This window comes from Agrobacterium sp. CMT1, assembly GCF_037203725.1.
GTDB lineage: Bacteria > Pseudomonadota > Alphaproteobacteria > Rhizobiales > Rhizobiaceae > Agrobacterium > Agrobacterium pusense.
In genome coordinates this window covers 1-90663 of record NZ_JBBCAR010000015.1, presented here as the reverse complement: position 1 = coordinate 90663, position 90663 = coordinate 1, and the positions used below count along the sequence as shown (strand labels likewise).

The window sequence follows — 90663 nt, the reverse complement described above, 5'->3', positions numbered from 1 at the left end:
CCGTCTCGCTGAAGGACGATTTCCTGCGCGCTGTCGAAAATGACGGTGACTGGAACCTGACCGCCCGCAAGGACGGCAAGGTCATGAAGACGCTGAAGGCCCGCGACCTCTGGGAAAAGATTTCCCACGCCGCCTGGGCGTCTGCCGACCCGGGTCTGCACTTCAACACGACGATGAACGACTGGCACACCTCGCCGGCGGCCGGACCGATCCGCGCGTCCAACCCGTGCTCGGAATACATGTTCCTCGATGACACGGCCTGCAACCTCGCCTCGCTGAACCTTCTGCAGTTCAAGGATCAGGCGACGAAGCGCATCGATATCGCCGATTATGAACACGCCGTTCGCCTGTGGACCGTCGTGCTCGAAGTGTCCGTCATGATGGCGCAGTTCCCGTCGCGCCAGATCGCCGAACTCTCCTATGAGTACCGCACGCTGGGCCTCGGTTACGCCAATATCGGCGGCCTCCTGATGTCCTCCGGCATTCCCTATGACAGCGCCGAAGGCCGCGCCATTGCCGGTGCGCTCACCGCCATCATGACCGGCGTGTCCTATGCCACCTCGGCCGAAATGGCCGGCGAGCTTGGCCCCTTCCCGGGCTTTGCGCCGAACCGCGAAAACATGCTGCGCGTCATCCGCAACCACCGCCGCGCCGCCCTTGGCCAGTCGGAAGGTTATGAGGGCCTGTCGGTCAACCCGGTCGCACTCATCCATGGCGACTGCCCGGATCAGGACCTGATCGCCCACGCAACGGCCGCCTGGGACAAGGCGCTGGAACTTGGCGAAAAGCACGGCTACCGCAACGCCCAGACCACCGTCATCGCACCCACAGGCACGATCGGCCTCGTGATGGATTGCGACACGACCGGTATCGAGCCCGATTTCGCGCTGGTGAAGTTCAAGAAGCTCGCCGGTGGCGGTTACTTCAAGATCATCAACCGCGCCGTTCCGGATGCGCTGCGTTCGCTCGGTTACTCCGAAAGCCAGATCGCCGAGATCGAGGCCTATGCCGTCGGCCATGGCAATCTCAACCAGGCTCCCGGCATCAACCCCTCGACGCTGAAGGCCAAGGGCTTCACCGATGAGAAGATCGAAGCCGTCAACGGCGCGCTGAAGAGCGCCTTCGACATCAAGTTCGTCTTCAACCAGTGGACGCTCGGCGCCGACTTCCTCAAGGAAACGCTGAAGGTTTCCGACGAGCAGCTCTCCGACATGAGCTTCAACCTGCTCGAGCACCTCGGCTTCGGCAAGAAGGACATCGAAGCGGCCAACGTTCACGTCTGCGGCGCGATGACGCTGGAAGGCGCACCGTTCCTGAAGAACGAGCACCTGCCCGTCTTCGATTGCGCCAACCCCTGCGGCAAGATCGGCAAGCGTTATCTCTCGGTCGAATCGCATATCCGCATGATGGCGGCGGCTCAGCCCTTCATCTCGGGCGCGATCTCCAAGACGATCAACATGCCGAACGATGCGACGGTTGAGGATTGCGGCGCAGCCTACATGCTTTCCTGGAAGCTGGCGCTGAAGGCCAACGCCCTTTACCGCGATGGTTCCAAGCTTTCCCAGCCGCTCAACGCGTCGCTGGTGGAAGACGAGGACGAAGAAGACCTGATCGAAGAGCTGATCCAGCAGCCCGCCGCACAGCAAGCCGTGACGATCACCGAAAAGATCGTTGAGCGCGTTATCGAGCGTGTCTCGCGTGAGCGTGAAAAGCTGCCGAACCGCCGTCAGGGTTACACCCAGAAGGCAACTGTCGGCGGTCACAAGGTCTATCTGCGCACCGGTGAATTCGGTGATGGCCGCATCGGCGAAATCTTCATCGACATGCACAAGGAAGGCGCCGCCTTCCGCGCAATGATGAACAACTTCGCCATCGCCATTTCGCTCGGCCTGCAATATGGCGTGCCGCTGGAAGAATATGTGGAGGCCTTCACCTTCACCAAGTTCGAACCGGCCGGCATGGTGCAGGGCAACGACGCGATCAAGAACGCCACGTCGATCCTCGACTACGTGTTCCGCGAACTCGCCGTTTCCTATCTCGGCCGCCACGATCTCGCCCATGTCGATACGTCCGACTTCTCCAACACGGCGCTCGGCAAGGGTATCCAGGAAGGCAAGACCAACCTCGTTTCCACCGGCTGGACCCGCGGTTACAAGCCGACCATCGTGTCCCGCAATGACGGCGAACGCACCGCTTCCGAGCCCAAGGGATCGGCAACGGCAGCCCCTGCCCGCGCCTCGGCCAACGTGACCTCGTTTGCAGGCTCCGCAGCCCGCAAGCTGGAACCGACAGTCGCCATCGCAACCTCCGAAATCGTCTCCTTCAAGCGGGACTATGAAGAGCGCGCCAAGGAACTGGCCGAAGAAATCGCCGAAGAAGTGATCGACGAGGTCGTCCAGGAAGCCCAGCAGACGGCAACCGCCCTCTTCTCCGACAAGGCCGCCGCAGACGCTGCTTCGGCCAAGACGGAAGCCAAGAAGGTCGAAAACGAACGCCGCATGCGCTCGATCGCTCAAGGGTATACGGGCAACATGTGCTCGGAATGCCAGAACTTCACGATGGTGCGGAACGGCACTTGCGAGAAGTGCGATACTTGTGGTGCGACGAGCGGTTGCAGCTAAAAACTACGCTTTATATTCTATTACATAGAAGAGTTTTTATATTCACCCGCCCTTAAGGCGGGTGAATTCGTAATAGGAACAAAGTAGGATATGGCATACTTAGAGTACATTCCAACAAAAACAATGTATCACTACACTCCAGAGAGCGGCCTTAAGGGAATTATAAGCTCTCACGAGTTGTGGCTTTCGGATCTCCAAGCCTCCAATGACCCAAGAGATATCCAAATGGGTTTGGACACTCTTCAACGTGTGACTTATGAAATAGGCCATAAAGAATATACTAGTGAAAATGCGAGGGCTCTCGCACAGATGACCTCAAAGATGACGGCGTATTTCAAAGACGCACGTTGTTATACCGCTTGTTTCACTCCTAACTGAGACGACATCAACATGTGGAGAGAATATGGGGGCACCGGTGACGGATACGCGATAGGCTTTCGGCCCAGAGCTATAACCGACATGCATGGACGGATTTATAAGGTCCGTTATGTCGACGAAGCCAGCGAAGAGTACCTATACAACCTCATTTCTGAGGTCGTTAAGCCAATTGAAATCTATGGAGAGAGTATTTTTCGTGATGTTGAAAAAGAGATCGAGATTGGCACGGCTCTGATTTCCATCGTTAATTCCCTAAAACACCTGACTTGGGAGTACGAAGGGGAAATTCGGCTTACCTACGCTTCGGGAAACAACCCCCCACCAAATAATATCCCGATATCCGTTTCTTTGAACGGCCGCGAGAAACCATGGGTGCCGTATAAAACAAGGAACTCGAACGACGGCGAGGTAAAATACCATGCCTTGCCGTTTGGCAAGTTTATTGGTGAGCAAAACGATCATCGAGAAGCGATAAAGGAAATAGTAATCGGGCCTAAAGCAACCCTGAGCGAAGGCGACATCCGTAAACTTCTCTTGGCGAATGGTTTTTCGGGCGTCGATATTCGAAGATCGGCTTGCGCTTTTCGTTAAGTCGAGTTTCTGGCCATGGCCGCAATAGCGCTCATCGAAACGGCCGCCGCGCTCCGTAAAGGCGCGGCCTGACCCGCCTCACCCGATAAAATCCACCAGCAGCTTCACATTCAACGCCGCAATCACCACCGCGATCAGCCATGCGAAGCCTGAGAGCCAGAGCGGTGAGCGCAGCTCGCCCATCTTGGCCTTGTCACCGGTGAACATCACCAGCGGGAAGACGGCGAAGGAGAGTTGAAGGCTTAAGACCACCTGCGTCAGGATCAGCAGTTCGCCCGTGCCGCTATCGCCATAGAAGATGGTCACGCCCGCGGCGGGGATGATGGCGATGGCGCGGGTGATGAGGCGGCGCAGCCAGGGGGCGAGCCGCATCTTGAGAAAACCTTCCATCACGATCTGGCCGGCAAGCGTTGCCGTGACGGTGGAATTGATGCCGCAGCACAAAAGCGCCACGCCGAACAGCGTCGGCGCAATCGCAAGGCCGAGCAGCGGCGCCAGCAGATTATGCGCCTCGCCGAGTTCGGCGACATTAGTCTGCCCCGCCTTGTTGAAGGTCGCCGCCGCCAGAATGAGGATCGATGCGTTGATGAGAAGCGCGAACATCAGGGCGATGGTGGAATCGAGGGTCGCGAATTTCAGCGCCTCGCGCTTTTCGGCAATTGTCTCGCCGATTTCGCGGGTCTGCACGATGCCCGAATGCAGATAGAGATTATGCGGCATGACGGTCGCGCCGAGAATGCCGAGCGCCAGATAGAGCATGTCAGGATTGGTGACGATTTCGGTCGTCGGCGCAAAACCAAGGATCACTTGCCCCCAGTCAGGATCGGCGAGCGCTACCTGAATGGCGAAACACACGGCAATGACACCAAGCAGCGTGATGACCAGCGCCTCCACCCAGCGGAAACCGAGCCTCTGCAGATAAAGGATCAGGAACACATCGAGTGCGGTAATGAGAACACCGAGTTCGAGCGGAATGCCGAAGATGAGGTTGAGGCCGATGGCCGTGCCGATCACCTCGGCAATATCGGTGGCGATGATGGCGATCTCGGCGAGCAGCCACAGCAGCATGGCCACCGGCTTCGGATAGGCGTCACGGCAGGCCTGGGCGAGATCGCGGCCGGAGGCAATCGCAAGACGGGCGCAGAGCGATTGCAGCACGATCGCCATGATGTTCGAGACCAGCGCAACCGTCAGCAGCGTATAGCCGAACCTGGAGCCGCCGGCGAGCGACGTCGCCCAGTTTCCGGGATCCATATAACCGACGGCAACGAGATAGCCGGGGCCGAAAAACGCCATCGCCCGGCGAAACGTGCCGGCATTCGGCTTGACGCGGATCGAGCTGTGAACGTCGGACAACGAGAGATCGTCGCCGTTTCGCCGCCATCCAAAGACTGGCTTCTCCATACTATGCGCTTTCTGAACGGAAATATGATTAATGCAATTGCAAATCATTCGCATAAAGAGACGCAGGACGCAAGCTGACTTTTGACGCCGCGATGTGGCGCTTAGCCCTCTCCCGGCACTGGGACCGGTCACGCGGGTGCTGGACGATTGACAATGTGGTTACTTGACACCGCGCGCCATTGCCTCGCCATGTCAGCCGTCGCTAGAAAGATCGGTGCCATCAGAAATTTGAAAGTGCGTCAGTCCAGCTGAGGAGAAGCGTATGAATATTGTCGCCCATGTCGAAATCCCCGTGACCGATCTTGATCGGGCGATCCGCTTCTATCGCGCGGTTTTTAATGTGCCCTTTGCCGAAATCGTCGCGATCCACGATAGCAGAATGGCCTATTTCCCTTTTGACGAAAACAGCAATGGCGCCAGTGCCGCGCTTGCCGAAGGCCCGGCCTATGTACCGACGCGAGATGGAGCAATCGTCTATTTCAGCGTCGCTGATGTGGATGATGTTATTGCCAAAGCTCTTGCCGGTGGAAGCGAGCTCCTATTTCCCAAAACGGCGGTGAATGATGCGCTCTTCGTCGCGGAGATTTCCGATAGCGAGGGCAACCGCATCGCCATTCAATCCGCCTGATCGGCCTTCCCAAGACAGAATGACCGGACTCACGTCCTTGTCATCACCTGTTCGCCACACAAACGGAACAGTCCCGGTAGCGCTGGCGTTGATCTTTCACCAAAACGCTTAAATCTGGGGAAGTTCATGCGACAGCACCGGAATAACGACGTGGTGAACCATCCAGGCCGGTGGCCGAACTATATCATGGGGCACAGAAAGCCCCGCGAATGGCTGATGACGATCAGCGGTGTCCTGCTGCTCTTCGTCGTCGCGGCCGCCGTCGCCATGGGTTACCTCGTCAGCAGCCATCCCGGCAAGCCGGAGCCGAACCCCGGCATTGTCGAAGAACAGGCAGCAGAAGGCTGAGCGACGTGCGGGCCGGTCAGCTGAGGCCCGCGAGATGACCGCTGAACTGCGCCTCGTGCAGACGGCTGTAATGGCCCTTGGCAGCCAGGAGTTCGGCATGAGCGCCGGTTTCGGCGATGCCGCTCTGGTCGACCACCACGATGCGCGAGGCATCGCGGATCGTCGCCAGCCGGTGGGCGATGACGAGGGTGGTGCGGCCTTTGGCAAGCTCGGTCAGCGATTGCTGGATGGCCCGCTCGGTTTCCGTGTCGAGCGCCGAGGTGGCCTCATCGAGAATGAGGATCGGCGGATTTTTCAGGAACATGCGGGCAATCGCAAGACGCTGCTTCTGCCCACCGGACAACTTGACGCCACGTTCGCCAATGACGGTATCGAGCCCGAGCGGCATGGCCTCGATGACGCCATCAAGACGGGCGCGCCGCGCCGCCTCCATGATCTCCGCATCCGAAGCGCCAAGCCGTCCATATTCGATGTTCTCACGGATCGTGCCGCCGAACAGGAAGACATCCTGCTGCACGATGCCGATCTGATTGCGCAGCGAGGCGAGCTTCATCTTTCTGATATCGATGCCGTCAATGGTGATCGCACCGCTGGTGACGTCATAAAAGCGCGGCAGCAGCGAGCAGAGCGTCGTCTTGCCCGCACCCGACGGGCCAACGAAAGCCACGGTCTCGCCGGCGCTGATCTTCAGGTCGATGTTGCTCAGAACCTGCTTGCCCTCGGCATAACCGAAGCCCACATGGCGGTATTCGATATCGCCGCGCAGCAGCGGCGCTTCCACCGCATCGGGCGCATCGACAATATCGGGCGCGGTGTCGAGAAGCTCGGTGAACCGGCGGAAACCGGCAATGCCCTTGGGATAGGTCTCAATGACCGAATTGATTTTCTCCACCGGGCGGAAAAACACGCCGACCAGCAGCAGGAAGCCGACGAAGCCACCTTCCGTCAGGTCGCCATTCAACACGAACCAGGCGCCGCAGATCATCACGATCATCTGTGTCAGCCGCATGCTCATGTAGCTCAGCGAGGTGCTGGCCGCCATGATCTTGTAGGCGTCAAGCTTGGTGCGGCGGTATTTCTGGTTGTCTTTTTCGAACAGCGCCCTCTCGTGATCCTCATTGGCAAAGGCCTGCACCACTCGCATGCCGCCGACATTTTCCTCGATACGGGCGTTGAAATCCCCCACACGGCCGTATAGCGCGCGAAAATTCTGCGTCATGCGGCCGCCATACCGGCTGGTGACCCAGGCGGTGACGGGCACGACGGCGGCGGTGATGAGCGCCAGCGGCACATTGACCGACAGCATCAGCAGGAACGCGCCGATAAAGGTCATGATGGCGATGAACAGGTCTTCGGGCCCATGGTGGGCCACCTCGCCGATCTCTTCCAGATCCTTGGTCAGCCGCCCGACCAGATGGCCGGTCTTCTGGTTGTCGAAATACCGGAAGGAAAGCTTTTGCAGATGATCGAAGGCCAGACGGCGCATGTCGGTTTCGATATTGATGCCAAGCATGTGTCCCCAGTAAGTGACAGTCGCCATCAATCCGGTATTCAGTACATAGATGAGGAGCAGCCCGACGGAGGCGGCCAGGATGATAGCCCATTCACCGCCCGGCAGCAGCACGTCGACAAAGGCCTTCACCGCCATCGGAAAGCCGAGTTCCAGTACGCCCGACAAGACAGCGCAGGAAAAATCGAGAATGAACAGACCGCGATAGGGGCGATAATAGGCGAAGAAGCGGCGGAGCATAGCGTGACCTGGAGATCGGGCGCGGCAACCTTACGCCGCAAGAAAAACGGAGTTCAATTGTCATATTTCAATGCGCGCGCCAAGACCGATGTTCTATTTTTACCAAAATCGTTCAATAGGTTCAGCAATAAACACACAACGGTAATGTGATCCGATTATATTGCACTTATATGTATCGGTGTGACAGAGTGAATGCACCCTTCGGGGAGAATGCGAGAAAGAGCCTGCCGTGAGTAAGAATGACAGCCGTAAGCAGAGTGGCGAACCGAGATGGCTTGGTCCGGCCAGCCCGACGCGGATCGCCCTGATCCCGCCCATTTCGGCTGCGCGCTGGCTGCTCGTTCTCGTTGCCTTGGCCGGCATCTACTTCTTCCACGGCTTCCTGGTTCCGGTTCTCGCCGCCCTCGTCATCGGTTTCGCCAGCTGGCCGGTCTATACACGGCTCTTGCGGCAGGTGGGTGGCAACACCACGCTCGGCGCCACCATCGCCATCATTCTCATCCTCGCCTTCCTTGTCGTCCCGATCTTCATCGCCGCTTCCTACACGGCCAGCGAAATCCGCGAATGGTTCGGCTGGGCAGTGCATGTCAACAAGACCGGCGCCCCCGTGCCGGACTGGATCGCCGCCCTTCCCGCCGTCGGCCCATGGCTTGGCGAACAATGGGTGAAATATATCGGCACGCCGGGCGCCATCGGTGAAGTGATCCAGCTCGTCAGCGGCGCCAATATCGGCAATATCTACAGGGCGATCCTCGCCGCCGGCAATGGCGCGTTCCATCTGGTGCTGACGTTGCTGTTCATGCTGATCGCGCTGTTCTTCGTCTATCGTAACGGGGCCGGTTTCACCCGTCAGGTCGATCTGGTCGGCGAGCGCATCCTGCCGACGCGGTGGGAACGCATTTCCCGCGTCGTGCCCGCCACCATCAGCTCCACGGTCACCGGCATGACGCTGATCGCCATCGGCGAAGGCATCATCCTCGGCATCGCCTACTGGATCGCCGGTGTCCCCTCGCCCGTCACGCTCGGCGTGCTGACAGGCGTCATGGCCCTCATTCCGGGCGGTGCGCCTCTGTCCTTCACGCTGGTGTCGATCTATCTGGTCGCCAGCGGCTCGCCCGCCCACGGGTTGGCCCTGTTTGTCTGGGGTTCGGTGGAACTCTTCATCGTTGACAAGACCATCCGCCCGAAACTCGTCGGCGGGCCCATCAAGCTGCCATTCCTGCCGACGTTTTTCGGCCTCGTCGGCGGCGTCAAGACCATGGGTTTCCTCGGCCTCTTCATCGGCCCGGTGCTGATGGCGCTTCTGGTTGCGATCTGGCGCGAATGGGTTCGTGAGGTCGAACTTTCCGCGGCCGCCGAAGCTCCGACACCGCCTCCTGCGCAGGGTGACGCCCTGGACGAGGTCGCCGTGCTCGAGGACAATAGCGAGGAAACGACGGCGTTTCGGAAGGCCGCTTTCTGATTGAGGCCTGCGCCGGACGCCGCAGCTCCGGTAACGGCAGATATCCGCGAACCTCGCATCCGCCCATGCTCGGCCTCGTTGCGCATCCGCAACTATCGCTTCTCCGGTACGGGACCTGATCCTCGGCGCGTTGCGATCATTCTTAGTTCTAAGTTTTCATTCACGTCTGAAACGGATGGAGAGCGGGAAATGCACCATCGCCGTCATCCTCACCTTGTGCCAAGGTTCTAATCACGTCAGATAAAATCACTCGGATGCAGATCCTCGTGACACACCGAGGATGACGTTGGGTGTTTGGCGCGATCCGTCGCTCGCGCTGCGTTTCATGTCGCGTGGATTCCTTCGTTTTGGACACCGCAAAGTGGCCGCGAACCTGTGCCGCCGACTTAAAGCACCTTCTCCATGAAGAGGCTGAGCGGATCAGGCTTATAGGGCGCAAAAGCCTCGATCTCCACGAAACCCGCCTTGCGGTAAAGCCCTATCGCCTCCGGCTGGCTGATGCCGGTTTCGAGACGAATGGCAGAAAGGCCAAGCTCCTCACCACGCGCGATGAGCGTATCCATGATCAGCTTGCCGATGCGCAGACCCCGCGCCTCCGGATCGACGAACATGCGCTTGACCTCAGCCGTGCCATCGCCCGCTTCCACCAGCGCCCCGCAGCCGACCACGCGGCCACCATGCCGCACCACGAAAAAAGAGACATTATCCTTCTCAAGCGCGCCGATATCGACCAGATGATTGCTTTCTGCGGGGTAAAGCGACGCCATATAGGCATTGGAAAGGTCGACGAGGCGCAGAACCGCGTCCTGACGGGGTGTCTCAAGCTTGATTTCGATGGCCAATGCGATGCCTGCCTTCTCTCAAAAAAATGCGTATTTCGTCGTAATGTCACTGCAATCGGGATAGATGAGTTTCTAGAGCATAATTCCCGACAGAGGCAACACACACCATGAAAACAGCCCTCGTCCTCATGACCTTTCTCGGTTGCGACGACAGCGCCACCGATTGCCATTACCTCGCCATCTCGCAACAGCGGTGGACGAGCATCGAACTGTGCGACGCTGTGTCGGAAAAGGAGCTGGAGCGTTTTGCGAACGCGTCCTATCCGGTGGTCGTGGCCGTGTGCCAGACACCGGGTGAACAGAGCCCGCAAACGGCCGGCACGCAGTCCGGCACTCCAGCACCGGCCGATGCCCAGCAGGCCACGGCGGAAGTGACGCCGAAAGAAGAGGAAAGTCTCACCAAACAGGCGATCGGCCGCGTCAGCCGCGTCCTTCCTTCCACCGAAGGCATAAAGCACTTCCTTGGAACGCCTGTGAGGATGGTCGAAAACAGCTATTCATGGATTGCCAAACGGTTCGATAAGTGATTGCGGGCAACCGATCTTCCCTCATTCCTGTGCTTGTCACAGGAATCCAGCGACGCGCGTCTCCGCGGCGGAGAGAGACCTTCCAGCCCAAGGACTTGGGCTGACTGGATCCCTGTGACAAGCACGGGGATGAGGATGAGAGGATGCCCCCTCCGGGAAAATTATGATACTCATGCGATTTGTATCAGCCGAAAATTAACCCGACCTCACGCCGCCTCCACCGCCAGCGCCTGCGCATAATATCTCGCCTTCTGCCGTTCTTCCGCAATGCTCAGCTTGCGCACCGCGTGCAACAGTTCGAACAGCGTTTCGGAACCGCTCACGTCACGGAAATGCGACAGCAGTTCGGCGGAGACGGAGGCGGCCGCCTCAGGAAGCTGCGAGCGGGCGGCACGGCGCCACATCAGCGTCGCTTCGATGAAGACGTCAACGACGTCGCCCGACAGACCAATGGACTGGAACAGCGCCTTCAGCGCATGCGGCCGGCCCGTGGCCAGAATGGCGCGCACCTTGCGGTCATCAAGACCGGAGAGATTGACCATGGCCGCCGTGAAGAACTCAAGCCGGCCCGAACAGACGGCATGGATGAGCAACGCGGGCGTCAGCTCCAGCCTCTGGCGCAGATGCTCCACCAGTGCCGGCAGTTCCGGCGAGGAAACGCTCGATGCGATCAGGATGGTGGCGGAATCTTCCGCTTCGCGGAAAAGACTGTCGGCGCGGTTGCGCGTGATCAGCGCATGAACCAGCGCGGAATCCGCAAGAGCCTCGCTTACGCGGCCCACGAGCAGATGACGCGCATCGGCAGGCAAGGCCTCGCGGCGGAGCAGGAGATCACGGATATCGGCGTCGCAACCGTGACGTTCGGCGATGCGCCGGAGCGAAAACGGTGTGATGAAGGCTTCGTCATTTTCTAGCAGGATGGTGGTTTCGGGCAGGTCGCCAACTTCCGCAAGCGCGGCGCAGACCCCGCGCGGCAGGCCGGGCCTGGCGGCAATGAGCGCGCGGGTCAAGCTTTCACCACGCCCCGCCAGATCGACCAGATCGGCCTCGGCCAGAACCGGCGAACGGGCGATTACCGTGCAGGCGATTTCCGGCTGGTCTTCGGCAAGGGAAACGATAATGGCACGCGGCGCATCATGGGCGTCCGCAAGCGCTTCGGCAAGCGCCAGCCGCACGCGCGGCGAAGGATCGTCGAGAAGATAGGTCATCGCCATATAGGCAGCATCGCGGTTTTCGCGCGCCATGCCGGAATGCAGATAGGCACGGCCGAGAGCATTGGCGGCATTCGCCCGCTCGGTCGATCCAGCCTTTTCAGACCAGCGAAGAAATGCCTGTACGATCACCTGAGCCTCGAAACACATTCATACAATGGATGGCGGCATCATCGCCGCCACCATGTATAAAACTTTAGGCGCAAATGGTTTACGTTTGGTTCACCATAAAAATTAACCCTCGCCGAAGAAGGCCTATATTTACGGCGCAGTAGAGGGGCGCTGCAGCTGGAATACATCGCTGCCGCCATCGCAGTAATCCATATAGCCCATGCGCGCCACTGGACGGGCAAGTCCCATGTCGATGCGCCCGTCGCGAATGATCGTTTCGTCGATGTGGATCGCCATGACCTGACCGATGACCATCCAGGAATCCGCTGGCTCGCCGTCAATGTCCCTGAGCTGCTGAATCTGGGTTACCCGGCATTCGAGAACCGCCAGTGCCTCACCCACAAAAGGCGCATCCACCACGCGGCCATCGACAGCGGTAAGACCGGCAAGGGCGAATTCATCGACATCATAAGCGACGGGTGCAGAAGACGCATTCATCCGGTCTACCAGATGGCGGCTGACGAGATTGGCGGTAAAGACGCCGGTCTCCTCGACATTGCGCAGACTGTCCTTCCTGCCGCTGGAGGAGAACATCACGAGCTTCGGCCGGTCCGAAATCGCGTTGAAGAAGGAATAGGGCGAGAGGTTGAGGGAACCTTCCCTGCCCCTCGAGCCGATCCAGCCGATCGGGCGCGGCGCGACGATGGCCTTGAACGGATCATGCGGCAGGCCGTGCTGGTTGGTGTCCGTGGTGTAGAACATCAGACGTCCCCAACCCAGGTGACGACATCGGCAAGCTCCGGCCGAGGCCGTTCCACCGGCGGGAATGTCGTCGAACCGACATGAATGAACCCGGCGACCTTCTCCGCCGCATCGACGTCGATTTCCGCGAGAAAGGCCGGATCGAAAGCGAGCCATTCCGTCAGCCAGTTCGCTGCGAAACCGCTGGCATTGGCTGAGAAGATGAGATTGAGGCACACCGCGCCGGCCGACATGATCTGTTCCCACTCCGGAATCTTGAAATGCGGCTTTGCAGTGCTGATGACGGCAATGACGACGGGTGCGCGGGTGAAGCGGGTGCGCTCGGCTTCCTGCTGCTGCAGGTCGAGGTCCGGGTTCTTTTCGAGTGCGATCCGAAGCGCCGTTTCACCGAGACGGACGCGCTCCTCGCCGCGGAAAACCACGAAACGCCACGGCGCAAGCTTACCATGGTCAGGCACGCGCACGGCGAGCCGCAGGATATCTTCAATTTCCGTCTTCGAAGGTCCCGGCTCGGCAAGTTGCAGGGCCGGCGTGGAACGGCGAACCCTGAGGTAATCGAGGAGCTTGATATCACTTGTCATGATCAATAATCTTCCATTCTGCTGTCATCGCAAAAACATGGGCCTTGAAATAGCCACGGCATTGGTTTTGAAGTGATCCGGGAAAATCAAGAAGTCAATCGGTATCGAAAATGTCGGCAATCAAAATCGCGGCGCGTCTGACCATTGCATGTGCCGCGCTTGGCCTGTTATCGCAAGCTGCTTTTTCGCAGGACGCCTTCAAGGACTTCAAGCAACTCGGCGGCACGCCGAAAATGCCGAAACTCAATGCTTTCACCGCTCCCTCCGCCCCCAACGCGCCGACTAGCACCGCCCGCGACATAGTCATGGAAGCCAAGCTGACCGGCGAAGGCGAAGCGGTGAAGGAAGGCCTGTCCTGGCGCGTATTCAGCCTCATCCCCGGCACCGACGGTAAATTGCCGATGCTGGCAAGCTCAGAGGGCGGCTCGGCGGAATTCCATCTGGTGCCGGGCGAATATTTCGTCAACGTCGCTTTCGGCCGCGCAGGTGTCACCAAGAAGCTCAACGTGCCTGCCTCCGGCAGCGTCCAGAAACAGGTGCTCATTCTCGATGCCGGTGGTTTCGTGCTGAACGCCGTTGCAGGATCCGACAAGCAGATTTCCGCCAACCAGCTGAAATTCTCTATCTATTCCTCCGACGCCCGTCCCGATGGCGAACGCGGGCTGGTTATGGAAGACATTAAACCGAACACCATCGTGCGCCTCAATGCCGGCACATATCACGTCGTTTCCCAATACGGTAACGCCAACGCCTCCGTGCGCGCCGATATCCAGGTGGAAGCCGGCAAGCTGACCGAAGCGACCCTTCAGCACCGGGCGGCACAGATCACCCTCAAGCTGGTATCCGAAGCGGGCGGCGAAGCCATTGCCGATACAGCCTGGTCGGTGCTGAACGGCGGCGGTGACGTTGTCAATGAAAGCGTCAGCGCCTTTTCGACCATGGTGCTGGCCGAAGGCGAATATACCGCCATCGCCCGCAACAAGGACAAGGTCTACCAGCGCAACTTCAAGGTAACCGCCGGCCGGGATTCGGATGTGGAAGTGCTGATGAAGGATCAGGCGCCGGAAGAGATGTCCGGGGATTTCGAGTAGGCGTCACCCACATCCATCCGTCATGCCGGACTTGATCCGGTATCCAGCGACGACGCGTCTGCGTCGTGAAGAGAGTCTTTCGCGATCAACGACTTGATCGCGCTGGACCCCGGATCTAGTCCGGGATGACGGAGCTGAATGCGTCGCCTTTGGCAGTGAAATTACCCGCACATCCCCACAAACAAAACGGCCCCCGAAGGGGCCGTAACTGTTATTAGGCAACCTGCTTCTTCGCCGCAAGCTTGCGCTTCACATCCGGCGGCGTCGCTTCGTCCACGAGGCTGGTGATTGCCTCCTCAAGCGACATCGATGTCTGGTTCTGCGAACCGAGACGACGGATGTTGACGGTGCGCTCTTCCGCTTCCTTGCGGCCGCAGACGATGATGACAGGAACCTTGGTCACCGAGTGCTCGCGGATCTTGTAGTTGATCTTTTCGTTGCGGAAGTCGGTCTCGACCGCCATGCCCGCTTCGCGCAGCGCTTCCGCAACCTCACGACCATAATCATCCGCATCAGAGGTGATCGTCGCGACCACGACCTGGAGCGGTGCGAACCACAGCGGCATGTGACCGGCGAAGTTCTCGATGAGAATGCCGAGGAAACGCTCCATCGAGCCGCAGATGGCGCGATGGATCATCACCGGCTGCGTCTTTTCCGAGTTCTGGTCGATGTAGAAGGCGCCGAAACGCTCAGGCAGGTTGAAGTCCACCTGCGTCGTGCCGCACTGCCATTCGCGGCCGATGGCGTCCTTCAGGGTATATTCGAACTTCGGTCCGTAGAAGGCACCCTCACCCGGCAGGATGCCGGTCTTGATGCGTCCCTCCGACTGTTCCTCGATGGTCTTCAGAACCTCCATCATCACGCTTTCGGCGCGATCCCACAGATCGTCGGAACCAACGCGCTTTTCCGGGCGCGTGGAGAGCTTGACGACAATTTCGCTGAAGCCGAAATCTTCGTAGACGGAAAGGATCAGATCGTTGATCCGCAGGCATTCCGCCGCCATCTGCTCTTCCGTGCAGAAGACATGCGCATCATCCTGCGTAAAGCCACGAACACGCATCAGGCCGTGCAAAGCGCCGGACGCTTCATAACGGTGCACATTGCCGAATTCAGCAAGACGAACCGGCATTTCGCGGTAAGACTTCAAGCCATGCTTGAAAATCTGCACGTGACCGGGGCAGTTCATCGGCTTGAGCGCAAAGACGCGCTGATCGGCTTCCTCGTCATCGGGATGGGTAAAGGCATGGGCGGATTTCACCGCGAACATGTTTTCCTGATACCAGCCCCAGTGACCGGAGGTTTCCCACAGCGACTTGTCGAGCACCTGCGGCGCGTTGACTTCCTGATAGGTGTTGGCGAGCCGCCGGCGCATATAGGCCGTCAGCGTCTGGAACATGCGCCAGCCCTTGCCGTGCCAGAACACGACGCCCGGACCTTCTTCCTGGAAATGGAACAGGTCCATTTCGCGGCCGAGACGGCGGTGGTCGCGTTTTTCGGCTTCGGCCAGAACGTGAAGGTAATTATCGAGCTCCTCCTGCGTCGCCCAGGCGGTGCCATAGATGCGTGACAGCATTGCATTGTTGCTGTCGCCGCGCCAATAGGCGCCGGCCACCTTCATCAGTTTGAAGGCAGTGCCAATCTGGCCGGTGGAAGCCATATGCGGGCCACGGCAAAGATCGAACCAGTCGCCCTGATAATAGATCTTCAGGTCCTGACCTTCCGGGATCGCATCGACCAGCTCGACCTTGTAATTCTCGCCCTTGGCGGCGAAGACTTCCTTGGCCTTTTCACGCGACCAGACTTCACGGGTAAACGGCTTGTTGCGCTGAATGATCTCCTTCATGCGCTTTTCGATCTTCGGCAGATCTTCCGGCGTGAAGGGCTCGTTCTTGGCGAAGTCGTAATAAAAGCCGTTCTCGATAACAGGGCCGATCGTCACCTGCGTGCCGGGCCACAGTTCCTGCACGGCCTCGGCCATGACGTGGGCGGCATCGTGGCGGATGAGCTCAAGTGCACGCTTGTCTTCGCGCGTGACGATCTCGATCTTGCCATCGGTGATGGTGTCGGACAAATCGCGCAGGGTGCCATCAAGCGTTATGGCGACGGCTTTCTTGGCGAGCGATTTGGAGATGGATTCGGCAACCTCGCGGCCGGTCGTGCCGGGGGCGTAGCTGCGGACGGAACCATCGGGAAATGTAAGGGAAACGGCTTCAGACATCGTCTAGTGCTCCTGTCCAGTCCCGCCAACGAATGCGGGTGGTGTTGGAATAATGATTTGCCCGCGACAGGCGGGCACGCAGGCTGATAAAGGCTTTTGCCATTGCAGTCAAAGGTGAAGGCCGCTCAGCGAAGCATTTCCGCGAGACCATTGACCGTGTTGGCGTTGCGGGTCGTGCCTATACCGAGCCTTCTTGTGGTCAGCGCAGACAGCAGCCTGCTCTCGCTCGGTTTGCCCTTGAAATCGATCCACAAGTCACCGCCGATTACGGCGATCGTCTCCTGTCGGCGGTACTTATCGAGAAATCCAAGGATACCTTCGCCAAGCGGTTCACGCATCACCCGCACGCAGACATCCGGCGGATTGCCCTTGGCGAAGGGATTGTCCGCCGCCAGCTTCAGCCAGTCGCCGCCGGAACGAACGAGAATATCGACATGTTTGCCGAAGCGATCTTCGAAGGCGCGCTCCAGCCTGTCCTCTATCTCGCGGACAGGTGCCGCTTCAGCGCGAAAAACAAGATTTCCGGTCGCGACAAGCGTCCTGCAGTCGGTAAATCCCAGCTCTTCCGCCAAGGCCCTGAGATCGGCCATGACAAGCCGCTTGCCCGCGCCGAGAACGATGCTGTGCAGCAGGGCCACATAGTCATTCATCGATGTCGGCTCCAGTAGCGCCACGGCATCCACCAGCGCCTGCTTCCATCAATTACTTCCGGCACCGGATCCAGACCGCTTGTGCCGCCCGGTCCGCAGCGCGCCACACGAAACAGCGTCATCCAGCCGCCGGCCCAAAGCCCGTGGCGGGCGATCGCCTCGTAGCCATATTCCGAACAGGTGGGGATATGGCGGCAGGAGTTTCCGATGAAGCCGGAAAGCGTCAATTGATAAAGCCTGATAAAGCCGACACCGAAAAGCCGTCCTGGCGTCCTGGCAAAGCTGCCGGTCCAGTTACGTGATCGCCCGGCTTTCACCTCGGCCTGCTGGTGCCGGCAGCCCGGTTCGCCGCACATTGCCTAACCCGCGGCGTCGAGAGCCTGGCGCCCTTCGATCTGGTCGAGCGCATCGACCACGGCTTCGAAGGTCAGCATGGTGGAGGCGTGGCGGGCCTTGAAATCCCTGACTGGTGACAGAACGCGCATATCCTCGAAACGGCCCGTCGGGCCATCGCCGCCCTGTTTCAACATGGCAAGCATGTCTTCCCGCGCCTGCCGGACTTCGCCGCTGGAGGCCCCGACGATGTGGTGCGCCATAATGGAGGCGGAGGCCTGGCCGAGCGCACAGGCACGAACCTCGTGCGAAAACGCCGTTACGATACCGTCTTCGACTTTCAGATAGACTTTCAGCTTCGAACCGCACAGCCGGGAGTGTTTCTCGGCGCTGGCGTCAGCATCCTCAAGAACGCCGATGAGCGGGATATTCCCGGCAAAGTCCAGAATGCGATTATTGTAGATATCGTCCATCATTGGTGCCCGGCGCGCTCAAGAATGCCCAAAACAGGACAGGTCAAATTTTTCTAACACAGCGTTTGTCGCAGTGAAGCTTTCCTGCCCTTCATTCTCATTATATGCTAACGAGCTTTCTGGACATCAAGCCGTGATCAAATTAACGGCTCCGATACCGAAAAAACAGCATCGGCCTTGCCAAAATGCTATAAAACAACCAGATAGCAGCAACTGCGAACATGGGTTCGCGATGTAAAACGAATTCAGGTGCGGCCTTTACCCGCATCGGGAGAGACGGAATGGATGCGATCGTGAAGAATTTCCCCGGCGCTGGCGCAAAACCCGACGTGGCTGAAGCTCGCCCGAGCCAGGCTGAAGCGGAAGAAGCAGTGCGCGTTCTCTTGCGCTGGGCTGGAGAAAATCCCGCCCGCGAAGGACTTCTGGATACGCCGAAGCGCGTCGCCAAGGCCTATCGCGAGCTTTTTGCCGGTTACGAGCTGAATGTTCAGGACGTGCTCGGCACGACCTTCGAGGAAGTCGGCGGTTATGACGATGTGGTGCTGGTGCGCGACATTCCGTTCTTCTCCCATTGCGAACACCATATGGTGCCGATCGTCGGCAAGGCGCATGTCGCCTATCTTCCGGCCGGTCGCGTGCTTGGCCTGTCGAAGATCGCCCGCGTTGTCGAAATCTTCGGCCGCCGCCTGCAGACGCAGGAAAACATGACCGCGCAGATCGCAAGATCGATTGAGGAAACCCTGAAACCGCGCGGCGTGGCCGTCATGATCGATGCCGAACATATGTGCATGTCCATGCGCGGCGTCAACAAGCAGGGGTCGACCACCCTCACCACCTCCTTTACCGGCACGTTCAAGAACGACCCGGCCGAACAGGTGCGCTTCATGACCATGGTGCGGAACCGTTAAGCACCGGCCCGAAAGCCGTAATGCGGCTTTCGGAAAATCCGATGCGCAAGAAAATTCAGAGTGGCGGGCGCTCTTCCGTTTCATCCGCCCCTCTCATCGTTCCGCCAGATGATTTTCCGAGGTTGCCATGTCCATTCCCTTTCCGTCCGCGCCCGCGGACAAGGAAGCGCTTGAAAACGCAGGTCTCTTTTCGCCGAAATTCGACGCCCACGGCCTCGTCACAGCCGTAGTCACCGATGCGCGCGACGGCGAACTGCTGATGGTCGCCCATATGAATGCACAGGCCCTGTCGCTGACGCTTGAGACCGGCATCGCCCACTATTACAGCCGTTCGCGCGACAAGATCTGGAAGAAGGGCGAAACGTCGGGCAACCTGCAGACCGTGAAGGAATTCCGCACCGATTGCGATCAGGACGCCGTGTGGCTGAAGGTCTCGGTCGCCGGCCACGATGCCACCTGCCACACCGGCCGCCGCTCCTGCTTCTACCGCACGGTCGAACTGGCTGATGGCCAGGCGGTGACGAAAATCACCGACGATACGCGCCATTTCGATCCGGCGACGACCTATTCAGGCACATAAACCGCCGCCTTCCATCGGCCGCACCAATTTGCTACCAATATAGCGGGTTCCGGGGCCAAGGGCGGAACCCGAAGAACTGGCAGGGAGTGCGGTCATGTTGGGATGGGGAAATCGTCAGAACCACCTTGCGGCGGGTAACACCGACGTCATCGGCAATGAACCGCCCGTTACACAGATCGTCGATAAACACCGGATAGCGCTCGCGCTTGGCGGTGGCGCAGCCCGCGGCTGGGCCCATATCGGTGTCCTGCGGGCCCTGGATGAAGCGGGCGTCAAGATCGGCATGATCGCCGGCACCTCGATCGGCGCACTGGTTGGCGGATGTTATCTCGCCGGCAAGCTCGATGAGCTTGAGGAATTCGCCCGTTCACTAACGATGCGCCGCATTGCCGGCCTGCTGGATCTCACGATCGGCGGCGGCGGGCTCTTCGGCGGAATGCGGCTCACAAAACGCATGCAGGAGCATCTGGAAGGGCTGCGCGTCGAAAGCCTCGATCATCCCTTCATCGCCGTCGCGACGGAGTTGCGCACGGGTCATGAAGTCTGGATTCATCAGGGTGATCTCGTGACCGCCTTGCGTTCATCCTATGCGCTGCCCGGCATCTTCGAACCCGTGCAATGCAACGGCCGCACCCTCATCGATGGCGCCCTCGTCAATCCCGTGCCGGTTTCGGTCTGCCGGGCCTATGAGCAGGCGCTGGTCGTGGCGGTAAACCTCAATTACGATCTCTTCGGCCGCTCCGCCGTCGTCAAGCACGCCGCTGCACCTCCCGGCGGCGCACCGCACGACAGCGCGCCGCGCCCCGGCCTGCCGGGCGTCATGGTGCAGGCCTTCAACATCATCCAGGACAGGATATCGCGCTCGCGTCTTGCAGGTGATCCGCCCGATCTGATGCTTCATCCCCGCATCAACGATATCGGCCTGTCGGAATTCCATCGCGCCAGTGAAGCCATCGATAGGGGATATCAGGAAACGCGCGCGCGCATTCCGGAACTGGAGCGCATGCAGCAGGCGTTCCGGCGGTGAGGCGAGAAGCTCCCTCATTCCTGTGCCTGTCACGGGAATCCAGGCGATGCGCGTCTGCGTGGCGGTAGGAACTGCTTTCAGCCCAAGGACTTGGGCTGACTAGATTCCTGTGACGAGCACAGGAATGAGGGAGAGGACACTAACTCACCCGGCAATATAAGCCTTGATATGCTCCGCTTCGGCCTCGATTTCGCCGATCCGCGCCTTCACCACGTCGCCGATGGAGATGATGCCGGCAAGACGGCCATTCTCTTCGACCGGCACATGCCTGAAGCGCCCGCCCGTCATGATTTCCATCAGCTCATCGGTGGTGGAATCGTGGTGACAGCGGATGACATTTTTGGTCATGGCCACTGAAACGGATTGCTGGAGAGAAGCGGCACCCTGGCCCGCCACGGCCTTTACGAGATCGCGTTCCGTGAAGATGCCGAGAACGACACCATCGCCATCGGTCACGACGACGGAACCGATCTTATGTGCGTGCAGCGTGGTCGCCGCCTCACCGATGCTGACCTCAGGATTGACAGTCACGACGTCCCGGCCCTTGCGGTCGAGAAGATCCTTTACGAATGTTGGCATGCCTTCCTCCTCTTTGCAGCGATCCGCAGTGCCGCAGTCTCCCCCGGCGGTTGCAAATCATGAGGTATGGTGCGCTGAGGCCCGCGTGAATGCAATCCCGGATGGGACGCCCGAAAGCAAATTTGCGCCACGCCCGACAAGGAGCGTGATCGGCCTAGCGTAACGGGCGATCGAAAAAGCCGAAGAACAGGAAGCCGAGCAGAAACCCGAAAACATGGGCATCCCAGGCGATCTGACCGCCGACATCGCCGAACAGCGGCACGCCGACCGCAATCAGCACATTGCCGAACAGCCACATCAGCGTGAAGATCAGCACCGTACGGTTGGAGAGCGCCGCAAGAATGCTCTGCCGCGGCATCAGATGGCCGAAAGACGCGCTATATCCGCCCCGCGCCGGAAAGGCGAACCGGCAGGCCGCTCCCATCAGCGCCGAAACGACACCGGACGCTCCGATCAGCACCGTCACGTCCCCCCAGTTCAGAACGGCGTGGCCAAAGGCCGAAACGGCGGCGGAAATGCACCATAACAGCACGAAACGCACTGTTCCGATCCGACGCAGAACCGGCGCGCCGAAGGCCATCAGCCACAATCCGTTAAAGAGGATATGCTCGATACCGCCATGCAGGAAAGAATAGGTCACCGGCGTCCACAGCCATTCCAGCCCCTGCTGGGAAAACGGCACCGCATAACGCAGCGGAATGAAGCCGAAGGTGAAGATGAACCAGCCATTGCCTTCCTCCGACAGAAGATAGGCGGGAACGACATAAGCAACGATCAGCGCGACCAGGATGCCCACCAGCAGCGATGGCAGATTGAAGACGGGATTGTTCGCATCGTCTTTCGGCTCCGGCGTTTCCGAAACCGGCGGCTGTTCGCCGTCCTCGTAGGACATGGTTCATCCCTGTCTTGGTCGAATTTTGCGTTTCCCGAGCAATATAGGAAGCCTGAAAGAAAAAAAAGCCGTCCCGCCTTCGAAGCGCGCGACGCCGGAACCGTAACCGGTAAAGGCGCCAGGCCAAAAACGGTCCGGCTTGCAGGCCCACCGTAAAAGAACGGGCAGCGCCGTTAAATTGTGCTGAAGGAGCTTTCCCCGACAGGGCCGCACCGATGCCACGACAAATGCCGTCAGGCAATATCAACCCTTTGTTAACCTTAACAAATCTAGTTGGCACGAAAATCGCTACACCTCCAGATACAGACGTTCGGATGGACATGATGTCCCAAAAACGAACATGGAGAGATGCTATGAAGAGCATGGCCGGACTGGAGATATACGCCTATTGGGATGAATTGCGCGGCAAGAGCGCCGCTCCACGCCGCGAGGACATTGAACCCTCGAAGCTCAAGACTCATCTCGGCGACCTTTTCATCCTGACAGACAAAGGAGAGGAAACACCCTTCTTCCGTCTTGCCGGCACCCGTCTTTGCGACCTGTTCGGCCGCGAATTGCGGGACCGCCCGTTTTCAGAACTCTGGCCGGCGGCCGGCGCGTCCTTTCCCTGTCGCGTGGCGCTCGGCATCCTGCAACATCAATTGCCCGTGGTCTTCGACATCGATGCTGACGACGGCTACGGCGACGAACCCCTGGCGTTTGAAATGCTGCTGCTGCCGTTGCGCACGGAAGCAGGTGTCGCCCCGCGGCTCCTCGGCGCGCTGCTTCCACAGCAGCCACGGCACCACACATTGATGGTGCCGATACACTGTCTGTCGATGAAAAGCAGTCGGCTGCTGCGTATGGACATCAACCCGGCCGGATATTCGGCCAATGCAGCAGCCGCGTTACGAACGGGTAGATGCTGAGGCGTCCAGGATCGACGAAGCGATGCTGAAAGCCCATGGCCGCACGGAGCGCGGGGCAACGAAACGTAACGATTTGGTCGATTAGAAAAATTGTAGAGATTAGGCAATACAGTCTGTTAACTCGCACAGGGTAGAAACGGACGATCATCATTCATTACAATTTGCGCTGCCCATGTTTTCGTCCCGTTCGGTCAACACCGCCCAAATTCTGCGCCCGGTTGAGGAAGTTCGCCTCGACGACGCCGTGCGTGTGTCCTTCAACGGCCGCCTCATGTTGCCCGATCACGAAGAATATGATTGCACCGCCACCGAGATGACCGCCGAGAGAGCGCAATTCACCTGCCCGGGTGTCGCCCGCAATGGCGATCGCGTCATCGCCTATCTCCAGCATATCGGCCGGATCGAAGGCACGGTGACGTCGCTGACGGCATCCGGTTTCCTCATCGCCATTAATGCGCCCGAGCGCAAACGCGAAAAGCTCGCCGCCCAGCTCGCATGGATCGCCAAGCGTCAGTTGCTAGGCCTGCCGGAAGACCGTCGCCACGACCGCCTGACGCCGCGCAATGCCAGGGCGCAGCTGGTTCTCGAAGACGGCATGCTCGTCGCCTGCCGCCTGATCGACCTGTCGCTCTCGGGCGCAGCAATCGAGATCGAACACCGGCCGCCGCTCGGAAGCCGCGTCCAGCTCGGCAAAAACATGAGTGGCAAGATCGTGCGTCACTTCATGGAAGGCGTCGCCGTTGAATTCGATCGTGTCCAGTCACCTGACGCATTGATCGAGTTTCTTTAAAAAGGCCCCGCACGGCCCGACGCCATTCCTCCGCAAAGCGTGAAGTCAGGCAGCGGACAAGGCTGCAGTCAGTCCATCGCACCGTGATGGGCAGTCGGGACCGGGCGGCTTTTTCAACGCACCTTTACGCAGCATCGCCTCCTCGTCCCTGCCCGAAAATCCGGTCGGCGTGTGTTCGCGACGCGGATATCCCCGTTCAAAAACAAGTCCGCGGACGCAGTTTGCCGCCTTCGACCTGTCGCCCAAACAACGTCCCGACAGGAACGCTCCCCTTGGTAATTTGCGGCATGACCGGGGCACGGACATAGCCTGCAACACGCCGTCCGAACTTTTTTCGAGAAAAAAGCAGTTTTTTTGAAGTTTTTTTCGGCGCTTTTTCGACGCGTGCCAGCAAGGAACACCTATCCCAAAACGGGAAATCCCCTACATCGCCTGCTTCCGCTACGGCCATGAACATGGATGTGAAAACACCGGTGAACGAAAAATCGCTGTCGATACAGCGGCATAAATGGCTACCAAAAACCTAAAGCCGGAATGCGTAAAATTCTAATAAAATTTGCTTCAAACACGTGTAAAAAACACTTCAAATACAGTTCAAAACATCGGCTAATTTGCTGAAATTTAAGCTCAAATTGCGCCACGCAAATTTCCGCCGGGTCAAAAAATACCTGCGAATGTCTCCTCAACACGGGGAGACAAGCAATGAACAACAACCGTATCGTTTTCATCCTGATCGCGTTCATCGTCGGCGCCTTCGCACAGCAGGCCAGCGCATCGCCGGCAGCGGTCATGCGCGTCATCGGCAAGGCCAATCCACCGATCGGCCACTATGAATTCTGCCAGACCTATCAGAGCGAGTGCCAGCCGACTTCGCTGGACAATGGCCCGATGAAGCTGACGGAAGAGCGCTGGAAGACGATGCTTGACGTCAACTACACCGTCAACACCACGATCACGCCGATGACGGACATGGAAATCTACGGCGTCGAAGAACGCTGGGCCTATCCTACCACCGTCGGCGATTGCGAAGATTTCGTATTGCTGAAGCGCAAGATGCTGATGAACAAGGGTTTCTCTGCCTCCAACCTGCTGATCACCGTCGTTCTGCAGCCGAATGGCGAAGGCCATGCCGTTCTGACCGTTCGCACCGACCGTGGCGACTTCGTTCTCGACAATATGCGCAACAAGGTCATGAACTGGTCGGAAACCGAATATACCTATCTGAAGCGTCAGGACACCGCCAACCCGGGTCGCTGGGTGAAAATTCAGGATGGCCGCGCCACCAATGCAGTCGGCGGCATCAACTGACCAACCCGTCTCCCCAAATAAAAAAGCCGGCCACCAAAAGGGGCCGGCTTTTTCATTTTCATCCATCATGCGTCAGAGCAGACCAAGTTCGGCCAGTTCGCGCCTGAGATCGGAAGGCATGTCCTCGCCGCCTCCTCCACCCCCGAGATCGCGCGGCGCCTCGTCATCCTTCAGGTAGCGCCAGCCCTGAAACGGCCGCTTCGGCGCAGGTGAGGTCTCGATCACCTCGGGTCCGAGAACGAGATCGCAGCGTGAAATACCGTCGTCTCCCTTGAAAGAACGGATATCGAGCAGCTTTTGCCGGGCCTGCACCTGCCCCTTGATGACCCAGTAGAGTGAGCCGCCTTCAAGCAGTTCCTCTACCCGTTTGGGGATCATGCGGGTGGTGTGGACGCTGTGCGGCTCAAGGCCCGCAGCCATGGCGGTGAGCGAGCGCTGCGCGACCCAATCCCTCAGGTCCTGGAGTGAATCCGCGCCGACGCAAAGTTTGATGAGATGTAGAGGCATGTCTCTATCAATGCCTTTTTGCGGCGGGCGTCAAGCATGCCGGACATGCCGGGCGCCCAGCCCGCTCAACACTCCACAACGTTGACGGCAAGGCCGCCGGTTGAGGTTTCCTTGTATTTCTCGCTCATGTCGTTGCCGGTCTGGCGCATGGTTTCGATACAGGCATCCAGCGGCACGAAGTGCTGGCCGTCGCCTTTCAGCGCCAGCGACGCCGCCGTGACCGCCTTGACCGCGCCCAGTGCGTTGCGTTCGATGCAGGGCACCTGCACCAATCCGGCGATCGGGTCGCAGGTCATGCCGAGATGATGTTCGAGCGCGATTTCCGCCGCATTCTCGATCTGCTCGGGCGATCCGCCCATCACCGCCGCAAGACCTGCCGCCGCCATGGCCGCAGCCGATCCCACTTCCCCCTGACAGCCCACCTCCGCGCCGGAAATCGACGCGTTATGCTTGATGATGCCGCCAATCGCTGCCGCCGTGAGGAGAAAGTCCCGCACGTCGTCGACGGTGGCATCCTCATGGAAATGCCGGAAATACCGCACTGTCGCCGGCACCACGCCCGCAGCGCCATTGGTGGGCGCGGTGACGACACGGCCGCCGGCCGCGTTCTCTTCGTTCACGGCCATGGCATAGACGCTCAACCAGTCATTCGCCATGACGGGATTCAACCGGTTGCTACGCCATTCCGCATTCAGTTTTTCATAGATCGAACGGGCACGGCGACGCACCTTGAGGCCGCCGGGCATGATGCCGTCCACCTTCAGGCCGCGCTCGATACATCCGTTCATCGCGTCCCAAATCTGGTCCAGCCGTTCATTCAGCTCTTCGCGCGAAACAACCGTCTCCTCGTTCGCCCGTTTCATCTGGGCGATGGTGCGGCCGGACCGCGCGGCCATTTCCAGCATTTCCTTCGCCGTGGCGAAAGGATAGGGCACGCGCGGGCCGTTATCGATGGTCTTGCCGCGCTGCTTGATCGCCTCCAGTTCCGTATCGGTGACGACAAAGCCACCGCCGACGGAATAATAGATGCGCTTGACCAGCAGCCTGCCCTGGTTATCGAAAGCGGAGAAGGTCATGCCGTTCGCATGGCCCGGCAGCGGGTTCTTCTTGTCGAAGACGAGATCTTCGGCCGTCCTGAACTCGTAGGTCGGATGGCCGGGCGGCGTAACCGTACCGGCCTTCTCCACCGCCTCTATGATGGCGTCCATCGCGTCGGGATCGACAAGGTCCGGCCGCTCGCCGGTCAGGCCGAGAATGACTGCCCGGCCGGTGCCATGACCAATGCCGGTGAAGGCGAGAGACCCGTGCAGGCTGACCTTCAGGCGCGCAACGACGGCACCGGCGGGGCGCGGCCACTCGTCGCTGAGGATCAGCGCCAGAAAGCGGTTGGCCGCCGTCATCGGTCCCATCGTATGCGAACTGGAAGGGCCGATACCGATCTTGAAGACGTCAAAGACCGAAAGAAACATTGAGTTTTTCCTGCGTAATGGATTCCGTCGCATCATATCCAAAGCTGGAACTTATCGCCACAAAAGAGCGGCACCGGCTTTTGCAGCTGCGACATGGGCCTCCCGGAAACGAAAACAGCACGGTTTCCAGAGGAAAACCGCGCCGTTTCAAAACCCGTCAATCAGGAGAGATGCTTATGGGCTGCCAAAAATGTACGTCAATGCGAGAAAAGCGGCAAAGCCTGCGAGTGCGCGCAACGTGACGCCCCAGCAGGATTTCTGAGCGGTTTCTTCCATGATTACTCCAGCTATTCACTCTCCGGGGGATCTTCAAGACCCGGCCCGTGGAGGAAGCATTTATTAAAATCCGGCGCGGAAGGCAAATGCAAAAAGCGGCTAAATGAAGGCGTTTTCGACGGGCTGCCATTCGCGCCTTGCATAGGTATGTTAAAAAACAAAGCGTTAGCGCGACCCTGAAACCAGTGCCATTTCTGGCCTCGCCGCAATTTAGGCTAAAGTGTAACCGTTTTTTAAAGGTTTCATACAAACACCTGTTGAAAACGGCGGACGCGGGCACGTTGCGGTCGCAATTCTTCCGCTGAAACCCATCTTGAATGGCTGCGACCGCTGCTTTATCGACCATGGTCAAACAGCAACGATGCGAGTCCCACATGCAGACATCCTCTTTCCCCGACCGTGAAACTGTTGCTTCGAAACTGACCTCGCTTGCGAGTGAGGATAAGGCCTGGGTGTCGTTGCTGATGGAGAACGCGCTGCAGGACGAGAACCTGCTGGCAGGCCTTAACCTTTATCTCGACCAGCAGGCCGGCGCCCGTTTTCTTAATAGCCTGAAGCTTGAAGCCACCGGTGAATGGCTGGGTGGCCACGCCCCTGCCCGCCTGCAAATCCGCCTCGCGGAAATTGCGAAGGCAAGCCAGCATCCTGCTTATCTCGCCTTCCGCAAGGGGCTGACGGCTTCCGCCGGCCTTGAAAAAGCCTATCCCAAGGCGCCGATCTGATCGGCTCGACTAATGCGGCACCCTGTCGACCACGGCGATGATCGGCCCCATGGGGAACAGTGAATCTCGCCTCTTCATCGCGGGAATATCGACGCTGGAAATGGTGCCGTCGAGATAGAGCGCATTCGGTGAATCCAGCACATCCCTGAACAGCGTGGCGAAATCGTAAAAGCGCACGGTATTGTCCGAAATGGCAAAATGTACCATGCCATCGCGAGAGACTCCGACGCCGTTGCGGCGCTTCAAGCTGTCGCTGTCGGGCAGAAAACGCGGATGCAGTCCGCCGTCGATAACAAGCATCGGCCCGGACTGGGTGGCAAAATCGGGCTTCGGGTCGGCCGTCAGATACGCTTCGGTCGCCAGCACGCCCGCCCTGTGATCCTTCAGGTAAAACACGCCATTCGGAAGAAGATGGAAATTGCCCCACCCACCGCGGGTGCTGAGTGGCGAACGTTCCACGCCGTTTTCGATAAACAGCCCGACCGGGGAATAATCGGAATGATACATGCCGCCATTCATGGCGAAGACACTGAACATGTGCTGACGCCAGAGCGCGGAGGATAGATCGGCGAAAGAACGATATCCCTGTCCTGAGACATGGTCGCGGTCGTAAATCCGGATGGTGCTTTTCGCCGGATCGAAACTGCAGACGGTATAGCGGCCGCCCGCATGATCCACGATTCTGCAGAAATCCACCTGCCCGCCCGCTTCGGCCGAAAATGGCAGCAGCAACGGCAACAGCAGCTTCGCCAGTCTTTTCATCGATCTGTTCATGCCCACCCCGTGATTCTCTTCAGGGGAACATTCGCAGGGAAATTCGGTCAAAGAAAAGGCGTCACCCTGGCTTCAGGGAGACGCCGGACTTTCAGAAGGGGAGATGTCGTCAGCGACGGGCGGCGCGGTCGACGCTACGGCCGGCATCCTGGGTCGCATCCACGGCGTTCGCCGTATCCCGGCCCATGCCGCGAATGGTGTTGCCGCAAGAGCTGAGCGTCACGACGGTCAGCAGAGCCACGAAAACGGTCGAAAGAATGCGTGTGATCATTTGAAACTACTCCCCTATGACTTGCCGTCCGAGGCAAGCGCCGATGTGATATGCGTCACAATAACGTGAGTCCCAAAATTCGGTTCCAGCGGCGTTTCAAAAAATCCTGTCGATGAAAATTAACATGGTTTTGAGCTTCGCGAGGGAAACTGCGCGTGGATCGTGGCTTGAGAAATCCAGTGGGTGACATGACTGACATCAATAATCGGCTTCTGGTGATGACGGCGGGCGGCGTGAACCCTAAAGTCATGATCAATGCGCTGGCAGCGCGATTTCCCGACATCCATGTGTTCATGGAACAGCCCGAAAGCAAATCGGCCATCCTCAAGCGCCGGGCAAGACGCCTCGGCTGGATTGTCGCAGTGGGCCAGCTGGCGACGATGGTCGCATCGCGGCTGGGAAAACGCTTCACGGTACGAAGAAGCAAAGAGATCATTGCGGAGCATGGTCTCCTGCCTGATCTGGGCGGCACCATTCCAGTCACGCATTTCGCCTCGCTGAACGATGAAGAATGTCGCAAGGCCGCCAATCTCCTGAAACCGGCTGTCATCTTCACCATTTCCTGCCGTCTGCTGACGCCGGCGACGCTCAGGGACCTGCACTGCCCCATCATCAATTTTCACGCCGGCATCAACCCGGCCTATCGCGGCCAGATGGGTGGATACTGGGCGCTGGTGGAAAAGGACCGGGGCAATTTCGGCGCAACCGTGCATCTCGTTGACAAGGGTGTGGATACCGGCGCCACACTTTACGAAAAACGGCTGAAACCCTCACCTTCCGACACCATCGCCACCTATCCCCTTCTCTTGACAGCAGCCTCGGTCGATATCGCCATCAATGCCATCGAAGACGCCTTGTCCGGCAGCCTTGCGCCGCAGCCGCCCTCGCCCGGAAAGTCGGTGCTCCGCTTTCCACCAACGATCTGGACATGGCTCTGGAACGGTCTGACGAAACGGATCTGGTAGCGCCGCCGGCACCGCGCTCGGCTCAAGCTTCGTCGCAGATGCAGGGCTGTCTTGCCGCAACAGGCACAGACTTGGCCTCAAAAACGGTGCATGATAATCAAAAGGATCATGCACACATTGCCCGATATCTCCGCCACTTCCGTCATCCCCGCCTCCATCGAGGCCTCACCCGCGCAGGTGCTTGGCCCGGCAAGTCTTGCCGGTCTTTTTCCGCAGGGCGTGCGCGTTTATCTGACAGATACCGGAGCCGCCTCGCAGGTGAAGCTGGTCGATGCCGCAAAGCATCTGCGTGATCTCGGTTATAAGCCCGTTCCGCACCTTGCGGCGCGCCGTATCGCCTCTCGCATCGATTTCGAGGAACAGGTGAAGCGGCTTGCCGGCGACGCCGGCGTGACCGACGTGCTGGCGGTCGGCGGTGGCGTCGAGAAGCCAGAGGGCCCGTTCACGTCTACCATCGACATGCTTTCCACGGGCATTTTCGACCGTTGCGGCATCAGGCATATCGCAATTGCCGGTCATCCGGAAGGCAGCCCCGATTTCAACGACGAAACGGCGACGGCCGCGTTGCGGCTGAAACGCGATTTTGGCGAAAGAACCGACGCCGCCATGCGCATCGTCACCCAGTTCGGTTTTGATTCCGCCCGCTTCATCGCCTGGGCAGAAGGGCTTGCCGCATCCGGTATCGATCTGCCGGTGCATATCGGCGTTTCCGGCCCGGCCAAGATCACCACGCTCCTGAAATACGCCGCGCTCTGCGGTGTCGGCAATTCCATTGCCTATCTCAAGAAAAACGCGCTTTCCCTGACCACGCTTGCCAGGGGCCATTCACCGGAAAGCATCGTCGGGCCGATCGAACGGCACTGGCGGGACAATCCGCAAGGACCGATCCGGCAGATCCATGTCTTTCCCTTCGGCGGGCTGCAGGCGTCGTCAGACTGGCTGGTCAGTCGTGGCAGCTGGCGGACCGAAAACGCGGATCACGCCGCAGCCACGGGTTCGGTGGCGATCTAAGCGGCGCGTCGACGGCGCATGATGGCCGTGACGCGTTCCTTCGCCTCATGCCGCCTTCGCGACCTCGACGAAGGCATTGCGAATGCTTTCCGCCACTGCGAGCACCGGCCGCGACGCCTTGTCGCCCATAATCAGCCGGATATCGAAATAGCCGAGTTCCGGCAGGCCTTCCTTCTCGCCCAGAATGACCATGTCGTTCAGCACATAGGATCGTGGCAGCGGCGCGATGGCGAGATCTGCGGCAATCGCCGCACGCTGTGCCATCGTGTGGCCGCTGAGATAGGCCACGCGGAAATTGCGCCCACGTTTTTCCAGCGAATGAATCGCCTCTGAACGCCAGATGCAGCCCTCTTCCCATATCGAGATCGGCAGCGGATCGCGCAGATAGGCCGTGCCGCATTTCGCACCCGCCCAGACGAGCCGTTCGCGCATCAGCACCTCGCCGGTATCCCTCAGCGGATGTGAAGCACAGTTGACGAGGGCGAGATCAAGACGCTGCTCGTCCATCCGCTTATAGAGATTGGAACTGGCATCGATTGTGACGTCGATCATGATGCCGGGGAAAGCCTCGGCGAAACGCTTGAGAATGCCCGGCAGCAGCCCGCGCTCGCCAATATCCTCCGGTGCGCCGAGACGCACCACACCGGACAATTCGGGCATGACGAAACGCGACACGGCCTCGTTGGACAAGGCAATCATGCGGCGCGCATAAGTCAGAAGCGTCTCCCCATGCGCCGTCAATGTCACCGAACGCGCATCGCGCAGGAACAGCGTCGTTTTCAGCTGCTCTTCTAGCTTCTTGATCTGCATCGAAACGGCCGATGGTGTTCTGAACACGACTTCGGCGGCGGTCGAGAAGTTTCCCGTTTCCGCAATGGCGACGAAGGTCCTCAATATGTCGTTATCCAGCAACGGCAGCGGTTGGCGGAAAGTCACGGTCATGGCACGCACCTTCAAATATTTTGATTTATAGATGGATATCATTTCGTTTGATTGAATGTCAACAACGGCGCACCATCCTCACATCAATCGTGGTTCAGGAAAGGATGAAGACATGACCATGATACATTACCTGCCCGCGGCGAACCGCTCCCCGCATCGCCCGTCATCCGCCGGCTGGCTTCAGCGCCTGTCAGGCAATATCGCCTCCCATTATGCGTCATGGCGCCGTGCGAGGATGCTCCGCGCGCTGGAAGCGCTCCCGCCTGAAACATTGAAGGATATCGGATGGCCCACAACCGACAACTACGGCAGAAGCGTCATTCGCAAATGACCGCCGGCCGATGGCTCGCAGCCTTTCTTACGCCCGCGAGCCATCGCCCTCTGCGGGTAAATGGCGGCCCCCGGGCGTAAATTGGCCTGCCTGTTTTACATGCGACGCGACGCCCTTTAAAAAGGCTTGTCGCAAAATTTGCATATTTCAAAAGCTATTTTTTGACAGCCCCGATTCCACGGCGTATTTTTCGTTAAAGATGTCGCATACAGGACATCCAGAAGACCAATTCCAAGGGAGGAATTGCGTATTCGCAACGGAGCACGGGCAAATGAGCAGAAACTCCCAGAAGAAGCGCTCAATCGTCTTTTTTCTCATTCCGCAATTTACCATGCTGCCCTTCGCCGCAGCGGTTGAAACGCTTCGCATCGCCAACCGAATGTTGGGCTACCAGGCCTATGAATGGCGCATCGCCTCGCTCGATGGCCAGAAGGTCATGTCCTCGAGCGGCATCTGTCTTGAGGCCGATACCTGTCTTGCAGATGAGCGGCGTTACGTCAGCGGCGAAAACCGCCCGGAAATGGCAATCATCTGTTCGGGCATCGATGTGGATCAACACATCAACAAATCGGTCAACGCCTGGCTGCGCGAAGCCTATAATCGCGGTATCGCCATCGGCAGCCTCTGTACCGCCGCCCATATCCTTGCGCAGGCTGGCCTCCTCAACGGCAAACGTTGCGCGATCCACTGGGAAAACCTGCCCGGCTTTTCCGAAGCCTTCCCGCAGGTGGAAGTCTACGCAGATCTCTTCGAAGTCGACAGCAACATCTATACCTGCGCCGGCGGCACGGCCTCGCTCGACATGATGCTGAGCCTGATCGGCCAGGATTTCGGCGAGAACCTCGTCAACCGCGTCTGCGAACAGCAATTGACCGACCGCGTGCGCAGCCCCAACGACCGCCAGCGCCTGCCGCTGCGCGCCCGCCTCGGCGTGCAGAACAGCAAGGTCCTGTCGATCATCGAATTGATGGAAGGCAATCTTGCCGAGCCGCTGTCGCTGCTCGATATCGCCGATGCCGCCGATCTGTCGCGCCGGCAGGTGGAACGCCTCTTCCGCCAGGAAATGGGCCGCTCGCCCGCCCGCTATTACCTTGAAATCCGCCTTGACCGCGCCCGTCACCTGCTGGTGCAATCAGCCATGCCGGTGGTGGAAGTCGCCGTCGCCTGCGGGTTCGTGTCAGCGTCGCACTTCTCGAAGTGTTATCGCGAAATCTACAATCGCACCCCGCAGCAGGAGCGCGCCGAGCGCAAGCTGCTGATCAGTGCTTCGCGCATGGCAATGGCGAGCCAGGCAGGCAAGGCCGCCCATTGAAGGCGGAGTTGAAGGTCCCGAACGCGACAGAACTTGTCTCAGAGCAAAAACCTGTCCTCCGTCATGCCAGACTAGATCCGGCATCCAGCCACCGAGCGTCTGCGCCGCGAGAAGAGTATTTCGCGATCAAGGACCTGATCGCGCTGGCCCCCGTATCCAGTCCGGGGTGACGAAGCGCGGATGATGGAACTGTGGTAAGATCGCAGGTTCAGGGAGCAGCCAGCAAATCAGACCAATTCACCCAAACGGCCGAACCGCATGGGCGAGGTCCTCCGCCGTCATGCCGGCGCCCGCTCTGTCGCCCGCCTCGCCATGCAGCCAGACCCCGGCTGCAGCCGCTTCGAAGGCAGGTGCGCCCTGCGCCAATAGCGCGCCGATGATACCGGCCAGAACGTCACCCGATCCCGCCGTCGCAAGGCTCGCCGGGGCGTTCGTATTGACCAGCGCCCGGCCATCGGGCGAAGCGATCACCGTGTCCGCACCCTTATAGACCAGAACCGCGCCGCTGCGCGCCGCAGCGACCTGCGCCTTCTCGATCTTGCTCAGCGTCCCATCGGCCGCCAGATCGGCAAACAGCCGGGCGAACTCGCCCTCATGCGGTGTCAGCACGAATTTGCCCGCACCGGAAGTGATACGCTCGAACAGGACATCCGTATCATCCCTGAAGGCCGTGATCGCATCGGCATCCAGCACCACCGACTTGTCGCCAAGCAGCGACACGAAGTGCCGCGCCTTTTCGAGATCGCCGAAGCCGGGGCCGAGAACGAAGGCGCCGTGACGCTCATCGTCAAGCCACACGCGCAGATCGTCGGCATTGTCCATCGGAACGTTCATCACGGCCGTCAATGTGACAGACAGCACGTCGAGCGCCGCTTTCGGCGCTGCGACAGTAACGATCCCCGCCCCCGCCTTCAGCGCTGAAAGCGCGGTCATGCGGCTAGCACCCGTCGCATGGGCGGGGCCCGAGAAGACCGTCAGGTGCCCCCTGCGGAATTTATGGGTCTCCATACCGGCGCGCGGCAAGGCATCCCGCCAGACAAACGGATCGTTTTCCGCCACCGATCCCCTATGAGCATCGAGGATACGCAACGGTATGCCGATATCGAAAACCTCCAGCGCTCCGCAAAGCTCCCGCCCCGGCATCAGCAGATGACCCGGCTTGCGCGCCATGAAGGTGATCGTGCGCTCCGCCCTGAACGATGCGCCAAGCGCCACGCCACGCCGGCCGCAAAGCCCCGAGGGCAGATCCACGGCAAGAACCGGCACCTTCGCCTGCATGACCGTCTCGATCAGCCGGACTAGCTCCGGCGGAACATCGCGGGACAACCCGGCTCCGAACACGGCGTCGATCACCACGTCGCCGGAAAGAGGCGTATAGGTATCAAGCGGCGGCGGCGTCACGCCGCTCCGCTCCAAGGCCACGCGTGCATCCCCCTTGAGAAGGCCGATATCGCCGAGATGATGGACCACGACTTTAGCGCCGCTTTGCGCCAGCGCCCGCGCCGCGACATACCCGTCACCGCCGTTATTCCCGCCGCCGCACAGGACGACGAAGCGCAGCGCCTGCGGGTAATGCCGAAGCGCCGAAGCAGCCACCGCCTGCCCCGCACGCTCCATCAAATCGTAAAGCGGGATGCCGGATTGGCCGGCTGCCGCATCGATGCGCGCCATCACAGCCGGGTCGATAAGGAGGAACTCGGAAATGGAGGTCATGCCACATCATTCCTTCAAAACGCAGGAAAGGCAATCGATACAAAAATAAGCAAAATTCGGAGACCAAAAAATACTCAAATGCATATAATATGTGCAATAGCTCAACCCGCGACCACAGCATAATCGAATTTTAAAAATTTCTAATATTAAAGAAAACCGCAGAAATGCTGATGGATTTTTCGGATTCTAGTGACGAATTGCCGGTAGAACCGCGAAAAGCGAATGCATTTTGTGCGAGAAAGGCCGCGGGGCGAAGTTTTTTCTTCAAGCCCGCTTCCGATCTGGCACAATACGTGCATTCTTGTGGCAGAGCGGGAGTTACCTGCTTTAACGGGAGAAGCGGAGAGATATTTTCTCATGAAAAAGATCGAAGCGATCATTAAGCCTTTCAAGCTCGACGAAGTGAAGGAAGCCCTTCAGGAAGTCGGACTTCAGGGAATCACGGTCACGGAAGCAAAAGGCTTTGGTCGTCAGAAAGGCCACACGGAACTCTACCGCGGTGCAGAGTACGTCGTGGACTTTTTGCCGAAAGTGAAAGTCGAAGTCGTATTGGCGGATGAGAATGCGGAAGCCGTCATCGAGGCGATCCGCAATGCGGCGCAGACCGGACGCATCGGCGACGGAAAGATTTTCGTTTCCAATGTCGAGGAAGTCATCCGCATCCGTACCGGTGAAACAGGCGTGGACGCCATATAATTAAAAAAGTCCCGAGCCGGGGAGGCTTGGGTTTTCACCTCGTCATCATCACACTCAAGGAAAAGTTTAAATGACGACCGCAAACGATATCTTGAAGCAGATCAAGGATAACGACATCAAGTTCGTGGACCTGCGCTTTACCGACCCCAAGGGCAAGCTGCAGCACGTCACCATGGACGTGGTATGCGTCGACGAAGACATGTTCGCCGACGGCGTCATGTTCGACGGCTCCTCGATCGCCGGCTGGAAGGCCATCAACGAGTCCGACATGGTGCTGATGCCAGATCCGGCCACCGCCCATGTCGACCCGTTCTTCGCCCAGTCCACCCTGGTCGTCCTTTGCGATATTCTCGACCCGGTCTCGGGCGAAGCCTATAACCGCGATCCGCGCGGCACCGCCAAGAAGGCCGAAGCCTACCTCAAGGCATCAGGTATCGGCGACACGGTTTTCGTCGGTCCCGAGCCTGAATTCTTCGTCTTCGACGACGTGAAATACAAGGCAGACCCCTACAACACCGGCTTCAAGCTCGATTCGTCCGAACTGCCGTCCAATGACGACACCGACTACGAGACCGGCAACCTCGGCCACCGTCCGCGCGTCAAGGGCGGTTATTTCCCGGTCCCGCCGATCGACAGCCTGCAGGACATGCGCTCCGAAATGCTGACGGTTCTCGCCGAAATGGGCGTCGTCGTTGAAAAGCATCACCACGAAGTGGCTGCCGCACAGCACGAGCTGGGCGTGAAGTTCGACACGCTGGTCTCCAGCGCCGACAAGATGCAGATCTACAAGTACGTTGTGCACCAGGTCGCCAATGCCTATGGCAAAACGGCAACCTTCATGCCGAAGCCGATCTTCGGCGACAACGGCTCGGGCATGCACGTTCACCAGTCGATCTGGAAGGGCGGCAAGCCGACCTTCGCAGGCGATGAATATGCCGGTCTTTCCGAAACCTGCCTGTACTACATCGGCGGCATCATCAAGCATGCCAAGGCCATCAACGCTTTCACCAACCCCACCACCAACTCCTACAAGCGTCTGGTGCCGGGTTATGAAGCGCCGGTTCTGCTCGCCTACTCCGCGCGCAACCGTTCCGCCTCCTGCCGTATCCCCTTCGGCTCCAACCCGAAGGCAAAGCGCGTCGAAGTCCGCTTCCCGGACCCGACCCAGAACCCCTATCTCGGTTTTGCGGCCATGCTGATGGCCGGCCTCGACGGCATCAAGAACAAGATCCATCCCGGCAAGCCGATGGACAAGGACCTTTACGACCTTCCTGCCAAGGAACTGAAGAAGATCCCGACCGTCTGCGGTTCGCTGCGTGAAGCGCTGGAAAGCCTCGACAAGGACCGCAAGTTCCTGACCGCCGGCGGCGTGTTTGACGACGACCAGATCGATAGCTTCATCGAACTGAAGATGCAGGAAGTCATGCGTTTCGAAATGACCCCTCACCCGGTCGAATTCGACATGTACTACTCGGCCTGATCGGCCCTGCGGGCGCTCCACCGGGGCGCTCCATTCATCGCGGCGGTTTTCCCCGGAAAGCCGCCGTTTTCTTTTGAAGTTCAACCCTGACCGTGAAGAATGCCGAACACGCCAGCCACGCAGCAAACCCGCCTCACGGACTGGCTCATCTTTCTGGCCGTTCCCTTCTTTTTCGCCAGCAACGTCGTTTTCGGCCGCGGCGTCGTCGGTGAGGTCTCGCCTTTCATCGCCGCCTTCATCCGCTGGATGGGCTCGACGCTCATCATCGCGCCCTTCATGATCGCCGACTGGCGCAACTGCCTTGCTTTCGTGCGGCACAAGACGCTGCTCTGGCTCGTCCTCGGCATTCTCGGCATGGGCATCTGCGGTGGCGTGGTCTATTGGGGCCTCACCATGACCACGGCCGCCAACGGCACGCTGATCTACACCACCTCCTCGCTGTTCATCATCCTGTTCCAGCGCATCTTTCAGGGCCGGCCGATCCGGAAGCTTGAAGTGGCGGGCATGATTATCGCCTTCGCCGGCGTCGCCGCCATCGTGCTCAAGGGCGATATCTCCGCTCTCCGGCACATGAATTTCAACATCGGCGACTTTGCAATTTTGACCGCGGCCATTGCGTTTGCGATCTATTCCGTGCTGCTGCGCGATCCGGCGGCGCGGCAGATGGCGTCCTTCAGTCTCTTTGGACTGATTGCATTTTCCGGCGCGCTTGTCCTTCTGCCGCCGGCAGCACTGGAACTGGCACAGGGCGGCATGCTGCCGGCCACGCCTGTTGCATGGGCAAAGATCGGCGGCATCATCCTGTTCGCCTCACTTCTGGCCTTTTATTGCTTTACCCACACGGTGCGCGTTTTCGGTCCCGCCACGGCGGGAATTACGCTGTACATGATGCCGCCGGTCTCGATCCTCATGGCGACGGTGTTTCTCGGCGAATCCTTCGAGACCTATCATGCCATCGGCATCGTATTGGTCACCGGCGGCGTCATCATCGCCACCGCGCCAATCGGCAAAGGGCGCTGAACACGAATGGCAGAGCGGCGTCAGAGCGGCGTCAAAGCGCCAGGTCTTGATATTTCGCGTTCCGATACCAACTAGTATTGGGAAAGGAAGTACATGCCATGAAACAAAGAAACGCAAAATTCACGCTTGGCGAGATCGTTCGCCACAAGGTGTTTCCGTTCCGCGGTGTGGTAATCGACGTGGACCCGGAATATGCCAATACCGAGGAATGGTGGAACGCTATTCCCGCGGAAATCAGGCCGGAACGCGACCAGCCCTTCTATCATCTTCTCGCCGAAAACGAGGAGACGGAATATGTCGCCTATGTTTCCGAACAGAACCTCGTCCACGACGAAAACGAGACGCCGCTTCGAAATCCCAATATCGGCCGCATCTTTGACAAGGCGCCGAACGGCGAATGGCGCCCGAAAATGTCCACGGCGCACTGACGCCCGCCAAGCATCTCCCTCCTCCCGGGGATATCGAACACGCATAAAAAAACCGGTCTGTCGCCAGACCGGTTTTCTGTTTTTGAAGCCTGCGCGGCAATCAGGGCTTCGGCGCGCCCTTGGCAGCGTCCTGAGCAGCTTCGAGCTTCTTGCGAGCTTCTTCCGCCTTCTTCTGCATGCCTTCCTGCAGGCTGCGCTGGCTTTCGGCCAGCTGCGACTGGGTGATTGCCGGGCCGTCATAAGCGCCGGTGAAACCGGAAAGCGCGATCTTGATGGGGTTCGGCGCGCGGCGGAAGTTGATGGAGGTGAAGACCACCTCGCTACCCTTCTTCAGCGAAGCGATCATGGCGTCCGTCAGCGGCACTTCAGCCGTGCACTTGTCGGGAAGGCAAACGGCGTAATCGAGCTTCTGACCCTTGCCGCCATCGATCTGCATCATCACACCCGGAGGAATGAGACGCGCGGTCGGAACGGAAACCTGCAGAAGCTTGCGGTTGACCTTGCCTTCAACGGTGATGAGGCCAACGGCCGTGATCATCTGGCCGTTCTGGGCAAGAACCACGTTCTGCACAACGCAGACATCGTTGTCTTCCTGCTTGGAGCAGGTCTTGAACCAGCCGAGCGGCGGAGCGCCAGCGCCCTGAGCGGCCGGTGCAGCATCCTGCGCCTGCGAGATGGCCGGAGCGGACACAGCGCCGAGAGAGAGGACCAGAGCGGACAGAGCCGTCCGGGTGAATGTGTTTGCCTTGTGCATCATAAGAGTTCCGTCTCCTGAATGTCTGCCAGAACAGAACCGCTCAAGGTCCTGTTCGCCGATGGCGGTATCCTTCTGCCCGTTCAACTGTCGTTTAAATGAGGCAAATGCGTGACCCGTCTCTTCCGGTCCCCCTGTTACATGCCGTTCGCGGCGATATCCAGCACTTCTTTAACTTTTTCTTGAGCGGACCCAAGATTTCCCGCGCTTGCATGGGTCATGCAACGTCCCTGTGCTACATATCTGCCAGAATCATGATGATAAACGGTCCTGACGCACATCGGACGGACAGTTGAGACAGGACAGTGACATGCGCAACCTTGCGGCCCTCATCCCCGCATTGTTTCTTTTGGGATCATCCCTGCTTCCCGGCGGGAGTGCGGTAGCGCGACCGCTGCACGCCATCTCGATGCATGGCACGCCAGCGCTTCCCGCAGATTTTTCACACCTTCCTTATGTCAATCCGGACGTGAAGAAAGGCGGCCGCATTTCTTATGGCGTGGTCGGCACCTTCGACAGCCTGAACCCCTTCGTTCTCAAGGGAATGCGCACCACCGCCCGTGGTGTTTGGGATCCGGAATTCGGCAATCTTCTTTACGAGCCTCTGATGTCTCGCTCCAGCGACGAGCCCTTCAGCCTCTATGGGCTGCTCGCCGAAACCGTGGAGTGGGACGACGAGCGCAGCTTCGTTCAGTTCAACATCAACCCCAAGGCGAAATGGTCGGATGGCGAGCCGGTAACGCCTGATGACGTGATCTTCACCTTCAATCTCCTGAAGGAAAAGGGCCGCCCGCCGTTCAACAGCCGTCTCGACGGCGTAGCCAAGATGGAGAAGACCGGCGAACACAGCGTGCGCTTCACCTTCAACGAAAAGGCGAATCGCGAAACCCCGCTCATCCTCGCCTCTTCAACGCCGATCCTGCCGAAACACGCGACCGATCCGGAAAAATTCGAGCAGGCGGGCCTCGGTGCGGTTGTCGGCTCCGGCCCTTACCGAATCAAGACGCTGCGCCCGGGTGAACGAATCATCTGGGAGAGAAACCCCGACTACTGGGGCAAGGACATCCCCGGCAAAGTCGGTTTCGATAATTACGACGAGATCAGCATCACCTATTTCCTCCAGGTCACGACCATGTTCGAGGCCTTCAAGAAGGGCGATATCGACATCTACCCGGAAGGCGATGCCATCAATGGCACCTCCGATACCTCCCACTGGGGGCAGGCGTATAATTTTCCCGCCGTGCATCGCGGCGATATCGTCAAGGACGTGTTCCAGCCGCGCCTGCCGACCGGCATGTTCGGTCTCGTCTTCAACACCCGCCGTGCCGTCTTCGCTGACGAAAAGGTACGCGAAGGCCTTACCTATGCCTTCGATTTCGAGTGGATGAACAAAAACATCCTCGGCGGCTCCTTCAAGCGGACGCAGAGCTACTGGCAGAACTCGCCGCTCGGCGCCTATGGCAACGCCGCCGACGCGCGCGAGCTGGCGCTGCTCGGTGACGCGGCAAAGTCCATGCCGCCGGAGCTGCTGGCCGGCACCTATGCGCTGCCGACCACGGACGGCACGGGCGCCGACCGCAAGGTTCTGAAAATGGCCGTCGACAAGCTGAAAGAGGCTGGCTACAGCATCAAGAACGGCAGGATGTCCGATGCCAATGGCCGCCAGCTCGCTTTCGAAATCATGACGCAGAACCCGGCGCAGGAGCGTATCGCGCTCGCCTATCAGCGTTCGCTGAACCTGATCGGCGTCGCCATGGGCATTCGCTCGGTTGATGACGGGCAATACCAGTCGCGCTCGAACAGCTTCGATTACGACATGATCATCCGCTCCCTGCCCTCGTCGCTTTCGCCCGGCATGGAGCAGCTGAACCGCTGGAACTCACTCTCGCGTGATGCGCAGGGCAGCTTCAACTATGCAGGTGTTGCCAATCCCGATATAGACCGGATGATAGAGGCGCTGTTGCAGGCCCGCTCGACGGAAGATTTCCAGGCGGCCGTGCGCGCTTATGACCGTCTTCTCGTAGCCGGCCATTATATCATTCCGCTCTATTACATCGGCGCCCAATGGGTCGCACGCTGGAAATATATCGACCGCCCGGATATGACACCGATACAGGGCAATCAGAAACAGACCTGGTGGGACGCGCGGGCGCAATAACCTGCCACCGTCATGTCGATCATATAAGGAACATCAGCCATGGAACGCATCGTTGTTGACGTCGTATCGGACATGGTCTGCCCGTGGTGTTATCTCGGCAAGGCCCGGCTCGATCTCGCCATTGCCGAGGTGCAGGATGAAATCAGCGTCGACGTGAACTGGCGTCCCTACCGCCTCAACCCGGACTATCCGCCGGAAGGAGTCGACCAGAAAGCCGCTCTCGAGGAAAAGCTCGGCAAGGAGCGTCTGGAACAGGCCCATGCCACGTTGGTTCAGCTCGGCAGGGAAGTCGGCATTACCTATGATTTCGACGCGATCAAGATCGGGCCGAACACGCTCGATGCCCATCGCCTGTCGCTCTGGGCTCATTCCGAAGGCCGCGACGTCCAGGAACGCGTCGTGACCGGCCTGTTCAAGGCCAATTTCGAGGAAGGCCGCAATATCGGCGATCATGCCGTGCTGATCGACGTTGCCGCAAAGGCCGGCATGGATGCGAAAGTCGTCGAGCGGCTGCTGGCTTCGGACGCGGACAAGGATACGGTCGTCGCTGAAATCGATGCCGCCCAGCAGATGGGTGTCGCCGGCGTGCCCTTTTTCATCATCGACCAGAAATACGCCATAAGCGGTGCACAAACACCCGATGTCCTGATTGCTGCATTGCGGGATATTGCAAAAATCAAGGCGGACGAGCATAGATCGATGAACTGACGGTCAAACCACCGGCGGTTTTCAACAACTCGATTTTTGCCGGTGTTTCCGTGTCCGACCAGACCCTGAAAGGCATTCTGCTCGCCTTTGCAGCCTTCGCTGCCTATGCCTGGAGCGATGCCAGCGTTAAACTCATTGAAGGCCAGATTTCGCCGATCGAATCGGCCTTCTTCGGAGCCCTGTTCGGCCTCGTCGCCCTGCCCTTCATCCGCAAACGCAACGACAGCTGGCTGGATGTGGTGAAAACAACCAACCGGCCGCTCTGGATCATCCGCTTTTTTTCGGCCGGCACCGGCGCTGTCGGCAGCGTGACTGCCTTTACCCATCTTTCCATGGCGGAAGCTTTCGCGCTGATCTTCCTGCTTCCGTCCTTCGTCACCATCATGTCGGTGATGTTTCTCAAGGAACAGGTGGGCATTCGCCGCTGGTCGGCCGTCATCATCGGTTTTCTGGGTGTGCTCATCATCCTGCGGCCCGGATTCCGTGAACTGGGCATAGGCCATCTGGGCGCCATCATCGCCGGCTTCAGCGGCGCGCTCAGCATCGTGATCTTCCGCGCCATGGGCCCATCGGAAAAGAATGTTTCGCTTTATGGTGCGGGCGTACTGGGCTGTCTCGTCATCAGCGGCGTTGCCATGGTGCCGAGCTTCGTCATGCCGGGTGGCGAACAATGGCTGCTGCTGGCAGGATACGGCCTGCTCGGCGCGCTTGGCAACATTCTGGTCATGTACGCCGCCCAATATGCGCCCGCCGCCATGATCGGCCCGACGCAATATAGCCAGATGCTCTGGGCCATCCTGTTCGGTTATCTGATTTTTGGCGATCGTATCGACGGCTGGATGTTGATCGGCATTGCCCTCATCGTCGGATCCGGCCTGCTGACACTGCTCCGCGAGAAACAGAGAAAGGTGCCATTGCCCGCCTCCATCGCCGCGACAGACCAGAACGTGGCTGTCGGTATTACGCCGGAAGACAGTCACTAGCCACAGAGAGCGAAAAAACCGGCGGCGCTTCAGGCACCGCCGGTCCGGCGTTCAATCAATCGCAAACCCTGACCCGATACATGTCGCCCCAGGCGTTCTGCCTCCAGGCCACATGGCAGCGGGGATAGGCGGGTTCATAAACGACCGGCGGGCCATAAGCGGGCGCAGCGTAGACGGGTGGACCATAAGCCGGCGCGTAATAGGCGGGGCCGTAGGCATAGCCCGGGTGCCTTGCACCCGCAATCAGCGCTCCGCCAATGATCGTGCCGGCAATGCCGGCCGCAAGGCCGCGGCCGAAATTATTGCGCGCTTCCGCCTGACTGGTGGTGGCAATTGTGGTGCCCGCAATTGTCAAAGCAACCAGACCAGCGGTGGCAAACCTGTTGATATTGGTCCACATCGTCCTGCTCCTTCATCACCCGGCGGCATCCACTCATCCGCCGCACCGGGTATGAGGATGAGATTACGCCTGCGAAGAATACCGGTAGATGTCCGTTTCGTTACATTGCGGTAATTTTCGCTGAGCCGCGTGGGGGCATTCGTGAGTGGCCAAAGGTGGGTGTGGCTTTACCCCCCTCTGCCCTGCCGGGCATCTCCCCCTCAAGGGGGGAGATCGATCTGCGGCGATGTCTCGCATTATCTCGACGTTAGAGGATGGAGTGGTGGCAGTGCATCTTGCCGATCTCCCCCCTTGAGGGGGAGATGCCCGGCAGGGCAGAGGGGGGTAAACCCCACCCACCTGCGGTACCAAATAGCCCACCCTCTGAAACTCAAATCTACGACCGAGCCAGCTCCGCCAGCTGCGTCATGATCATCGCCGCACCCGTCAGCCGCTTTTCCGGCGTCGGCAGATCGCGGTTGAGGAACAGGCTGTGATCCGGACGGATCTTCGCCATCGATCCCTGCTTGCCAATGTAACCGACAAGCGCCGCCGGGTTCGGGAATTCCTTGTTGCGGAATTGAACGACAACGCCCTTCGGCCCGGCATCCAGCTTCTCGACATTGGCAATGCGGCAGAGCGACTTGATGTAGACGATCTTGAGAAGATGCTGCACTTCTTTCGGCAGCGGGCCGAAACGGTCGATCATTTCAGCGCCGAAACCGTCGATCTCGCTGATATCGGCAAGCTCGCCAAGCCGGCGGTAAAGGCCCATGCGAAGATGCAGATCGGGAACGTAATCTTCCGGGATCATGACGGATGTGCCGACCGAAATCTGCGGCGACCAACCGCTATCCTGCACCTGCTCGTCACCCTTCACTTCGGCCACCGCCTCTTCCAGCATCTGCTGATAGAGCTCGAAACCGACTTCCTTGATATGGCCGGACTGTTCTTCCCCGAGCAGATTGCCCGCACCACGAATATCAAGATCGTGGCTCGCCAGCTGGAAACCGGCGCCGAGCGTATCGAGCGATTGCAGCACCTTCAGCCGGCGCTCGGCAGTCGTGGTCAGCACCTTGTTGACCGGCAGGGTGAAGAGCGCGAAGGCGCGCACCTTGGAGCGGCCGACACGGCCGCGTAGCTGGTAAAGCTGCGCAAGACCGAACATATCGGCGCGGTGCACGATCAGCGTATTGGCGGTCGGCACGTCAAGGCCGGATTCAACGATGGTCGTCGATAGCAGCACATCATATTTGCCGTCGTAGAAGGCGTTCATGATGTCTTCCAGCTCGCCCGCCGCCATCTGGCCGTGCGCCACCGCCACCTTCAGTTCCGGCACATCCGATTGCAGGAAGGCATGGATATCGGCGAGATCGGCAAGCCGCGGGCAAACGTAGAAACTCTGGCCGCCACGATAATGCTCACGCATCAGCGTCTCGCGAATGACGAGCGGATCAAATGGCGAAATGAAGGTGCGCACCGCCATGCGGTCGACAGGCGGCGTGGTGATGAGCGACAGTTCGCGAACCCCGGTCATGGCGAGCTGCAAGGTGCGCGGAATGGGCGTTGCCGATAGCGTCAGCACATGCACGTCGCTTTTCAGCTCCTTCAGCCGCTCCTTGTGCTTGACGCCGAAATGCTGCTCTTCATCGATGATGAGCAGGCCGAGATTGGCAAAGCTGATGCCCGCACCAAGCAGCGCATGCGTGCCGACGACGATATCGGTCTTTCCGTCAGCAACTTCCTTCTTGGTCAGCGCCAGTTCCTTGGAGCCGACGAGACGGGAAGCCTGCTGCACGCGGATGGGCAATCCGCGGAAACGCTCCGAGAAAGTCCGGAAATGCTGGCGGGCGAGCAGCGTGGTCGGCACCACGACAGCCACCTGCACGCCATTCATGGCGGCAAGGAAGGCGGCGCGCAGCGCCACTTCGGTCTTGCCGAAACCGACATCGCCGCAGATGAGACGGTCCATCGGCCGGCCGGCCGCGAGATCCTCCCGCACCGCCTCGATGGCGTTCAGCTGGTCCTCGGTTTCGTCGTAGGGGAAACGGGCAGCAAACTCATCATAGAGCCCGTCCGGCGCGACAAGCTCCGGCGCATGGCGCACGAGACGCGCCGCTGCGATGCGGATAAGCTCATCGGCCATGTCAAGCAGGCGCTTCTTGAGCTTGGCCTTGCGCATCTGCCATGCGCCGCCGCCGAGCTTGTCGAGCGTCGCCTCCGCCGCGTCCGAGCCGTAACGCGAGAGGAGATCGATGTTTTCAACCGGCAGAAACAGCTTGGCGTCATCGGCATAGTGCAGTTCGAGACAGGCGCGCGGTGCGCCCGCCGCCTCGATGGTCTGCAAGCCGACAAAACGACCAATGCCGTGTTCGGCATGAACGACGAGCGAGCCCTCGTCCAGACCGGCCACTTCCGAGATGAAATCCGCACCGCGTTTGCGGCGCTTGGAACGCCGCACCATGCGGTCGCCGAGAATGTCCTGCTCGCCGATAACGGCAAGATTCCCGGTTTCGAAACCGGCCTCAAGGCTCAGCACCGCGGAGGCGGCCTCGCCTTTGCCAAGCTTCTCCACCTCTTTCAGCGAGGTAACCGGCTTGATCTTCTCAAGCCCATGCTCGTTCAGCACCTGCAGCAACCGGTCGAGCGAGCCTTCCGACCAGCCAGTTATCAGCACCTTCCAGCCCTTGGCGCGGCGCTCGGCTATGTGTTTCACAGCCAGGGCAAAGACATTGACCCGCTCTTCGCTTTCGCCTTCGGTTGGCTGCCGCGCCCAGCGCGGGCCGACATGCGCGTCCAGCGTGGCGACGGGCCTTCCCTCGCTATCCTGCTCATTGAAGGGCGTCAGACGCACCGCATTGACGGCAGACAGGGCCGTGTCGAAATCCTTGCCGTTGAGATAAAGCTGGCCGGGAGACACGGGCTTGTAGGGCGCACCCTGCGTCGATCCCTTCGTCTCGCCGGAAGCGCGCCGCGCCTCGTAATAATCGAGCACCAGCTTGGAGCGCTCCTTGGCCGCCTCGCGTGCCGTGTGATCCGTGACGATGCGGAACCCCTTCAGATAATCGAAGGCGGTCTCCAGCTTCTCGTAAAACAGCGGCAGCCAGTGCTCCATGCCGGCATAACGGCGGCCCTCGGAAACGGCCTGATAAAGCGCATCGTCACGCGTCGCCGCACCGAACAGCGAGAGGTAATTCTTACGAAACCGGCTGATCGTATCGGGCGTCAGCGTCACTTCGCTCATGGGGTTCAGATCGAGCGAGCGCGCCTGGCCGATGGTCCGCTGGCTGGCCGGATCGAAGGTACGGATGCTTTCCAGCGTATCGCCGAAGAAATCGAGCCGCACAGGCTCCTCGGTGCCCGGCACGAAAACATCGAGAATACCGCCGCGCACGGCGAACTCGCCCACTTCGCGCACCGTCGCAACCCGGTCGAAACCGTTGCGCTCCAGCCGCGCGGCAATATCCTCCATGCGAATCTGGTTGCCGGGTCTCGCGGAGAAGCCAAGGCTTTCGATGATGTCGCGCGGCGCCATCTTCTGCAGCATGGCGTTGACGGTGACAAGCACGATGGCCGGATGCGGTTTCTTCGCGTGGCTGATGAGACCGGCAAGCGCCGCCAGGCGACGCGCCGACGTGTCGGCGCTTGGTGACACGCGGTCATAGGGAAGGCAGTCCCAGGCCGGCAGCGTCATGACCGGAATATCGGGCGCAACAAAACCTAGAATTTGTTCGAGATCGGCGATGCGCTGGCCATCCGACATCACATAGGCAACCGAGGTGCCTGCGCGCGCCATCTCGGCAAGCAGCAGCGCCTCCATGCCTGCCGGCACGTTTCCGATGGTCAGCGGCGTATCGGCCGACGACACCAGCTTTGCATCGAATCCGGCTATCATGGTTTCAGGCTTTCACATTGTCTGCGGTGACGAGATCGAAATCGGGACGATAGGATGCGATCTTTTCAAACAGCGGGGTCTGGAATTTTTCCGGGATGGCAAGCGCCCCCGTCACCATCTTGACGAGGTCGTTATCCTCTTCCGCCATGATGACTTCAAGCTCATCGAGCTGGTCATCGGAAAGCAGCGCGATATTGTCTTCCGCGAATTGCCCGAGAACGAGGTCCATCTCGCGAATGCCGCGGTGCCAGCAGCGGTAAAGTATCCGCCGGCGTCTCGGATCGAGGTCGGCACTCGTGCGCACCAGTCCAGTCATCGCATTCACCTTTCGGTTGACCATTCAACAGCACGTTGATCGCGACCTCCTATAGAACAGGAGGCGAACGCTTGGGAACCGGTTTTTATCGAAATAATACCACGGCCACGAAAATCTGCCGGTGATAACCCGGCTTTGTGACCTGCGAAGTCTTGCATAAGCCGTCCCCTTCCCCGATTTTGCTGCCCATGCGCCCGGCCATTCTCGATCCGCTGTTTGCCTCCGTCTCCACGCTTGCCGGCGTGGGGCCGAAGCTTGCCGATCTCCTGGCAAAACTTCTGGGACGGGAGAATGCGGACGATACGCGCGTTATCGACCTTTTGTTCCATGCGCCCTCCAACGTCATCGACCGCCGCAACCGTCCCGGCATCGCGCTTGCAGCACCTGGCGCCATTGTCACCATTCAGGGATGTGTCGACCGCCATCAGCCGCCACCGCCGGGAAACCGCAACGCGCCCTATCGCGTCTTCCTGCATGACGAGACCGGCGAACTGGCGCTGACCTTCTTTCGCGCCAAGGGCGACTGGCTGTCCAAAGCCCTGCCCGTCGATGAAGAGGTTCTGGTCAGCGGCAAGGTGGACTGGTTTAACGGCCGAGCCTCCATGGTGCATCCGGATTTCATGGTGAAGCTTTCCGAGGCGGAAAATCTGCCCCTTGTGGAAGCCGTCTATCCCATGACCGCCGGCCTTTCCGCCAAGGTGTTGCGCAAGGCGATCGAAGGCGGGCTCTCGAAGCTGCCGGTCTTCCCGGAATGGATCGATGAGACGCTCAAGACCCGGCAGGGCTTCGGTGACGTGGCATCCAGCTTCCGCGAGCTCCACGACCCGCGCGACAGTGCCGATATCGAACCGCAAGCCCCGGCGCGCCTACGGCTCGCCTACGACGAATTCCTCGCCGGACAGCTGTCACTGGCGCTGGTGCGCCAGCGGCTCCGCAAGGTGGCGGGCCAGCCGATCCGCGCCAAGGGCGATATCGCCGCCAAAATCCTCGCGCAACTGCCCTTCTCGCTGACGGCAAGCCAGAGCGCAGCCGTCAAGGATATCCTGACCGACATGGCCGGCGAAGACCGCATGTTGCGGCTGTTGCAGGGCGATGTGGGGGCCGGCAAGACGCTGGTGGCGCTGATGGCCATGGCGACGGTGGTGGAGGCCGGCGGACAGGCGGTGCTGATGGCGCCGACCGAAATTCTCGCCCGTCAGCATTACGCCACCATTTCCAAACTCGCCCAGGCCGTGGGCCTCACGGTGGAAGTGCTGACCGGCCGCACCAAGGGCAAGGAGCGCCGCGAGATCGAGGAGCGCGTGGCCTCGGGCGAAGCGCAGATCGTCATCGGCACCCATGCGCTCTTCCAGGACAGCGTCACCTATAAGAACCTTGTGCTGGCCGTGGTGGATGAACAACACCGTTTCGGCGTGCATCAGCGCCTGCGGCTCACCGCCAAGGGCATCACGCCGCATATGCTTGTCATGACCGCCACGCCCATTCCACGCACGCTGGTTCTGGCCGCCTTCGGGGACATGGATGTCTCCAAGCTCACCGAAAAACCGGCGGGCCGCAAACCCATCCAGACGGTGACGATCCCCACCGAACGCATCGGCGATATTGTTGAGCGGCTGCGCGCAGCGCTGAAGGACGGCAAAAAAGCCTACTGGATTTGCCCGCTGGTGGAGGAGACGGAGGAGTCCGACCTGATGTCGGCGGAGGAGCGCCACGCGGTTCTCTCGCAGATGCTCGGCGCCAACATCGGCCTCATTCACGGGCGTATGAGCGGCCCGGAGAAGGACGCCGCCATGCTCGCCTTCAAGAACGGCGAAACCCGCCTGCTGGTGGCGACTACGGTGGTCGAAGTCGGCGTCGATGTGCCTGACGCGACGATCATGGTCATCGAACACGCCGAACGTTTCGGCCTCGCCCAGCTGCACCAGCTTCGCGGCCGCGTCGGACGCGGCGACGAGGCCTCCACCTGTATCCTGCTCTACAAGGGCCCGCTCAGCGAAAACGGCCGCGCACGGCTCTCCATCCTGCGCGACAGCGAGGACGGCTTCCTGATCGCCGAGGAAGATTTGAAGCTGCGCGGCGAAGGCGAGTTGCTCGGCACGCGTCAATCAGGCACGCCTGGCTTCCGCATCGCCAGCCTCGAGGCTCATGCCGACCTCCTGGAAATCGCCCGCAAGGACGCCGCCTATGTCATCGAGCGCGACCCGGAACTGACAGGTCCACGCGGCGATGCGCTACGCACCTTGCTCTATCTGCACCGCCGCGACGAAGCGATTCGTTTCCTGCACGCCGGCTGAAAGTGAACGCCCATGAACATGATCGACCCGCGCCGCCCGCCACCCGCCTTCCGCAAGGGCTACGCGCTCTGCTCGCCGCAGAACATCCTCCAGCCCGAAACATTTGCGAAGAGCGAGAAGAAGGCGATTGGCAAGGCGTTCAAGAAGCCCGGCCGCAAAAAGGCATGGAGCCGGGCGCTGGAAGAAGGCTGGAGCGTGAGGCTGGTCTATATGCGGCTCTTCGTGCCGGTGTTCCACGCCACGACTACAGGAACAGACGTGGATGATCTGGACGACGAGGATTGATATGGTCCATTGAATGGACTAATATAACGCTAACTTTAACGCCCGAGGTTAGCCGTGCAGATATCCGTGACTGATGCAAAAAGTCAGCTTACCGAACTGGTGCGCCGCGCCGAAGCCGGTGATGAGGTCATTCTCACCCGTCATGGCCACGCAGCCGTGCGGCTGGTTCCGGTCACCGTCGTGGCGGATAAAATATCCCGTAGCGCCGCGCTCGCAAAAGTGCGCGCGACTGTCGCCAACAAAGGCGATAATGGCCCGGACGCCGCGCATAGTCAGGATCTTCTCTATGACGAGCACGGCCTTCCGAAATGATCGTTATCGATACGTCGGCTCTGATGACGATCCTGCTCGATGAACCCAAAGCGGATGCCTGCGCCTCAGCGCTCGAAACTGATGAACCTCTGCTCATTTCAGCGGGGACGCTTGCGGAGGCCATGATCGTGGCGCAGCGGCGCGACCGCAGCCGGGAACTAGAGATGCTGATCGAAGGTCTGGGCGCCGAAATCAAGCCCGTCACCCCCAAATCGGCGCATGGCGTTTCGGAAGCTTATCGCATTTGGGGCAAGGGCGTTCATCCTGCCGGACTAAATTTCGGCGACTGCTTTGCCTACGAGCTGGCGAAAACAGAGGGTTGCCGTTTGCTTTATGTCGGTAACGACTTTTCGCAGACGGACATCCCGGGCGTCCTCTAGATTAGACCGGCGCGATCATCTTCGGCGGCTTGAAATCCGGCGCCACAAGACCACCCGAGATCAGCAGCTTCGCCGCATCCTCTGGAGTCATGTCCAGCATCACGATCTTGTCCTTGGGCACGAACAGCAGGAAGCCCGCCGTCGGCACCGGTGTGGGCGGCAGGAAGACGGCGACCATCTGCTGGCCCATCTCGTTGAAGCGATGGGCGAGTTCGCCCTTTGCCTCGGAAGCCACAAACACCATCGCCCATGTGCCTGACGACGGGAACTCGATCAGGCCAACCTTCTTGAAGGAGTTCGAGTGCTCCTTCAGGACGGATTCGAACAGCTGTTTGATGCTTTTATAGATCGGCCGCACCAACGGCATGCGGTTGAGGATGGATTCACCGACGCCGACAATCCATTTCCCGATCAGGTTATTGCCGAGAAAGCCGATGAGGGTGATGCCGATGACAGCGATCAGCAGGCCGAAGCCCGGAATGGCCACATCGAAATATTGCTCGGGATCGTAACGGGCGGGAATATAGGGCTTCACCCAGCTATCCGCCCATTGCAGGAAGCTCCACACCAGCCACATGGTAATGGTGACGGGCGCGAGGATCAGAACGCCCGTCAGGAAGCTGTTGCGCAACCGTGTCGCAAAGGAAATTTTGGGAGGAATGTCGGTCATTTACCGTTCGCGTTAAGCGCTGTCGCTATCGAAACCCGGATGAAAACTGACAATGCCGGATGGCGTTCCCCCATGCAAGCGAAGAACTGTGAAATATTCGTCAGGAATCCCCATAGCGCTTAGGCCTTCGACGGCGCGAAAACCGAAGCGTCCATAATAATCGGAATCGCCGGCAACGACACATCCCGATGCGCTCAGCCGATCAAGCGCAGCAAGCCCTTCACGCACCAGCCGGGAGCCGATACCCTCGCCCTGCCGTTCCGGCGTCACCGAAAGAGGCGCAAGGCAAAACCAGCCGCTGTCGCCGCTTGAAAGTGTCACGGGCGAAAAGCCGATATGGCCGACGATCCCTTCGCTGTCTTCGGCCACGAGCGAAACCGTGAGCGCACCGGCCTCCCGCAGCCGCGCCACGATCAGATGTTCGGTCTTGTCGCTATGCTCGACGTTACGGAAGGCTTCTTCCGTAACGCAGGCAATCGCCTCTTCGTCACCCTGGCGCTCCGGCCGGATGATCATTCCACCGTGACCGATTTTGCAAGGTTGCGCGGCTGGTCGACATCCGTACCCATGAAAACGGCGGTGTGATAGGCCAGCAGCTGAATGGGCAGCGAGAAGACCATCGGTGCGATCAGTTCGTCGACGGTCGGCAGCGTGATCGTCGCCATGGTGTCGAGCTTGGAAGCGGCAGCTCCCTTCTCATCCGTGATGAAGATGATACGGCCGCCGCGCGCGGCGACTTCTTGCATGTTCGAAACGGTCTTTTCGAAGAAGCGATCATGCGGCGCAATCACGATGACGGGCATGTTCTCGTCGATCAGCGCGATGGGGCCGTGCTTCAGCTCGCCGGCAGCATAACCTTCGGCGTGAATATAGGAAATTTCCTTGAGCTTCAGCGCGCCTTCCAGCGCCAGCGGGAAGCTGGTGCCCCGGCCGAGATAAAGCACGTCCTTGAAGCGCGACAGATCGCGCGACAGGCCCTCTATCTGCGGCTGGATGATGTTGAGCACCTGGCTCATGATGCGCGGCATCTCGATCAGATGTTGCACAAGTTCCTTTTCCTGACCAGGCTTCAGAGTGCCGCGCGCCTTGCCGGCGGCGATGGCGAGCGAAGCAAGCACCGCAAGCTGGCAGGTGAAGGCCTTGGTGGAAGCGACGCCGATTTCCGGTCCGGCAAGGATCGGGAAGATGGCGTCCGATTCCCGGGCAATGGTCGATTCCCGCACATTGACGATGGCGCCGATCTTGAGATCGCTTTCCTTGCAATAGCGCAGCGATGCCAGCGTATCGGCTGTCTCGCCCGATTGCGAGATGAAGAGCGCCGCCTGCGTTGGCTGAAGTGGCATTTCGCGATAGCGGAACTCGGAGGCCACATCGATCTCCACCGGCAGGCGCGCATAACGCTCGAACCAGTATTTGCCGATCAGGCCGGAAAGATAAGCCGTGCCGCAGGCGGAGATCGCAAGTCCGGAAAGCTTGGCGAAATCGATGGCCTTATCGGCCTCTTTCACGGTCTTGGAGGCGAAATCCACATAATGGCTGAGCGCATGGGAAATGACTTCCGGCTGCTCGTAGATTTCCTTTTCCATGAAGTGGCGATGGTTGCCCTTGTCGACGACATAGGCCGTCGCCTGCGATATCTGCCGCTCGCGCTTCACCGGCTTGCCGGAGAAATCGATGATCTCAGCACCCTGCCGGGTCACGATGGCGCAGTCGCCATCCACCAGATAGGTGATCTCGTTGGTGAAGGGCGACAGCGCAATGGCGTCGGAACCCAGGAACATTTCTCCGCGGCCATAACCGACGGCAAGCGGCGGGCCGGAACGCGCCGAAAGCAGCGTGCCGGGATCGTCCTTGAACATCACCACCAGCGCATAAGCGCCCGTCACGCGGTTCAGCATCTTCAGCATCGCTTCGCGATGGCCAAGGCCCTCGCGGGTATATTTCGCCAGAAGCTGCGCCACCACCTCGGTGTCGGTCTGGGTGGTGAAGGTCGCGCCCTCGGCGGTCAGTTCTTCGCGCAGTTCGGCGAAGTTTTCGATGATGCCGTTATGGACGACGGCCACGCCATCGACGAAGTGCGGGTGAGCGTTGGTTTCATTCGGCACGCCGTGGGTCGCCCAGCGTGTATGCGCGATGCCGACCACGCCCGGCAGCGGCTTTTCGGACACCAGCTTTTCAAGATTAAAGAGCTTGCCCTCGGCACGGCGGCGATCCATCGCGCCATTGTCGATCGTTGCAACGCCGGCTGAATCGTAGCCACGATATTCGAGACGCTTCAGTGCATCGACAAGCCGTTCAGCAACGGGCTCAGTTCCGACAATTCCGACAATTCCGCACATATATATCTCCAGACGGCGATCTTTTCGCCGAAACTTCTAATCTTTCCCGTGCAATCCGCAATTATGGCGCCGGTCACTTCGGTATCGCTTCGTAACGTCCTTCAAGACGACTTTTTCTTCGCTTCCTTCAGCGCCTTCGCCCGCTCCCGCACTACGGTTGCGCGGCCCGGCTTCACCTCCTGGCGCGCACGCCCAAAAGCCAGCGCATCATCGGGCACGTCATCGGTGATGACGCTGCCGGAGGCGATATAGGCCCCCTCGCCAATCGTCACGGGAGCAACCAGCGACGAGTTGGAACCAACGAAGCTGTTCGCGCCGATCCGCGTCTCAGCCTTGTTGTAACCGTCATAATTGCAGGTGATGGTGCCGGCACCGATATTGCTGCCCGCGCCAACGAAGGCGTCGCCGATATAGGTGAGATGATTGACCTTGGCCCCCTCGCCGATCTCGGCCTTCTTGACCTCGCAGAAATTACCCACCTTGGAGTTGGCGTGCAGGTTGGCCCCCGGTCGCAGCCGGGCATAGGGACCAACAGTGGCACCTTCCGCGACATGCGCGCCTTCGAGGTGTGAGAAGGCATGGATCACGGCACCCGGTTCGACCGTCACGCCGGGACCAAAAACGACATTGGGCTCGATCAGCGCGTCCTGACCGATCGTCGTATCAAAGGAGAGGAAGACAGTTTCAGGCGCGATCATCGATACGCCGTCGACCATCAATTCATGGCGGCGGCGCTCCTGCCAGAGCTTTTCGATGAAGGCCAGTTCGGCGCGGTTGTTGCAGCCGACCAGTTCTGTTTCCGGTGCATCGATGGCGACGGCGCGGCGGCCGAGCGACCGGGCGATTTCGACCACGTCCGTCAGATAATATTCGCCCTTCACATTGCCGTTGCCGATCCGGTCGAGCAGATCAAGGGCATTGCGGCCATTGATCGCCATCAGACCACTATTGCACCAGGTCACCCTGCGCTCTTCGTCGGTCGCATCCTTTTCCTCGCGGATCGCCACCAGCTCGCCATTCTCGACCAGCAGCCGGCCATAACCCGTGGGCCGGTCGGTATGAAAACCGATCACCGCGACATCGGCGCCGGAAGCAATGGCCTCGCGGGCCCGGTCGAGCGTGGCGGAGGTAATGAGCGGCACGTCGCCATAAGCGATGATGAGATCGTCGAAGCCGCGTTCGATTGCCGCACGTGCGGCAAGCACGGCATGGCCGGTACCTTTGCGTTCCGTCTGAAGAAAAGTCTCAACCTGAAGTCCCGGCAGGCTCGCCGCCGTGGCAACATTGTCGGCGTCACGTCCGACGACGAGCGCCACCGTGCCCACGCCCGATCCAGCCACCGCCTCGACCACATGCGCAATCATCGGACGGCCGGCGACCGGATGCAGCACCTTGGATTTCGACGACTTCATACGCGTGCTGTCGCCCGCTGCGAGAATAACGGCTAGAGAGCTGCGCTCCATAAGACCTCCAACACCCCGTCGGCGACTGCCTGGCAGCCGATACAGCGGCACATGTTTGACTTTGCGCCGTCCGGCAAAACGGACGGCCGCATCGGTAATTTCATTCCGGATTGCTATAACGGCGGCCCACTTAAGAAACCATGCAGATCTGCACCAAATTTCCGCACCGGTTTTCATCAAACGTGATTGGAGCGGGATCACATCCTGCTTCCACCGTCTGATTTATCGCCGGGAGTTGCGGGCAGTGAATTCCAGTACCTGCTGGCGACCGTTCTCAATCAATCTTTCCATCTCGCGACGCGCGGCGGCCTCGTCATGCAAACGAAAGGCTTCCACGAGCTTCAGGTGCGAAGCTGAAACATCGGAAATTTCATTGGGATCGGTGTCCGGATTGCTCATCCGGAAAATGCCCGCCAGAGCCGCCTTTATCAGCGAACCAACGGTGCGCATGAACGGGTTGCCCGACATTTCGGTGATGAGGACATGGAAATTCATGTCCGCGAGCGCGCGCTTTTCTTTCGAATAAGCAGTATTGCCCATCTCATTGGCATAGGCGGCAAGCTTTGCGATATCCGCATCCTTTGCCCTGATGGCGGCAAGCCCGGCGCCATAGGGTTCGAAGGCTTTGCGGATGTCGTAGAGATGCAGCAGGAACTCATCGCTGACGCCGGCCTCGAAGTGCCATAGCAGCACTTCGCTGTCGAACATGTTCCAGCTTTCGCGCTCCGTCACCCGCGTACCAATCCGCGCCTTGGGGGAAATCATGCCCTTGGCCGTCAGCGTCTTCATCGCTTCGCGCAGCACGGTGCGCGAAACTTTAAGCCGCTCCATCAGCTCCGCATCGCCTGGCAGGATGTCGCCGGTCCTGAAGTTGCCGGACACGATGTCGAGACCGAGCTTGTGAACGACCTGTGCATGATTTGTCCGCAGCTTTCGTAGACCGATCGCCGCATCGAGCATTCCGCGCTGCAAGTGCCATGTCCTTCCGTTCGGTTGGCGATTTTAAAAATCGCGCCAGACGTGTATCTTCAGTCAGAATATAGTGAAAGACATCAAGTTGCCGGAAAAGCAAAGGCAAACTTCATCTACGCAATAAAACCCATGAAAATAAGCAAGGCTGCACATGCGTCGATGTACAGCCCCGATCTTTGCGAACGCAATTTCCCACGTCATCCTCGCCCTTCAGGCGAGGATCCATGGACATGGAGAGTGTCATCCGGGTCAAGGCCGAGGATGACACCCTGTCCCACAACGCAGATTATTGCGGCAGCTTGTCGTCCACGCCGGCAACGTAGAAGTTGAGGCCGAGCAGGACCTTGTCCTCAGCCTTTTCACCAGCCTTCAGCCATTCCGAGCCGTCCTGCTTCTTCACCGGGCCGGTGAAGGGGTGCAGTTCGCCGGACTTGATCTTGGCTTCGGTGTCCTCGGCCATCTTCTTCACGTCGTCAGGCATGTTGGTGTAGGGCGCCATGGTCAGGATACCGTCCTTCAGGCCGTCCCAGACCGATTCCGACTTCCAGGTGCCATCGAGAAGAGCCTGCGTGCGCTTGATGTAATAAGCGCCCCAGGTATCCTTGATCGCGGTCAGCTGCGTCTCAGGACCGGCCTTGATCATGTCGGAGGCCTGGCCGAATGCCTTGATGCCGCGCTCGGCTGCAACCTGCATCGGTGCCGTCGTGTCGGTGTGCTGCGTCAGGATATCGACGCCCTGGTCGATCAGCGCCTTCGCAGCATCGGCTTCCTTGCCGGGGTCGAACCAGGTGTTGGCCCAGACGACCTTGACCTTGAATTCGGGATTAACGGACTGCGCGCCGAGAACGAAGGCGTCGATGCCCATCACCACTTCCGGGATCGGGAAGGACGCGATGTAACCGGCAACGCCCTTCTTGGACATTTTCGCGGCGATCTGGCCCTGAATGTAACGGCCTTCATAGAAACGCGAATTGTAGGTCGCGACGTTTTCGGCCGTCTTGAAGCCGGTTGCGTGCTCGAACTTCACCTTCGGAAATTTCTGGGCAACCTTCACGGTCGCATCCATGAAGCCGAAGGAGGTGGTGAACACCAGTTCGCAGCCGGAGCGGGCCATGCGCTCGATGGCGCGTTCAGCATCCGGGCCTTCCGGAACGCTTTCGAGGAACGGCGTTTCGATCTTGTCGCCGAAGTGCTTCTGCAGCTCTTCGCGGCCGATATCATGCGCCTGCGTCCAGCCGCCATCGGTGCGGCTACCGACATAGATGAAGCAGACCTTCTTGGCGTCGGCGGCTTCAGCGGAGGAAACAACGCCTCCCAGCGCCGCGATGGAAGCGGCAAGTGCGATGACCAGTTTTTTCATTTTTACCCCTGTTGGTTTGGAGACGTGAGAATGCTTTACCTGTCCGGCACGAAGGACTTGCCCAGCGATGCCGGTGTATTGATCAACGTCGTGCGGCGATTATGCGAGATGATGACCAGCACGACAATAGTTGCAAGGTAAGGTAGCGCCGACAAAAGCTGCGACGGCACCCCGATGCCGAAGGCCTGCGCGTGCAATTGCCCGATGGTGACGGCGCCGAACAGATAACCGCCGGCGAGCACCCGCCATGGACGCCAGGACGCGAAGACAACGAGCGCCAGCGCAATCCAGCCACGCCCGGCCGACATGTTTTCCACCCATTGCGGCGTATAAACCAGCGAAAGCTGCGCGCCAGCGAGACCGGCACAGGCACCGCCGAACATGACAGTCAGATAGCGTGTGCGGATGACGTTGATCCCGAGCGCATGGGCCGAGGCATGACTATCGCCGATGGCGCGTATCTTCAGGCCCGCCCGGCTTTTGAACAGGAACCAGCCTATGCCGGCCACCAGCCCTATGGAAAGGTAGAAGATCAGATCCTGCCGGAAGAGCAGCGGGCCGATGAAGGGTATGTCCGACAGAACGGGAAAGACGATCGGCTGCAGCTTGACGCCTGGCAGGCCAACGAAGCTTTCGCCCAGCATACCGGATACGCCCAGGCCCAGAATGGTGAGCGCAAGACCCGTCGCCACCTGATTGGTAACCAGCGTCAATGTCAGAAAACCGAACAGCAGCGAAAAAACCGCACCCGAAGCAATGCCGGCCAGAATGCCGAGATAGGGCGAGCCCGTCATATGGGCGGTCGCGAAAGCGCAGACCGCACCCATGATCATCATGCCTTCGACGCCGAGATTGAGCACACCGGATCGCTCCACCACCAGTTCGCCGGAGGCGGCTATGACGAGCGGCGTCGCGGCGGTGATGACGGTGAGGAGAATGGCCTGAAGCATATCCATCATGCCGCTCCCTGCTTGTGATGCGCCTTGCCGGCAAAAACGACCTTGATGCGATAGAAGATGAGCGTATCGCAGGAGAGCACGAAGAACAGCATCAGACCCTGGAACACACGCGTTACCTTGTCCGATACACCGATCGAAAGCTGCGCCGCCTCGCCGCCGAGATAGGTCAGCGCCAGCACCAGCCCCGACAGGATAATGCCAAGCGGGTTAAGACGGCCGAGAAACGCGACGATGATGGCTGTAAAACCATAGCCCGGCGAAATGCTGGGCTGGAGGTGACCGATGGAGCCGGAGGCTTCCGAAATGCCCGCAAGACCGGCCAGCGCGCCCGATAGCAGCAGCGAAAACCACACCATGCGGCTCGACGAGAAACCGGCAAATCGCCCTGCCCGGGCCGACTGGCCAAGCACGGTGACTTCGAAGCCCTTCAGCATGTAGCGCATCATGAACCACAGCGCGATCGCCGCGACAATGGCGAAAACGAAGCCCCAGTGCGCCCGGCCCGATGCCAGCATCTCCGGCAACACGGCGCTATCGTTGAACGGCTTGGTCTGCGGGAAATTATAACCGCCCGGATCACGCCAGATTCCGCGCGTCAGCCAGTCGAGGAAAAGCTGTGCAACGTAGACCAGCATCAGGCTGACGAGGATTTCGTTGGTATTAAACTTCGTCTTCAGGAGAGCGGGAATGCCCGCATAAAGCGCCCCGCCGAGAGCTCCCATCACCAGCATGAGTGGCAGAAGCAGCGGCGAATGCCAGTCCGGATAAAGAACCGGCAGTATGGAGCCAGTAATCGCACCGATGGTGAATTGCCCTTCCGCTCCGATGTTCCAGTTATTGGAGCGATAACAGATCGACAGGCCGACACCGATCAGGATCAGCGGCGCGGCCTTGATCGCCAGCTCGTGCAGGGACCAGACTTCGAGCAATGGTTCCACAAAGAAGGCATAAAGCGCATGGGCCGGGTTCTTCCCGAGCATGGCGAACATGACAGCACCGATCAGCAGGGTCAGCACCAGCGCCAGAAGCGGGGACAGAAATGTAAAAAGCCGGGAAACCCCTGCGCGTTTTTCAAGCTCAATGCGCATGCTGGGCGGCTCCCGAATGTGTCGTGTGAATGCCGCCCATCAACAGGCCGATCTTTTCGAGCGTCATTTCCTCCACCGGATGGGCCTCGGAAAGCTTGCCGTCGGAGATGACCGCGATATTGGTGGCGAGTTCAAAGATTTCATCCAGGTCCTGACTGATGACGATGACCGCCGAGCCCGACTTGGCAAGATCGACAAGTGCCTGACGGATGCGGCTTGCAGCACCCGCATCCACGCCCCACGTCGGCTGGTTGACGACAAGCACGGCCGGCTGGCGGTCGAGCTCGCGTCCCACGATGAACTTCTGCAGATTGCCGCCTGAGAGCGAGCCTGCCAGCGGATCGGCCCCGCTTTTGCGTACATCCATGGTTTCCGATATGCGCCGCGCCGCTGCCCTGATGGCCGACCCCCTGACAATACGCAGGAAACCGCCGGTCAGGAACGCCTTGCGATCGGAGCGGGCCCGCGCGAGCAACAGATTGTCGGAGAGGCTCATTCCGGGAACGGCGGCGTGGCCATGGCGCTCTTCCGGTACGAAACCCGCCCCCATCAGCCGGCGACCGTTGATGCCGATCCGGCCGACCGGCTTGCCGCGGAGATGGATCGCATCGTTATTATAAACCGGGTATTCCCCCGAAAGCGCGTCGAACAGCTCACCCTGCCCGTTTCCCGCGACCCCGGCGATCGCCAGCACCTCCCCGGCGCGCACGGTCATCGAAATCGATTTCAATGCCACGGCGAACGGCGTGCGCGGCGCGACCGAAAGCCCCATGACTTCGATCTGCGGCGCACCCAGCGCTTCGCCCGTCGCGCGCGACACACTGGCGACATCGCTGCCCACCATCATGCGCGCCAGCGATGCCGGTGTCTCCCGACGCGGATCGCAGGCACCAGTCACCTTGCCATGGCGCAGAACCGTGGCGCGGTCGCAGATGCGTTGAACCTCTTCGAGACGATGGCTGATATAAAGCACGGAACGGCCTTCGGCCTTCAGCTTCTCCAGCGTCTCGAAAAGCTTGTCGGCCTCCTGCGGCGTCAGAACCGAGGTCGGTTCGTCAAGAATGATAAGGCGCGGGTTCTGCAGCAGAGCACGGACAATTTCGATGCGCTGGCGCTCGCCGACCGAAAGATCGGCCACATGCGCATTGGGGTCGAGCGGCAGGCCATAGGCGCGCGACAGGGTCTCCGCTTCCCTGGCGATTTCCTTCAATGAAATTTTCGGATCGAGCGACAGGGCAATGTTCTCGGCAACCGTCAGCGCCTCGAACAGCGAAAAATGCTGGAAGACCATGCCGATGCCGAGCCTGCGGGCTTCGCTTGGCGAACCCACCGAAACCGGCTCACCCTGCCAGATGATTTCGCCCTCGGTCGGTGCGAGAACGCCGAACAGCATCTTGACGAGCGTGGATTTACCCGCGCCGTTTTCACCCAGGAGCGCATGGATTTCACCCGGCGCAATATCGAGATCGATACCGTTGCAGGCGGCGAAATTGCCGAACAGCTTGGTCAGCTTGCGAACGGACAGGAGAGGCACGGCCTCCGGCGCCAAAGTTCCAGTCACGAGTTCCCTCTCTCACCAACCGTCCATGCCTTCTTCGAGGCGTTTCAGACGGTCGCGGTCATTGTTCCCAATCCCGCACCAAAAAGTATGTAATGATACGTGATCAGAACTTATTGATAACGGTTTTGCTGCTGCGCACAACTGAAAAAGAAGCTGCTTAAATGCAATTTGCACAAGCAATAAACGGCTTTACCTCTTCATCATTTCGCGCCGAGCGTTGGGAAAAACTGTAAAATTCCTCCGATGCAATACAGGTAGATGCCGCTCGCCACGAACCCCACCACCGCCCATGTCGGCGTCTGGAAATGCATCAGCAGCGCGTAACCACCAAGGGCGCACCAGATGGCCACGACAAGAAGATTAAGGGACCGCAGCCGCTTCACCCGCACGGGATGCAGGAAATTGATCGGCAGAAATGTCAGGAACACCGAAACAGTCACGACTGTCATGGCGGTGGTGGCGCTGGCATCCATCACGAAGAGCGTGAAGATCACCATGTTCCACACCACGGGGAAGCCCGAGAAGAAATATTCGTCCGTCTTCATCCCCATGTCGGCATAGTAGATAGCACTGGACACCACGATCATGCCCGCCGCCACAAAGGACCATGGCTCTCCAATCATGCCGCTCTGATAGAGCGCGAAGGCAGGCAGAAGAACATAGGTCACGTAATCGATGATGTTGTCGAGCGTATCGCCCGACCAGTTTGGCAGCACTTCCTTGACCCGGACCTTCCGGGCGATAGGGCCGTCTATCCCATCCACCAGCAGCGCAAGACCAAGCCACCAGAACATATCGACAAAACGGTGCTCGGAAGCAGCGACGACGCCAAGGAAGGCAAGAAAGGAACCGGACGCCGTTAGAATATGAACGGAAAAGGCGCGGATTTCCGCATAGGGAACACGCTTGTAGTTGAAAATTTTCATGGTCAGCGTCTGCGCCCCGCTTTTCATCCGCCCTGCTTATTCCGGTATGCGGCCATTCACCACGCTTTGCAACCGGCTCAGTCCGCTTATCCTAAGACTAATGTGGCGGCAGAGCCAATGAATCTTCACAACCGGATGTTCCCGGCCGGAAGTGGATTTGCCGATGCAAAGCCTTTATGATGCTCTGGAAATAACAACGGATCAGGACCATGAGACACTTCGATATCGCCATAACAGGTGCAGGACTTGCGGGTCAGATCGCGGCCATCGCACTGGCACGGGCGGGTCGCCACGTGGCGCTCGTAGCACCTTCCACCGACAGGAAGGACCGGCGCACCACGGCGCTGATGGACCAGTCTATCCGCTTCCTGGACCGTCTCGGCCTGTGGTCACGCATCGCGCCTTCGGCCGCCCGCCTTTCCACCATGCAGATCATAGACGGAACCGACCGTCTGTTGCGAGCACCGACAGTGCAGTTCCGTTCCTCCGAAATCGGCCTGGATGCATTTGGTTGGAACATCCCCAACGAGGCCTTGCTCGGTGTTCTCAGCGAAGCGGTGGAGCAGGAACACAATATTATCCGCCTCGACACCTTCGCCGAGGCGATCGATATCGGCGACGACCGCGTGACGGTGACGCTTGCGGACGGCGAAACGCTCTCTGCCGATTTCCTCATCGGGGCAGATGGCAGGAAGTCGATGGTCCGGGATGCAGCCGGCATCGGCGTGAAATCCTGGTCCTATCCGCAGACCGCCGTCGTTTTGAACTTCGGCCACAGCCGACAGCATGGAAATGTTTCGACGGAATTCCACACGCCCACCGGCCCTTTCACGCAGGTTCCCCTTCCCGGCAACCGCTCCAGCCTCGTCTGGGTCGTCACCCCGCAACAGGCGGAAGAACTGACTGCCCTGCCACTGGAAGCGCTGAGCCTTCGGGTCGAGGAACGCATGCAGTCCATGCTGGGCGCCGTTACCGTCGAGGATAGCGTCCAGGCATGGCCGCTCTCTTCCATGACCGCCCATCGCTTCGGCAAGGGCCGCGTCGCCCTGATCGGCGAGGCGGCACATGGTTTTCCGCCCATCGGCGCACAGGGACTGAACCTCAGCCTGCGCGACATCATCTCACTGACGGAATTGCTGAGCGCCGTTTCCGACCGCCCCATTGCGGCCGATGCCGGCAGCAGCTTCGACCGCAGGCGGCGGGCGGATGTCTATAGCCGCACACTGAGCGTCGATCTCCTGAACCGCTCGCTGCTTTCGGATTTCCTGCCCATCCAGATGGCGCGCGCAGCCGGCCTGCACGTGCTTTCCGGCATCGGCACGCTCCGAAGCATTGTCATGCGCGAAGGCATCGAACCCGGCCGGGGCCTGAAGGCCCTGCCCTCACTGCTGTTCGGCAGCTTCAAAAAGGCTGGATGAAATAAACCACGCCCGTCAGCGTGAGAACCGACAGCACCGTCGAAATCAGGATCGTCGCCGACGCCCGCTCCTGCCACACATGATATTGCTGGCCGATGACGAAGACATTCGTCGCGGTCGGCAAAGCAGCCAGCAGCACGGCGGAATAGATCCACACCGGCTCGAATCGCCCGAGCGACGACAACACGAGATAAACGGCGAGCGGATGCAGGATGAGTTTTGCCGGCACGATGTAGCTGATCTCCACCGGCACCCGCTTCATCGGCCGAAGTGCCAGCGTCACGCCCATTGCAAACAGCGCACAGGGTGCGGCTGATTGCGCCAGATAATCCACCAGCCGCTGCACCGCCTCCGGCGGTTGCCATGACAGCGAAGCGGCCAGGAAACCGGCGAGGACGGATACGATGAAGGGATGGGTGATGACCTTGCGGGCCACATCCAGCGCAAGCTTCGCCGGGGAACGCTTGTCGCCGCCTGCAACGGCCATCATCGCCGGCGCGACAATGAAATGCGCGGCGTTTTCGAGGCAGACGATGAGCGCCACAGGCACCGCCGCCTTTTCGCCGAGCGCCAGAAGCGCAATGCCCGGGCCCATATAGCCGATATTGCCGTAACTTGCCGCGAAACTTTGGATCGTCGTTTCAGCGAGGCTGTTTTTCCGGACAAAACGACCGATCAGGAACACAACCAAGAAAATGCCATAGGTACAGACGAGGCTGGCGGCAACGAAATCCATCCGCGCCAGTTCTTCCACCGGCGTTTTCGACACCAGCTTGAAAAACAGCGCCGGCAGCGCCGCGTAGATGATGAAGGTGTTCAGCCAGCCCATCGCCTCGACCGGCTGTTTCGTGATGCGCGCAGCGCCGTAGCCGATCAAGATGAGGCCGAAAAACGGCAACAGCAATCCCACGATGTCAGTCACTATGTCTCCCCCGCAAGCAACTCCAGCGGGAGGCTTAGCCGATTTGCATCAGGATCGGAAAGGTCTCCTGGAACCAGATCGCCACATTGGTGATAAAGCCGGATATGAAAGCGAGGCCGGTGAGCACCAGCAACACGCCGAGCAGCTTTTCCACGAGGCCGAGATGGCGACGGAAGCGGACGAGGAAACGCATGAAGGAGCCGGAAAACGCCGCCGCGATCCAGAACGGTACCGCAAGGCCAAGGGAATAAACCGCAAGCAACATTGCGCCGTCGCCGACCGTGTCGCGTGAAGCAGCAACGCCGAGAATCGCGCCAAGAACCGGGCCGATGCAGGGCGTCCAGCCAAAGGCGAAGGCGAGTCCCATGATATAGGCTCCGGACAGCGTCGCCGGCTTGCCCGCGCCCTGAAACCGGGCCTCGCGGGAAAACAGGCCGATACGGAACACGCCTAGGAAATTCAGGCCCATCAGGATGATGATGAAACCGCCGATCTTGGCGAGAATGTCGAGATTCTGGCGCAGAAGCGTGCCTATCGTCGAGGCGCCCGCGCCCAGCGCCACGAAGACGGTGGCAAAACCGAGTGTGAAAAAGAAGGCCGAAAACAGAACGGCCCTGCGAATCTCCGGCCGTGGTGCCGCGTCTTCCGTCCTGAACTGCTCGACCGACACACCCGCCATATAACAGAGATAAGGCGGCACCAGCGGCAGAACGCAGGGCGACAGAAACGAAAGAGCGCCAGCCAAAAGCGCGCTGAACAGGGAAATATCGGCAATCGACAAGAGAAACTCCGCATCCCGCAAAGCCGCCGCAATTCTTGAGAGCCGCCACCGCTTCACGCTTCATTTTCACGCATGTCATTGCCGCAAAACGATTTCAGCCGCCAGGCAGACACACTTGACGCCGGTTTTATCCCCGGCCGCCCCCTCTCTCCAATCACCTTTTCGGGGGTGCGACAAAAAAAACCGGATTGATCGCCGAAAGCGCTTTTTTTGGGTTGACCGAACGGATCGCTCTACATATGTTCCGCGCACTTCCGAAGGGCAGCCAAGCCCGCCACGGGAGAGCGTAGCTCAGCCGGTAGAGCAACTGACTTTTAATCAGTAGGTCCAGGGTTCGAATCCCTGCGCTCTCACCACCTCACAATATTTTTCGTATTTATTTCCATGGACTTACTCAATCGGCAGGCAATGATCCCGCCGGGTGTTCAAAGCGTTTCCAACATCAATACAGGAAATAAAAGCGTCGCCAACACGGACGCCTAGCGGTACGCGTAGATGTAACGTGCTATATTGTCATAGAAGCTGGAAGATAAGCTGGCAGCCGCCTCAGTCGGGTAAATGTAGACGGGCAAATTGGACACAGGCTGCATTTCGCAAGGCACCATAAGCGGGAAACAATGAACCGCAGCGTCCTACAACAATGGGAACGTTGCGTCGCGTCCACGGTCACTCCACTGTCCATCGTCAGGAGTGCCGTGGCTGTAAGCCGGCAAGGAATGGTCGCAATCACTTCCGCGCGGCGGTACGGCGGCAGCGCCAGTTCCAGTCTCTCGGTTCACCGGTGTCCATATGGACCGATTCGGTATGGCAATAGGTGCCGACACCCCCGCGGTTCGGCAGGGAACGCAGATAGGTTGCGAGTTCCCACTTGGAGACACCCTTGATCTGTATGTCGGCCGCATCGCAGGTATAATGTTTTGAACCCTGCCTTATTCCCTTTGGCGGACGGTAGCCCGAGGTGACAATGGCCGGGCTGTTATAGTGTCGCTCCACATCCTTGATCATGCTGATGAGCTCCGGCTTGAAACAACCGACTTCAACGCGATCTGTCTGCAGGAAAAGCCCGTTCGGCGCGACGCGGGTCAGGCCGGAGAGCGAGGCAAGCTTCATCAGCCCGGTGGGTTCATCGTCCTCTTCATCGAGATGAGCGTCGTCGAATTCGTCGGACATCATCGAGCGACCGGAGAGCGCAATACCCATCGTCTTGTCCGCCGCTCCCGGAAGTGCGGCCACCTGCGTGCCACCTGCCGAACCGCTTTCGATCATTTTCGGCAGGCGCTTCTTGGCTGCACCGGCGAAAAATGCTGCAAGCGTAACGCCCTTGCCTTCGCCTTCCTGCTTCTCGTCGCCCATGGCGGCACTGGTAGCGGGCTGCACCGAAGCAAGCTGTTCCGATGCGGTTTGTGGGACCGGCACGGCAGCGGGCTGGCGGTTCTCGCTGTGCTGCTCCGGTACCTGCGCGGCTGACGGCACAGCAACAGGCGCGGATACCGGCTGCGGTTGCGCCGCCTGCACAGGGGCGGAGTAAACGCTGCTGAGCGCAGGTGTGATTTTCTGGGAAGGCACACCCGCCGCGGCCGCGCCGGGCGCCGTGGCGGCCGGGGAAGGCACTGCGGATGCGGTAGAATAGATGCTTGATGTTCCAGCGGAAATTCCCGTTGGCTGCGTCGTCAGTCCGGCGATATCGGCGGCAGCGCCGTAACCCTGTGCCGGGCCGCCCGCTGCCTGATGCTGCGCCGGAGCCGTGGTCGCGCCAGCCGCTGACGCCACGGCGGGATCCACATAATGCCCCTGCTGCGCACCGGCCGCCGGTGCAGCAGTTGCGGCCGTCTGCTGCTTCTGCTGTCCGGCAACTTCCGGCTTTTTGGCAGTGGCGGCCATCTCCTCGTCAGTCACCGCCGAAACGCATCCGGAAAGCCCCAGCAACGAAACCGCGATGACGAGACGCCGACAAGAAACGCGTCCCTTTGCGCCCTCGACAGTTTTCATGGGTGGCCTCCGTATCTTTTATTTCCAACAGCAGCACGGGAACGGAATCGTGTGCTTCCCCCAAAACGGGACTGGCCGTTTCGATTCGCGGACTATGCCTCATCCCCTCAGGACAAGGCAAGAGCGCCCGAAAACGCTGCTGCTCACCGGAAAATCCCTACCAGGAACCGGTATTCTGCATAGATATCCACGGTTCGGCTGGTGCGAGGCTTTCGCCTTTCTGCAAAATTTCGAAAGAAATACCATCCGGTGAACGTACGAAGGCCATATGCCCGTCTCGCGGTGGCCGGTTGATGATGATGCCGTTCTGCTGCAGATGCGCGCAGAAGTCGTAGATATTATCGACCTCATAAGCGAGGTGACCGAAATTGCGGCCGCCGGTATAATCTTCGCTATCCCAGTTATAGGTGAGTTCGAGGCACGGCGCCTTGTTTTCCTTCGCCGCAGCAACGTCGTCGCGAGCTGCAAGAAACACCAGAGTGAAGCGGCCTTTTTCGTTCTCGATTCGGCGTATTTCGGCAAGGCCAAGCAGGTCGACATAGAATTTAAGTGATTCGCCAAGGTCTTTGACGCGAACCATCGTGTGCAGATACCGCATTTTATTCCTCTCCATTACACGGGTCCGAAGCCGTTAAACGCATGATCGCAAGCCCCGGACAAGGACGGCGACATAAAAGCAGCTGCGTAAATCAAAAACTAGGGCTTGCGTGAAACCGTTACCAAGATGTTAATCTGGCGCACAGGAATCAGTTGACCGGTGTATGGCGCGTAATCGAGGGGTTGGCAGGATATGGCTGATAGGATGTCATCGAAAACGATAGTCGATGTCGAGGACCTTTCGGGCGATGCCGTGGACCTGACCGAGATCACCGGCGTCGTGAAGTGGTTCGATGTCGCCAAGGGTTTCGGCTTCATCGTGCCCGACAACGGCACACAGGATGTGCTGCTGCATGTATCTTGCCTGCGCCGCGACGGTTACCAGACGATCCTTGAAGGCACGCGCATTGTCGCCCTCATCCAGCGGCGCGACCGTGGCTTTCAGGCATTTCGCATTCTTTCCATGGATCAGTCCACCGCCGTTCACCCCTCGCAGCTGCCGCCGGTGCGCACCCATGTGCAGGTGACGCCGTCCAGCGGACTGGAGCGCGCCATCGTCAAGTGGTTCAACCGCACCAAGGGTTTCGGTTTCCTGACGCGTGGCGAAGGAACGGAAGACATTTTCGTGCATATGGAGACACTGCGCCGTTTCGGCCTGACCGAACTTCGCCCCGGGCAGGTTGTGCTGGTGCGTTATGGCGATGGCGACAAAGGCCTGATGGCCGCGGAAATCCACCCGGACAACCCGGTTTCGATCGGGATGTCGCATTGATGTCCGCCCTGCCCGATATGGTGAAGAGCGCCGTTATGGCGCTTCTTTTTTTCACACTGGCCAGCGCCGCCCAGGCGCAGCAACAGCAGACATTCACCTCCGAACCTCTGCAGATTGAAACCGCCGGGGGAAAAAGCCACGATTTCACTGTGGAACTGGCGCTGAACAATGCCCAGCGCGAACAGGGCCTGATGTTCCGCAAGAGCATGCCACCGGAAAACGGCATGTTGTTCAATTTCGGTGAACCGCGTGATGTCGCCATGTGGATGCGGAACACGCTTATTCCGCTCGACATGCTTTTCATTGGCCGTGACGGTCGCATCACCCACATTCACGAAAACGCGGTTCCACATTCGGAAGCCATCATCAGCTCCCGCGGGCCAGTGAAATTCGTGCTTGAACTGAATGGCGGCGCTGCGAAACGTTACGGCATCAAGCCTGGCGATATTGTGCGCAGCGCGCAAATCGGCAACCGGAAGTGACTTTGCCGCGTTATTGCGTCTGAATGAGCCGGACGATGTTTCGCCCGGCTGGCGCAATGTTCAGTAGACCGGCTCTATATGACTCAGAATCCTGCAGTTGGAAATGGAAGCGGCAAGGTTGATGGCGATGTCGATCGCCTCGACCGAATCAGCCGTGCCTTCCAGATAGATCACGTCATTTTCGACAGTGGCGGAAATGCGCGACTTTTCGAGACCTGATTCGAAGGCGAGTGCCGAAGTAATGGCCTGGCATACGCCTGCCATGCGGTCACCAAAGAAGCTTTCCTGAATACCTGACAGATTGAACATATGTGTTCTCCTTCTTATGGACATTACAACGCCTTTGGTGGCGGTTTTGTTCATCTCCGGTTCATCTATTTGTTCATCTTCCATTCATCTTGAAAAATTGGAACCCCCCAATCGATCACATTTTAGGTGATCGGGAACCATTTCGTGAGGCGGGCATTTCGCGCATGGGAGTGAAAAGAGAGTGAAAACCGCCATGAAGGCGCGTGAAACAGGAGGAGAATGACATGCTGATCAACAGAACGGAGCCGTGTCACCACGCCTCGTGGATGAAGCCGGTGGCGATCCACCTGCCCTTGTCCGCAGCAGTGGAAATCTACAGCCCGCTGGTAGCGCTGGACATGCTGATGTACCGCTGGCCGGAAGAACACGGCCCGGAATATGAAGAAGCACGCAGAAACTGCCTCGATGCCATCGCCGGACGATGCGACATCGAAAAAGCGCGGGAGTCGTTTCTCATCGCAAGCAGTCACGCTCATATTCTCAACATGCACTGACGTTCATTATCCGCGTTGATGACTGGCCCTTCTCCGCGAAGGGCTTTTCTTTTGGCGTTCACTGTTTCAGGCACGAGGTCGCGCGCGGAAAACTCCCGCCTGCCGCCGGTGACATGTAACTGTCACGCAAACGTTATAATCGGCAGAGACAAATTCCGTGGAATCACCGGGCGGACAAACCGCCGGAAGCTCGGGAGTGGACCTGGCCAGCATGGAAACCGTCTTTGCCCTTTGCGCAATTCTGCTCGTCGCTTTCAACCTTCTCGGTATCTGCCTTGCCGGTTGGCGGCTAAAGCGACGCGACCCGGAAAACTCCCTTGCGCGGCAAAAACCGCCTGTCTCGATCGTTGTGCCACTGCGCGGTGTGGAAAGTTTCACCCCTCTTACGCTGTCACGCGCCTTCGAGCTCGATTGGCCGGATTACGAACTGCTTTTCTGCGTTGCAGATGAATTCGACCCCGTCATTGCGCAAGTGGGCAAAGCCCAGAGCGCCTTTCCTTCCGTTTCGGCGCAATTGCTCATCGGCGACGACCGGATCAGTGCCAATCCAAAACTGAACAATTGCGTCAAGGGCTGGCTGGCCGCCCGGCATGAATGGGTCATCCTCGCCGATTCGAACGTATTGATGCCGAAATCCTACGTGACGCGCATGATGTCGGCCTGGCGGAAAGACAGCGGCCTCGTGTGCTCCCCGCCGCTGGGCTCGCGGCCGACGGGTTTCTGGGCGCATGTGGAATGCGCCTTCCTCAACGGCGCGCAGGGCCGCTGGCAATATGCGGCAGAAGCCATCGGAATGGGTTTCGCGCAGGGCAAATCCATGTTGTGGAACAAACCGTTCCTCGAAGACCATGGGGGTATCCGCGCCCTCGCCGCCGAAATCGCCGAAGACGCGGCCTCGACGAAGCTGGTGCGGAACGCTGGCCGCAGGGTGCATCTTGTCTCCGCCCCTTTCGAGCAACCGCTCGGCCAGCGTCACGCCGGCGAGATCTGGTCACGCCAGGCCCGCTGGGCGCGGCTAAGGCGCGTGACCTTCCCGCAATATTTCGCGCCGGAAATCCTGACGGGCGCACTTCCCCCGCTTCTGTTTGCACTCACCGCGGCGGCCATGATGGATGTGAACCTCTTAGCGACCGCCCTCGCCGTCCTCGTCCTCATATACGGCCCCGAATTGGTCCTGACCGCCCTCAACGGGTGGCCAATATCGTTCCATACCCTGCCAGCCATGATCGCACGGGACATCATAATGCCCGTCATCTGGACGAGAAGCTGGATTGGCAGCGCAGTGGCATGGCGCGGCAATGTCATGACAATCGGTACGGCGGAAAGCACTTTGGCCGGCCCGCCAGCGGAATAATGACGATTTATGGGAAGAGGTTACGCCGGAAAGCTGATGCTTTGCCTTAAAATGGTCGGAGTGGAGAGATTCGAACTCCCGACCCTCTGGTCCCAAACCAGATGCGCTACCAGACTGCGCTACACTCCGCCGAGGCGATGGCTGGGAATACACGGTTCATACGCAGTCCGCAACAGGGAAATTCATCTTTGTTCAGCCGCGACACCGTTGAGCAAAACGTAAGGTCGAACGGGCAGCGCATGAACCGACAGCAAGGGGATAATCGTCTTGACTCTCACTTGAACTCGGTCCATTTCAAATTCAACGTTCCTGACACGATTTGGTTATTCTATTCAGGTACGTGATGAATAATCCGGGGTTTCACCCCGCTGTCCAACCGGAGCAGTTTCGACATGTCTGCGAAGATTTACCGCCCTGCAAAAACCGCCATGCAATCCGGCAAGGCGAAGACCAATGTCTGGGTTCTGGAATTCGACGCCGAGGTTCCGCGCAAGATCGATCCGATCATGGGCTACACCTCCAGTTCCGACATGAAGCAGCAGGTCAAGCTGACATTCGAGACACAGGAACAGGCCGAAGCCTATGCCCAGCGCAAGGGCATCGAATATCGCGTGATACAGCCGAAAGAGGCGACTCGCAAGGTGGTTTCCTACACCGACAATTTCCGTTTCAACCGCACCCAGCCCTGGACGCACTGAAACACGACGACCAAAGTTTTTGCCGGAGCATCGATTGCCCGGCATGACGGCCCCTTAGCTCAACTGGATAGAGCAACTGCCTTCTAAGCAGTAGGTCGCAGGTTCGAGTCCTGCAGGGGTCGCCAATTATTTCAAGCGCTTAGCGGCACTTCCTGAATCACCAGTTTGCAGTTTTCTGGCGCAGTTTGCAGAATTCGTTCTGCGGGCGTTCTTGTGGTGCAACTTTTTGTTGATTGGTTGGGGAAATAAGCGGCCAGTAATTGACGACCGAATTATCTAATAATCCCCAATACAATTAGATAAATAATTAATAAGTGCAAATTGGAGGGAAACCGACTTGACGGAATCGTCATTTTGGGGATAAGTGTGTATTAGTTAAAAAATCCCTAAAATTGCTATTGCCGAATCTGTCTCTGTCTGGAAAAGATAAAGGCCGAAACGCGTGGTGCGTTTCAGCCTTTGTGATTCTGCTTCGGTTGTCCTGGTCGCCGAAACGGAACAGGAGCGAAGCGGTAGTCCTAGCAGAGCCGTGATAATCCTCAAAGGCCCACATTTCAAGGCCAGAGGGACAAAAAAACTATGTCTAAGGCACAGTCGGGCAATAAGGCCTCGTCTATTGCTGGTAAGGTTCTTACGGGAACTAAGCCCTCCAAGACCGAAATCTTGACCCTCGCTGCATCCGTGCTTCGGCAGGGTGAAACTAAGGGCAAGCGTTAATGTGACTGGCGGGGAGTTAGTGGCTCCCCGCCTTTTCAACTTTTTAGTCGTTAGTTAGTTCCACTACGCCGCATCCTCCAAATGCCACTCCAGGAAAGCATCAAGCTGGCGATGCAAATCCACGATGTCACCAATGTTGTGGATCTCGACGTCAGCAGCACCACATCCCGCCTCGCTCTCATGGCTGCCGGCAATGCCGCCACGTCCGACTAGACGCCAAACCACGCCGCCGAGCTTGCGCACTTCGTCGGCTTCATTCGGGAATCGGCAGTCATCGACGACCACGCGGCCGCCTTCGGCGATGATCTGGTTGACGCGACGAACCCAGAGCTCAATCCAGAAGGACGGCCCAATACAAGCGCGCCCCCACTGCGTGCCGAGCGTCTGCATAGCGTGACGCGGTGTTGCGCCCTGAAGCCACTCGCACGGCTCCTCCTTTAGCTCTCCCTCAATGTGTGCTTCGCTCAGACCGATCGCCCGCAGCATGTCTTTCAACGGGCCTGCGAACTTCACCAATTGGTAGCCGTGCTTCTCGACCAGGTACTTGCTGGCCGTGGACTTGCCGCTGCCAGCAAGGCCGGTGAGCGCGATGACGGGTGGAATGGTGCCAGAGGAAGGCGCCGCGGCTCGCAACGCATTGGCAATCGCCGCGTTCCTCTCCGCAATGCCTCCGTTCAACCAGTCTTGGTGCTTCCCGATCGCCGCGCCGAGCGCGCGCAGCTCGACAGGAACGTTATCATTTGCCGGTACGGCTGCGAGGCAGCCGGTGTCTTTCGATGCGATGGTCTCGCCGAGCGTGAAGTTTGCGCGAAAGTCTTCCAGTGCCGAAGCGTAGGCGGCGCGGTTCTTCTCAACTAGTTCGTCAAGCTTATCCAGAATGTCGCTCATACTGTCTCCTTCAGTGCTGCGTCGACAAGGGCAGCCCAAACGTCGCGAGCCTTCTGCGGATAGCCGGGAATGCCAAGATAGATGTTGCCGTCGCCACATGCGAAGTCATCAAAACCGACGACGATTTCTTCGGCGGCTTCAAGCTGCGCCTCGGTGGGTTCGCGCATTGCTTCGATGGCGGCTCTGGCTGTGCGCTCGAAATCCCGCACGATAACGGGACCGCTATCGCGGTACTCGGTTCGCTCGTTGGGCGGGGTAGATGCTATCGCCCGAGCCACCCTTTCAATCATCTCGCTCACGCGGATTCCTCGCAATCCCAGTATTGCCTGTCTTCATCAAGTGCTGTCTCTGGGTCAAATTCGACACCAAAGAACGAGAGCAGCCCTGCAGCATATTCGCGTGCCTTCAGCTCAGGCCAGTTAAATGGCTCAACAGTTAGAAGTGACGCGCATTCGTCAATCCACTCGTCCTCGCTCATACCTTCTCCTCAATCTTCTTCTCTTCCTCGACCTTGGGCTTAACCACAGGCTTAAACCGGCGCAGCGCGAACGGTGGATCCTCATCGCCGAACTGCGGACACACGCCACGGTTCACGCCCGCCAGCCTGATGCCAGCGTAGTCACCGCCGAGATACGAGCGGCACATGCCGACCCAAGTTGCTGTGTAGGTCTCCCCAGCACGAATGCCGAGGTATTGCTCTGGAAGGGTAGTGTCGTCGATGCAGATTACTTCGTCGCCGGGTTTGATGGTCATGATGCCAACGCTCCGATGATTTTGATTGCCTCACGTAGGTCAGCGGCATACTGCCGATCGCGCTTAGCCCCGTTGTGGTGGTCGAGGAACATGCGAACCGCGAAGGTGTTGTGGTTGCCCTGCCCGGCGTTGAATAGGTCCATCTGCGGCTTCAAGGCGTCGGCCACAGCATCGTTGTTTGCGGCACATGCCTCGTCCTCGGCGAGCCGTTTTCTTAGCCGCTCGATAAGGTCGGTCACGCCGCCCTCCCCGCCATCAACGCATCAAACGTCGCCAGGAACTCAAGCTCCGCCTCCTCCGGCGACCAGTACCGCAGCTTCACGCCCAGCTCTTTCCCGGCGTACCGCGCATGCCACGGCATCTCGCGCAGGTTAACCAGCTCATCGGCGATGATGCGGTTGTCGGCGTCATGCACCTCGCGCGGCAACTCCTTAGGCAAGCCGAAGCGCGCCGCGATAGCCAGCCAGTTGTCTTGCTCGATCGCACGGTAGTTCGTCAGGTACGGCTTCAACGGCCGCGGAATGTCCACGCAGTACGCCTCAGGGGCATCGTGGAGAAGGCCAGCCAAAGCCACCTCCGGTGCGTGCTTGGCTGCAAGGTGACGGGCAATCAGAACTGAATGTTCGGCGACGCTGTAGAACTTGATGCAGTGCCCTGCGTAGCGGCATTGCAGGCCGAGCGAATGGGCGATGTCTTCGATGTAGACTTCGTGCGGGCGCGGCGACATCGGCCAATATTTGCGACCGGTGAAGGTTTGCATAAACGAGCCGGCGCGAGGCAATCCAGCATTCCAGTCGCGCTTTGGTGCCGTAGGTTCGGCAGGCTGGTTGCGGGTTAGGCCGATGTACTGTCCGTTGTCCGAGGACAGAGGACGGTAAGCGACTATTTCGTCGTCACCCTCATAGCCAAACGGGCCTTGTCTTTTATGCCGCCAGTCAAACTGGTGCGCAAGGCGTTTATTACGTCCGCCGTTACGAAGAAGAACTTCGACCTCAACCTCATCGCCGACGGGAGCGTCTCCTCCCTGCCACGCCAACCAAACTTCGGCGCTTCCGGATGTTGCTGGCACATCCAGGTAAACGCCAGTCGAAATCACCCCAGTGTTTTGCTGCGGCACGTTGTCATTGGCGGCCACGTACTTATCGAGCGGGCCGAAGGTGGTGGTGGCGATGTCGGAGTTATACTGTTTCTGCGGAAACGGTATAGCTAGCTCTGCCGGAGCGGCTTGTTCTCTTCGCATCAACATTACGCGGTCCCCTTCAGTTCATGAATTGTCTGGCCTTTGATCTCGATCGTTGAGACCGGACCACCAGCGAATTCGTCATCGAAAACGCCGACAACCAACCTGCCAGTGTACCAAGCCAGCGTGTCGAAGTTGCTCCGCCCACGAAGCAGCAATGGACCGTCTTCATGCTGGTGATGTCCGTGAACGACATGAAGATCTCCGTATCCGTCCTCCGCGCCATCTGGATACAGCATCCACGTGTTCTTTTGCTCGTCCTGCTTGTCGAGCGGTACGCCGTCCTGAATACCGGCGTGCACAAAGATGCGTTTTCCATCGTTGTACGTAATTGGAAGACCAGCCATCCATTGCAGATGGGCAAGCTCGACAACACTTACGTCAATAGCCACGCCCGCCTTGTGGCCGTAGGACATAAGCGTTGCGCCGCCGCCATTTGGAATCCACCAGGAACTCGCAAGACCGGGTGCATAGCACGCCGCCATCATGATTTCTTCGTGGTTGCCCTGCAGACAAACCCACTTCCATCGAGACGGGTCAGATGGGCCGGCCATCAACGTTTCGATGACCTGTCGGCTCGCCGGTCCGCGATCGACATAGTCGCCAGTAAAGACGATCGTGCCGCCGCTATGGCTGGCCTGTTCAATGCGCTCGATCGCTGCAACGAGCAAATCATGTCTGCCGTGAAGGTCCGCTATAACGAATGTCTTGCTCATTCAAGTCTCCTCGGTGGTGTGGTGATTCTCGCCAGTTGGTGGCTGGCATCAGTTGGGGATTGCTGGGTAAAACTTTGGATGTGATCGACAGCAGCCCCCGATTTCCCAGTTATTCCGTGTTTAGTTTTTGGGTGGCAATTGACCTTCGGCCCGTAGGGAGTCCTTATTGCCATTGTGGTGCCAGCGATTCTAATCCTGGAGCACCAAATGAAGACCTTCCTCAAATTCAGACACGGCAAAACCGAGGGTGAAGCAAACAACACTCTTGGAATGTTGCTGCTTACGATCATCGCCGTGACCTACAGGCTTGCGCCGTTCATAGCGCTGGGCGCTGGCGGGTACTGGTATGTCCGCTAGGGCGTCACGCCGCCGCCCTCGCCGGCGCATTATCATTCGCGGCATCCATCATCGCCACGCGAACGCGTGAAACTTCGCCGTACTCCTTGTGGTAGCTGATCGACTGCATAGACCGGCCGGACAAGAAACCGGAGCCGAAATGCCAGGCATCCTGCGGCGTAGGCGTCTGGTGCGATTCCGAAATCACCCCGCCGCCCTCAGATGCAAACTTGCTCGAGTGATGAATGTGGAAGCCGTGGACAAAGCGATGGCGAGTAGCGCCCCAGTCTTCGGCACGGCGATGCGCCATGATGCTTGCCATGTCTTTGAGCTTGACCGTGTGACCATGGGTGGCGCCAATCATCACCTTGCCGAAACGGAACCAGAAGAACAGCGACGGGTCTACGTCAACTGTCACTCTCGGCTCATTGCGATACCAAGCGAGGAGAAAGTACGCGACAGCTACCGAGGCATGCTCATCATGGTTGCCGGGCAGGATGCGGACGGTGACGTGGCCGTGGCGTTTGAGGCTGGCATCGATCGAGCGAACGACTAGGCGGCATGCTGTCATCAGCACCTTCTGGTAACGCCCATCGACTTGAAGAACGTTGCCAGACCGCGCCGTCTTGTTCTCGTTATTGTCCGAGTGGAGAAGGTCTCCGCCGCCCAAGACGATAGCATTAGCAGACGGTGGCGTTCGCGCTATTAGGTCTTCAATCGCAGAGCCAATTACGCTCTCCGCAATCTTCAAATCCCAATTCGTGTCTGTCTCGCGATGCCACGAGAAAAGACCGATATGCCAGTCCGCAAGAGGCGTCAGCGTCAGCAGATCGTCATATACCTGCGCCGGCGCGGCAATAGGTTCGGCAGGAGCGACGTCGTTGAACGCTTCTTTGAGGATGGCAGCAATATCGACCGGCGATTGCTCCACCGCCGTCTTCTGCCACTGCTGGATAACGCGCCCCTCAGCATCGACGAGCGCAGACACGCCTTTGACAACGTGACCTGCCGGCACCGCGAACTTCTCGCCGCGCTCCTGCGACTGCTGAATGAATGTGCCGCTCGGCGTGTTGCTGATCTTGCTGATCCGGAAGCCAGGCAACACCGGCTCCGTGCCCAGAAGGCCGGCCTCTGCAGCGCGGCGTAGGCTTTCAGAGAGCGCAGACTTCTTGATACCAAGCGCGGCGGCAGCCTTCTTCAGCGTGCCGTGCTCTTTGTAGGCGTCGGCTCTTCGGCGTAGTTCTTCTATGGGTAGAGGCATGCAGTCTCCTCAATGTGGTGGTGAAGGCCGCTTGGTGGGCGGCCGTTTGTTTTTATCGGTACGGGATGGGGCCGTTTTCACTGGGATAAGCGGTTTTTCCAAAGACCCAAAATCCGATGAACCATTTCAGCTTGAAAGAAAGCCCATACCAACGCGCTATTTCGTGGTCAGCGTAATCATTCCGACCTTCTGTGCTACTGCCCTTAGAAAGGAGAGTTCCAGTGTACGCGCGCACCTTTGTGGGATTGTCGGGCTCCCCATTGTGAATTCGAAGGCCTAGGAAACTCTTCACCCCACCCTCCCCAACAACTCACAAACCGCAGTCGAAGGCACAACATAGCCGTAGCCAACCAGCGAGCCTGAAAAACCAATAGGCGCGGCCATGACGCCGACGGTAATGCCGATCAAGTCGCCGTTGTCGCCATAGACAGGCCCGCCTGATTGGCCCATCACAGTAGTGATGTCGGTCACGTAGACCGTTTTCCACGGACCTGTTTCTCGTGGCTCGCCGGCGATCTTGCCGTACGCGGCAACGAATTCGATTTTCAGGGGATTGCCGTAAGCAACGATAGGATCGCCAACTTTCACAGCGTGGCAGGCCAGTTTTGCGACGCCGAGGCCGTCCGACGACGTGCGCAGCAGTGCAATGTCATTAGCCTTGTTGATCCAAAGGACATCGGCCTTGCGAAGAGCGCCACCTTTAGCCTTTAGCTGGACTTCTTTCGCGTCGCCGACGACGTGCGCAGCAGTGACGATGAATCCGTCGCCGATATGAACTCCGGAACCGTGTCCGTTTTCGAGTTGGATCTTAACGGTGGCCGTTTCGGTTGCGGTAGAAGTTGGTGGAGGAAGGAGCGCATAGGCGGCCGCAGAGGTCGCGGCGATGACGAGGAATAAAGCAACGAGGAATGCGCGTGGCGACACAATACGCCGCAGGAATCGTCTGAGCATGATTATCCCCTCTTTCTGGCGACCGTGCGCCAATGTGGTGGTCTCGGTCGGTTGCCGAGCGGCTGGTGAGGCCGACAATCAAGCTATACTGTTTTTACAAATTTGTCAAGATTTCCGACCGACAAAGAATCCCGATTGACTCTTTGGAGTATGAGAACATAATAAGAACATCATGTCTCACAAGATGCGAACACAAGCAATGAAACAGTACAGATTTCAGGCTGGGCGCTGGATCGTAACAGTGCGCGCGCCGACCTTTGCCCACGCTAAAATCGCCGCTGCAGCAAAGCTAGATCAGCGGGCAGCAAAGCTTTTTGCTAGTCCGCCTGCATGCGGCTGGAAGCTTGAACGACTAGCAGACACCACCAGAGGATAGTCCTGTGCGCCCAAATTCAAGAGAACCGCAAGCCGATCCGGTTGACCACATCATTGCCTGGCACGACGGCGATAGCCGCGCCGCTATCGAGACGCTGATCGAAGACATCCAGCACTTGCGGCTGCAGCTTGCGCTGGCGACCGCAGCGATGGGAACCGGTTTCACGAGAGGATGGAAGCCGGACGCCGACAGAAATGCCAGGTGAAGGAGCTTATCTGCTTTCGGACTACGGCGGCGAGCCTGTCGGCGTCATATGTGAGGAATGCGAGCTCCTGAAATTCATTAGTTCGGCCAAGCTCATGGTCGAATTTGGTGACCTGTCGATGCCGACGATGCTGCGGCGCATTTCCCAAGAAGTGATCAAATGCGCCAGGCCGATGGAAGGCTTTTCAGGCCGCTGCATGCTTCATTACCACGCGCGCGCCGGCAGTCAGATCGATGCATTGAAACAAGCGACGCCGCCGGCCGTTAGAGTGAAGGAAATTCGAAACTGGGAGATAGTCGTTGCCAAGTGCAACTACTGCGGCCACGTTTCAAATATCCCGCACTGGCAACTGAACCGCGCAGCGAAGACGGACACTACGGTGGACGAAATTGCCAAGCGACTGAAATGCAAACGATGCAGCGTGAAGGGTGATGTGAAAATCACCATAGCCAAGATGCCGAGGTGAGCATGTGTAATCTGTATCGCATGGAAGAGAAGGACTGGGCCTCGAAGTGGGCTCAGGACGCAGAAAGCTTTATCAATCTGATGCCGGCCTATCAAATGAACCCCGATCAGATGGGGCCGATCGTCCGCAACACTGCGGATGGCAAGAAGCAGCTTGTGCATGCGCGCTGGGGCCTGCCCTCACCGATTTTCGTGCAGAAGAAGGCTGCGGAAGCTCGAGCGGATAAGCTGAGGGCCAAAGGCAAGGCCGTCGATATGGATGAAATCATCCGGATGGAGCCGGACCGCGGCGTGACGAATGTCCGCAAGCTCAACCTGCCTCACTGGACGCGATGGTTCGGTGTCGAGCACAGGTGTCTCGTCCCAGTCACCAGCTTCGCCGAGCCGGATCCGGCGAGCAAACAGGACGGTGGCAATGTGCCTAACGCTTGGTTCGCTCGAGACGAGGCGAAATCACTCATGTTCTTTGCTGGCATCCACGTGCCGCAATGGAAAAGCGTCCGCAAGGTGAAGGACGGGCTTACCACTGACGATCTCTATGGCTTCTTGACCACAGATCCGAATGACCTTGTGAAGCCAATCCACGAGAAGGCCATGCCCGTTCTGCTGCTGACGAAGGAAGAAACCGACGTCTGGATGCGGGCGCCTTGGGATGAGGCAAAGCACCTCGCCCGCCCACTGCCAAACGATGCCCTGATTGTGTTGTCGCGTGAACCTTATGGCTCAACGATTGTTTCGCGAAGCGGAGAACCGGTAGAGCAAGGAAGCCTTTTATAACCGGCGGCCGCCGCCAGATGAATGCATGTTGACGAGGAGAGTAAGCCCACTATTCGGATAAAGGAGGAGGAAGATGCATATTCGCCCCTACATTCTCGAGAATCACGGTGTCTACCCAAAACGGTTTCTGGAAGATGGTGACTTCTTCGGAGTGCAAAAAGCCATTCACGAGGATCTGGACTCGCGGCTGATCGCTGAGGTCGATCGAGAGTCTGACCTGACTGCTTATTCCGGATATGTCGCGATCGAGCTGTGGGCCGACGACGACGACATACCGACGGGCGCGAAGATCGAAGTGTTGTTCAGTGAGCGGAAAGGCATCGCCGCCGTCCTCTACGACCATCCGAAAATATCCGATGCTTTCATTGAGTGGGTGTTTTGCAACTCGCCCAACGACGCATTGACTAAATGGAAGAAGAAGGTTCGCTGGCCGCTGATGGAAACATCACGGGGGCCGGTCGACATAACCGGAGAGGCCCAACAATGAGCGACCAGACCAGCAAGGCCGGCGACGGCATCCACGAGAACCACTGGTGCGAGCATCCGGGCTGTCGTAAATGGGGGGGCTTTGGCTTCAGCCGAAGCAAAGTTGAGAAGTCATCCTGGCATTGCTGGGAGCATTATCCATTCAAGGAGTGGCCTCGATGATATCCCGCATCACTCGCCAGAAAGACGCGAAACAGCGCATGTCCATGGCTCTACGTCAACTGAATGACGCTGTGAGGGACCTCCACAAGAGCGGCCTCGACGTGGAAATCATGGAGCTGACGATGTTAACGTCACGCGGTGACATGAAACAGTTCGATATCAGGACATTCAGAGCAGAAGGCGCGCCGCCTGATTTGAAGGTGGTAGGAGACTAGAAGTTTTGATGGATGAAAGAGAGGAAGGAACACGCAAGGATGACGCACGTTTGATGTGTAATACGAAATGGCAGGGTGAAACATTAACGATGTTTCATTATCTTTGATTTGAAAATCTCATAATGATTGATAATTATGACCGAGTTAGAAACGACCTAGGATGAATGCTATGACAAACAAATCCTTCAAAAAGGGTTTCGTGGACGGCTTCACAGCTCCGTTCACGTTTCTTGTAACGAAACCGAAAAGCACGGAAAGATACCATATTTCCGTTGACAAAGCGTGGAAGGATGTGGGGGACGCATTTTTCGACGTGATGAAAGAGCAAGGGGCCATAAGTGGGGAAAGGCGTAACCAAAAGGGGCGCGGCCCCAAGCAAGCCGCCTAGCGAACAGTCGACCTCCATTGAGGGGGAAGTCGAAAACCGTTTGGAGCCAGTTCTTTCGAACCTATCGAGGGTACAGAGAGAGCAAATTCTTTCAACGGTTATTAGTGTGGTCCAAACCGAGGCTTTTTCGGGTCCTTTGCCACACCCCAGACATCTGGAGGAATACGATAGGGTTCTTCCAGGCGGAGCAGATCGCATATTTCGGATGACTGAAAAGGCGCTCGAAAGCAACATCGCCAGACAAGACAGCCGGCAAAAATCGGATCAAAACTACCGTCTTCTAGGGATGTGGCTTGGATTTGCAGCGCTGATGTCATTGGTAGCTGGCGCCGTATTTGCTGGCATGAATGACAAGCAAATTCTGTCAGGCATACTAATGGGCGCAACCGCCATCGGGTCGATCGGCGTATTCATCACCGCTCATCATAAGAAGTGACCCGCTCCGGCGGGTTTCTTTTGCTGGAATTTCTATTTCTCGCCGTCCGGAACAATAAGCCAGAACAACTGCACCAGGTCATCCCACAGACGGCCCAGATCGTCGATCATGGCCGTGATTTCCAGATAGGCATATACACCGGCAACGATGATAAGAACCAGTATGCAGACTAGCAGCCATGCCCATAGTCTGCGTTTTCGCTTAAATCCAGCAGGTTCTTTCGTCAACTGAAAACCATTTCTCACCAATCTCACGCTTCGTCGTCGGGACTGACCGAGAGCCCTGCCTCGTGAGCCGCGTCGACAAAAGCGAGACGCGCGTCTTCAGGTCGATCATCCAAGCCATTTTCGAGGACAGCAGAGCAAACCATGAGAGCGGTAACGTACGCCTGCGCCTCTGTGCTTCCGGGCCATCTGCGAAGAAGAACCCGTGCGAGATCAGTGACGGTTTCGAGGGTTTCGAAATCACCCCAAAGGATCGTAATCGGCTCTATTCTGAATTCGCTCATGGGGCGCAATAACACCGAAGCGTCAAACTTACAGATAAAATTGATACACAGCCGCGTGAATTCGACACCCTTGAGCAGCAACATCCCGCCCCGGATACGCTTGGGTTGCGGGTGTTGCCCATGTGCTACAGCATATTTCATCGAGTTGTTGTTTAGTGGAGGCTCAAATTTAGGAGTTCAGACCATGAAAAAGACATTCGCGACCCTGGCTTTTGTTTTGGCAGCGTCCACCGCTATGGCTGCTGACGCGGTTTCTGAAGTACCCGCAGCGCCTGTTGCTGATGTGGCACCAGCATTCAGCTGGACTGGCTTCACCATCGGTGTTCAGGGCGGCTACAACTGGAACAACCAGGACATCGAAATCAGCGGCACCGCAGGTAGCTTCTCGGAGGATTTTGACGGCGGCATCCTCGGCGGCTTCGTTGGTTACAACTACGATTTCGGCAACAGCTGGGTGGTCGGTCTTGAGGCTGATTTCGACAAGAACTGGGCAGACAACACTGCGTTCGGCGGCGCACTCACCTATGGTTTCGACTGGCAGGGTTCGGTTCGCGGCCGCGTTGGCTATGCCTTTGACCGCGCTCTCGTATACGGTACTGCCGGCTGGGCTTATGCTCGCGGCTATGCGGACGTAGCAGGCTTCGGTGAAGAGAAAGAAACGTTCAACGGCTACACCCTCGGCGTTGGCCTTGATTATGCCTTCACGGACAACGTATTCGCCCGTCTGGAATATCGCTACACCGACTTCGGCGACAAGACGTTCGATTTCGGCGGCACAGGTGGCGGCACCATCAACTCTGACATCGATCAGCACGCTATCCGTGTCGGCCTCGGCGTAAAGTTCTGATAGCCATTCGCTATGATCATGAAAAGCCCGGCCATAGTGTCGGGCTTTTTGTTTTTACCCAGACCTCGTCGTCCTTGGCTTCGATTGGTTTTCAACAATCCTATCAACGCGCATTGTCATCTTGTCGACCGCATCCTTCACGGCGCCGATAGCGCCCATGATCTGCTCTGTCTGCTCACGCAGGCCGGACTTGGAAACGTAGGTTTCGGCGACGTGCAGCCGATGCGCAGCAAGCTCTTCCCTTGCTAATGAAGCCATGGCTGAGGCCGCCGACGCGGCCGCAGAGGCCTCCGTCTTTGCCGCGCCGATCTTCGCATCGACGTACTTCCACAGGCCGAAGAAGAAACCGAAGAGCATCACGAAGAAACCCGCAACAGCCATGATTTCGGCGCCGGTCACGGTTTTACCCCGCACAGCTTCATCAGCTTCTCATTCTCAGCCAAGATTTGCCGCTTTGTTTCTGGCGTCATCTGGTCATCGACAGAAGGACGCACCGGGCGCGCGATATCGCAGTAGCTACCGCTTGTCGCGCATCCACTTGCCAAGAGCGTCATCAACGCCAGCGTCATCCAAATTCCTGATTTCATTTTCGACATCCCCGGCCTTCTTGATGGCCTTGGCATTCGCTGCGGCCTGTTCGTCTTTTGCCGCGGAGCGCCCTGCCCTCTGGCCATATAAAAAGACGCCCGCGAGGATCGCGAGTGCCGTACCGATTGCGGCTAGGTAGCCGGAAACGCGGGACCAAAGGCCCGCGAGAAATAGTGGCATACTAACCTCCCGATCTGATGCGCTGGACGAAGTGGACGAGGCCAACGATGCCACCTGCGATCATCAGAATCGCCAGAGCCCACTGAATGGGACCGGCACCTGCGAAGATCGCACCAGCCGCAGACAAGAAGCCACCAAGCGGTCCCCATGCCTCTGGCTTCTTGATAACCTCGATGAGGCCGGTATCCTGCACGACGGCCTTCGCCTCCGCTTCGACTGGGGTCGCGGTGGGTCGTGGCTCGATCGAATTGGCCATCCGCAGGGCGTTGCCTACGACGCCGGGCTGCTTCTTGAGCTTGCCAAGCGGGTCAACGCCGGTAACGCGGATTGTCCAACCTCTGCCGTTGACCGGGAAGCCGGTCTTAGCGTTCGTCAGGCTGCGGAGGTAGCGCATACGCTCGTCGCAGTAGGCCACGATCAGGTCTTTGACGCCGCCTGGATAAGCCGCAACTGCGGCGACGGTCTGCTCTCCGATGTGCCCATCAATCGAACCGGAGTACACCTTCTTGGCTTGCAAAACGGCCTGTAGCTTCTTCGCTGCAGTCGAGGGTCCCGAATTCACGCCGAAATCGAATGCAGCGTAATCCAAACCTGAAGGCAGGATGTCGCCACCGCTCTGCGACCAGTAGGACCGACGATAGATTTCTACAGCCTCTTCCTTGGTCATCGCCTTGACCTCGGATGCGGTGACAGACGTAATGCCGCGGTGCGCAGCAAGCGTCTTGTGCGTGATGCCATACTTAGTTGGGCCGCCGCGGTCGCTCTTGACGTTTACGTAGCCACCCTCGTGGCCGAACATCAGGTCGAGCGAGACGGCAAGATTTTCTCTAGCCATGCTTCTGGCTCCTTTCGATACGGCCCTCATGCAGGCGCACGAAAGCCCTCCCCTGTGTGGAGATTTTGGTGATTGGCATTGATTTTCCTTTTTAAGGGGTCGCTGGGAACATTAAGGCGGCCATGGCGTTAAAGCCGTCGCCATGTCCCCAACTCCATGGCCTAAAGACCCGCGCACGCATCCCCCCGCTGCGCGGGTCTTTTGATTCAGGGCCGTCGTAGCGACGGCGCATTCACTCCACGTTCAGGCCCGGCGCAGCACTATCGAGCTTGTGGAACCGAAGTCACAGGCGCACGTTTGATTGCGTTATTGGGAGATAAGATCATGAAGCTTCTGACCGCAGCAATTGCGCTCGTATCAGTCGGTATTCTTAGTGGATGCGTAGATGATAGCGGATATCGCTCAGGCGGGTATTACTCGTCGGGTGTCTATTATCGCTCATACGATAGAGACAGGTATTACCGGGATTACGACCGCCGAAACTGGCGTCACCACAGAGAATGGCGCGATCGGCGGGAAGGAAGGGGTGATTACCGCTACCGCCCGCCGCGTGATGGCCAGTTGTATGGTCGCCTGATTAATTGACAGGGTCCTCGCTTCTTGGTCGGCCTAAACGGCCGGCCAAGCAATGGGAGCGATTTCCGTTCGTGTTGACCATGTTAGTTTGGTCGGACTGCACTGATCCGACGTAGCCGCCTTTGTGACCAAACATAGGTAGACAGCGACGGCCTCTATAGTTTTGGGCCTTATCAAGAGAATGTCTTCATAATTACCCCGCGCAAAGAAGCCACCTGTAGTTGCGAGGCGGTCACCTATACGGTAGCAATAGACCAGCTTCGTGTTGATGGGGGTCTATGATGCGGTGGAAAGTCTCGGTCGTTTTGGTGTGCGTGACGTTATCCGGATGCGCTGGCGCAAGCTATGCGATCGAGAACTATGGCAAGGTAAAGCCTGAACTTTGGACAAGCCCATCCACCAACAAGGCGTACCGTGTCTACGACAAGCCCGCCGAGAACAGGATGATGATAACGCTAAGCATTGGCGGCGCAGCAGCGCAGGGTGCTGGACAAGGCATTACGCTTGGCCTGGCAGACACTCGAACGCCGCAAGTCGTCTATCAAGACGCGGCTATCGAGTGGTTGTCGACGAAGGGGCGCACCTGCGTGGCGACCAACACGTCGCTTATTCTCGAGCCTCAATATGAGGTCAGGTACAATTGCGACGCGCCTAAGCCGGGTTAGGCTACCGGCCAAGCGATGAAGAGTATGGCCAGCTCGCAATCGTCAGTTGATCCCGGCTATGACTTTTGTAATACGTGTGTCTTGGACACGAGTGCCTTGGGGGTTGCAATGGACACTGAACCGCTTCGAACGATGGAACAGCGGCTTGAGGCGATACAAGCTCATACTTGGAGCCAGCGGGAGGTGGGCCTCGCACATCTCTTAGCCTCTTTAGCTCAAAGTGAGCGAGGGCGCGACCCCCTTCGCCTGACCCGCCACTACTCGCAGGTTTATAGCCAGCATTGCGAGGATGGTTACATTGCAGAGATATTCTCTCGGATAGGCGAGAAAAAGCGAACGTTCCTTGAAATCGGAGTTGGGGATGGTACGCAAAACACGACCAGATTTCTGCTCGAGACTGGATGGCAGGGAGTTTGGGTAGAGGGCGATGAAGCGCACTTCCGCGCTGCCATAGAGAAATTCTCTGACTTCATCAGTGACGGTTCCCTGAAAGTCATCAACCTTATGGTGACAAGTGAGAACATTAACGCCGAGCTAAATTCTCATGGGGTTGCCCAAGAATTCGATTACATAGGAGTCGATGTCGATCAAAACACGAGCCACATATGGCGCGCACTTGACCGAACATCTCGTGTGGCATGTATCGAGCATAATTCGTCTATCCCCCCCACCATCGCTATCGAAGTTCCGTACCAGGACGATGCTGTTTGGGACGGCACCAACTTTTTCGGTGCGAGCCTAAAAACTATGGAGCTTATAGGCAAAGCCAAAGGCATGAGCCTTGTTGGATGCGATTTTGCCGGCATCAACGCGTATTTCGTTAGCAACAATGAACAACTAGACCATTTTTCCGCGCCATTTACCGCCGAAAACCACTATGAGAGCCCCAAATACAATGTCCTGTCGCACATCGGACACCCGCCCTCACAACAGGGCAGAAAATGGGCCAGCCCGGCAGAGATGAACCAAACCGTTTAGGGCCAAGCGATTGGCGCGATTTCCGTAATGAACTGCTCGACTGTTGGCTGCTGACGCGTGCCAGCCTGCACCTTTGCAAATTCGCCATACGAATACCGCCAGACGTTATCGCGCCATGCGACGAAAGCCATAGCCTCAGCCGCCCATCCAGGAATTGTAGATCCAATATAGGATGCCAACGTCACACCGTCCCGGAACTGACGATCACGTGCCGTGCTATCGACAAGATTTTGTATGGCATTCTCGTAGTCTATGATGCTGGGTGGTGTTGGTGGCAGCGCACTTTGAAATTCGTCAATTTCTTCCGGCGTCAGCGCACGCTCGGTCAAGGTGCCATTCTTCCCGTTAAGGACCTGGATGTTCATCCTCGTATCCCTTCAAAATAAAACTCGCCGTAAGCGAAATTCCCGGCAGACGTCACGATACGCAAAGAATTGCGCGCCGCTACGCTCAGAACAGTTTGGCCAGCTAACCGAAGATTACGAGAAGGGTCTTCGTAGATTTGATTAGATATCGCGCGAGCATTCCTGGCCTTGTTAAATGCAATAATCGAAAGGACACTCCCTGCGGTCCCGTTGCCGATCAATATGCCGTTGATTGTGCCAGCACTCGCAGCAGGCCCGCCAGATGAAGGGCCATCCACAATATTGAATGTGTAGCTTGAGCTGCTAGTGATAAAGGTCGCGCCGTTATCAGTTGAAACCTGGATGGCAGCATAACCGCTCGATAACGAAAAATCGCTTGTGCAGCGAATAGCCTTGAATGGTGATAGATTGTTAACGATTCCCGCCGACTGCCCCGCCAAGTCGAGCGAGCCAATCGGTTCCCAACCACCGAGCAGTTGATTGGCTTGAGCGGGGGTGAGGTCTTCGACGTTACCCGTTCCCGCTGTCAGGCGCCCCTTGATCGCAGGCGCTGCGAGCTGCGACAACAGTGCATTGCCGACTACGTTGTTTGGCGCCTTCTTGAGAAGCTTCCCTGTCGTATCGGCAAAGACAGCCAAGTCATTGACCGCAACGCCACCGGCAGGCCCAACAACGTCACCCGTTCCCGTTCCATCCGTTCCCTTGCGGGCCAGCAGTCGCCAGTAAGCGTTGCTTTCGGTGGGCAATACCGGCGGCGCATTACCTGTCGTCGGCTGGAGCGCAAGCCACGTCGAGCCGTTATTGAGAACGATATCATTCGAAGCATAGGCCGTAGCGCCGCTGTAAGTGCCACGATCCACGACGCCCGGAGTGCCGGAGCGCGCAAACAGTAGCCACTGTGTGTTCTCGGTCGTCGGCAAGGTGGGCGGCGCGTTACCCGTCGTGGCAACCTTGGCGATCCACGTCGATCCGCCGTACTGCACGATATCGCGGATCGCGTAGGCTGTGCCCGCGCTATAGTTGCCGCGTTGATTGACGCCAGCGGGGCCGACAGGACCGGTCACATAGGACGGTGCACTCCAATCGCCCGACGTCGCGGAGTTCTTGAAGTAGAGCGCCGATCGGCCGTCTCCAATGTCGATGACGAGAACCGAGAACCCCGCAGCAGCGCCGTTATAAGCAGCCCTGCCCGCAAGGTTCGCCACCCACGCATCATACTGGACGCCCTGAACAAGCGCGGCCTTGTTGATCGTGCCGAACACACCCGGCCCGATACCGATCGGAATGTCATCCGTGCCGACCGAGATTTCAGACAGACTGTCGAGGTTGCCGTTCGACAACGAAGCCAGCAGCCGGCGCATTGCTTCGACTGCTGCAATCGTTGGCGAAGTCAGTTCGACCTTGTAAGGCGCATCAGTCTGCGCAGGACCGGGCCAATCATCGGCAAGCAACAGTTCCGTGTCGCTGATGATCTGCTCTATTACGATCGGGCGCCCAACGTGAATGCCAAACTTGTCACCGACCTTGATCGGGGTCAGGCCAGCAACTTCCGTAAGCCAGCCGGTATCCGTGCCGGTCACAGTGCGAGATCCGACTGCGACGGTTGCCGTACCGTCGCCGTACCAGGTGGTGTTAGCCATTATTCAGATGCTCCGTTACCGGTGTCGACTGGATCGCCCTCGCCTTTCGCAAGGCGCAGATCGGCTTCAAGGCCGTTGATCTTGTCGAGAAGGGTTTTGTTTTCCTGCAGCTGCATCGAGAGGTGTTGCCCAAGCAGCAAAGTCCGCTGCTTCAGAAAGCCTTCGCGCACTTCTGCTTCCTGCAGGGCGACGAGAGCGTCGACCTGCATCGTATTGCCGGTTGTCATGATTACCTCTTGAAAGTGTAAGCGACCAATTCCATCCCGCTCCATTCACTCGATCCACCGCCGCCAAATTCAACGCGGAAGGTGGTCTGTGTTCGACCGGAAGGAGGGGTAAAAAGCTTAGACCAAGTAACTATTTGCCCCGCCCCAGGCGAGGAGTATTGTGCGAGCACGCCCACGGAGGCGAGGACCTGCCCTCCGGTCTGATCGCGCAATTCCACCGCCGTTTGGAGTGAAGTGTTGGGGGCACTGGTACGAAGCAGCCCCCTAAATTCCACCTTGATTTTCGGTGAGCCTACTCCGTGATTTGCAACAATGTTGAGGAAAACACTCGATCCTGAAACAGTCCCGCTCTCCGCAAACTCGATGTTTGTGAT

102 protein-coding genes, 3 tRNA genes and 1 pseudogene are annotated in these 90663 nt (G+C 58.8%); 49 read left to right on the top strand and 57 right to left on the bottom strand.

The genetic code is table 11. The annotated features are described in order from the left end of the window. A partial coding sequence (locus WA845_RS18075; RefSeq protein ID WP_337322528.1) for a TSCPD domain-containing protein occupies positions 1-2621 on the top strand: 2621 nt, incomplete at its 5' end. A gap of 390 nt (positions 2622-3011) precedes the next feature. Then, positions 3012-3590: a DUF2971 domain-containing protein gene (locus WA845_RS18070; protein WP_112554502.1), complete on the top strand. Its 579-nt coding sequence runs from the start codon at positions 3012-3014 to the stop codon at positions 3588-3590. Between the two features lie 78 nt (positions 3591-3668). Here the strand turns inward: WA845_RS18070 and WA845_RS18065 are convergent, their stop codons facing one another. Continuing rightward, positions 3669-4994 carry an Nramp family divalent metal transporter gene (locus tag WA845_RS18065; RefSeq protein WP_162699380.1) on the bottom strand — a complete coding sequence of 442 codons (1326 nt, stop codon included), beginning with the start codon at positions 4992-4994 and terminating at the stop codon, positions 3669-3671. Positions 4995-5256: 262 nt separating this feature from the next. On the opposite strand from WA845_RS18065, the gene WA845_RS18060 reads away from it, so the two are divergent. Both WA845_RS18060 and WA845_RS18055 read left to right on the top strand, forming a co-directional pair. Continuing rightward, positions 5257-5622 (top strand): VOC family protein, encoded by a 366-nt coding sequence (locus tag WA845_RS18060; protein WP_112554506.1) that lies wholly within the window; start codon positions 5257-5259, stop codon positions 5620-5622. 126 nt (positions 5623-5748) lie between these two features. Then, on the top strand, positions 5749-5970 hold the full coding sequence (locus tag WA845_RS18055; protein WP_004442209.1) for a hypothetical protein: 222 nt from the start codon (positions 5749-5751) through the stop codon (positions 5968-5970). A gap of 16 nt (positions 5971-5986) precedes the next feature. Here WA845_RS18055 and WA845_RS18050 read toward each other — a convergent pair whose 3' ends face one another. Further along, positions 5987-7720 carry an ABC transporter ATP-binding protein gene (locus WA845_RS18050; protein WP_004442215.1) on the bottom strand — a complete coding sequence of 578 codons (1734 nt, stop codon included), beginning with the start codon at positions 7718-7720 and terminating at the stop codon, positions 5987-5989. Between the two features lie 229 nt (positions 7721-7949). Here WA845_RS18050 and WA845_RS18045 point away from each other — a divergent pair, with 229 nt between their 5' ends. Continuing rightward, on the top strand, positions 7950-9182 hold the full coding sequence (locus WA845_RS18045) for an AI-2E family transporter (protein ID WP_006698841.1): 1233 nt from the start codon (positions 7950-7952) through the stop codon (positions 9180-9182). A 386-nt stretch (positions 9183-9568) separates the two neighbouring features. Here the strand turns inward: WA845_RS18045 and WA845_RS18040 are convergent, their stop codons facing one another. Further along, complete coding sequence (locus WA845_RS18040; RefSeq protein ID WP_037093660.1) at positions 9569-10024, bottom strand: GNAT family N-acetyltransferase; 456 nt, start codon at positions 10022-10024, stop codon at positions 9569-9571. Between the two features lie 107 nt (positions 10025-10131). Here WA845_RS18040 and WA845_RS18035 point away from each other — a divergent pair, with 107 nt between their 5' ends. Continuing rightward, a complete protein-coding gene (locus WA845_RS18035; protein ID WP_112554508.1) occupies positions 10132-10551 on the top strand; it encodes a hypothetical protein in 420 nt (139 codons plus the stop codon). A 206-nt stretch (positions 10552-10757) separates the two neighbouring features. Here WA845_RS18035 and WA845_RS18030 read toward each other — a convergent pair whose 3' ends face one another. From WA845_RS18030 to WA845_RS18020, 3 genes are all read right to left on the bottom strand, one after another. Continuing rightward, positions 10758-11912 (bottom strand): DUF2336 domain-containing protein, encoded by a 1155-nt coding sequence (locus WA845_RS18030; RefSeq protein WP_112554510.1) that lies wholly within the window; start codon positions 11910-11912, stop codon positions 10758-10760. A 111-nt stretch (positions 11913-12023) separates the two neighbouring features. Beyond that, positions 12024-12635: a flavin reductase family protein gene (locus tag WA845_RS18025; RefSeq protein WP_112554512.1), complete on the bottom strand. Its 612-nt coding sequence runs from the start codon at positions 12633-12635 to the stop codon at positions 12024-12026. Then, positions 12635-13216 (bottom strand): nitroreductase family protein, encoded by a 582-nt coding sequence (locus WA845_RS18020; RefSeq protein ID WP_045533741.1) that lies wholly within the window; start codon positions 13214-13216, stop codon positions 12635-12637. Before WA845_RS18020 ends, WA845_RS18025 begins: the two co-directional genes overlap by 1 nt. A 110-nt stretch (positions 13217-13326) precedes the next feature. Here WA845_RS18020 and WA845_RS18015 point away from each other — a divergent pair, with 110 nt between their 5' ends. Further along, complete coding sequence (locus tag WA845_RS18015; RefSeq protein WP_337322527.1) at positions 13327-14307, top strand: hypothetical protein; 981 nt, start codon at positions 13327-13329, stop codon at positions 14305-14307. Between the two features lie 214 nt (positions 14308-14521). On the opposite strand, the gene thrS is transcribed toward WA845_RS18015, so the two are convergent. The 4 genes from thrS to WA845_RS17995 all read right to left on the bottom strand — a co-directional run bounded on the left by thrS (position 14522) and on the right by WA845_RS17995 (position 17981). Beyond that, entirely contained in the window at positions 14522-16525 is a 2004-nt protein-coding gene (gene thrS, locus WA845_RS18010; protein ID WP_004442234.1) for a threonine--tRNA ligase, read from the bottom strand. Positions 16526-16650: 125 nt separating this feature from the next. After that, the gene (locus WA845_RS18005; protein ID WP_004442236.1) at positions 16651-17175 is read right to left on the bottom strand and encodes a DUF1697 domain-containing protein; all 525 of its coding nucleotides are present in this window, start codon (positions 17173-17175) and stop codon (positions 16651-16653) included. Next, positions 17172-17531, bottom strand: a complete 360-nt coding sequence (gene yidD / locus WA845_RS18000; RefSeq protein WP_072494454.1) for a membrane protein insertion efficiency factor YidD — start codon at positions 17529-17531, stop codon at positions 17172-17174. The genes WA845_RS18005 and yidD overlap by 4 nt, the downstream gene beginning before the upstream one ends. 3 nt (positions 17532-17534) lie before the next feature. Beyond that, positions 17535-17981, bottom strand: coding sequence for an iron-sulfur cluster assembly scaffold protein (locus WA845_RS17995; protein ID WP_035210771.1), 447 nt, complete (start codon positions 17979-17981; stop codon positions 17535-17537). Between the two features lie 281 nt (positions 17982-18262). Between WA845_RS17995 and folE the strand changes: the two genes are divergently transcribed. From folE to WA845_RS17980, 3 genes are all read left to right on the top strand, one after another. Continuing rightward, positions 18263-18889 carry a GTP cyclohydrolase I FolE gene (gene folE, locus WA845_RS17990; RefSeq protein WP_003495569.1) on the top strand — a complete coding sequence of 209 codons (627 nt, stop codon included), beginning with the start codon at positions 18263-18265 and terminating at the stop codon, positions 18887-18889. A 127-nt stretch (positions 18890-19016) separates the two neighbouring features. Then, positions 19017-19469, top strand: a complete 453-nt coding sequence (gene hisI, locus WA845_RS17985) for a phosphoribosyl-AMP cyclohydrolase (protein WP_006698834.1) — start codon at positions 19017-19019, stop codon at positions 19467-19469. 94 nt (positions 19470-19563) lie between these two features. Then, positions 19564-20496: a patatin-like phospholipase family protein gene (locus WA845_RS17980; protein WP_004442259.1), complete on the top strand. Its 933-nt coding sequence runs from the start codon at positions 19564-19566 to the stop codon at positions 20494-20496. 144 nt (positions 20497-20640) lie between these two features. Here the strand turns inward: WA845_RS17980 and WA845_RS17975 are convergent, their stop codons facing one another. Then, complete coding sequence (locus WA845_RS17975) at positions 20641-21075, bottom strand: CBS domain-containing protein (protein ID WP_004442263.1); 435 nt, start codon at positions 21073-21075, stop codon at positions 20641-20643. A gap of 154 nt (positions 21076-21229) precedes the next feature. After that, positions 21230-21967: a rhomboid family intramembrane serine protease gene (locus WA845_RS17970; protein WP_045533745.1), complete on the bottom strand. Its 738-nt coding sequence runs from the start codon at positions 21965-21967 to the stop codon at positions 21230-21232. 353 nt (positions 21968-22320) lie between these two features. Between WA845_RS17970 and WA845_RS17965 the strand changes: the two genes are divergently transcribed. After that, positions 22321-22875 (top strand): PAS domain-containing protein, encoded by a 555-nt coding sequence (locus tag WA845_RS17965; protein ID WP_162719174.1) that lies wholly within the window; start codon positions 22321-22323, stop codon positions 22873-22875. A 172-nt stretch (positions 22876-23047) separates the two neighbouring features. Beyond that, positions 23048-23665 (top strand): PilZ domain-containing protein, encoded by a 618-nt coding sequence (locus WA845_RS17960; protein WP_022556297.1) that lies wholly within the window; start codon positions 23048-23050, stop codon positions 23663-23665. A gap of 196 nt (positions 23666-23861) precedes the next feature. Here WA845_RS17960 and WA845_RS17955 read toward each other — a convergent pair whose 3' ends face one another. After that, positions 23862-24059: a hypothetical protein gene (locus WA845_RS17955; protein WP_162719175.1), complete on the bottom strand. Its 198-nt coding sequence runs from the start codon at positions 24057-24059 to the stop codon at positions 23862-23864. Between the two features lie 308 nt (positions 24060-24367). On the opposite strand from WA845_RS17955, the gene WA845_RS17950 reads away from it, so the two are divergent. Continuing rightward, positions 24368-24973 carry a transglutaminase-like cysteine peptidase gene (locus tag WA845_RS17950; protein ID WP_004442271.1) on the top strand — a complete coding sequence of 202 codons (606 nt, stop codon included), beginning with the start codon at positions 24368-24370 and terminating at the stop codon, positions 24971-24973. A gap of 72 nt (positions 24974-25045) precedes the next feature. Here WA845_RS17950 and WA845_RS17945 read toward each other — a convergent pair whose 3' ends face one another. After that, entirely contained in the window at positions 25046-25480 is a 435-nt protein-coding gene (locus tag WA845_RS17945) for a DUF1489 family protein (protein ID WP_004442274.1), read from the bottom strand. A gap of 65 nt (positions 25481-25545) precedes the next feature. Beyond that, a complete protein-coding gene (locus WA845_RS17940; RefSeq protein ID WP_022556299.1) occupies positions 25546-26949 on the bottom strand; it encodes an L-serine ammonia-lyase in 1404 nt (467 codons plus the stop codon). Between the two features lie 650 nt (positions 26950-27599). Between WA845_RS17940 and WA845_RS17935 the strand changes: the two genes are divergently transcribed. Beyond that, a complete protein-coding gene (locus WA845_RS17935) occupies positions 27600-27947 on the top strand; it encodes a hypothetical protein (protein WP_004442278.1) in 348 nt (115 codons plus the stop codon). Between the two features lie 9 nt (positions 27948-27956). Here WA845_RS17935 and WA845_RS17930 read toward each other — a convergent pair whose 3' ends face one another. Beyond that, a complete protein-coding gene (locus WA845_RS17930; protein ID WP_112554516.1) occupies positions 27957-28721 on the bottom strand; it encodes a phosphodiester glycosidase family protein in 765 nt (254 codons plus the stop codon). Between the two features lie 109 nt (positions 28722-28830). Then, positions 28831-28992, bottom strand: coding sequence for an entericidin A/B family lipoprotein (locus WA845_RS17925; RefSeq protein ID WP_004442283.1), 162 nt, complete (start codon positions 28990-28992; stop codon positions 28831-28833). A 188-nt stretch (positions 28993-29180) separates the two neighbouring features. On the opposite strand from WA845_RS17925, the gene WA845_RS17920 reads away from it, so the two are divergent. Further along, positions 29181-29957 (top strand): formyltransferase family protein, encoded by a 777-nt coding sequence (locus WA845_RS17920; RefSeq protein WP_112554518.1) that lies wholly within the window; start codon positions 29181-29183, stop codon positions 29955-29957. Positions 29958-30047: 90 nt separating this feature from the next. Beyond that, positions 30048-30968, top strand: coding sequence for a methylenetetrahydrofolate reductase (locus tag WA845_RS17915; RefSeq protein WP_112554520.1), 921 nt, complete (start codon positions 30048-30050; stop codon positions 30966-30968). A 45-nt stretch (positions 30969-31013) separates the two neighbouring features. Here WA845_RS17915 and WA845_RS17910 read toward each other — a convergent pair whose 3' ends face one another. After that, positions 31014-31952: a LysR family transcriptional regulator gene (locus WA845_RS17910; protein ID WP_169692031.1), complete on the bottom strand. Its 939-nt coding sequence runs from the start codon at positions 31950-31952 to the stop codon at positions 31014-31016. Positions 31953-32022: 70 nt separating this feature from the next. Here WA845_RS17910 and WA845_RS17905 point away from each other — a divergent pair, with 70 nt between their 5' ends. Then, positions 32023-32241 carry a DUF1127 domain-containing protein gene (locus tag WA845_RS17905; protein WP_004442294.1) on the top strand — a complete coding sequence of 73 codons (219 nt, stop codon included), beginning with the start codon at positions 32023-32025 and terminating at the stop codon, positions 32239-32241. Positions 32242-32512: 271 nt separating this feature from the next. Continuing rightward, complete coding sequence (locus tag WA845_RS25300; protein WP_004442297.1) at positions 32513-33553, top strand: GlxA family transcriptional regulator; 1041 nt, start codon at positions 32513-32515, stop codon at positions 33551-33553. Between the two features lie 237 nt (positions 33554-33790). Here the strand turns inward: WA845_RS25300 and WA845_RS17885 are convergent, their stop codons facing one another. Beyond that, positions 33791-35266: an NAD(P)H-hydrate dehydratase gene (locus tag WA845_RS17885; RefSeq protein ID WP_112554524.1), complete on the bottom strand. Its 1476-nt coding sequence runs from the start codon at positions 35264-35266 to the stop codon at positions 33791-33793. A 357-nt stretch (positions 35267-35623) separates the two neighbouring features. Between WA845_RS17885 and WA845_RS17880 the strand changes: the two genes are divergently transcribed. The 4 genes from WA845_RS17880 (at position 35624) to hspQ (ending at position 38890) form a co-directional block, all read left to right on the top strand. Continuing rightward, positions 35624-35962, top strand: a complete 339-nt coding sequence (locus tag WA845_RS17880; protein ID WP_003515720.1) for a P-II family nitrogen regulator — start codon at positions 35624-35626, stop codon at positions 35960-35962. A 70-nt stretch (positions 35963-36032) separates the two neighbouring features. Further along, positions 36033-37442 carry a type I glutamate--ammonia ligase gene (glnA, locus tag WA845_RS17875; RefSeq protein ID WP_004442307.1) on the top strand — a complete coding sequence of 470 codons (1410 nt, stop codon included), beginning with the start codon at positions 36033-36035 and terminating at the stop codon, positions 37440-37442. Between the two features lie 99 nt (positions 37443-37541). Beyond that, on the top strand, positions 37542-38462 hold the full coding sequence (locus tag WA845_RS17870; protein ID WP_037092514.1) for a DMT family transporter: 921 nt from the start codon (positions 37542-37544) through the stop codon (positions 38460-38462). Between the two features lie 98 nt (positions 38463-38560). Beyond that, the gene (gene hspQ, locus WA845_RS17865; protein WP_004442310.1) at positions 38561-38890 is read left to right on the top strand and encodes a heat shock protein HspQ; all 330 of its coding nucleotides are present in this window, start codon (positions 38561-38563) and stop codon (positions 38888-38890) included. A gap of 100 nt (positions 38891-38990) precedes the next feature. Here the strand turns inward: hspQ and WA845_RS17860 are convergent, their stop codons facing one another. After that, positions 38991-39647 (bottom strand): invasion associated locus B family protein, encoded by a 657-nt coding sequence (locus WA845_RS17860; RefSeq protein ID WP_004442311.1) that lies wholly within the window; start codon positions 39645-39647, stop codon positions 38991-38993. A 307-nt stretch (positions 39648-39954) separates the two neighbouring features. Here WA845_RS17860 and WA845_RS17855 point away from each other — a divergent pair, with 307 nt between their 5' ends. Genes WA845_RS17855 through WA845_RS17845 form a run of 3 tightly spaced genes read left to right on the top strand, consistent with a single transcriptional unit; the run spans position 39955 to position 43493 of the window. Then, complete coding sequence (locus WA845_RS17855; RefSeq protein WP_112554526.1) at positions 39955-41802, top strand: ABC transporter substrate-binding protein; 1848 nt, start codon at positions 39955-39957, stop codon at positions 41800-41802. A gap of 39 nt (positions 41803-41841) precedes the next feature. Beyond that, positions 41842-42510 carry a DsbA family oxidoreductase gene (locus WA845_RS17850; protein WP_107339314.1) on the top strand — a complete coding sequence of 223 codons (669 nt, stop codon included), beginning with the start codon at positions 41842-41844 and terminating at the stop codon, positions 42508-42510. A 50-nt stretch (positions 42511-42560) separates the two neighbouring features. Continuing rightward, entirely contained in the window at positions 42561-43493 is a 933-nt protein-coding gene (locus WA845_RS17845; protein WP_004442314.1) for a DMT family transporter, read from the top strand. 55 nt (positions 43494-43548) lie between these two features. Here WA845_RS17845 and WA845_RS17840 read toward each other — a convergent pair whose 3' ends face one another. From WA845_RS17840 to WA845_RS17830, 3 genes are all read right to left on the bottom strand, one after another. Then, positions 43549-43893: a hypothetical protein gene (locus tag WA845_RS17840; protein ID WP_112554528.1), complete on the bottom strand. Its 345-nt coding sequence runs from the start codon at positions 43891-43893 to the stop codon at positions 43549-43551. 376 nt (positions 43894-44269) lie between these two features. After that, on the bottom strand, positions 44270-47767 hold the full coding sequence (mfd, locus tag WA845_RS17835) for a transcription-repair coupling factor (RefSeq protein WP_112554530.1): 3498 nt from the start codon (positions 47765-47767) through the stop codon (positions 44270-44272). A 4-nt stretch (positions 47768-47771) separates the two neighbouring features. Further along, positions 47772-48083: an FAD assembly factor SdhE gene (locus WA845_RS17830; protein WP_004442318.1), complete on the bottom strand. Its 312-nt coding sequence runs from the start codon at positions 48081-48083 to the stop codon at positions 47772-47774. 188 nt (positions 48084-48271) lie between these two features. On the opposite strand from WA845_RS17830, the gene recG reads away from it, so the two are divergent. From recG to WA845_RS17810, 4 genes are read left to right on the top strand one after another with little or no spacing between them, the layout of a single operon-like run. Beyond that, the gene (recG, locus tag WA845_RS17825) at positions 48272-50377 is read left to right on the top strand and encodes an ATP-dependent DNA helicase RecG (protein WP_112554664.1); all 2106 of its coding nucleotides are present in this window, start codon (positions 48272-48274) and stop codon (positions 50375-50377) included. A 12-nt stretch (positions 50378-50389) separates the two neighbouring features. Continuing rightward, the gene (locus WA845_RS17820) at positions 50390-50662 is read left to right on the top strand and encodes a hypothetical protein (protein ID WP_004442322.1); all 273 of its coding nucleotides are present in this window, start codon (positions 50390-50392) and stop codon (positions 50660-50662) included. A gap of 54 nt (positions 50663-50716) precedes the next feature. Then, complete coding sequence (locus WA845_RS17815; RefSeq protein WP_112554532.1) at positions 50717-50974, top strand: type II toxin-antitoxin system prevent-host-death family antitoxin; 258 nt, start codon at positions 50717-50719, stop codon at positions 50972-50974. Next, positions 50971-51354: a type II toxin-antitoxin system VapC family toxin gene (locus WA845_RS17810; protein WP_035210753.1), complete on the top strand. Its 384-nt coding sequence runs from the start codon at positions 50971-50973 to the stop codon at positions 51352-51354. The genes WA845_RS17815 and WA845_RS17810 overlap by 4 nt, the downstream gene beginning before the upstream one ends. A 1-nt stretch (position 51355) precedes the next feature. Here WA845_RS17810 and WA845_RS17805 read toward each other — a convergent pair whose 3' ends face one another. The 10 genes from WA845_RS17805 to pcsA form a co-directional block, all read right to left on the bottom strand. After that, complete coding sequence (locus WA845_RS17805) at positions 51356-52024, bottom strand: DUF502 domain-containing protein (RefSeq protein ID WP_004442327.1); 669 nt, start codon at positions 52022-52024, stop codon at positions 51356-51358. A 12-nt stretch (positions 52025-52036) separates the two neighbouring features. Next, on the bottom strand, positions 52037-52540 hold the full coding sequence (locus tag WA845_RS17800; RefSeq protein WP_112554534.1) for a GNAT family N-acetyltransferase: 504 nt from the start codon (positions 52538-52540) through the stop codon (positions 52037-52039). Then, positions 52537-54363 carry a glutamine--fructose-6-phosphate transaminase (isomerizing) gene (gene glmS, locus WA845_RS17795; RefSeq protein ID WP_004442330.1) on the bottom strand — a complete coding sequence of 609 codons (1827 nt, stop codon included), beginning with the start codon at positions 54361-54363 and terminating at the stop codon, positions 52537-52539. Before glmS ends, WA845_RS17800 begins: the two co-directional genes overlap by 4 nt. A 101-nt stretch (positions 54364-54464) precedes the next feature. Next, entirely contained in the window at positions 54465-55826 is a 1362-nt protein-coding gene (gene glmU, locus WA845_RS17790) for a bifunctional UDP-N-acetylglucosamine diphosphorylase/glucosamine-1-phosphate N-acetyltransferase GlmU (RefSeq protein ID WP_112554536.1), read from the bottom strand. A gap of 222 nt (positions 55827-56048) precedes the next feature. Next, entirely contained in the window at positions 56049-56786 is a 738-nt protein-coding gene (locus WA845_RS17785; protein WP_006698813.1) for a FadR/GntR family transcriptional regulator, read from the bottom strand. Positions 56787-57084: 298 nt separating this feature from the next. Beyond that, the gene (locus tag WA845_RS17780) at positions 57085-58158 is read right to left on the bottom strand and encodes a BMP family ABC transporter substrate-binding protein (protein WP_004442334.1); all 1074 of its coding nucleotides are present in this window, start codon (positions 58156-58158) and stop codon (positions 57085-57087) included. Between the two features lie 35 nt (positions 58159-58193). Beyond that, entirely contained in the window at positions 58194-59114 is a 921-nt protein-coding gene (locus WA845_RS17775; protein ID WP_004442337.1) for an ABC transporter permease, read from the bottom strand. Beyond that, entirely contained in the window at positions 59114-60205 is a 1092-nt protein-coding gene (locus WA845_RS17770) for an ABC transporter permease subunit (RefSeq protein ID WP_112554538.1), read from the bottom strand. The genes WA845_RS17775 and WA845_RS17770 overlap by 1 nt, the downstream gene beginning before the upstream one ends. Continuing rightward, complete coding sequence (locus WA845_RS17765; RefSeq protein WP_162719185.1) at positions 60195-61754, bottom strand: ATP-binding cassette domain-containing protein; 1560 nt, start codon at positions 61752-61754, stop codon at positions 60195-60197. The genes WA845_RS17770 and WA845_RS17765 overlap by 11 nt, the downstream gene beginning before the upstream one ends. 212 nt (positions 61755-61966) lie before the next feature. After that, a complete protein-coding gene (gene pcsA / locus WA845_RS17760; protein ID WP_006698811.1) occupies positions 61967-62692 on the bottom strand; it encodes a phosphatidylcholine synthase in 726 nt (241 codons plus the stop codon). Between the two features lie 209 nt (positions 62693-62901). Here pcsA and WA845_RS17755 point away from each other — a divergent pair, with 209 nt between their 5' ends. Next, positions 62902-64110 carry a UbiH/UbiF family hydroxylase gene (locus WA845_RS17755; RefSeq protein ID WP_207587086.1) on the top strand — a complete coding sequence of 403 codons (1209 nt, stop codon included), beginning with the start codon at positions 62902-62904 and terminating at the stop codon, positions 64108-64110. On the opposite strand, the gene WA845_RS17750 is transcribed toward WA845_RS17755, so the two are convergent. Beyond that, positions 64094-65032: an AEC family transporter gene (locus WA845_RS17750; RefSeq protein WP_072494470.1), complete on the bottom strand. Its 939-nt coding sequence runs from the start codon at positions 65030-65032 to the stop codon at positions 64094-64096. The two genes, WA845_RS17755 and WA845_RS17750, sit on opposite strands and share 17 nt — an antisense overlap. Positions 65033-65066: 34 nt before the next feature. After that, complete coding sequence (locus WA845_RS17745; RefSeq protein ID WP_022556323.1) at positions 65067-65813, bottom strand: cytochrome c biogenesis CcdA family protein; 747 nt, start codon at positions 65811-65813, stop codon at positions 65067-65069. A 280-nt stretch (positions 65814-66093) separates the two neighbouring features. On the opposite strand from WA845_RS17745, the gene WA845_RS17740 reads away from it, so the two are divergent. Beyond that, positions 66094-66169 (top strand) — tRNA-Lys (locus WA845_RS17740). Positions 66170-66539: 370 nt separating this feature from the next. Here the strand turns inward: WA845_RS17740 and WA845_RS17735 are convergent. Beyond that, the gene (locus WA845_RS17735; protein ID WP_162719176.1) at positions 66540-67802 is read right to left on the bottom strand and encodes a D-Ala-D-Ala carboxypeptidase family metallohydrolase; all 1263 of its coding nucleotides are present in this window, start codon (positions 67800-67802) and stop codon (positions 66540-66542) included. 157 nt (positions 67803-67959) lie between these two features. Continuing rightward, positions 67960-68400, bottom strand: coding sequence for a VOC family protein (locus tag WA845_RS17730; RefSeq protein ID WP_045533768.1), 441 nt, complete (start codon positions 68398-68400; stop codon positions 67960-67962). A 192-nt stretch (positions 68401-68592) separates the two neighbouring features. Here WA845_RS17730 and WA845_RS17725 point away from each other — a divergent pair, with 192 nt between their 5' ends. Both WA845_RS17725 and WA845_RS17720 read left to right on the top strand, forming a co-directional pair. Further along, positions 68593-69171: a cold-shock protein gene (locus WA845_RS17725; protein WP_004442353.1), complete on the top strand. Its 579-nt coding sequence runs from the start codon at positions 68593-68595 to the stop codon at positions 69169-69171. After that, a complete protein-coding gene (locus WA845_RS17720) occupies positions 69171-69653 on the top strand; it encodes a DUF192 domain-containing protein (protein WP_004442355.1) in 483 nt (160 codons plus the stop codon). The genes WA845_RS17725 and WA845_RS17720 overlap by 1 nt, the downstream gene beginning before the upstream one ends. Before the next feature lie 60 nt (positions 69654-69713). On the opposite strand, the gene WA845_RS17715 is transcribed toward WA845_RS17720, so the two are convergent. Next, on the bottom strand, positions 69714-69962 hold the full coding sequence (locus WA845_RS17715) for a BON domain-containing protein (protein ID WP_003522642.1): 249 nt from the start codon (positions 69960-69962) through the stop codon (positions 69714-69716). Positions 69963-70186: 224 nt separating this feature from the next. Between WA845_RS17715 and WA845_RS17710 the strand changes: the two genes are divergently transcribed. Then, a complete protein-coding gene (locus WA845_RS17710; RefSeq protein ID WP_004442357.1) occupies positions 70187-70456 on the top strand; it encodes a DUF982 domain-containing protein in 270 nt (89 codons plus the stop codon). Positions 70457-70667: 211 nt separating this feature from the next. Further along, positions 70668-71810, top strand: coding sequence for a glycosyltransferase (locus WA845_RS17705; protein ID WP_112554544.1), 1143 nt, complete (start codon positions 70668-70670; stop codon positions 71808-71810). A 52-nt stretch (positions 71811-71862) separates the two neighbouring features. Here the strand turns inward: WA845_RS17705 and WA845_RS17700 are convergent. Continuing rightward, positions 71863-71939: transfer RNA gene (locus WA845_RS17700), tRNA-Pro, on the bottom strand. 263 nt (positions 71940-72202) lie between these two features. On the opposite strand from WA845_RS17700, the gene WA845_RS17695 reads away from it, so the two are divergent. Continuing rightward, positions 72203-72508: an ETC complex I subunit gene (locus WA845_RS17695; protein ID WP_004442361.1), complete on the top strand. Its 306-nt coding sequence runs from the start codon at positions 72203-72205 to the stop codon at positions 72506-72508. Positions 72509-72556: 48 nt separating this feature from the next. Next, positions 72557-72633, top strand: a tRNA-Arg gene (locus WA845_RS17690). Positions 72634-73288: 655 nt separating this feature from the next. On the opposite strand, the gene WA845_RS17685 is transcribed toward WA845_RS17690, so the two are convergent. Genes WA845_RS17685 through WA845_RS17655 form a run of 7 tightly spaced genes read right to left on the bottom strand, consistent with a single transcriptional unit; the run spans position 73289 to position 76822 of the window. After that, positions 73289-74113 carry a deoxynucleotide monophosphate kinase family protein gene (locus WA845_RS17685; protein WP_337322526.1) on the bottom strand — a complete coding sequence of 275 codons (825 nt, stop codon included), beginning with the start codon at positions 74111-74113 and terminating at the stop codon, positions 73289-73291. Continuing rightward, on the bottom strand, positions 74110-74412 hold the full coding sequence (locus tag WA845_RS17680; protein ID WP_337322525.1) for a hypothetical protein: 303 nt from the start codon (positions 74410-74412) through the stop codon (positions 74110-74112). The genes WA845_RS17685 and WA845_RS17680 overlap by 4 nt, the downstream gene beginning before the upstream one ends. Beyond that, entirely contained in the window at positions 74409-74591 is a 183-nt protein-coding gene (locus tag WA845_RS17675) for a hypothetical protein (RefSeq protein WP_337322524.1), read from the bottom strand. The genes WA845_RS17680 and WA845_RS17675 overlap by 4 nt, the downstream gene beginning before the upstream one ends. Beyond that, positions 74588-74866 (bottom strand): hypothetical protein, encoded by a 279-nt coding sequence (locus WA845_RS17670; protein ID WP_337322523.1) that lies wholly within the window; start codon positions 74864-74866, stop codon positions 74588-74590. The genes WA845_RS17675 and WA845_RS17670 overlap by 4 nt, the downstream gene beginning before the upstream one ends. After that, a complete protein-coding gene (locus WA845_RS17665; RefSeq protein WP_337322522.1) occupies positions 74863-75105 on the bottom strand; it encodes a hypothetical protein in 243 nt (80 codons plus the stop codon). Before WA845_RS17665 ends, WA845_RS17670 begins: the two co-directional genes overlap by 4 nt. Next, the gene (locus tag WA845_RS17660) at positions 75102-76112 is read right to left on the bottom strand and encodes a hypothetical protein (protein WP_337322521.1); all 1011 of its coding nucleotides are present in this window, start codon (positions 76110-76112) and stop codon (positions 75102-75104) included. The genes WA845_RS17665 and WA845_RS17660 overlap by 4 nt, the downstream gene beginning before the upstream one ends. Beyond that, positions 76112-76822: a metallophosphoesterase gene (locus tag WA845_RS17655; protein ID WP_337322520.1), complete on the bottom strand. Its 711-nt coding sequence runs from the start codon at positions 76820-76822 to the stop codon at positions 76112-76114. The genes WA845_RS17660 and WA845_RS17655 overlap by 1 nt, the downstream gene beginning before the upstream one ends. A gap of 207 nt (positions 76823-77029) precedes the next feature. Between WA845_RS17655 and WA845_RS17650 the strand changes: the two genes are divergently transcribed. Next, complete coding sequence (locus WA845_RS17650; RefSeq protein WP_158454197.1) at positions 77030-77179, top strand: hypothetical protein; 150 nt, start codon at positions 77030-77032, stop codon at positions 77177-77179. A gap of 4 nt (positions 77180-77183) precedes the next feature. Here WA845_RS17650 and WA845_RS17645 read toward each other — a convergent pair whose 3' ends face one another. Next, positions 77184-78419 (bottom strand): hypothetical protein, encoded by a 1236-nt coding sequence (locus WA845_RS17645; RefSeq protein WP_337322519.1) that lies wholly within the window; start codon positions 78417-78419, stop codon positions 77184-77186. Positions 78420-78707: 288 nt separating this feature from the next. Then, positions 78708-79370 (bottom strand): S1C family serine protease, encoded by a 663-nt coding sequence (locus WA845_RS17640; RefSeq protein WP_337322518.1) that lies wholly within the window; start codon positions 79368-79370, stop codon positions 78708-78710. Positions 79371-79750: 380 nt separating this feature from the next. Here WA845_RS17640 and WA845_RS17635 point away from each other — a divergent pair, with 380 nt between their 5' ends. The 7 genes from WA845_RS17635 (at position 79751) to WA845_RS17605 (ending at position 82880) form a co-directional block, all read left to right on the top strand. Continuing rightward, the gene (locus WA845_RS17635) at positions 79751-79951 is read left to right on the top strand and encodes a dehydrogenase (RefSeq protein ID WP_337322517.1); all 201 of its coding nucleotides are present in this window, start codon (positions 79751-79753) and stop codon (positions 79949-79951) included. Continuing rightward, positions 79941-80417: a hypothetical protein gene (locus WA845_RS17630; RefSeq protein WP_337322516.1), complete on the top strand. Its 477-nt coding sequence runs from the start codon at positions 79941-79943 to the stop codon at positions 80415-80417. The genes WA845_RS17635 and WA845_RS17630 overlap by 11 nt, the downstream gene beginning before the upstream one ends. A 2-nt stretch (positions 80418-80419) precedes the next feature. Continuing rightward, on the top strand, positions 80420-81193 hold the full coding sequence (locus tag WA845_RS17625) for an SOS response-associated peptidase (RefSeq protein WP_337322515.1): 774 nt from the start codon (positions 80420-80422) through the stop codon (positions 81191-81193). A gap of 73 nt (positions 81194-81266) precedes the next feature. Next, a complete protein-coding gene (locus WA845_RS17620; protein WP_337322514.1) occupies positions 81267-81680 on the top strand; it encodes a hypothetical protein in 414 nt (137 codons plus the stop codon). Positions 81681-81837: 157 nt separating this feature from the next. Next, positions 81838-82056 (top strand): hypothetical protein, encoded by a 219-nt coding sequence (locus tag WA845_RS17615; RefSeq protein ID WP_269842633.1) that lies wholly within the window; start codon positions 81838-81840, stop codon positions 82054-82056. 169 nt (positions 82057-82225) lie between these two features. Further along, on the top strand, positions 82226-82444 hold the full coding sequence (locus WA845_RS17610) for a hypothetical protein (protein WP_337322529.1): 219 nt from the start codon (positions 82226-82228) through the stop codon (positions 82442-82444). Beyond that, a complete protein-coding gene (locus WA845_RS17605) occupies positions 82395-82880 on the top strand; it encodes a DUF2335 domain-containing protein (protein ID WP_337322513.1) in 486 nt (161 codons plus the stop codon). The genes WA845_RS17610 and WA845_RS17605 overlap by 50 nt, the downstream gene beginning before the upstream one ends. A 32-nt stretch (positions 82881-82912) precedes the next feature. On the opposite strand, the gene WA845_RS17600 is transcribed toward WA845_RS17605, so the two are convergent. Together WA845_RS17600 and WA845_RS17595 are read right to left on the bottom strand one after the other, a co-directional pair. Continuing rightward, entirely contained in the window at positions 82913-83107 is a 195-nt protein-coding gene (locus WA845_RS17600; RefSeq protein WP_337322512.1) for a hypothetical protein, read from the bottom strand. Positions 83108-83130: 23 nt separating this feature from the next. Next, positions 83131-83529, bottom strand: coding sequence for a DUF982 domain-containing protein (locus tag WA845_RS17595; RefSeq protein ID WP_337322511.1), 399 nt, complete (start codon positions 83527-83529; stop codon positions 83131-83133). A 43-nt stretch (positions 83530-83572) separates the two neighbouring features. Here WA845_RS17595 and WA845_RS17590 point away from each other — a divergent pair, with 43 nt between their 5' ends. Continuing rightward, a complete protein-coding gene (locus WA845_RS17590) occupies positions 83573-84235 on the top strand; it encodes an outer membrane protein (RefSeq protein ID WP_337322510.1) in 663 nt (220 codons plus the stop codon). Between the two features lie 54 nt (positions 84236-84289). Here WA845_RS17590 and WA845_RS17585 read toward each other — a convergent pair whose 3' ends face one another. The 3 genes from WA845_RS17585 to WA845_RS17575 form a co-directional block, all read right to left on the bottom strand. Next, entirely contained in the window at positions 84290-84634 is a 345-nt protein-coding gene (locus WA845_RS17585; protein WP_022556393.1) for a hypothetical protein, read from the bottom strand. 117 nt (positions 84635-84751) lie between these two features. Beyond that, complete coding sequence (locus WA845_RS17580) at positions 84752-85003, bottom strand: hypothetical protein (protein WP_174150118.1); 252 nt, start codon at positions 85001-85003, stop codon at positions 84752-84754. Between the two features lies 1 nt (position 85004). Further along, the gene (locus WA845_RS17575; protein ID WP_337322509.1) at positions 85005-85838 is read right to left on the bottom strand and encodes a glycoside hydrolase family 108 protein; all 834 of its coding nucleotides are present in this window, start codon (positions 85836-85838) and stop codon (positions 85005-85007) included. Positions 85839-86223: 385 nt separating this feature from the next. Here WA845_RS17575 and WA845_RS17570 point away from each other — a divergent pair, with 385 nt between their 5' ends. The 3 genes from WA845_RS17570 (at position 86224) to WA845_RS17560 (ending at position 88057) form a co-directional block, all read left to right on the top strand. After that, positions 86224-86415, top strand: coding sequence for a hypothetical protein (locus tag WA845_RS17570; RefSeq protein ID WP_337322508.1), 192 nt, complete (start codon positions 86224-86226; stop codon positions 86413-86415). Between the two features lie 280 nt (positions 86416-86695). Then, complete coding sequence (locus tag WA845_RS17565) at positions 86696-87079, top strand: hypothetical protein (protein WP_337322507.1); 384 nt, start codon at positions 86696-86698, stop codon at positions 87077-87079. 108 nt (positions 87080-87187) lie between these two features. Continuing rightward, entirely contained in the window at positions 87188-88057 is an 870-nt protein-coding gene (locus WA845_RS17560) for a hypothetical protein (RefSeq protein ID WP_337322506.1), read from the top strand. Here the strand turns inward: WA845_RS17560 and WA845_RS17555 are convergent. The 4 genes and pseudogenes from WA845_RS17555 to WA845_RS17540 all read right to left on the bottom strand — a co-directional run. After that, positions 88054-88422, bottom strand: a complete 369-nt coding sequence (locus WA845_RS17555; protein ID WP_337322505.1) for a hypothetical protein — start codon at positions 88420-88422, stop codon at positions 88054-88056. The genes WA845_RS17560 and WA845_RS17555 overlap by 4 nt on opposite strands. Then, positions 88419-90062: a fusion protein gene (locus WA845_RS17550; protein WP_337322504.1), complete on the bottom strand. Its 1644-nt coding sequence runs from the start codon at positions 90060-90062 to the stop codon at positions 88419-88421. The genes WA845_RS17555 and WA845_RS17550 overlap by 4 nt, the downstream gene beginning before the upstream one ends. Next, positions 90062-90289 carry a hypothetical protein gene (locus WA845_RS17545; RefSeq protein ID WP_337322503.1) on the bottom strand — a complete coding sequence of 76 codons (228 nt, stop codon included), beginning with the start codon at positions 90287-90289 and terminating at the stop codon, positions 90062-90064. The genes WA845_RS17550 and WA845_RS17545 overlap by 1 nt, the downstream gene beginning before the upstream one ends. A gap of 2 nt (positions 90290-90291) precedes the next feature. Beyond that, positions 90292-90663 (bottom strand): annotated as a pseudogene (locus tag WA845_RS17540) (hypothetical protein); the annotation flags it as partial.

Bases quoted from the DNA above. Each gene is read 5' to 3' on its own strand.
- WA845_RS17850 (WP_107339314.1), top strand. From the start codon at position 41,842: ATGGAACGCATCGTTGTTGACGTCGTATCGGACATGGTCTGCCCGTGG.
- WA845_RS17620 (WP_337322514.1), top strand. From the start codon at position 81,267: ATGCATATTCGCCCCTACATTCTCGAGAATCACGGTGTCTACCCAAAA.
- WA845_RS17855 (WP_112554526.1), top strand. From the start codon at position 39,955: ATGCGCAACCTTGCGGCCCTCATCCCCGCATTGTTTCTTTTGGGATCA.
- WA845_RS18050 (WP_004442215.1), bottom strand. From the start codon at position 7,720: ATGCTCCGCCGCTTCTTCGCCTATTATCGCCCCTATCGCGGTCTGTTC.
- thrS (WP_004442234.1), bottom strand. From the start codon at position 16,525: ATGTCTGAAGCCGTTTCCCTTACATTTCCCGATGGTTCCGTCCGCAGC.
- WA845_RS17595 (WP_337322511.1), bottom strand. From the start codon at position 83,529: ATGAAATATGCTGTAGCACATGGGCAACACCCGCAACCCAAGCGTATC.
- WA845_RS17560 (WP_337322506.1), top strand. From the start codon at position 87,188: ATGGACACTGAACCGCTTCGAACGATGGAACAGCGGCTTGAGGCGATA.
- WA845_RS25300 (WP_004442297.1), top strand. From the start codon at position 32,513: ATGAGCAGAAACTCCCAGAAGAAGCGCTCAATCGTCTTTTTTCTCATT.
- WA845_RS17820 (WP_004442322.1), top strand. From the start codon at position 50,390: ATGAACATGATCGACCCGCGCCGCCCGCCACCCGCCTTCCGCAAGGGC.
- WA845_RS17935 (WP_004442278.1), top strand. From the start codon at position 27,600: ATGCAGACATCCTCTTTCCCCGACCGTGAAACTGTTGCTTCGAAACTG.
- WA845_RS17860 (WP_004442311.1), bottom strand. From the start codon at position 39,647: ATGATGCACAAGGCAAACACATTCACCCGGACGGCTCTGTCCGCTCTG.
- mfd (WP_112554530.1), bottom strand. From the start codon at position 47,767: ATGATAGCCGGATTCGATGCAAAGCTGGTGTCGTCGGCCGATACGCCG.
- WA845_RS17800 (WP_112554534.1), bottom strand. From the start codon at position 52,540: ATGATCATCCGGCCGGAGCGCCAGGGTGACGAAGAGGCGATTGCCTGC.
- WA845_RS17785 (WP_006698813.1), bottom strand. From the start codon at position 56,786: ATGCTCGATGCGGCGATCGGTCTACGAAAGCTGCGGACAAATCATGCA.
- WA845_RS17590 (WP_337322510.1), top strand. From the start codon at position 83,573: ATGAAAAAGACATTCGCGACCCTGGCTTTTGTTTTGGCAGCGTCCACC.
- hisI (WP_006698834.1), top strand. From the start codon at position 19,017: ATGTCCATTCCCTTTCCGTCCGCGCCCGCGGACAAGGAAGCGCTTGAA.
- WA845_RS17705 (WP_112554544.1), top strand. From the start codon at position 70,668: ATGGAAACCGTCTTTGCCCTTTGCGCAATTCTGCTCGTCGCTTTCAAC.
- glmS (WP_004442330.1), bottom strand. From the start codon at position 54,363: ATGTGCGGAATTGTCGGAATTGTCGGAACTGAGCCCGTTGCTGAACGG.
- WA845_RS17580 (WP_174150118.1), bottom strand. From the start codon at position 85,003: ATGCCACTATTTCTCGCGGGCCTTTGGTCCCGCGTTTCCGGCTACCTA.
- folE (WP_003495569.1), top strand. From the start codon at position 18,263: ATGGATGCGATCGTGAAGAATTTCCCCGGCGCTGGCGCAAAACCCGAC.
- glmU (WP_112554536.1), bottom strand. From the start codon at position 55,826: ATGGAGCGCAGCTCTCTAGCCGTTATTCTCGCAGCGGGCGACAGCACG.
- WA845_RS17975 (WP_004442263.1), bottom strand. From the start codon at position 21,075: ATGCCAACATTCGTAAAGGATCTTCTCGACCGCAAGGGCCGGGACGTC.
- WA845_RS17980 (WP_004442259.1), top strand. From the start codon at position 19,564: ATGTTGGGATGGGGAAATCGTCAGAACCACCTTGCGGCGGGTAACACC.
- WA845_RS18065 (WP_162699380.1), bottom strand. From the start codon at position 4,994: ATGGAGAAGCCAGTCTTTGGATGGCGGCGAAACGGCGACGATCTCTCG.
- pcsA (WP_006698811.1), bottom strand. From the start codon at position 62,692: ATGAAAATTTTCAACTACAAGCGTGTTCCCTATGCGGAAATCCGCGCC.
- WA845_RS17970 (WP_045533745.1), bottom strand. From the start codon at position 21,967: ATGTCCTACGAGGACGGCGAACAGCCGCCGGTTTCGGAAACGCCGGAG.
- recG (WP_112554664.1), top strand. From the start codon at position 48,272: ATGCGCCCGGCCATTCTCGATCCGCTGTTTGCCTCCGTCTCCACGCTT.
- WA845_RS17610 (WP_337322529.1), top strand. From the start codon at position 82,226: ATGACAAACAAATCCTTCAAAAAGGGTTTCGTGGACGGCTTCACAGCT.
- WA845_RS18025 (WP_112554512.1), bottom strand. From the start codon at position 12,635: ATGTTCTACACCACGGACACCAACCAGCACGGCCTGCCGCATGATCCG.
- WA845_RS17675 (WP_337322524.1), bottom strand. From the start codon at position 74,591: ATGAGCGAGGACGAGTGGATTGACGAATGCGCGTCACTTCTAACTGTT.
- WA845_RS17685 (WP_337322526.1), bottom strand. From the start codon at position 74,113: ATGAGCGACATTCTGGATAAGCTTGACGAACTAGTTGAGAAGAACCGC.
- WA845_RS17650 (WP_158454197.1), top strand. From the start codon at position 77,030: ATGAAGACCTTCCTCAAATTCAGACACGGCAAAACCGAGGGTGAAGCA.
- WA845_RS17640 (WP_337322518.1), bottom strand. From the start codon at position 79,370: ATGCTCAGACGATTCCTGCGGCGTATTGTGTCGCCACGCGCATTCCTC.
- WA845_RS17545 (WP_337322503.1), bottom strand. From the start codon at position 90,289: ATGACAACCGGCAATACGATGCAGGTCGACGCTCTCGTCGCCCTGCAG.
- WA845_RS18030 (WP_112554510.1), bottom strand. From the start codon at position 11,912: ATGTGTTTCGAGGCTCAGGTGATCGTACAGGCATTTCTTCGCTGGTCT.
- WA845_RS17920 (WP_112554518.1), top strand. From the start codon at position 29,181: ATGACTGACATCAATAATCGGCTTCTGGTGATGACGGCGGGCGGCGTG.
- glnA (WP_004442307.1), top strand. From the start codon at position 36,033: ATGACGACCGCAAACGATATCTTGAAGCAGATCAAGGATAACGACATC.
- WA845_RS17555 (WP_337322505.1), bottom strand. From the start codon at position 88,422: ATGAACATCCAGGTCCTTAACGGGAAGAATGGCACCTTGACCGAGCGT.
- WA845_RS18015 (WP_337322527.1), top strand. From the start codon at position 13,327: ATGTCGGCAATCAAAATCGCGGCGCGTCTGACCATTGCATGTGCCGCG.
- WA845_RS17615 (WP_269842633.1), top strand. From the start codon at position 81,838: ATGATATCCCGCATCACTCGCCAGAAAGACGCGAAACAGCGCATGTCC.
- WA845_RS17715 (WP_003522642.1), bottom strand. From the start codon at position 69,962: ATGTTCAATCTGTCAGGTATTCAGGAAAGCTTCTTTGGTGACCGCATG.
- WA845_RS17710 (WP_004442357.1), top strand. From the start codon at position 70,187: ATGCTGATCAACAGAACGGAGCCGTGTCACCACGCCTCGTGGATGAAG.
- WA845_RS17720 (WP_004442355.1), top strand. From the start codon at position 69,171: ATGTCCGCCCTGCCCGATATGGTGAAGAGCGCCGTTATGGCGCTTCTT.
- WA845_RS18070 (WP_112554502.1), top strand. From the start codon at position 3,012: ATGTGGAGAGAATATGGGGGCACCGGTGACGGATACGCGATAGGCTTT.
- WA845_RS17755 (WP_207587086.1), top strand. From the start codon at position 62,902: ATGAGACACTTCGATATCGCCATAACAGGTGCAGGACTTGCGGGTCAG.
- WA845_RS17655 (WP_337322520.1), bottom strand. From the start codon at position 76,822: ATGAGCAAGACATTCGTTATAGCGGACCTTCACGGCAGACATGATTTG.
- yidD (WP_072494454.1), bottom strand. From the start codon at position 17,531: ATGTGCGGCGAACCGGGCTGCCGGCACCAGCAGGCCGAGGTGAAAGCC.
- hspQ (WP_004442310.1), top strand. From the start codon at position 38,561: ATGAAACAAAGAAACGCAAAATTCACGCTTGGCGAGATCGTTCGCCAC.
- WA845_RS17885 (WP_112554524.1), bottom strand. From the start codon at position 35,266: ATGACCTCCATTTCCGAGTTCCTCCTTATCGACCCGGCTGTGATGGCG.
- WA845_RS18035 (WP_112554508.1), top strand. From the start codon at position 10,132: ATGAAAACAGCCCTCGTCCTCATGACCTTTCTCGGTTGCGACGACAGC.
- WA845_RS17660 (WP_337322521.1), bottom strand. From the start codon at position 76,112: ATGTTGATGCGAAGAGAACAAGCCGCTCCGGCAGAGCTAGCTATACCG.
- WA845_RS17550 (WP_337322504.1), bottom strand. From the start codon at position 90,062: ATGGCTAACACCACCTGGTACGGCGACGGTACGGCAACCGTCGCAGTC.
- WA845_RS17840 (WP_112554528.1), bottom strand. From the start codon at position 43,893: ATGTGGACCAATATCAACAGGTTTGCCACCGCTGGTCTGGTTGCTTTG.
- WA845_RS17940 (WP_022556299.1), bottom strand. From the start codon at position 26,949: ATGTTTCTTTCGGTCTTTGACGTCTTCAAGATCGGTATCGGCCCTTCC.
- WA845_RS17995 (WP_035210771.1), bottom strand. From the start codon at position 17,981: ATGGACGATATCTACAATAATCGCATTCTGGACTTTGCCGGGAATATC.
- WA845_RS17735 (WP_162719176.1), bottom strand. From the start codon at position 67,802: ATGAAAACTGTCGAGGGCGCAAAGGGACGCGTTTCTTGTCGGCGTCTC.
- WA845_RS18060 (WP_112554506.1), top strand. From the start codon at position 5,257: ATGAATATTGTCGCCCATGTCGAAATCCCCGTGACCGATCTTGATCGG.
- WA845_RS17780 (WP_004442334.1), bottom strand. From the start codon at position 58,158: ATGAAAAAACTGGTCATCGCACTTGCCGCTTCCATCGCGGCGCTGGGA.
- WA845_RS17570 (WP_337322508.1), top strand. From the start codon at position 86,224: ATGATAGCGGATATCGCTCAGGCGGGTATTACTCGTCGGGTGTCTATT.
- WA845_RS17630 (WP_337322516.1), top strand. From the start codon at position 79,941: ATGCCAGGTGAAGGAGCTTATCTGCTTTCGGACTACGGCGGCGAGCCT.
- WA845_RS17810 (WP_035210753.1), top strand. From the start codon at position 50,971: ATGATCGTTATCGATACGTCGGCTCTGATGACGATCCTGCTCGATGAA.
- WA845_RS17575 (WP_337322509.1), bottom strand. From the start codon at position 85,838: ATGGCTAGAGAAAATCTTGCCGTCTCGCTCGACCTGATGTTCGGCCAC.
- WA845_RS18005 (WP_004442236.1), bottom strand. From the start codon at position 17,175: ATGAATGACTATGTGGCCCTGCTGCACAGCATCGTTCTCGGCGCGGGC.
- WA845_RS17775 (WP_004442337.1), bottom strand. From the start codon at position 59,114: ATGGATATGCTTCAGGCCATTCTCCTCACCGTCATCACCGCCGCGACG.
- WA845_RS17565 (WP_337322507.1), top strand. From the start codon at position 86,696: ATGCGGTGGAAAGTCTCGGTCGTTTTGGTGTGCGTGACGTTATCCGGA.
- WA845_RS17645 (WP_337322519.1), bottom strand. From the start codon at position 78,419: ATGCCTCTACCCATAGAAGAACTACGCCGAAGAGCCGACGCCTACAAA.
- WA845_RS17950 (WP_004442271.1), top strand. From the start codon at position 24,368: ATGAACAACAACCGTATCGTTTTCATCCTGATCGCGTTCATCGTCGGC.
- WA845_RS17730 (WP_045533768.1), bottom strand. From the start codon at position 68,400: ATGCGGTATCTGCACACGATGGTTCGCGTCAAAGACCTTGGCGAATCA.
- WA845_RS18020 (WP_045533741.1), bottom strand. From the start codon at position 13,216: ATGACAAGTGATATCAAGCTCCTCGATTACCTCAGGGTTCGCCGTTCC.
- WA845_RS17905 (WP_004442294.1), top strand. From the start codon at position 32,023: ATGACCATGATACATTACCTGCCCGCGGCGAACCGCTCCCCGCATCGC.
- WA845_RS18055 (WP_004442209.1), top strand. From the start codon at position 5,749: ATGCGACAGCACCGGAATAACGACGTGGTGAACCATCCAGGCCGGTGG.
- WA845_RS17880 (WP_003515720.1), top strand. From the start codon at position 35,624: ATGAAAAAGATCGAAGCGATCATTAAGCCTTTCAAGCTCGACGAAGTG.
- WA845_RS17930 (WP_112554516.1), bottom strand. From the start codon at position 28,721: ATGAACAGATCGATGAAAAGACTGGCGAAGCTGCTGTTGCCGTTGCTG.
- WA845_RS17695 (WP_004442361.1), top strand. From the start codon at position 72,203: ATGTCTGCGAAGATTTACCGCCCTGCAAAAACCGCCATGCAATCCGGC.
- WA845_RS17870 (WP_037092514.1), top strand. From the start codon at position 37,542: ATGCCGAACACGCCAGCCACGCAGCAAACCCGCCTCACGGACTGGCTC.
- WA845_RS17965 (WP_162719174.1), top strand. From the start codon at position 22,321: ATGAAGAGCATGGCCGGACTGGAGATATACGCCTATTGGGATGAATTG.
- WA845_RS17625 (WP_337322515.1), top strand. From the start codon at position 80,420: ATGTGTAATCTGTATCGCATGGAAGAGAAGGACTGGGCCTCGAAGTGG.
- WA845_RS17915 (WP_112554520.1), top strand. From the start codon at position 30,048: ATGATAATCAAAAGGATCATGCACACATTGCCCGATATCTCCGCCACT.
- WA845_RS17805 (WP_004442327.1), bottom strand. From the start codon at position 52,024: ATGACCGACATTCCTCCCAAAATTTCCTTTGCGACACGGTTGCGCAAC.
- WA845_RS17725 (WP_004442353.1), top strand. From the start codon at position 68,593: ATGGCTGATAGGATGTCATCGAAAACGATAGTCGATGTCGAGGACCTT.
- WA845_RS17770 (WP_112554538.1), bottom strand. From the start codon at position 60,205: ATGCGCATTGAGCTTGAAAAACGCGCAGGGGTTTCCCGGCTTTTTACA.
- WA845_RS17670 (WP_337322523.1), bottom strand. From the start codon at position 74,866: ATGACCATCAAACCCGGCGACGAAGTAATCTGCATCGACGACACTACC.
- WA845_RS17830 (WP_004442318.1), bottom strand. From the start codon at position 48,083: ATGACTGGACTGGTGCGCACGAGTGCCGACCTCGATCCGAGACGCCGG.
- WA845_RS17910 (WP_169692031.1), bottom strand. From the start codon at position 31,952: ATGATATCCATCTATAAATCAAAATATTTGAAGGTGCGTGCCATGACC.
- WA845_RS17960 (WP_022556297.1), top strand. From the start codon at position 23,048: ATGTTTTCGTCCCGTTCGGTCAACACCGCCCAAATTCTGCGCCCGGTT.
- WA845_RS17945 (WP_004442274.1), bottom strand. From the start codon at position 25,480: ATGCCTCTACATCTCATCAAACTTTGCGTCGGCGCGGATTCACTCCAG.
- WA845_RS17925 (WP_004442283.1), bottom strand. From the start codon at position 28,992: ATGATCACACGCATTCTTTCGACCGTTTTCGTGGCTCTGCTGACCGTC.